The organism is Vitreoscilla massiliensis (assembly GCF_001457815.1).
GTDB lineage: Bacteria > Pseudomonadota > Gammaproteobacteria > Burkholderiales > Neisseriaceae > Vitreoscilla > Vitreoscilla massiliensis.
In genome coordinates this window covers 1-115,343 of record NZ_LN898219.1, presented here as the reverse complement: position 1 = coordinate 115,343, position 115,343 = coordinate 1, and the positions used below count along the sequence as shown (strand labels likewise).

At 49.5% G+C, this 115,343-nt stretch carries 116 protein-coding genes, 1 other RNA gene and 1 riboswitch (1 of these 118 running past the window's edge); of the genes, 70 read left to right on the top strand and 47 right to left on the bottom strand.

The genetic code is table 11. The annotated features are described in order from the left end of the window. Both BN3003_RS06045 and BN3003_RS06040 read right to left on the bottom strand, forming a co-directional pair. Positions 1–369 carry the 5' portion of a YqaA family protein gene (locus BN3003_RS06045; protein ID WP_058355765.1) on the bottom strand. 48 nt of this gene lie to the left of the window's left edge, so only the first 369 of its 417 coding nucleotides appear in the window; its start codon is at positions 367–369; its stop codon lies beyond the left edge, outside the window. After that, positions 366–665, bottom strand: coding sequence for a hypothetical protein (locus tag BN3003_RS06040; protein WP_058355764.1), 300 nt, complete (start codon positions 663–665; stop codon positions 366–368). The genes BN3003_RS06045 and BN3003_RS06040 overlap by 4 nt, the downstream gene beginning before the upstream one ends. An 80-nt stretch (positions 666–745) precedes the next feature. Between BN3003_RS06040 and BN3003_RS06035 the strand changes: the two genes are divergently transcribed. The 9 genes from BN3003_RS06035 (at position 746) to BN3003_RS05995 (ending at position 7,569) form a co-directional block, all read left to right on the top strand. Further along, the gene (locus tag BN3003_RS06035; RefSeq protein WP_058356257.1) at positions 746–1,576 is read left to right on the top strand and encodes an SDR family NAD(P)-dependent oxidoreductase; all 831 of its coding nucleotides are present in this window, start codon (positions 746–748) and stop codon (positions 1,574–1,576) included. Then, the gene (locus BN3003_RS06030; protein WP_058355763.1) at positions 1,573–2,178 is read left to right on the top strand and encodes a Maf family protein; all 606 of its coding nucleotides are present in this window, start codon (positions 1,573–1,575) and stop codon (positions 2,176–2,178) included. Before BN3003_RS06035 ends, BN3003_RS06030 begins: the two co-directional genes overlap by 4 nt. A gap of 84 nt (positions 2,179–2,262) precedes the next feature. Further along, positions 2,263–2,724, top strand: a complete 462-nt coding sequence (locus BN3003_RS06025) for a DUF7832 domain-containing protein (RefSeq protein WP_058355762.1) — start codon at positions 2,263–2,265, stop codon at positions 2,722–2,724. Continuing rightward, positions 2,721–3,302, top strand: coding sequence for a D-glycero-beta-D-manno-heptose 1,7-bisphosphate 7-phosphatase (gene gmhB, locus BN3003_RS06020; protein WP_058355761.1), 582 nt, complete (start codon positions 2,721–2,723; stop codon positions 3,300–3,302). The genes BN3003_RS06025 and gmhB overlap by 4 nt, the downstream gene beginning before the upstream one ends. Position 3,303: 1 nt before the next feature. Further along, entirely contained in the window at positions 3,304–4,068 is a 765-nt protein-coding gene (locus BN3003_RS06015) for a lysophospholipid acyltransferase family protein (protein ID WP_058355760.1), read from the top strand. Further along, the gene (locus tag BN3003_RS06010; protein WP_058355759.1) at positions 4,065–4,757 is read left to right on the top strand and encodes a M48 family metallopeptidase; all 693 of its coding nucleotides are present in this window, start codon (positions 4,065–4,067) and stop codon (positions 4,755–4,757) included. The genes BN3003_RS06015 and BN3003_RS06010 overlap by 4 nt, the downstream gene beginning before the upstream one ends. A 136-nt stretch (positions 4,758–4,893) precedes the next feature. Further along, positions 4,894–5,289, top strand: coding sequence for a lactoylglutathione lyase (gene gloA / locus BN3003_RS06005; protein ID WP_058355758.1), 396 nt, complete (start codon positions 4,894–4,896; stop codon positions 5,287–5,289). A 109-nt stretch (positions 5,290–5,398) separates the two neighbouring features. Beyond that, entirely contained in the window at positions 5,399–6,799 is a 1,401-nt protein-coding gene (locus BN3003_RS06000; RefSeq protein ID WP_058355757.1) for a sodium:proton antiporter, read from the top strand. 65 nt (positions 6,800–6,864) lie between these two features. Further along, positions 6,865–7,569 carry a 16S rRNA pseudouridine(516) synthase gene (locus tag BN3003_RS05995; protein WP_058355756.1) on the top strand — a complete coding sequence of 235 codons (705 nt, stop codon included), beginning with the start codon at positions 6,865–6,867 and terminating at the stop codon, positions 7,567–7,569. Between the two features lie 79 nt (positions 7,570–7,648). Here the strand turns inward: BN3003_RS05995 and BN3003_RS18795 are convergent, their stop codons facing one another. From BN3003_RS18795 to BN3003_RS05975, 4 genes are all read right to left on the bottom strand, one after another. Then, on the bottom strand, positions 7,649–7,897 hold the full coding sequence (locus tag BN3003_RS18795; protein WP_147645362.1) for a hypothetical protein: 249 nt from the start codon (positions 7,895–7,897) through the stop codon (positions 7,649–7,651). Between the two features lie 733 nt (positions 7,898–8,630). Beyond that, a complete protein-coding gene (locus tag BN3003_RS05985) occupies positions 8,631–9,347 on the bottom strand; it encodes a pirin family protein (protein ID WP_058355754.1) in 717 nt (238 codons plus the stop codon). 176 nt (positions 9,348–9,523) lie between these two features. Beyond that, entirely contained in the window at positions 9,524–9,742 is a 219-nt protein-coding gene (locus BN3003_RS05980) for a hypothetical protein (RefSeq protein ID WP_058355753.1), read from the bottom strand. A 9-nt stretch (positions 9,743–9,751) separates the two neighbouring features. Continuing rightward, entirely contained in the window at positions 9,752–10,303 is a 552-nt protein-coding gene (locus BN3003_RS05975; RefSeq protein WP_082625569.1) for a C40 family peptidase, read from the bottom strand. A 101-nt stretch (positions 10,304–10,404) separates the two neighbouring features. On the opposite strand from BN3003_RS05975, the gene BN3003_RS05970 reads away from it, so the two are divergent. The 5 genes from BN3003_RS05970 to coaD all read left to right on the top strand — a co-directional run bounded on the left by BN3003_RS05970 (position 10,405) and on the right by coaD (position 15,483). Then, entirely contained in the window at positions 10,405–12,084 is a 1,680-nt protein-coding gene (locus BN3003_RS05970) for an ABC1 kinase family protein (RefSeq protein WP_058355752.1), read from the top strand. Positions 12,085–12,146: 62 nt separating this feature from the next. Continuing rightward, positions 12,147–12,848, top strand: a complete 702-nt coding sequence (locus BN3003_RS05965; RefSeq protein WP_058355751.1) for a lysozyme inhibitor LprI family protein — start codon at positions 12,147–12,149, stop codon at positions 12,846–12,848. A gap of 113 nt (positions 12,849–12,961) precedes the next feature. Continuing rightward, the gene (locus BN3003_RS05960; protein ID WP_058355750.1) at positions 12,962–13,642 is read left to right on the top strand and encodes a Bax inhibitor-1 family protein; all 681 of its coding nucleotides are present in this window, start codon (positions 12,962–12,964) and stop codon (positions 13,640–13,642) included. A gap of 186 nt (positions 13,643–13,828) precedes the next feature. Continuing rightward, positions 13,829–14,968, top strand: coding sequence for a beta-ketoacyl-ACP synthase III (locus BN3003_RS05955; RefSeq protein ID WP_234333028.1), 1,140 nt, complete (start codon positions 13,829–13,831; stop codon positions 14,966–14,968). Further along, complete coding sequence (gene coaD, locus BN3003_RS05950) at positions 14,968–15,483, top strand: pantetheine-phosphate adenylyltransferase (RefSeq protein ID WP_058355748.1); 516 nt, start codon at positions 14,968–14,970, stop codon at positions 15,481–15,483. The genes BN3003_RS05955 and coaD overlap by 1 nt, the downstream gene beginning before the upstream one ends. Before the next feature lie 147 nt (positions 15,484–15,630). On the opposite strand, the gene BN3003_RS05945 is transcribed toward coaD, so the two are convergent. After that, positions 15,631–16,521 carry a LysR family transcriptional regulator gene (locus tag BN3003_RS05945; RefSeq protein WP_058355747.1) on the bottom strand — a complete coding sequence of 297 codons (891 nt, stop codon included), beginning with the start codon at positions 16,519–16,521 and terminating at the stop codon, positions 15,631–15,633. 115 nt (positions 16,522–16,636) lie between these two features. On the opposite strand from BN3003_RS05945, the gene metE reads away from it, so the two are divergent. Next, positions 16,637–19,033, top strand: a complete 2,397-nt coding sequence (gene metE / locus BN3003_RS05940; protein WP_082625568.1) for a 5-methyltetrahydropteroyltriglutamate--homocysteine S-methyltransferase — start codon at positions 16,637–16,639, stop codon at positions 19,031–19,033. An 18-nt stretch (positions 19,034–19,051) separates the two neighbouring features. On the opposite strand, the gene BN3003_RS05935 is transcribed toward metE, so the two are convergent. Together BN3003_RS05935 and BN3003_RS18375 are read right to left on the bottom strand one after the other, a co-directional pair. Further along, positions 19,052–20,152 (bottom strand): porin, encoded by a 1,101-nt coding sequence (locus BN3003_RS05935; RefSeq protein WP_058355746.1) that lies wholly within the window; start codon positions 20,150–20,152, stop codon positions 19,052–19,054. Positions 20,153–20,933: 781 nt separating this feature from the next. Then, a protein-coding gene (locus tag BN3003_RS18375) for an IS5 family transposase (RefSeq protein WP_407701092.1) occupies positions 20,934–21,685 on the bottom strand; the annotation gives its coding sequence in 2 pieces (ribosomal slippage) (positions 20,934–21,454 and positions 21,454–21,685; 753 coding nt in all). Between the two features lie 468 nt (positions 21,686–22,153). Between BN3003_RS18375 and rng the strand changes: the two genes are divergently transcribed. The 6 genes from rng to BN3003_RS05900 all read left to right on the top strand — a co-directional run bounded on the left by rng (position 22,154) and on the right by BN3003_RS05900 (position 27,916). Next, positions 22,154–23,650, top strand: coding sequence for a ribonuclease G (gene rng, locus BN3003_RS05925; RefSeq protein WP_058355744.1), 1,497 nt, complete (start codon positions 22,154–22,156; stop codon positions 23,648–23,650). 18 nt (positions 23,651–23,668) lie between these two features. Then, positions 23,669–24,451 (top strand): serine O-acetyltransferase, encoded by a 783-nt coding sequence (gene cysE, locus BN3003_RS05920; RefSeq protein WP_058355743.1) that lies wholly within the window; start codon positions 23,669–23,671, stop codon positions 24,449–24,451. Between the two features lie 279 nt (positions 24,452–24,730). Next, positions 24,731–25,087 (top strand): hypothetical protein, encoded by a 357-nt coding sequence (locus tag BN3003_RS05915; RefSeq protein WP_058355742.1) that lies wholly within the window; start codon positions 24,731–24,733, stop codon positions 25,085–25,087. Between the two features lie 86 nt (positions 25,088–25,173). Continuing rightward, positions 25,174–26,901, top strand: a complete 1,728-nt coding sequence (locus BN3003_RS18975) for a hypothetical protein (protein ID WP_058355741.1) — start codon at positions 25,174–25,176, stop codon at positions 26,899–26,901. Between the two features lie 27 nt (positions 26,902–26,928). After that, positions 26,929–27,489, top strand: coding sequence for a GTP-binding protein (locus BN3003_RS05905; protein ID WP_058355740.1), 561 nt, complete (start codon positions 26,929–26,931; stop codon positions 27,487–27,489). A gap of 4 nt (positions 27,490–27,493) precedes the next feature. Beyond that, positions 27,494–27,916, top strand: a complete 423-nt coding sequence (locus BN3003_RS05900; protein WP_058355739.1) for a roadblock/LC7 domain-containing protein — start codon at positions 27,494–27,496, stop codon at positions 27,914–27,916. Between the two features lie 68 nt (positions 27,917–27,984). Here BN3003_RS05900 and BN3003_RS05895 read toward each other — a convergent pair whose 3' ends face one another. From BN3003_RS05895 to acpP, 3 genes are all read right to left on the bottom strand, one after another. Then, positions 27,985–29,181: an amino acid aminotransferase gene (locus BN3003_RS05895; protein ID WP_058355738.1), complete on the bottom strand. Its 1,197-nt coding sequence runs from the start codon at positions 29,179–29,181 to the stop codon at positions 27,985–27,987. 212 nt (positions 29,182–29,393) lie between these two features. Next, on the bottom strand, positions 29,394–30,638 hold the full coding sequence (gene fabF / locus BN3003_RS05890; RefSeq protein ID WP_058355737.1) for a beta-ketoacyl-ACP synthase II: 1,245 nt from the start codon (positions 30,636–30,638) through the stop codon (positions 29,394–29,396). A gap of 81 nt (positions 30,639–30,719) precedes the next feature. After that, positions 30,720–30,953: an acyl carrier protein gene (gene acpP, locus BN3003_RS05885; protein ID WP_058355736.1), complete on the bottom strand. Its 234-nt coding sequence runs from the start codon at positions 30,951–30,953 to the stop codon at positions 30,720–30,722. Positions 30,954–31,283: 330 nt separating this feature from the next. Between acpP and BN3003_RS05880 the strand changes: the two genes are divergently transcribed. The 11 genes from BN3003_RS05880 (at position 31,284) to erpA (ending at position 40,671) form a co-directional block, all read left to right on the top strand. Next, positions 31,284–32,279 carry an NAD(P)H-dependent glycerol-3-phosphate dehydrogenase gene (locus tag BN3003_RS05880; protein WP_058355735.1) on the top strand — a complete coding sequence of 332 codons (996 nt, stop codon included), beginning with the start codon at positions 31,284–31,286 and terminating at the stop codon, positions 32,277–32,279. 127 nt (positions 32,280–32,406) lie between these two features. Continuing rightward, entirely contained in the window at positions 32,407–33,588 is a 1,182-nt protein-coding gene (locus tag BN3003_RS05875; RefSeq protein ID WP_058355734.1) for a branched-chain amino acid ABC transporter substrate-binding protein, read from the top strand. Between the two features lie 33 nt (positions 33,589–33,621). Further along, a riboswitch (cobalamin riboswitch) is annotated at positions 33,622–33,828 on the top strand. Positions 33,829–33,924: 96 nt separating this feature from the next. Next, positions 33,925–35,769 (top strand): TonB-dependent receptor domain-containing protein, encoded by a 1,845-nt coding sequence (locus tag BN3003_RS05870; RefSeq protein ID WP_058355733.1) that lies wholly within the window; start codon positions 33,925–33,927, stop codon positions 35,767–35,769. Between the two features lie 584 nt (positions 35,770–36,353). Then, on the top strand, positions 36,354–37,214 hold the full coding sequence (locus BN3003_RS05865) for a helical backbone metal receptor (RefSeq protein ID WP_058355732.1): 861 nt from the start codon (positions 36,354–36,356) through the stop codon (positions 37,212–37,214). A 32-nt stretch (positions 37,215–37,246) separates the two neighbouring features. Further along, a complete protein-coding gene (locus tag BN3003_RS05860; RefSeq protein ID WP_058355731.1) occupies positions 37,247–37,582 on the top strand; it encodes an SH3 domain-containing protein in 336 nt (111 codons plus the stop codon). Next, positions 37,579–37,869, top strand: a complete 291-nt coding sequence (locus tag BN3003_RS05855; protein ID WP_058355730.1) for a cell division protein ZapA — start codon at positions 37,579–37,581, stop codon at positions 37,867–37,869. The genes BN3003_RS05860 and BN3003_RS05855 overlap by 4 nt, the downstream gene beginning before the upstream one ends. Before the next feature lie 14 nt (positions 37,870–37,883). Next, positions 37,884–38,062: non-coding RNA, 6S RNA (gene ssrS / locus BN3003_RS18365), on the top strand. Positions 38,063–38,276: 214 nt separating this feature from the next. Continuing rightward, a complete protein-coding gene (rplM, locus tag BN3003_RS05850; RefSeq protein ID WP_058355729.1) occupies positions 38,277–38,705 on the top strand; it encodes a 50S ribosomal protein L13 in 429 nt (142 codons plus the stop codon). Between the two features lie 9 nt (positions 38,706–38,714). Beyond that, positions 38,715–39,107: a 30S ribosomal protein S9 gene (gene rpsI, locus BN3003_RS05845; RefSeq protein ID WP_019958115.1), complete on the top strand. Its 393-nt coding sequence runs from the start codon at positions 38,715–38,717 to the stop codon at positions 39,105–39,107. Between the two features lie 139 nt (positions 39,108–39,246). After that, positions 39,247–40,299 (top strand): N-acetyl-gamma-glutamyl-phosphate reductase, encoded by a 1,053-nt coding sequence (gene argC / locus BN3003_RS05840; protein WP_058355728.1) that lies wholly within the window; start codon positions 39,247–39,249, stop codon positions 40,297–40,299. 24 nt (positions 40,300–40,323) lie between these two features. After that, on the top strand, positions 40,324–40,671 hold the full coding sequence (gene erpA, locus BN3003_RS05835; RefSeq protein WP_058355727.1) for an iron-sulfur cluster insertion protein ErpA: 348 nt from the start codon (positions 40,324–40,326) through the stop codon (positions 40,669–40,671). Positions 40,672–41,191: 520 nt separating this feature from the next. Here erpA and BN3003_RS05830 read toward each other — a convergent pair. Then, complete coding sequence (locus tag BN3003_RS05830; RefSeq protein WP_058355726.1) at positions 41,192–43,663, bottom strand: penicillin-binding protein 1A; 2,472 nt, start codon at positions 43,661–43,663, stop codon at positions 41,192–41,194. Positions 43,664–43,779: 116 nt separating this feature from the next. On the opposite strand from BN3003_RS05830, the gene pilM reads away from it, so the two are divergent. The 13 genes from pilM (at position 43,780) to BN3003_RS05765 (ending at position 55,795) form a co-directional block, all read left to right on the top strand. Then, positions 43,780–44,874, top strand: a complete 1,095-nt coding sequence (gene pilM, locus BN3003_RS05825; protein ID WP_058355725.1) for a type IV pilus assembly protein PilM — start codon at positions 43,780–43,782, stop codon at positions 44,872–44,874. Further along, positions 44,871–45,476 (top strand): PilN domain-containing protein, encoded by a 606-nt coding sequence (locus BN3003_RS05820; RefSeq protein ID WP_058355724.1) that lies wholly within the window; start codon positions 44,871–44,873, stop codon positions 45,474–45,476. The genes pilM and BN3003_RS05820 overlap by 4 nt, the downstream gene beginning before the upstream one ends. 1 nt (position 45,477) lies before the next feature. Continuing rightward, positions 45,478–46,161: a type IV pilus inner membrane component PilO gene (locus tag BN3003_RS05815; protein ID WP_058355723.1), complete on the top strand. Its 684-nt coding sequence runs from the start codon at positions 45,478–45,480 to the stop codon at positions 46,159–46,161. Then, positions 46,161–46,700: a pilus assembly protein PilP gene (locus BN3003_RS18360; protein ID WP_082625565.1), complete on the top strand. Its 540-nt coding sequence runs from the start codon at positions 46,161–46,163 to the stop codon at positions 46,698–46,700. The genes BN3003_RS05815 and BN3003_RS18360 overlap by 1 nt, the downstream gene beginning before the upstream one ends. A gap of 22 nt (positions 46,701–46,722) precedes the next feature. Then, the gene (locus tag BN3003_RS05805) at positions 46,723–48,873 is read left to right on the top strand and encodes a type IV pilus secretin PilQ (protein ID WP_058355721.1); all 2,151 of its coding nucleotides are present in this window, start codon (positions 46,723–46,725) and stop codon (positions 48,871–48,873) included. A 30-nt stretch (positions 48,874–48,903) separates the two neighbouring features. Continuing rightward, a complete protein-coding gene (gene aroK, locus BN3003_RS05800) occupies positions 48,904–49,455 on the top strand; it encodes a shikimate kinase AroK (protein ID WP_058355720.1) in 552 nt (183 codons plus the stop codon). Beyond that, positions 49,430–50,512 (top strand): 3-dehydroquinate synthase, encoded by a 1,083-nt coding sequence (gene aroB / locus BN3003_RS05795; protein WP_058355719.1) that lies wholly within the window; start codon positions 49,430–49,432, stop codon positions 50,510–50,512. The genes aroK and aroB overlap by 26 nt, the downstream gene beginning before the upstream one ends. A 150-nt stretch (positions 50,513–50,662) precedes the next feature. After that, complete coding sequence (locus BN3003_RS05790; RefSeq protein ID WP_058356255.1) at positions 50,663–53,371, top strand: bifunctional acetate--CoA ligase family protein/GNAT family N-acetyltransferase; 2,709 nt, start codon at positions 50,663–50,665, stop codon at positions 53,369–53,371. A gap of 89 nt (positions 53,372–53,460) precedes the next feature. Beyond that, positions 53,461–53,700 carry a 30S ribosomal protein S16 gene (gene rpsP, locus BN3003_RS05785; protein WP_019958127.1) on the top strand — a complete coding sequence of 80 codons (240 nt, stop codon included), beginning with the start codon at positions 53,461–53,463 and terminating at the stop codon, positions 53,698–53,700. Between the two features lie 53 nt (positions 53,701–53,753). Then, on the top strand, positions 53,754–54,239 hold the full coding sequence (gene rimM / locus BN3003_RS05780) for a ribosome maturation factor RimM (RefSeq protein WP_407701097.1): 486 nt from the start codon (positions 53,754–53,756) through the stop codon (positions 54,237–54,239). Beyond that, entirely contained in the window at positions 54,239–54,979 is a 741-nt protein-coding gene (gene trmD / locus BN3003_RS05775; protein WP_058355718.1) for a tRNA (guanosine(37)-N1)-methyltransferase TrmD, read from the top strand. The genes rimM and trmD overlap by 1 nt, the downstream gene beginning before the upstream one ends. A gap of 15 nt (positions 54,980–54,994) precedes the next feature. Continuing rightward, the gene (rplS, locus tag BN3003_RS05770; RefSeq protein ID WP_058355717.1) at positions 54,995–55,366 is read left to right on the top strand and encodes a 50S ribosomal protein L19; all 372 of its coding nucleotides are present in this window, start codon (positions 54,995–54,997) and stop codon (positions 55,364–55,366) included. A 102-nt stretch (positions 55,367–55,468) separates the two neighbouring features. Further along, positions 55,469–55,795, top strand: coding sequence for a hypothetical protein (locus BN3003_RS05765; protein ID WP_058355716.1), 327 nt, complete (start codon positions 55,469–55,471; stop codon positions 55,793–55,795). A 90-nt stretch (positions 55,796–55,885) separates the two neighbouring features. Here the strand turns inward: BN3003_RS05765 and ppk2 are convergent, their stop codons facing one another. From ppk2 to BN3003_RS05740, 5 genes are all read right to left on the bottom strand, one after another. Continuing rightward, positions 55,886–56,830 carry a polyphosphate kinase 2 gene (ppk2, locus tag BN3003_RS05760; protein WP_058355715.1) on the bottom strand — a complete coding sequence of 315 codons (945 nt, stop codon included), beginning with the start codon at positions 56,828–56,830 and terminating at the stop codon, positions 55,886–55,888. Between the two features lie 92 nt (positions 56,831–56,922). Then, complete coding sequence (locus BN3003_RS05755) at positions 56,923–58,749, bottom strand: bifunctional chorismate-binding protein/class IV aminotransferase (RefSeq protein WP_058355714.1); 1,827 nt, start codon at positions 58,747–58,749, stop codon at positions 56,923–56,925. Positions 58,750–58,826: 77 nt separating this feature from the next. Continuing rightward, entirely contained in the window at positions 58,827–59,564 is a 738-nt protein-coding gene (locus tag BN3003_RS05750; protein WP_058355713.1) for a hypothetical protein, read from the bottom strand. Positions 59,565–59,695: 131 nt separating this feature from the next. Then, positions 59,696–61,078, bottom strand: a complete 1,383-nt coding sequence (pntB, locus tag BN3003_RS05745; RefSeq protein ID WP_058355712.1) for a Re/Si-specific NAD(P)(+) transhydrogenase subunit beta — start codon at positions 61,076–61,078, stop codon at positions 59,696–59,698. Positions 61,079–61,091: 13 nt separating this feature from the next. Further along, positions 61,092–62,627, bottom strand: coding sequence for a Re/Si-specific NAD(P)(+) transhydrogenase subunit alpha (locus BN3003_RS05740; protein ID WP_058355711.1), 1,536 nt, complete (start codon positions 62,625–62,627; stop codon positions 61,092–61,094). Positions 62,628–62,904: 277 nt separating this feature from the next. Here BN3003_RS05740 and BN3003_RS05735 point away from each other — a divergent pair, with 277 nt between their 5' ends. Further along, positions 62,905–64,029 (top strand): enoyl-CoA hydratase/isomerase family protein, encoded by a 1,125-nt coding sequence (locus BN3003_RS05735; RefSeq protein ID WP_058355710.1) that lies wholly within the window; start codon positions 62,905–62,907, stop codon positions 64,027–64,029. 75 nt (positions 64,030–64,104) lie between these two features. On the opposite strand, the gene BN3003_RS05730 is transcribed toward BN3003_RS05735, so the two are convergent. Then, positions 64,105–64,737 carry a hypothetical protein gene (locus BN3003_RS05730; protein ID WP_147645360.1) on the bottom strand — a complete coding sequence of 211 codons (633 nt, stop codon included), beginning with the start codon at positions 64,735–64,737 and terminating at the stop codon, positions 64,105–64,107. A 211-nt stretch (positions 64,738–64,948) separates the two neighbouring features. Here BN3003_RS05730 and BN3003_RS05725 point away from each other — a divergent pair, with 211 nt between their 5' ends. Both BN3003_RS05725 and BN3003_RS05720 read left to right on the top strand, forming a co-directional pair. Then, complete coding sequence (locus BN3003_RS05725; RefSeq protein WP_058355708.1) at positions 64,949–65,338, top strand: cytochrome b562; 390 nt, start codon at positions 64,949–64,951, stop codon at positions 65,336–65,338. 153 nt (positions 65,339–65,491) lie between these two features. Next, the gene (locus tag BN3003_RS05720) at positions 65,492–66,586 is read left to right on the top strand and encodes an enoyl-CoA hydratase/isomerase family protein (RefSeq protein ID WP_058355707.1); all 1,095 of its coding nucleotides are present in this window, start codon (positions 65,492–65,494) and stop codon (positions 66,584–66,586) included. Between the two features lie 79 nt (positions 66,587–66,665). Here the strand turns inward: BN3003_RS05720 and BN3003_RS05715 are convergent, their stop codons facing one another. Further along, positions 66,666–67,859, bottom strand: a complete 1,194-nt coding sequence (locus tag BN3003_RS05715; protein WP_058355706.1) for an MFS transporter — start codon at positions 67,857–67,859, stop codon at positions 66,666–66,668. A 233-nt stretch (positions 67,860–68,092) separates the two neighbouring features. Between BN3003_RS05715 and BN3003_RS05710 the strand changes: the two genes are divergently transcribed. After that, a complete protein-coding gene (locus BN3003_RS05710) occupies positions 68,093–68,551 on the top strand; it encodes a DUF2628 domain-containing protein (protein WP_058355705.1) in 459 nt (152 codons plus the stop codon). Between the two features lie 64 nt (positions 68,552–68,615). Here the strand turns inward: BN3003_RS05710 and BN3003_RS05705 are convergent, their stop codons facing one another. From BN3003_RS05705 to ppsA, 5 genes are all read right to left on the bottom strand, one after another. Continuing rightward, complete coding sequence (locus tag BN3003_RS05705) at positions 68,616–69,017, bottom strand: DUF6232 family protein (RefSeq protein WP_147645358.1); 402 nt, start codon at positions 69,015–69,017, stop codon at positions 68,616–68,618. Between the two features lie 94 nt (positions 69,018–69,111). Continuing rightward, positions 69,112–69,489, bottom strand: coding sequence for a hypothetical protein (locus tag BN3003_RS05700; protein ID WP_058355703.1), 378 nt, complete (start codon positions 69,487–69,489; stop codon positions 69,112–69,114). A 184-nt stretch (positions 69,490–69,673) separates the two neighbouring features. Next, positions 69,674–70,081, bottom strand: a complete 408-nt coding sequence (locus BN3003_RS05695) for a hypothetical protein (RefSeq protein ID WP_058355702.1) — start codon at positions 70,079–70,081, stop codon at positions 69,674–69,676. A gap of 144 nt (positions 70,082–70,225) precedes the next feature. After that, positions 70,226–71,416 (bottom strand): ComEA family DNA-binding protein, encoded by a 1,191-nt coding sequence (locus BN3003_RS05690; RefSeq protein WP_058355701.1) that lies wholly within the window; start codon positions 71,414–71,416, stop codon positions 70,226–70,228. A 79-nt stretch (positions 71,417–71,495) separates the two neighbouring features. Further along, a complete protein-coding gene (gene ppsA / locus BN3003_RS05685; RefSeq protein WP_058355700.1) occupies positions 71,496–73,883 on the bottom strand; it encodes a phosphoenolpyruvate synthase in 2,388 nt (795 codons plus the stop codon). Between the two features lie 618 nt (positions 73,884–74,501). Here ppsA and ppsR point away from each other — a divergent pair. The 6 genes from ppsR to BN3003_RS05655 all read left to right on the top strand — a co-directional run bounded on the left by ppsR (position 74,502) and on the right by BN3003_RS05655 (position 78,045). Then, positions 74,502–75,329, top strand: coding sequence for a posphoenolpyruvate synthetase regulatory kinase/phosphorylase PpsR (gene ppsR, locus BN3003_RS05680; RefSeq protein ID WP_058356253.1), 828 nt, complete (start codon positions 74,502–74,504; stop codon positions 75,327–75,329). Positions 75,330–75,361: 32 nt separating this feature from the next. Beyond that, positions 75,362–76,084: a UDP-2,3-diacylglucosamine diphosphatase gene (locus BN3003_RS05675; protein WP_058355699.1), complete on the top strand. Its 723-nt coding sequence runs from the start codon at positions 75,362–75,364 to the stop codon at positions 76,082–76,084. Between the two features lie 178 nt (positions 76,085–76,262). Next, positions 76,263–76,658, top strand: coding sequence for a hypothetical protein (locus BN3003_RS05670; RefSeq protein WP_058355698.1), 396 nt, complete (start codon positions 76,263–76,265; stop codon positions 76,656–76,658). Between the two features lie 8 nt (positions 76,659–76,666). Continuing rightward, positions 76,667–77,050 (top strand): hypothetical protein, encoded by a 384-nt coding sequence (locus tag BN3003_RS05665; protein WP_147645356.1) that lies wholly within the window; start codon positions 76,667–76,669, stop codon positions 77,048–77,050. Between the two features lie 95 nt (positions 77,051–77,145). Continuing rightward, positions 77,146–77,508: a hypothetical protein gene (locus BN3003_RS05660; RefSeq protein WP_058355696.1), complete on the top strand. Its 363-nt coding sequence runs from the start codon at positions 77,146–77,148 to the stop codon at positions 77,506–77,508. 144 nt (positions 77,509–77,652) lie between these two features. Next, positions 77,653–78,045 (top strand): hypothetical protein, encoded by a 393-nt coding sequence (locus BN3003_RS05655; protein WP_058355695.1) that lies wholly within the window; start codon positions 77,653–77,655, stop codon positions 78,043–78,045. Positions 78,046–78,105: 60 nt separating this feature from the next. Here BN3003_RS05655 and BN3003_RS05650 read toward each other — a convergent pair whose 3' ends face one another. The 5 genes from BN3003_RS05650 to eno all read right to left on the bottom strand — a co-directional run bounded on the left by BN3003_RS05650 (position 78,106) and on the right by eno (position 81,660). Beyond that, positions 78,106–78,624 (bottom strand): DinB family protein, encoded by a 519-nt coding sequence (locus tag BN3003_RS05650; RefSeq protein WP_199822557.1) that lies wholly within the window; start codon positions 78,622–78,624, stop codon positions 78,106–78,108. Between the two features lie 88 nt (positions 78,625–78,712). Beyond that, a complete protein-coding gene (locus BN3003_RS05645; protein WP_058355693.1) occupies positions 78,713–79,084 on the bottom strand; it encodes a SpoIIAA family protein in 372 nt (123 codons plus the stop codon). 26 nt (positions 79,085–79,110) lie between these two features. Further along, on the bottom strand, positions 79,111–79,938 hold the full coding sequence (locus BN3003_RS05640) for a DMT family transporter (protein WP_058356252.1): 828 nt from the start codon (positions 79,936–79,938) through the stop codon (positions 79,111–79,113). 112 nt (positions 79,939–80,050) lie between these two features. Beyond that, positions 80,051–80,359: a septum formation initiator family protein gene (locus BN3003_RS05635; RefSeq protein ID WP_058355692.1), complete on the bottom strand. Its 309-nt coding sequence runs from the start codon at positions 80,357–80,359 to the stop codon at positions 80,051–80,053. A 14-nt stretch (positions 80,360–80,373) separates the two neighbouring features. Next, positions 80,374–81,660, bottom strand: a complete 1,287-nt coding sequence (eno, locus tag BN3003_RS05630) for a phosphopyruvate hydratase (RefSeq protein WP_058355691.1) — start codon at positions 81,658–81,660, stop codon at positions 80,374–80,376. 265 nt (positions 81,661–81,925) lie between these two features. Here eno and BN3003_RS05625 point away from each other — a divergent pair, with 265 nt between their 5' ends. From BN3003_RS05625 to BN3003_RS05615, 3 genes are all read left to right on the top strand, one after another. After that, a complete protein-coding gene (locus BN3003_RS05625) occupies positions 81,926–82,516 on the top strand; it encodes a L,D-transpeptidase family protein (RefSeq protein ID WP_058355690.1) in 591 nt (196 codons plus the stop codon). A 21-nt stretch (positions 82,517–82,537) separates the two neighbouring features. Then, positions 82,538–83,161 carry a hypothetical protein gene (locus BN3003_RS05620; RefSeq protein WP_058355689.1) on the top strand — a complete coding sequence of 208 codons (624 nt, stop codon included), beginning with the start codon at positions 82,538–82,540 and terminating at the stop codon, positions 83,159–83,161. Positions 83,162–83,325: 164 nt separating this feature from the next. Then, positions 83,326–83,646 (top strand): hypothetical protein, encoded by a 321-nt coding sequence (locus BN3003_RS05615; protein WP_058355688.1) that lies wholly within the window; start codon positions 83,326–83,328, stop codon positions 83,644–83,646. Positions 83,647–83,878: 232 nt separating this feature from the next. On the opposite strand, the gene BN3003_RS05610 is transcribed toward BN3003_RS05615, so the two are convergent. Beyond that, a complete protein-coding gene (locus tag BN3003_RS05610; protein WP_058355687.1) occupies positions 83,879–84,286 on the bottom strand; it encodes a hypothetical protein in 408 nt (135 codons plus the stop codon). A 196-nt stretch (positions 84,287–84,482) separates the two neighbouring features. On the opposite strand from BN3003_RS05610, the gene BN3003_RS05605 reads away from it, so the two are divergent. Continuing rightward, positions 84,483–85,832 carry an AmpG family muropeptide MFS transporter gene (locus BN3003_RS05605; protein WP_058355686.1) on the top strand — a complete coding sequence of 450 codons (1,350 nt, stop codon included), beginning with the start codon at positions 84,483–84,485 and terminating at the stop codon, positions 85,830–85,832. 273 nt (positions 85,833–86,105) lie between these two features. Here BN3003_RS05605 and BN3003_RS05600 read toward each other — a convergent pair whose 3' ends face one another. The 10 genes from BN3003_RS05600 to rpmH form a co-directional block, all read right to left on the bottom strand. Next, on the bottom strand, positions 86,106–87,353 hold the full coding sequence (locus tag BN3003_RS05600; RefSeq protein ID WP_058355685.1) for an OmpA family protein: 1,248 nt from the start codon (positions 87,351–87,353) through the stop codon (positions 86,106–86,108). Positions 87,354–87,406: 53 nt separating this feature from the next. Further along, positions 87,407–88,051, bottom strand: coding sequence for an MBL fold metallo-hydrolase (locus BN3003_RS05595; protein ID WP_058355684.1), 645 nt, complete (start codon positions 88,049–88,051; stop codon positions 87,407–87,409). Positions 88,052–88,154: 103 nt separating this feature from the next. Then, positions 88,155–88,544 (bottom strand): protease inhibitor I42 family protein, encoded by a 390-nt coding sequence (locus BN3003_RS05590; RefSeq protein WP_058355683.1) that lies wholly within the window; start codon positions 88,542–88,544, stop codon positions 88,155–88,157. 70 nt (positions 88,545–88,614) lie between these two features. Further along, positions 88,615–90,195 (bottom strand): bifunctional phosphoribosylaminoimidazolecarboxamide formyltransferase/IMP cyclohydrolase, encoded by a 1,581-nt coding sequence (purH, locus tag BN3003_RS05585; protein WP_058355682.1) that lies wholly within the window; start codon positions 90,193–90,195, stop codon positions 88,615–88,617. Positions 90,196–90,215: 20 nt separating this feature from the next. Beyond that, complete coding sequence (locus BN3003_RS05580; protein ID WP_058355681.1) at positions 90,216–90,455, bottom strand: helix-turn-helix domain-containing protein; 240 nt, start codon at positions 90,453–90,455, stop codon at positions 90,216–90,218. 40 nt (positions 90,456–90,495) lie between these two features. After that, positions 90,496–91,491: a tRNA dihydrouridine synthase DusB gene (dusB, locus tag BN3003_RS05575; RefSeq protein WP_082625562.1), complete on the bottom strand. Its 996-nt coding sequence runs from the start codon at positions 91,489–91,491 to the stop codon at positions 90,496–90,498. A gap of 130 nt (positions 91,492–91,621) precedes the next feature. Then, complete coding sequence (gene yidC, locus BN3003_RS05570) at positions 91,622–93,265, bottom strand: membrane protein insertase YidC (RefSeq protein ID WP_058355679.1); 1,644 nt, start codon at positions 93,263–93,265, stop codon at positions 91,622–91,624. Positions 93,266–93,290: 25 nt separating this feature from the next. Further along, positions 93,291–93,500, bottom strand: a complete 210-nt coding sequence (yidD, locus tag BN3003_RS05565) for a membrane protein insertion efficiency factor YidD (protein WP_058355678.1) — start codon at positions 93,498–93,500, stop codon at positions 93,291–93,293. Next, complete coding sequence (gene rnpA / locus BN3003_RS05560; protein ID WP_058355677.1) at positions 93,497–93,835, bottom strand: ribonuclease P protein component; 339 nt, start codon at positions 93,833–93,835, stop codon at positions 93,497–93,499. Before rnpA ends, yidD begins: the two co-directional genes overlap by 4 nt. 3 nt (positions 93,836–93,838) lie before the next feature. Then, a complete protein-coding gene (gene rpmH, locus BN3003_RS05555; protein WP_019958174.1) occupies positions 93,839–93,973 on the bottom strand; it encodes a 50S ribosomal protein L34 in 135 nt (44 codons plus the stop codon). A gap of 212 nt (positions 93,974–94,185) precedes the next feature. On the opposite strand from rpmH, the gene dnaA reads away from it, so the two are divergent. From dnaA to gyrB, 3 genes are all read left to right on the top strand, one after another. After that, entirely contained in the window at positions 94,186–95,790 is a 1,605-nt protein-coding gene (gene dnaA, locus BN3003_RS05550; protein WP_058355676.1) for a chromosomal replication initiator protein DnaA, read from the top strand. 14 nt (positions 95,791–95,804) lie between these two features. Continuing rightward, on the top strand, positions 95,805–96,911 hold the full coding sequence (gene dnaN, locus BN3003_RS05545) for a DNA polymerase III subunit beta (RefSeq protein WP_058355675.1): 1,107 nt from the start codon (positions 95,805–95,807) through the stop codon (positions 96,909–96,911). A gap of 77 nt (positions 96,912–96,988) precedes the next feature. Then, on the top strand, positions 96,989–99,376 hold the full coding sequence (gyrB, locus tag BN3003_RS05540; protein ID WP_058355674.1) for a DNA topoisomerase (ATP-hydrolyzing) subunit B: 2,388 nt from the start codon (positions 96,989–96,991) through the stop codon (positions 99,374–99,376). A gap of 290 nt (positions 99,377–99,666) precedes the next feature. Here the strand turns inward: gyrB and BN3003_RS05535 are convergent, their stop codons facing one another. Beyond that, entirely contained in the window at positions 99,667–101,082 is a 1,416-nt protein-coding gene (locus BN3003_RS05535) for a short-chain fatty acid transporter (RefSeq protein ID WP_058355673.1), read from the bottom strand. Positions 101,083–101,330: 248 nt separating this feature from the next. Here BN3003_RS05535 and BN3003_RS05530 point away from each other — a divergent pair, with 248 nt between their 5' ends. From BN3003_RS05530 to BN3003_RS05515, 4 genes are all read left to right on the top strand, one after another. Next, positions 101,331–102,563: an exonuclease SbcCD subunit D C-terminal domain-containing protein gene (locus BN3003_RS05530; RefSeq protein ID WP_058355672.1), complete on the top strand. Its 1,233-nt coding sequence runs from the start codon at positions 101,331–101,333 to the stop codon at positions 102,561–102,563. Then, positions 102,560–105,814, top strand: coding sequence for an AAA family ATPase (locus BN3003_RS05525; RefSeq protein WP_058355671.1), 3,255 nt, complete (start codon positions 102,560–102,562; stop codon positions 105,812–105,814). The genes BN3003_RS05530 and BN3003_RS05525 overlap by 4 nt, the downstream gene beginning before the upstream one ends. A 44-nt stretch (positions 105,815–105,858) precedes the next feature. Continuing rightward, the gene (locus tag BN3003_RS05520; RefSeq protein WP_058355670.1) at positions 105,859–106,860 is read left to right on the top strand and encodes a cation diffusion facilitator family transporter; all 1,002 of its coding nucleotides are present in this window, start codon (positions 105,859–105,861) and stop codon (positions 106,858–106,860) included. 301 nt (positions 106,861–107,161) lie between these two features. Further along, positions 107,162–107,518, top strand: a complete 357-nt coding sequence (locus BN3003_RS05515) for a YkgJ family cysteine cluster protein (protein WP_058355669.1) — start codon at positions 107,162–107,164, stop codon at positions 107,516–107,518. Positions 107,519–107,589: 71 nt separating this feature from the next. On the opposite strand, the gene BN3003_RS05510 is transcribed toward BN3003_RS05515, so the two are convergent. After that, positions 107,590–107,799, bottom strand: a complete 210-nt coding sequence (locus tag BN3003_RS05510) for a copper ion binding protein (RefSeq protein WP_058355668.1) — start codon at positions 107,797–107,799, stop codon at positions 107,590–107,592. 43 nt (positions 107,800–107,842) lie between these two features. After that, positions 107,843–108,676, bottom strand: a complete 834-nt coding sequence (locus BN3003_RS05505) for an ABC transporter substrate-binding protein (RefSeq protein WP_058355667.1) — start codon at positions 108,674–108,676, stop codon at positions 107,843–107,845. A 243-nt stretch (positions 108,677–108,919) separates the two neighbouring features. Here BN3003_RS05505 and BN3003_RS05500 point away from each other — a divergent pair, with 243 nt between their 5' ends. Next, on the top strand, positions 108,920–109,606 hold the full coding sequence (locus BN3003_RS05500; protein ID WP_187119853.1) for a sulfite exporter TauE/SafE family protein: 687 nt from the start codon (positions 108,920–108,922) through the stop codon (positions 109,604–109,606). 34 nt (positions 109,607–109,640) lie between these two features. Further along, positions 109,641–110,132 carry a hypothetical protein gene (locus BN3003_RS05495; protein ID WP_058355665.1) on the top strand — a complete coding sequence of 164 codons (492 nt, stop codon included), beginning with the start codon at positions 109,641–109,643 and terminating at the stop codon, positions 110,130–110,132. Positions 110,133–110,592: 460 nt separating this feature from the next. On the opposite strand, the gene BN3003_RS05490 is transcribed toward BN3003_RS05495, so the two are convergent. Beyond that, complete coding sequence (locus BN3003_RS05490) at positions 110,593–111,531, bottom strand: CobW family GTP-binding protein (RefSeq protein WP_058355664.1); 939 nt, start codon at positions 111,529–111,531, stop codon at positions 110,593–110,595. Continuing rightward, entirely contained in the window at positions 111,507–111,995 is a 489-nt protein-coding gene (locus BN3003_RS05485) for a Fur family transcriptional regulator (protein ID WP_058355663.1), read from the bottom strand. The genes BN3003_RS05490 and BN3003_RS05485 overlap by 25 nt, the downstream gene beginning before the upstream one ends. Positions 111,996–112,079: 84 nt before the next feature. On the opposite strand from BN3003_RS05485, the gene BN3003_RS05480 reads away from it, so the two are divergent. Further along, a complete protein-coding gene (locus BN3003_RS05480; RefSeq protein ID WP_058355662.1) occupies positions 112,080–112,529 on the top strand; it encodes a c-type cytochrome in 450 nt (149 codons plus the stop codon). Positions 112,530–112,713: 184 nt separating this feature from the next. Here BN3003_RS05480 and BN3003_RS05475 read toward each other — a convergent pair whose 3' ends face one another. Further along, on the bottom strand, positions 112,714–114,075 hold the full coding sequence (locus BN3003_RS05475; RefSeq protein ID WP_058355661.1) for an aspartate aminotransferase family protein: 1,362 nt from the start codon (positions 114,073–114,075) through the stop codon (positions 112,714–112,716). Between the two features lie 118 nt (positions 114,076–114,193). Here BN3003_RS05475 and BN3003_RS05470 point away from each other — a divergent pair, with 118 nt between their 5' ends. After that, positions 114,194–114,841, top strand: coding sequence for an SMI1/KNR4 family protein (locus BN3003_RS05470; RefSeq protein ID WP_058355660.1), 648 nt, complete (start codon positions 114,194–114,196; stop codon positions 114,839–114,841). Positions 114,842–115,343 lie beyond the last annotated feature (502 nt).

The window sequence follows — 115,343 nt, the reverse complement described above, 5'->3', positions numbered from 1 at the left end:
AAATTTGCCGATGACCAACATTAAAGTGCTTAAATACACATTCAATCGCAACCAACCTGCCGCAATCGCCAAACCGTCGCCAATAAATGGCACCCACGACATCAGCAAGGCCCAATAACCATAACGGTGTAACCAACCGATCATTTTCGACGGTGCTTTGTATTTATTTGGCAACAAGCGCCCCATCCAATATGAAGCGAATCCACCCATGCCATTGCCCACAGTCGCCACCAACCACGCCCATGCCCACCACTGCGGATGTGCATTCACCATCGTCACCAACACCACATCAGAAGTGCCGGGCAAGATGGTGGCCGAACTGAAGGCCGAAAACCACAAACCCAACCATTGCCACCACAACTCGGTCATTTTTTCTCACTTTGGGCGATGGTGATTTCCATGGTGGCGATGATGTCGGCACGGTAATCGCGCTCAGCTTTACTGTAACCACCAAAATCGGCGCGGTCTTTGATGTTGTGCCAATCGGTTAAGGCATAAACTGCCGCCCGATATGCCGCCGCATCCAGACTTTCGGCGATGAATTGCTCCGCCAGCGCGACTTCTTCCGCACGCCACGGATAGGCTTGGGCATCGCGCAGGCTTTTGGCAAAGCGCCAAGCCCGAGCACGGTTTTGGGTGGGAGATGGGTTAAACCACGATTTCATCAAAACTCCTAATGACAGGCCGCATCGGTGCGCCACATGAGCGTGTTATTATATCGGGATTGAATTTTTTGGGCATCAACATGAAATCCATTTTCATTACCGGCTGTTCCAGCGGCATAGGCTACGCCACCGCCCATTTGCTCCATAATCAAGGCTGGCGTGTGATTGCCAGCTGCCGCCAAGCGGCCGATGTGGCACGTTTACAAAGCGAAGGCTTGGAATGTTTGCAAGTGGATGTACGCGTTTCTGCCGATTACGCGGCGGCCATCGCTTACATTCAAGAGCATGTCGGCGTGTTGGACGCCTTTTTTGCCAATGCCGGTTTCGGCCAAAACGGCGCGGTTGATGATGTGCCGCTGGAGGCGGTCAAAGCCCAATTTGCCACCAATGTGTTTGGCACTTGGGATGGCATTTTGCATGTGTTGCCGCTGTTTCGCGAACAAGGCTTTGGCCGCATCTTGGTCAATTCCAGCGTCTTGGGTTTTGCCGCCATGGCACTGCGTGCGCCGTATAACAGCAGCAAATTTGCCTTAGAAGGCTTGTGCGATACCTTGCGTTTGGAATTGGCCGCCACCGACATCCATGTCAGCTTGTTACAGCCCGGCCCGATTAAAACCCGCTTCCGTCACAATACCTTGGAACAATTTTTGGCGCACGTACCGCAACAAGGCAGCCACGCCGATTACCGCTATTTATTGCAACGTCTGCGCGGCGAAGGCAAACCCAATCGGTTCGCCATTTCCAGCGAAGATTGCGCTGCCGTGTGCACACAGGCTTTGAATGCCCCCCACCCTAAAGCACGCTACCGCGTTACCACAGCCACAAAAATAATGACAGTTTTTAAACACTTACTCCCCACTTGCGTGTTGGACAAAATCCTCATTGCAGGTAATGATAAAGGACAAGCATGAATTTGTATTTGGCCTCTGGCAGCCCCAGACGCGCCCAATTATTGGGCCAATTGGGCTTGAGCGTGAGCAAAATTGCCAGCGACATCGACGAAACCCCACACGCACAAGAATTGGCACAAAACTATACCGAGCGCATGGCATGGCAAAAATCCGAACAGGCTTTGGCCTTGTTCACCGCCGCGCATGGTCATGCTCCCGACAAACCGGTGTTGACCGCCGACACTTCGGTGGCGGTTGATGGCCACATTTTGGGCAAACCGACAGACCACGCCGATGCTATAGCCATGTTGCAACAGCTTTCAGGCCGCTCTCACCAAGTCATCAGCTCAGTGGTGGTGTGGCACCAAGGCGAACGCCAACAAGCCACCCAAATCAGCACCGTCAGCTTTCGCACCTTAAGCGATGCCGAAATCCAAGCCTATGTTGCCAGTGGTGAAGCCGACGACAAAGCCGGCGCCTACGGCATACAAGGCATGGCCGCGGTGTTTATCGAACATTTAAGCGGCAGCTTCAGCGGCGTCATGGGCCTGCCTTTGTTTGAAACCGCACAATTATTACAGTGTTGTGGCTGCGAATTACTGGCTTCATCTGCACACAAGTGACAACAGAAACATACACTCACGTATGTGCATGCGCCCAACACAATGTTATAGTTTTGACCTTTTCCGACTGCATTCGAGCTGAATATGGAATTTGATATCATCGACCACCAAGAATGGCATACCGAGGAAGACTTTCCTGCGGACTTGACGCCGGTACACGCGCTCACGCACATGGGCATGTATTTTGAGTGGGCAGCGCACAAAAAATTGCTGCACCCTGATGTGGCAGAACAATTGACCAAAGCCTTGGCACAATTGGCAACACGTGAAATTACCGGCCGCGATATTGTTGAGCAGGCTTTGGGCAAACAGTTGCTGTTGAGCTTTTTCAATGACATTGGCCAACGCTTTACCGCCTATTACTATGCCGATGACGAAGACGGTTATGGCCAGTTTTTAAGCGATTACGTCACCACTTTGCGCACCGATTTGTTGCCATCGTTTTACCATGTCGACAACAGCCAAGCCGCTTACGATGCCATCGCCTCGCAATTTGATGTGGCGTATGCGCGCTGGAGCGACAGTTTACGGGAACAATTATCATGACCAAATTGGTGATTTTGGACCGCGATGGCGTCATCAATGAAGACCGCGATGACTTTGTCAAATCGGTAGACGAATGGGTCGCTTTGCCCGGCAGCATGGATGCGATTGCGTTTTTGAATCAGGCCGACATCAAAGTGGTGGTGGCAACCAATCAATCGGGCATAGGCCGTGGTTTTTTCACCATCCATGATTTGAACGAAATGCACGCCAAAATGCACCGTTTGGTGCAGCAAGCCGGCGGGCAAATCGAGGCGGTGTGGTTTTGCCCACACACGGCGGCCGACAAATGTGGCTGTCGCAAGCCTTTGCCAGGCATGATAGAAGACATCTTGCAGCGCTATTTGAACACCGATCCGGATGAATTGTATTTGGTCGGCGACAGCTTGCGCGATTTGCAAGCCATCGAAGCCGTCGGTGGCCAACCGGTATTGGTGCTCACAGGCAAAGGCCAAAAAACCTTGCGCGATCCGGCCTTGCCCGAAGACACCATTGTCTACCATGATTTATTGGAATTCGCGCAAACCATGTTACAAAACCATCAAAAACGCCAAGCGGCGCAAGCTGAACAAGAAGAATAAAATGATCTTACTGAAAAATTTACTGTATTGGTTGTGCGTCAGCATTTTTACTGTGTTTCACTTTATGTACGTCGCTGTGAGTTTGTTGTTTGGCGTCAAAGTGGCCAACCGTGCTTGTACGCAATGGGCTCTGACTTTGGTGTGGTTGTTGGAACACATCATCGGCCTGAAATACGAAGTCAAAGGTTTGGAAAACATTCCTGACGAGCCGGTGGTGATTTGCTGCAAACACCAATCGGGTTGGGAAACTTTGATTTTGCAAAAATTCTTCCGCCCCATCGTGTTTGTGGCCAAAAAAGAATTGTTCAAAATCCCATTTTTCGGTTGGGGCTTGAAACTGGCCGGCACCATAGGCATAGACCGCAAAGACCGCTTGGGTGCATCACGTCAATTGTTAGAAGTGGGCGGATTGCGTAAGAAACAGGGTTTTTCCATCGCCATCTTCCCTGAAGGCACACGCATCAAACCGGGTTTGCGCGGTCGCTACAAATTGGGCGGTGCACGCATTGCCAACACCTTGGAAATGCCCATCGTCCCTGTGGCATTGAACAGCGGTGAATTTTGGCCTAAAAACTCGTTCATGAAATACCCTGGCACCATCAGCGTGGTGGTTGGCAAACCGATTAATCCTGTCGGCCAAGGCCCTGAAGCGGTGATGCAACAAGTGGAAACGTGGATTGAAGGCCAACAACGCTTGATTGAAGGCCGTGGCCCGTTTGCCAACAAACCCGTGGCAGCCGAGCAGGACGAACGCACCGGCTCATGATCAGCTGGCAATTTGAAGACGATTTGGGTGTGTGCCAAGTGCGCGTGAGCCAACGTGGCAAAACCCAAATCAAGTTGCGGGTGCGAGAGCGCCATTTGATTGAAATCAGCGCCCCCAAACAGGTGTCCGCGCAGCGCTTGCGGGCGTTTGTCAGCGAACACCAACACTGGCTATACCAACAGCGCTTACAATTGTCTCTGCATGCCCTACCGCAACAAGTGTGGTATCTGGGTCAGCCTCTGCCCATACAGATGCGGCCTGTAAACTCCAATATCATTCTCAATCAGCACGAGTGCGTGCTGGCCGACAATTTGGCCCAACCTTATTTAAGCCTGTTGCAACACTTACAAGATGCTGCGGCGACCATCTTGCTGCCGCGTTTGCGTGCATTACTGCCTGAGCAATATGCGCAACTCGATGTGCGCTTGTCGGCCGCCCACAGCTATTGGGGCATATGCAGGCCGCAACAAATCAAGCTCAATTGGCGCTTAATCGGCGCACCCGTCGACGTCATTGATTATGTGTGCGTGCATGAAATCTGCCATTTGGCTCATCCTAACCATTCGGCGGCATTTTGGCAGGCGGTGGCTGCGCGCATGCCAGACTACCGTGAGCAACGTTTATGGCTCAAACAACATGGCACTGCCATTATGCAGTCGTACAAATCATTGAATCACAGATTAGAATAACTACGATATTTAATATTAATAAATCGTCATTATCGAAATAATCAAGCTTAGAGAATCTGCACGCAATCTTGGCAATACCTGCCAAAGTCGCCTATGATTCAGACCTAATATATTTATAAATTACGAGGACACCACCATGCGTTTGTTACACACCATGTTGCGCGTGGGCGATTTGGATCGCTCATTGGCTTTTTACCAAGAAGTATTGGGCATGAAATTATTGCGCAAAAACGACTATCCAGAAGGCAAATTCACCTTGGCTTTTGTTGGCTATGGCGACGAAAGCGACCACACCGTCTTGGAATTGACCCACAATTGGGACACCGCCAGTTATGACTTGGGCAATGCCTATGGCCACATCGCCATCGAAGTGGACGATGCTTATGCCGCTTGCGATGCCGCCCGTGCCAAAGGCGGCAATGTGGTGCGCGAAGCCGGCCCAATGAAGCACGGCACCACCGTGATTGCCTTTGTCGAAGACCCGGATGGCTACAAAATCGAATTCATCCAAAAAAATTCGGGTCAAGACTAAAACCGGCCGCGCTGTTTGCTCTCTGATGGCAAACAGCGCGGTTTTTGAGAGCAGCACTCACACTCACCACACACGCTGCACAACACATTGCCAAGAAAGGACTGCGTCCATGTTACCCAAACTCGCGCTACTGGCGGCGACCTTGCTGCCGCTGAGCGCTCATGCTGCGGGATTTGACCCTGCTGACATGAGTTTATTATGGGGTTTGCCTTTTGCCTGTATCTTGCTGTCCATCGCCTTGTTTCCCTTGTTTGCGCCGAAAATATGGCACCACAGCTTTGGCAAAATCACCGCCGCATGGACGCTGTTGTTCTTAATCCCGTTTACCGTGGTGTATGGCATGGGCGAAGCGGTGCACACAGTGGCGCACGCCCTCATCGCCGAGTACATTCCGTTTATTTTGCTGTTGTGGGCGCTGTTTACCGTTTCCGGTGGCATCTTGGTCAAAGGCAATATCCACGGCAGCGCCAAAACCAATACCTTTATCTTGGCCTTGGGCACGCTCTTGGCCTCATTGATGGGTACTACTGGCGCGGCGATGTTGTTGATACGCCCCTTGTTGCGCGCCAATGACAACCGCAAACACCAAGTGCATGTGGTGGTCTTCTTCATCTTTTTGGTCGCCAACATCGGCGGCGGCTTAACCCCACTCGGCGACCCGCCTTTATTTTTGGGCTTCTTAAAAGGCGTGGACTTTATGTGGACGGTAGAACACATGGCCTTGCCTGTGCTCATCAGCGCCGTGGTTTTATTGGCGGTGTTCTATGCGATAGACCAGCATTTTTGGAAACAAGAAACCGAGTTGAAACCACTAGACCCCACTCCTGACAGCCGCATCAGCATCGCTGGCAAAATCAATTTTCTGTGGTTGGGCTGTGTGATTGCCGCGGTGTTGATGTCGGGCATTTGGAAGTCTGGTGTGGAATTCAATGTTTTGGGCACACCTGTGAGTTTGCAAAACATCGTGCGCGATGGCTTGTTCATCGTCATCGGCATCTTGTCTTTGAAAACCACCGCGCAAGAAATTCGCCAAGCCAACGATTTTGATTGGAGGCCAATACAAGAAGTGGGCAAATTGTTCTTGGGCATCTTCATCACCATCGCACCGGTATTGGCCATGCTCAAAGTCGGCATGGACGGCCATTTCGCGCCTTTGGTGAGCTTGGCCCACAATGCCCAAGGCGAACCCATCAATGCGGTGTATTTCTGGATGTCGGGCATGTTATCGGCCTTCTTGGACAATGCGCCAACGTATTTGGTGTTCTTTAACCTCGCCTCGGGCGATGCGGTGGAATTGATGAGCCACATGACTTCCACCTTGCTGGCCGTATCCATGGGCTCGGTGTTTATGGGTGCTTTAAGCTACATCGGTAATGCGCCCAACTTCATGGTCAAAGCCATCGCCGAACAAAATCGCGTCAAAATGCCAAGCTTTTTTGGCTATATGGCATGGTCGTTTGGCATCTTGGTGCCCTTGTTTATCTTACACACGCTGATTTTCTTTATATAATGAACGTGTTTACAGATTAATAAGCGGCCTGTAAAACTTACAGGCCGCTTTTGTTTAGAATGCTTATGAACATCATCAAATACTTACAAGCCCAAGGTTTGGGCAGTCGCAAACAATGTCAAAACTGGGTCAAAGGTGGCTGGATACGCATCGACGGCGAGGTCGTCGACAATACCAAAGCCGAAGTGGATTTAAACGGCCGCCGCGTGTTGCAATTGGACGAAGACACCATCCCGACCGTGGACTTGCCTTATTTCTACATCTTGCTCAATAAAGCCGCCGATACCGAAACCTCGCACAAGCCGCAGCAATACCCGAGCGTGTTTTCGCTGTTGCCGAACAATTTCCGTGACATCGACATCCAAGCCGTCGGTCGCCTCGATGCCGACACCACCGGCGCCATCATCCTCACCAACGATGGCCAGTTTAACCACCGCGTAACCTCGCCCAAACACCATGTGGCCAAAATCTACCGCGTCACCCTCAAACACGCTGCCGAGCAAAGCCTGTGCGACAAACTCATCAAAGGCGTGCTCCTCGATGACGAGCACGAAACCATCGCGGCCGCCGCGGCCGAGTTAATCGACCCGAATACCTTGCTGATGACCTTAACCCAAGGCAAATACCACCAAGTCAAACGCATGATTGCCGCCGCCGGCAACCGCGTCGAAGGCCTGCACCGTGACCAATTCCACCAATGGCGCGTCGACGACTTCGCCGCTGGAGAATGGCGCTTCTTGGATGTGGCTGAGGTACAGGCGAGTATTTAATGCTCTCGTTCATCTCAAATGTCGCAAAGCGGCCTGTAAACCAATCGAAGGTTTACAGGCCGCATTTTAAAACCCTTTATTAATACCCTTTTCTTTGCATACACGGTGTCGTCCTACGCAATAACTCTAGCCTTTCTGCTTCAGTTTTATTCATTTTCGCCATCACCGAGTCTTGTGCTCTTACCTCATCCAAGCATTGACTAAAAGCCTCCCTCTCTTTTTTTGAAATATAAGGTCCCCCATCCCACAGTCTGGTCGCAGTATCCATACATCCAGTTAAAATTAGCAACACGGTGATGCTGGCCATAAATTTAATGAGATGTTTCATTGTTAGTACCCCTTCCTTCGGTTTTTCTAGCTTCACCAAATCAGGCAACGATGGATTCTCTGTATTTTGATTATTCGTTTTTCCACCAATCCAAATTTCGCTATGAATATCGAAATAAGGGGTTACACAGTGCACTCACTTGATTACCGTTCAACTCACAAACCAAAATAATGCGCCCTGTAAATTACAAGACGCATTCAAAACCTTTTGTTAATATCCTTTTCTTTCCATGCATGGTCTCACTCTACGATAAAACTCAGACTGCTCAGCCTCAGTTTTATTGAATTTCGACATCAAAGGGTCTTGTGCGCGCACTTCTGCAAAACACTGATCATAGGCTCGACTCTCTTTTTCTGATATATAAGGTCCTCCGTTTCACAATCTGGTCAATGTATCCATACATCCGCTTAACAATAACAACACAGTGATGCTGACCATGAATTTAATGAGATGTTTCACTGTCATTTTCCTTTTATTCTGTCTCTGTGGCTGCACCAACCTTAAGATACTGGATACACCACCAGCATGCTCGCTCTGTTTGTGTTTCGTTGGCTCAAATCCAGAAAATACGCTCGTGTTACGACTTTGCAATGGTTTCAATATCTTACTGTAGGCAACCATTAATGCTTACACAAGCATGACACATGCTACGGTTTATTAGCTTTAAATATGTCAAAGCAACACAAAAGCGGCCTGTAAATGATTTACAGGCCGCTTTAAACATGACTTGGGTTTATTTGCTCAATTCAAACAACAATACTTCGGCTTGTTGGCCGTTTTTCAAGCTCAAGTGGGTTTCGCCGTCGAACATGGCGGCGTCGCCTGCGTTCAATTGTTCACCATTGACCACCACGCTGCCGCGAGCAATGTGCAAATAGTATTTGTGGGCGCTGGACAAATCGCGTTCCAAACTTTCGGCACCGTCAAACAAACCTACCCACAAAGACGCATCGGCGTGGATGTTGATGGCACGGGCATTGTCGGCGCTGGCGGCTTGCTCGTAAGGCTTAATCACTTGCACCAAGCGGCCACGTTTTTCGGCTTCGCTGTACGCTTCTTGCGAGTATTCGGGTTTGATGCCGGTTTTGTTTGACTCTATCCAAATTTGCAAGAAATGGGTGGTTTGGCCTTCGGCATGGTTGAATTCGCTGTGCACCACGCCGCTGCCGGCAGACATGCGTTGTACTTCACCCGGAGGAATGCCTTTGACATTGCCCATGCTGTCGCGGTGCGCCAAATCACCTTCCAAGACATAAGAGATGATTTCCATGTCGCGGTGGGCGTGTTCACCAAAACCCATGCCTGGCTTGATGCGGTCTTCATTGATGACGCGCAAATTGCTGTAGCCCATCCAATCTGGATCGTAGTAATTGGCAAAGGAGAAAGTGTGATAGCTGTTGAGCCAACCATGGTCTGCATGACCGCGTTCATTGCTGCGACGAATGTTCATATGAGTCCTCTTTCCGTGTGGGGTTAGACTGCTTTGTGTCAGCAGTGCTGTAACATGGTTCCCAGTTTATGTTTTATTACATCGAAAATAAATACACAAAAAAGCAATGATGTTTTCTTATAAAGAAACAAACCAGTGAAGCATGGATGATGGAAAGCGAAATATAGAACAAATCCTCAGTTTTGGTAAGGATTTTCGAGGCTGTCCATGAGCAGACGCAGGTAGTCTTTGACTTGGGTTTCGGTACAACCCATTAACACCGCGTCTTCTAACGCTTCTTGCGCCATTTCATGCAGCTCTTGCAGGTTTTGCTGCATGACTTTGATTTTCTCGGTACAAGAAACCGGCTCACCGTCGGCGTCAAACCATTTGGGCATTGGGGGCATTGCTGACATCATTCGTCCTTAACGCACAAACGACGCGGCTTTGCCGGCACCACTGACGCGACGCGCACCTGCATACGTCTTGCTCCAGTATTTGCTGGTCAAGCTGGTGATTTCGATGTTTTTACCGGTGCGTGGCGCATGGATAAAGCGGTCGCCACCGATGTACATGCCGACATGGGAAATGCGGCTAGGCCCTGCGGTGCGGAAAAACACCATGTCACCCGGTTGCAAGCTGCTGCGGTCGACCGAGCTGCCCACGCCGAATTGCTCTGAGGCAGTACGCGGTAAACTCACGCGCATGCTTTGTTTGAAAATGTATTGCATGAACGCACTGCAATCCAAACCTTGATTGGGATTGTTGCCGCCATAGCGGTAAGACAGGCCGATCAAGCCCATCGCGTTCATAATCAAATCACCGGCTTGTTCTTTAGAAGACTGCGACTGCGCATGGCTGCTGTTGCCACCGCGTTGGCGGATCAAATCTTCTAAAGGGTCAGCCGTGGTTACCGGCACCAAGCTGAGGCAACTTAATACCAATAACAACAATCTGTGTATTGTCTTACTCATCATGTATCAAAACTCTTCGCTGTATACGAATCCAAGCGCTTAGCTTGTGTGGTCTATTCACGCTATGCTAAGTTAAAGCTATTGCGCACTATTAAGGCTGTTTTATGTTGAAACAAACCGTTGTTGCCATGCGTGACTTGCCACGCATGAAAGAAATCATCGGCATATTAATGCGCTATGGTTTGGGCGATTTCATCCAAAGACTCAAGCTCTCCAACGCTTTTGCGTTTTTAAACAAAGAAGACGCTGAGAGCAATATCGCCAACAATCCGTATTTAAGTGTTCCCCAACGCTTTCGCATGGCGTTTGAGGAGTTGGGCCCAACTTTCATCAAGTTTGGCCAAATTCTGTCTACCCGCGTCGACATTTTCAGTCCTGAGTGGATAGAAGAGTTTCAACGCTTACAAAACAATGTGCGTCCCATCGCTCAAGCCGACATTGCGGCGCTCATCAGTGCTTATTTAGAGCGGCCTGTAAACGAGGTTTTCCGCAGCATAGAACCGACACCGATAGGCAGTGCTTCCATTGCCCAAGTCCACAAAGCGGTGTTGCTTGATGGCACGGTGGTGGCGGTCAAAATCAAACGGCCTAACATCGACAAAACCATACAGGCCGACTTGCGCATCATGAAGCATTTGGCACAATTGGTCGAATACGAAATCCCTGAATCGCGTCGCTACCACCCGGTTGAGATGGTGCATTACTTCGCCAAGAGCCTGGCGCGCGAAACCGATTTGACCATGGAGCTGCGCAATATGGAGCGTTTTGCCCGTGCTTATGAGGGACAACACCATGTGCACATTCCGGTGGTCTACCCTGCGTATTCCAATCGCAAAATATTGGTACAGGAATACATCGGCGATACCTTACTTAAAAACCTCAATCTAAGTCAATACAAGCATGAATGGTTAAGCCGCCGCGCCAGCGACCTTGCCCAGCTGATATTGGACATGATACTGAAACATGGCTATTTTCACGCAGACCCCCACCCCGGCAACATTTTCTTATCAGAAGAAGGACGTATTACCCTCATTGATTTCGGATTGGCGGGCTTTTTAGGCAACAATCGGCGCCGTGAAATTATTACATTAATTAACGCGATCATAGACCGCGACCAGTTCACCATTCAGCATGTGCTCAGCGATTGGGCGCAAGGCGATTTGCCCGATGAAGACCGTTTGGGCAACGATGTGATGGAAATGCTGATGAATTATGAATTCACCGCCTTGAAAGACGTCAGCCTCTCCTCCATCGTCAACGACATCACCAGCATCATACGCGAAAACAACCTTACCTTGCCCGGCGACTTGGTGATGCTGTTCCGCACCTTGATTACCTTAGAAGGCGTGGTCAAACAATTGGACGGCGATTTCCAATTGATGGAATCGACCAAACCGTTGGTAGAAGGCTTGGTGAAGCAACACTTCTCCACCGACCACTTGTCGCGCAAGGTCAAAACCCACACCTACAGCTTGCTACAATTGCTGGACGACATGCCGCACACCTTAATCCGCCTCAATCGCAAACTCAAAGCCGGGCAAATCCAAGTGAATGTGGACATGGAGCGTTTGGACATGTTTGGCTACCAGCTGGACAAATCCACCAACCGTTTGACCGTCGGCATCATCACCGCGTCCTTAATCATAGGCTCGTCCATTGTCATGAGTGTGGATGCGGGGCCGAAAATCTTTGGCCTGCCGTTCTTTGGCTTTGTAGGCTACGTCATCGCCTTCTTTAACAGCGTGTGGATGCTGTGGTCGCTGTGGCGCGCTGGCAAGCACTGAGGCTGTCTAAGCGGCCTGTAAACCCATCTCAACCCTGTTGGCTTTCAGAAAGTGAGTTTCTTATGCAGCGCAAACACTCTGTTAATACCTTGACCACCTTGGTCAGCATCGTGGGCATGGGTTTGGGTTTGAGCACACTGGCCCATGCCCAAGGCCCGTCTTTCAGTTGTAAAAAAGCGCTGACTGGCGCCGAACAGCTGATTTGCCAAGACAGCAAGCTCAGCCAACTCGACCGCGCCATAGACAGCCGCTACCAACAGCTTACAGGCCGCTTAGATGCGGTAGGCAAAGCGGCCTTGCAACAAGAGCAACGCGCGTTTTTATACAGCCGCAATACCCAAGTGGAAAGCGCCAAAGCCTTAAATCAAGCCACCAAACAAGCGCTGACGGCCACACTGCAACGACACTTGCGTACTTTACAAAACATCCAGCCACGCACCAATGCCCATGCCATCACCGGCAATTGGTATGTGGAATCGGGCGGCGTTAACATTACCACGACGGCGGCAAGCAATTTGCTGCGCATAGACTTAAACCGGGTTGAACCGGGACGCGGCTTGTGGGTGTGTGATTTCAAAGGCAGCGCCAAACCGGTGGCTGCTAACAGCAGCCGCGTGACGTTTGTCAACGATGACGACCTGAATCAAGTCTTGCAAGTCGAGCGCGTTGGCTCGGTATTACGAGTGAGCAATCCGCACGGCAGTGGCAGCGAATTTTGTGGTTTGAATGGCAGCGTCGATGGCGACTACCTGCCTTTGCGCTGAAGTCTGCAACACCTGAGCGCGAAAGCGGCGCCGAATTTAGAGCGTTCACTGCGCTCTATGTTATGATAATCGCTCGTATTTATTTTTCGTTGTGATATTTCAAGGAAATGACCATGTCTGAACAACCTCTTGCTCATGGCCATGCTGGCGTCGGCACGCAAAACCAAGTGTTGCGCAAAGCCTATTTGCTGTTGGCCGTTTCATTCATCCCCTGCGGCATAGGCGCGTTTGTGGGCTCCAACATCAACCCTATGGCCATGTTGGGCGGCGGCTGGGTCGGTATCATCGCCTTTTTCGCCATTTTTTATGGTTTGATTTTTGCGATTGAAAAAAACCGCTACAGCACTGTTGGCATCGTGTTGTTGCAAGTGTTTACCTTCGGCATGGGCATGATGTTAGGCCCGATTTTGGGCATTTTATTGGGCTCGGCCGCGGGCACGCAAATCGTCTTGACCGCAGCCGTGATGACAGCAGCAGTGTTTTTTGCCATGACCATCGCCGCCCACAAAGTCAAAGCCGACACCAATGCCTTGGGTCGCTTCTTGTTCATCGGCGCCATCGTGTTGATGATAGGCGTGGTGGCGAATTTGTTCTTTAAAGTGCCAGCCGTGTCTTTGGCGATTTCGGCCTTGTTTGTGCTGTTTAGCTCGCTGATGATCATGTGGCAAACCAAAATGGTCATCGAAGGTGGCGAAACCAGCTACATCAGCGCGGCTTTGACCATCTTCATTTCGATTTACAACTTGTTCACCAGCTTATTGCGTTTGTTGCTGGCTTTGAGCGGCAACGACTAAGCCTAGGTTTTTTCTCTAAAGATAAGCGGCCTGTATTGTTACAGGCCGCTTTTTTTTAATATTATTCTTTGACTGAGAACATTAACCCAGTTATGCTGCTGTGCAATATATAAACAAACAGCCCAATCAGAGCATACAATCTATGTTGCTGTTTGTTATGACGAATTCAGTTGGAGATCCACACCCATGACCCATATGCCTGTTGTGTTGCTCGGCACCAGTTTGTACACCCCCAAAGACAGCATCAGCAACGATGAATTGGTGGCCACGTTTAACCAATACGTTGCCCAATATAACCAAGAACATGCAGCCGCCATAGAAGCAGGCACAGTAGAAGCCTTGTCTGAATCCAGCAGCGCCTTCATCGAAAAAGCCTCAGGCATCAAGAGCCGCTTTGTCGTCGACAAAGCCGGCATTTTGAACCCAGACATCATGAAGCCACAGTTTGCACCGCGCGCCAATGACGAATTGTCATTGCAAGCCGAAATCGGCGTGGCCGCAGCAGAGCAAGCCTTGGCCAATGCTGGCGTGGCCGCCGCCGACATCGACATGGTCATCGTCGCCAATTCCAATATGCAACGCGCTTACCCAGCGATGGCGGTGGAAATCCAATCGGCGTTGGGCTGTGGTGGTTTTGCGTTTGACATGAACGTGGCCTGCTCTAGCGCCACTTTTGGTGTGCAAATGGCCGCCAATGCCATTGCCGCTGGTTCCGCCAAACGCGTGCTCATCATCAATGCCGAAATCTGTACCGCGCATTTGAATTTCCGCGAACGCGACAGCCATTTTATTTTTGGCGACGCCGCCACCGCTTTGGTATTGGTGCATGCAGACTTGGTTGATGCGGCCGCTGCACACAAAGGCTTTAACATCGTCGACACCTATTTGTGGACGCAATTCTCCAACAACATCCGCAATAACGCCGGCTTCTTAAACCGCACCGAAGTGGGCAACGACCCGTTGGCCGCCGACAAATTGTTTGTGCAAAACGGCCGCAAAGTGTTCAAAGAAGTGTGTCCAGCGGTAGGCGAACACATCGTGACCCATTTGCACAAAAACCAAATTGAGCCGACCAATGTGCGCCGTTTTTGGCTGCACCAAGCCAATTTGACCATGAACGAACTCATCGCCAAACGCGTGTTGGGTCGCCCTGCCACGGCCGAAGAGTCGCCCACCATCTTGGACACTTATGCCAACACCAGCTCCGCCGGCTCAGTGATTGCGATGCATTTACACCACGCCGACATGCAAGCCGGTGATTTGGGCGTGTTGTCCAGCTTTGGTGCTGGTTACTCCATAGGCTCAGTGATTGTGGAAAAACGCTGATGGCGCAGCCAAGAATCCGCCGCGCGGTTTACGCAGGCAGCTTCGACCCGCCGACCAATGGCCATTTGTGGATGATACGCGAAGCGCAAATGCTGTTTGATGAATTGGTGGTTGCCATCGGTGTCAATCCAGACAAGCGTTTTACCTACAGCTTGGAAGAACGCAAAGAGATGTTGCGCGCGATTACCGCTGGCATGAGCAATGTGCGCATCGCTTCATTTGAAAACCAATATCTGGTCAATTACGCCGACAGCATCCATGCCGAATACATCGTGCGCGGCATCCGCACCACCGCCGATTACGAGTACGAGCGCTCGATGCGCTACATCAATTCGGATTTGCAGCCAGAAATTTCGACGGTGTTTTTATTGCCACCGCGCGAGTTTGCAGAAGTGTCGTCGACCATGGTCAAAGGCATGGTTGGGCCTAAGAATTGGCAAGAGATGATTAAGCGCTACCTGCCTGAGCCTGTGTATGAAAAAATCATGCACGACCATATCTACCAAGGCAGATAACGGTACGCCATGTTTTAAAGCGGCCTGTAAACCCATGTAATCGGTTTACAGGCCGCTTTTGTATGTGTATCAAGCCAGTCATAGATTTAGAATCCGTGTGTTGAACATGGGCTGTGCATCTTGCTTTGTCGCTGCTGTTAGCCGCAGCTAGCCCGCAATCGGTTGGCGCGACAATTGGAAAAAGCTGTGCAGGTATTCGGTGTGCAAATCTTTTTCACGTGCACCCAAGTAAATCTGCTTGTGAATGCCGTTTTTTCCCAACGGCAAGGCCACCACATCAAAGCGGCCTTGAAACGTCTCCACCAACCAGCGCGGCAAGGCGGCGACACCGCGATTGCTCGCCACCATTTGCAACATGATGTCGGTGGTTTCGATGGTTTTGTGCAGTTTGGGCATGGTATTGGCCGGATTCAAAAACAGCGTGAACACATCCAAGCGGCTGGCTTCAACCGGATAGGTAATCAACACCTCATCCAATAAATCACGCGGCTGCACACTGGTTTGTTGTGCCAAACGGTGTTCCGACGCCACCACCAACACTTGCTCATAATCAAACACCGCCTCGAAATGCAAACCCGGTCTGTAAAGCGGGTCTGGCGTCACCAATAAGTCGATTTCATGCGTAAACAGCGCGCCTATGCCGCCAAATTGAAACTTCTGTTTCACGTCCACATCGACATCCGGCCACGCATCCAAATACGGCGACACCACCCGCAACAGCCATTCGTAACAAGGATGGCATTCCATACCAATGCGCAGCGTGCCACGATGGCCACTGGCGTATTGCTGCAATTGTTCTTCCGCCCGCTCCAATTGCGGCAACAAGCGGTTGGCCAAGTCCAATAAGTATTGCCCCGCTTGGGTTAAGTGCAGGCTGCGCCCTTCGCGCAACCACACATCGGTGCCCAGCAAATGCTCGAGCTTGCGCATGCTGTGACTGAGGGCGGACTGAGTTAAACACAGACTCTCCGCCGCCGCCGTCAGCGAACCTTGCCGCTCTACCTCGCGGATGATGCTCAAATGGCTGCGTTCTATCATTGCTTATCCATGAATTTTGGTCATTAATTTCTGAAATTATATCATTTTACTTCATGATTCAAGTTTTTTACCATGGCCTGACCAACCACAATAATGCAAAACAGGAGTAGCGCAAATGGCCATAACCCACAATCTTGGGTACCCACGCATCGGCGCCCAACGCGAATTGAAATTCGCCCAAGAAGCCTATTGGCGCGGCGACAGCAGCTTGGAAGAGCTGGAGCGCCTCGGCGCTGAGTTGCGCGCCCAACATTGGCAACAACAAGCGGCATTGGATTTTGTGCCTGTCGGCGATTTTTCGTTTTACGACCAAGTCTTGGACACCAGCTTCTTGCTTGGCAACCTACCAGAGCGGGCACAACACTTTCACGGTGCCGAATTGGACAACTATTTTCGCATCGCTCGCGGCCGCTCAGCCCAACAAGTGCATGCTGAACACCCATGTCAGTGTGACATCCACGCTGGCGAAATGACCAAATGGTTCGATACCAATTACCACTACATCGTGCCGGAATTCACCGCTACAACTGAATTTAGCCTCCACAGTGAGCGTTTGCTGGCGCAGATTGCCGAAGCCCAAGCCGCTGGCCACCGTGTGAAACCGACCATCATCGGCCCAGTCACATATTTGTATTTGGGCAAAAGCAAAGACGGCAGCGACAAACTGGCCTTATTGCACAAAATCCTGCCGATATACGCACAATTATTAGAACAATTGGCCGCCGCGGGGATTGAATGGGTACAAATCGACGAGCCGATATTGGTAACCGAGTTGGATGAGGCTTGGCAACAAGCGCTGCGTGTGGCTTACCAATATTTCAATCCCAGCCCAGTGAAGCTCTTGCTTGCGACGTATTTTGGCCGCTTGGAGGACAATCTGCATTTGCTGAGCCAATTACCCGTGGCCGGCGTGCACATGGATGCCATTAATGCACGCGACGAAGTAACGACCTTGCTGACTTTGTTGCCACAGCATTCGGTATTGTCGGTGGGCGTGATTAACGGTCGCAATATTTGGAAAACCGATTTACAGGCCGCTTTGACATGGTTAGCGCCAATAGCCGCGCAATTGGGTGAACGTTTGTGGTTGGCACCCTCGTGTTCTTTATTGCATGTGCCTATGGATTTGGCACAAGAACAACACCTTGATGCCGAAGTGCGTGCATGGCTTGCGTTTGCGGTGCAGAAATTGGCTGAATTATCGATCTTGGCACAAGCCATCAAGCACGGTAGCGACAGTGTGGCAGCCGAATTGGCGGCCAATCAGCGCGATTTGGCCGCCCGCCGCGCCTCTGCCCGTGTGCACCAGCCACGAGTGGCACAAGCTGTAAACGCCATTACGGCTGACATGGAACGCCGTCGCAGCGCCTATCCGGTGCGACTAGCCTTACAGGCCGCTTCTTTGTCCCTGCCCTTATACCCAACCACCACCATAGGCTCGTTCCCACAAACCACCAGCATCCGCGCGCTGCGCAAGCAATACAAAACGGGCGAGCTGAGCGCAGCAGCCTACGAGGCCGCGATACAACAAGAAATCGCCTTGTGCATACGCGAGCAAGAAACACTCGGTTTGGATGTATTGGTACACGGTGAAGCCGAACGCAACGACATGGTTGAGTATTTTGGCGAGCAATTGAATGGTTATGTGTTCAGCCAATACGGTTGGGTACAGTCTTACGGCTCGCGCTGCGTCAAACCGCCAATTTTGTTTGGTGACATCAGCCGTCCCAATGCCATGACTGTGCAGTGGATACGCTATGCCCAATCTTTAACCGACAAACCAGTCAAAGGCATGTTAACCGGCCCAGTCACCCTCTTGAATTGGTCGTTTGTGCGCGACGACCAAAGCCGTGAGCTAACGTGTTACCAATTGGCCTTGGCCGTACGCCTAGAGGTTTTGGATTTGGAACGAGCCGATATACAAGTCATTCAAATCGATGAAGCGGCTCTGCGCGAAGGTTTGCCTCTGCGTCAAAGCGAATGGCAACATTATTTGGACTGGACAGTGAAATCGTTCTGCATCAGCGCCAATGGCGTGCAAGACCACACCCAAATCCATACCCATATGTGCTATTCCGAATTCAATGACATCATCGCTGCCATCGCGGCCATGGATGCCGATGTAATCACCATCGAAACCTCGCGTTCAGACATGGAATTGCTGGATGTGTTTGATGAATTTGCCTACCCCAACGACATCGGCCCTGGTGTATACGACATCCATACACCGAATATCCCCAGCACCGAGCAAATCATCCACTTGATGCAACAAGCGGCAACGCGCATTCCCGCCAAACGCCTGTGGGTCAACCCCGATTGCGGCCTGAAAACTCGCCAATGGTCAGAAGTCTTGCCGGCTTTGAAAAACATGGTAGAAGCTGCCGCCAGTTTGCGCGCAGAAGTGGGTGAGTGTGACTTAAACCTATTTACAAAAATATCAATACGAAAGGGAGACCCCTCACAGGCCTCCCTTTTTTATCACTCTGTGCACACACACGAACAGCAGAGATGATTCTTAAAAACAATTCTATTAGAACATATGACGTAAGCCTATGCCCATACCATATACATCTTCATCCACACCTGTGACTTTTCCATTCACATCAGTAGCATAAGCTACAGGTGCATTCTTCCAACCGGCAGATGCCAATACTGTGGTGCGTTTAGACAAAGCATAGTCTGCACCGATGACCACTTGATCATAATTGGTATTATCTACCTTGCCATAACCATCGCGTTTTTCATCAAAACCATGGGTATAGGTGATGCGTGGGGTCACGTTGCCCAATTTGTAGCTGAACAAACCAGACACTTCGTGTGTTTTCACTGCATTATGGATGCGTTTATTTGGGTCTTGAGCAGTGGTATTTAATGGCGTTGCCCACAAGCCGCGGAAACCATCGGTATATTGATAAGTCACCGCACCAACGATGCCATTGGCACGGTATGCACCAATCACTCGCGCCAATTGGCCATCATCCAAATCACTTTGATTGTCGATGTTTTGCTGTTTGTACAAGCCATACACACCATGTACTTCAAAGCCTGATTTGACATAGCTCGCAGACACAATGCTGGCTTGTGTCACAGTTGATGCCGCTTCAAAATCAGACTCGGTTGCGCTATCCGCTAATTGGTGATGTAAATTAAATTGGAAGCCACCAAAATTAGGTGAATCATAACGCACACCTTGCAAACGCTTGTCGACACGGGTCAAATTGGCCAAACCACGTGCGGTATTGGAGTTAAAACCCCATTCCCATGGATCTACCAACAATTTTTGGTTGGTCGCATCATTCATCACATCGCTAATGTAACCAGCACGGATGGTACCGAAATTCTCACCTTTTAAACCGATGTAAGTGTCGCGGGTATTCCAACCTTTAGATTGTTCCGCACCGGCGATGGACACAAATTGTTCCACTTTCCAAATGGCTTGCAAACCATTGCCCAAATCTTCTTCGCCTTTAAAGCCGATGCGTGATTTGTAATCTTCCATTTGCGTGATGGTGCCAGAATCCTCACCCTTCATCACATTGATACCGCCTTTGATTTGACCGTACAAAACCACATCTGCCATTGCCGGAATTGCCACCAAAGCCACACTTGCTGCCAAAATCTTCTTAATCATGTTTATCCTCAATCTCTTTTATCATGTACATGCATTTATTTAATTCGTTGCATTTGCAACAGAACTTTAAAGAATATTCACAGGTTTTAACAGATAAAACAGCGAGAATTTTTATACCCATTAGGGGGAGTGATTATTGAAATCATCAAACAGGAAAGTATTTTTATTATTTAATTCATTATGTTACATTAAAAAAATCAGCGTAAACACCACAAAACAGCTCCTCATATTTTGCAATTAACCACGGATTTTGTTGCATATTTGTTGCAATTTTATAACACAAACCTACTCGAAAATTTTATTTAATGGCGTAATAACTGGAATTTTTATATTTTAAAGATCTTTACCATTATGCTTTTAGAGCATAATTATATACTTAAAAAGTGAGGTAATCATCTCAATACTAACAACAAATCAACAAGCTACACACCCCCATACAGGTGAATACAAATTCTAACAATAGCAGGCTATTATCTAAAATACGGCTCCTAAAATTACTTGAATGGTTAAAATTTCAAGATAGATTTTGTTGATTAATCAACTTTAATGGCTTGATATTATTTAAGCGGCCTGTAATGATAATCTCGTTAAGCACATCAATGCATTCACAATTGCCTACTTAATCACACAAATGCCATGGCTTTATTAAAATATGAAATTTGCTTAAACAACTTTAGTTCTGAAATAATACATACAACTGATACTCATACTTCTTCAATAAGGTAATCCAACACCTTCTTTTTATCTCAATCTATATAATTTGCAGCACTAGGGCGTGTTCTCATTTGGCCTTACACCAAATAAAGATACAAGCCAGTCGTAGCATGGCCTTGTAATTGCGGGCTAATTTGTCAAAACGCGTTGCAATACCTCTGAAATGCTTCAAGCGGGCAAATGCATTTTCAACCACATAGCGTAAGCCGTATAAATAACGGCTAAATTCCGGATTACTTTTGGTGCTGTTGGATTTTCTAGGGATGACGGGAATCATTCCATGTTTTCTTGAAGATTCTCTTATCTTTTCAGAGTCATAGCCCTTATCAGCGACCAAATAATGGCCGGTTTGAACCAAGGCGATCAGCTGCGGTGCAACTTGACTGTCGTGGGTTTCGCCCCCAGTGATTTCAAAATCAAGCGGATGTCCGTTCGCGTCGACGGCCAAGTGTATTTTTGTAGTTGCGCCACCTCGTGAACGGCCAATTGCTCGAGCCTCACCACGCCTAGCTCCACTCGCATGCTGATGAGCGCGGACGTAGCTTCCGTCGATGAATACCCGTTCTGTATCCAATACGCCTCGTAGTTTAAAAAAAACTTGTCCCATAAACCCTTGATGGCCCAGCGATTAAAGCGATTGTAAGCCGTTTGCCAAGGACACAAATCTTCAGGAATATCTCGCCATGTCGCTCCAGTGCGAAGTTTCCACAAAATGGCCTCCATGATATTTTTGCTATTTTTGGAACGGTAGCAGCCATAAAACTTCATGGTATCTTGAATTTGCAGCCAAATATCATCGGTTAAAACTCGGCGGGCCATGTTAAAACTTTTATCAAATAAACATATATTTCATTCTATAACATAAGTTTTAGGAGTGGCTTATTTCAGATTTGAAATGAGAACACGCCCTAGTTTGCTGTATACATATCAGTATCACAGCAAATCTTGTACAAACTCGCTTCAAATACAGCAACTCAGTCAAACAATCGCGTCTTTAAAATCAACAGTAAATAAAACATTCCCATCACTTAAAGATATATTTCTTACTGCAAAAATACTGAAATTGAAAACAATTGCTTTCATAAACTTGTAATGATTCTTCTTGTTTTCAGCGCCTTAAAATTGCCGCACTTGTGAAACTGTAAATTTGCACCATTACAGGTGTATGCTGACTACTCCAGCCACGTATGCTTATGTTAAGATAAAACGGTTTAGCTGTAGTGTTGTTTGCTCAGCAGGTGTTTCGTTACCTCTTGAGCAAACCACATTGAAATCAAAGGATGCATCATGTTACAAAATGCCATTGCACTGGCAAAAGATGTGCCGCGCCCACCTGAAACGGTTCTCGTCAACGTCACTCCCCAAGAAACCCGTGTTGCCATTTTAGAAAACTCCACTGTGTGCGAATTGCACATAGAGCGCAATTCTGGCCGTGGCTTGGTTGGCAATATTTATTTGGGCGTGGTCAAACGGGTATTACCCGGCATGCAAAGTGCCTTTATCGACATTGGTTTGGACAGAGCGGCGTTTTTACACATCGTCGACATACTGGAACAACGCCAACACCCTACCGAAACCCAACGCATCGAACACATGTTGTTTGAAGGCCAAGCGGTGATGGTGCAAGTGATTAAGGATCCTATCAACAGCAAAGGTGCGCGTCTGTCGACGCAGATTTCCTTGGCGGGTCGTTTCTTGGTACATCTGCCACAAGACGAGCACATAGGTATTTCTCAGCGCATTGAAGACGAAACCGAACGTGCGCATTTGCGCAACCGTTTAGAAGCCTTATTGCCGCAAGAGTCTTGCCATGGCTATATCATACGCACCAGTGCCGAAACCGCCACCGACCAAGAGTTACAGGCCGACATTGATTACCTGACACGCTTGTGGGCGAATATCCGCAAACGCAGCAAGATTGCACCGCCTGAAAGCTTGCTTTATCAAGATTTGCCTTTGAGCCGTCGTGTTTTACGTGACATGTTCAGCGACAATACCCAACGCATCTTGATTGATTCGACTGAAAACTACGAATCCATGCTCGAGTTTGCGCAAATGTATGTGCACAATGCCATCAACAAAATCGAGCGTTTCGATGGCGCTCGCCCTTTGTTTGAGTCTTACGGTGTGGAAGAGGAAATTGATAAGGCCTTACACCCGCGAGTGAATTTGAAGTTTGGCGGCTACCTCATCATCGACCCTACCGAAGCCATGACCACCATAGACGTGAATACCGGTGGCTTTGTCGGTACACGCAATTTTGATGAAACCATCTTCAAAACCAATTTGGAAGCCTGTCATGCCATAGCGCGCGAATTGCGTTTGCGCAATATTGGCGGCATCGTCATCATTGACTTTATCGACATGGAACAAGAGCAACACCGTGAGGCGGTATTGAATGAGTTAACACGGGTATTAAGTCTAGACCGCACCCGTGTTACGTTGAATGGTTTTACCAGCTTGGGCTTGATTGAGCTGACACGCAAACGCACACGTGAAAGCTTGAACCATTTACTGAGTGAGTCTTGTCCATGTTGTAATGGCCGCGGCACTTTAAAAACACCGCAAACCGTGTGTTATGAAATCCAGCGTGAAATCGTCGGTGAAGCGCGCCGCTACCATGCCAAGAGTTATAAAATTCTGGCATCGCAAGCGGTCATAGACTTATTATTGGACGAAGAATCACAGTCGTTGGCCATGTTAATCGACTTCATCGGCGCACCCATTACCTTGGCGGTGGAAACGTCTTACAATCAAGAACAATTTGACATCATCTTGATGTGATATTTTGGAGCACTCATTTTGACCGCAGCACTGAGCACAGAACAAGTCTGGCAAACCATTTTGGCCGAAACCGTGGAAGCGGCCGATAACGAACCGACGCTCGCCAGTTTTTTACATCTGACCGTACTTCGCCACTCCTCATTAAATCGGGTCTTGGCCTTCCATTTGTCGAGCAAATTGGCCAGTCCAGTGATGGATGCGCGCACTTTATATGAGATGTTTCATCAGGCCTTGGTCTCAGATCAGAACATCCACGATGCCGCCATCGCCGATATTGTTGCATATTATGAACGCGACCCAGCTTGTGATGCATATTCGTTGCCTTTGCTTTATTTTAAAGGCTATCATGCCATTCAAGCCCATCGCATTAACCACTATTTATGGCTGCAAGGCCGCAAAACATTGGCATACTTTTTGCAGAACAGAGCCTCAGAGGTTTTTGGGGTAGACATCCATCCGGCCGCCGTTTTTGGCAAAGGTTTGATGATAGACCATGGTACTGGCATCGTCATCGGTGAAACCGCGGTTTTGGGTGACAATATTTCTTTATTGCATGGTGTGACTTTGGGCGGCTCGGGCAAAGAATCGGGAGATCGCCATCCTAAAATCAGTGATGGCGTGATGATAGGTGCCAATGCATCTGTTTTGGGCAATATCCGCATCAACCAATGTGCCAAAATTGGCGCTGGTAGCGTGGTGGTTGAAGACGTACCGGCTTTCACCACCGTAGTGGGTGTGCCTGCTCGCGAAGCTGGAAAAACCGGTAGTATTCCGGCTCAAGAAATGGATCAACGCCTTTGATTTAAAGTTGATAAATCCTTAAAAACTTTTATGCTGTTGTAGTAAAAAAATTCAATCGTCAAACCTAAATTTATCGAATAGAATCTGTTTGACATGGATTGAAAGTTACTTTTAGTGTGATATGATGGTCGCGCGCGGTTTTGAAGCTTATTAATTTCAATACTGTTTCTTACAGGGCTTCTTGGAATTAAAAACCGTCAACATCAACTGCATTTTCATTGCATCACCAGTATTAAAAACTTTTTTAAAATTATATTCGTGCAACGAAAAGGATTTACCATGAACTTTGATAAAACCATCTCCGAATTATTGAATGTAGACGGTGCGTTAGCTGCAGCTGTTGTGGACTACTCAAGTGGTATGTTGCTTGCTGGCGGTGGCTCATCTAACGTTGACTTGGAGATTGCAGCTGCGGGCAATACCGAAGTAATGCGTGCCAAAATGAAAACCATGGGCATGTTGGGCTTAAACGATATCATTGACGACATCTTGATTACCTTGGGCGAACAATACCACTTGTTGCGTCCATTACAAAAACACGATGGTTTGTTCTTGTACCACGTATTGGATAAGAGCAAATCTAACTTGGCTTTGGCTCGCCGTTCTTTGCGTGAAGCAGAAAAACATTTGGTATAACCGTTTCGTGTCATTTGTTTGATGGGTTTACATCCACGCCTCGGTAATACTCTATTGCCGAGGCGATTATACTTGAGCGAGTTACAATGTCTGATGTTGAAAATTTCAATGTGAACATGAATTTGGTGGGCTTTGGACTGGATGCCACAGACAAATTCACCAAGCAAATAGACACCATTAACCGCATGAATGCGGCGCAAGACCGCCTCAAATACTTTTGGGGCGTAAGCCAACAGAGACAAAGCTGCCAAGTGCATTTTGTCATCAGTTCGCCTTTGCCTGCCTATCTGGAAAATTCCAGCGATCCCATTCTGACCAACCAAAATATTGAAACGGGCAACATCATTCCCTGCCCTTATCCCGTCACCACTTTTGACTTGATGGACATCTTGGCCTATGTGGAAACACTGGTACCTGAAGAGCGTTTACAGGCCGATAGTGTCATTGAAGAAGAGGAAGAAGACGTTCCCGAAGCTCCAGTCGACTTTGCCTCTTTATCGCTGTATGAACGTGCCCGCATGGGACTCAATAACAGCTTAAGCCAAATTGAAACACCGACTCCTGCTCCAACGACTGCGCCACTGAATACCAGCCTCGACAACGATACAAACACTTCCAGTTACACTTTTAAAGCTTACCAACCTACACCCGCTCCCACAGAAGCGCCGAAAAAAGACACTTTTACCACTTATGGCAGCTACAGTATGGACAATGCCGTCCACAAACCCAGTGCTGCCGAAGTCAAAATCGAACCCACACCAACTGAAAAACCGGTGGTCAGCTCTTGGACCAATGCGTATTCACGCACCCATACCAATCAGCAAACTGAAACAGTGCCCGCGCCAACTGAAGCGCCTAGTACGCCAGCACCAACCAGTGCGCCCACCAAACCAGCAGGTGAGACCTTCATACGCTATGGCAGCTTAAAAAACGTCGATATTGATGACACACCCAAGCAAAAAACCGTAGCTACGGCTCAGCCTATGCACACTCCGGATATCACGGTTGCACCGACGCCTGCACCGACGCCTGCGCCTACCATCGCACCGACACCGGCTCCCACCTTAGCACCCACGCCAGTGCCAACGCTCGCACCCACGCCAGCTCCGACACTTGCCCCAACGCCTGCATCCATAGAAACTCCGCCACCGGCCACAGAAGCGCCTATTCACACTCCTGAAGCGCCAGAGCCGCAACCGATTTCTTCAGCCAGTACAGACATTTGGCCGGCATTCTTGCAAGAGCAACAAGGCTTGGTCGCAGTACAAGAACCGGCGTTTTATTATGATGCAGAGCAAAAAATAATTGCCAGTACTTACAAAAATGCTACTGAATTGGCATATGGCTTGATTAAGCAAACCGAAATTGTGTCAGAGTCGGTAAAAAGTATTCCGAATGAATTAAAAAAGTTGCCATTGGCCTCGGTCTTATGGTCTTATGGCTTACACCATCCTCATGCCGAACAATTATTAAATGGTATGGATTTGGAAAATCATGAATGGAAACTGAAAGGCTTTCCACGTTTTGGCCTATGGGAAACCCACCCTACTTGGCTGTTTTTGGCCACGTTTTTTGCGCAAAAACACCAAAGCATATTTGCCGCCCAAGCCAAAGGCAAAGCCGATGCCACACAAATTAAGAACTTTATTTGCGCCGCCAAATTGGCAGGGTTAACTTGGGACAGTCGCCCGCTGGCTGCCGACATCAAGCAGCAACAAATGGCCGAACTGTCAGCACACCCACACCAAGAAAGTGCTTCTTGGATTTCCCGCTTGCGCAATAAATTACACATTAATGAACATTTTGAATCATAACTAATTGATTAATTGGAAAGCTCCATCATGTCTGTAAGCAACGACACTGCGAAATCAGCTCCGCTGTTGAAAATCTTGTTTATCGGCCCTATGGGGGCAGGTAAAACCACTGCCATACGCTGCATCAGTGACAGTGACCCTATTGGCACTGAGGCGAGTAACTCAGATGCAGGCCAATCCACCAAATCCACCACCACTGTGGCCATGGACTATGGCAGCATAGAATTGGGCCCAGAAGAAGTGGTGCACTTATATGGCATCCCGGGGCAAGACCGCTTTAAATTCATGTGGCCGATTTTGGCCAAAGGGGCTTTGGGTTGCATCTTACTCATTGATGACACCCGTGAAGACCCGATGGCAGACCTCACCCTGTACTTACACGAATTCAATGACTTGGTTTCCAAACAAGCATTCGTGGTCGGTGTGGGCAAAACCAATAAAGACGGCTCTTCATTGGAAAAATACAACCAATATTTCGCGGAACGTGATATGTACGCCCCCATCATGGAGGTCGATGCTCGGGACAAGGCCGATGTATTGATGTTATTGGAAGTCATCTTAGCGAACACAGAAATCAAAGGGAATTGAGCATATGGATAACAGTGAAGCGGTGCGCAAACACCAACAAATCATGTCACAACAAGCTTTGTTTGAACGCCATGTGCAAGCATTGAAAAAAAACCTCAGCGACATTGAATTCATTGTGGTGGCCAGTGACGATGGTTTCCCCATCACCCACACTTTAAACGATGACAAAGATGCCGCCCGCAAAGCGGCGATGACTGCCTCTTTGGGTGGTTTGAGCACTTCGGTTTCGGAAGAATCTGGTTTGAAAAATGCCGTCGCTACCACCATAGAATGTGAAGACGGTTTGGTATTCAGCCGCCATGTGATGCTAGACCATGAAAAATCGGTAGAGCTGTTGGTAGCGTGCAGTCGCCACGTCAATTACGCCACCGCTTTGTGGACGATTAAAAAAACCATTAACGACATCATCGAAGACTTTGGTCGTTAAACCAAACTTCTGAGCAAACAAAAGCGGCCTGTAAATGATTTACAGGCCGCTTCTTAATGGCAATGTGTTTAGTCTTTCAACACATCAGCAAAAGCATTGGCAACATACTCAATGTTTTTGGTGTTCAAACCAGCCACACACATGCGACCGTTTTTCACCAAGTAAATGCCGTAGTCTTGAATCAAGCGCTCTACTTGCGTTGGAGTCAAACCAGAGAAGCTGAACATACCACGTTGGGTAGTGATGTAGCTGAAATCACGACCCGGTACTTTGGCAGTCAATACATCAAACAAACGTTGACGCATCGCTTTGATGCGCACGCGCATTTCGGCCACTTCGTTGGTCCATTCTTCAAACAAAGCCGCGTCGTTCAACACGTCGGCAGCAATGATGGCTGGATGGCAAGGCGGGTTAGAATACAAACGGCGCACGATGTATTTCAATTGGCTCAATACCAATTTTTTCTCGTCTGCGTTAGGAGACACCACAGACAACGCACCCAAACGCTCACCGTAGAACGACAGGTTTTTAGAGAAAGAGCTGCTGACAAAATAGCTCAAGCCAGCTTTTTCAGCGGCACGAATCGCGTACACATCACTCTCGAAATCGTCACCAAAACCTTGGTAAGCAATGTCCATGAACGCAATCAATTCACGCGCTTTAACCACTTCGATGACTTTATCCCATTGTGCAGGTGTCAAATCCACGCCAGTTGGGTTATGACAGCAAGGGTGTAACAACACCACATCGTGCTTGTTCAAGCTGTTGAATTTTTCAATCAAGGCATCGAAAGCCACGCCGCCAGTGGCCGCATCGTAATATGGATATTCACTGACTTCCAAACCAGCTGCTTCAAAAATGCTGATGTGATTGCCCCAAGTAGGTTTGCTCACATACACCACGCTTTGTGGGAAGTATTGTTTCACAAACTCAGCACCCACGCGCAACGCACCTGAACCACCGATAGACTGTATGGTCGCAACGCGGTCAGCCGCAACAGCTGCACTGTCAGCACCGAACAACAAGCGTTGAACCGCTTTGTTGTAAGCTGGCAAACCATCCATAGGCAAGTACGGACGAGCAGCAGGCGTTTTAGCGCGTGCTTCTTCGGCTTTCAAAACCGAACCCAACAAGGGCAAGCGACCTTCTTCGTCGTAGTAAACGCCCACGCCCAAATTTACTTTCTCAGCGCGAGTGTCTTTGTTGTACAAATCGTTCAAACCCAAAATAGGGTCACCTGGATAATAATCAACATGTTCAAACATGAGGTTTTTGTCCTAAAAGTTGCAGATTAAAACAGTTCAAGTTGTCGTTGTAAGGCAACCTGCACCCATCAAAAAAACAGACCATAACTTTAACACGTTTATTCTGTACTGACTAAGTCTCTGCTGCCATTTATTTTCCAAACTGTCTGCCTCAGAATAAACAAAGCGGCCTGTAAACTTACAGGCCGCTTTTCAATACCGTCGATTTAATCTCAGTCGACGCGTTTCATCACCACCGTACCATTGGTACCACCGAAACCAAACGAGTTGGAAATCGCCGCACGGATGGTCATAGGACGGGCGCCTTCTTTGTTGTAATCCAAGTCACAACCGGCTTCCACGTCTTGCTCATCCATATTGATGGTAGGCGGCGCAATTTGGTTTTTAATCGCCAAAGCGGTAATCACCGCTTCAATACCACCGGCGCCACCCAATAAGTGACCTGTCATGGATTTGGTCGAATTCACCACCATTTTGTAAGCGTGCTCACCAAATGCGGCTTTCAATGCATTGGTTTCATTGGCATCGCCCAAAGGCGTAGACGTACCGTGGGCATTGACGTAATCAATGTCGGTAGGCGCCATGCCCGCGTCTTTCAAGGCGCGGTTAATCGCCAAAGCTGGGCCATCCACACTAGGAGCAGTGATGTGGTGAGCGTCTGAGCTCATGCCAAATCCCACCAATTCAGCGTATATCTTGGCACCTCGGGCAACGGCTGAATCGTAAGATTCCAATACCATCACACCAGCGCCCTCGCCCATCACAAAACCGTCGCGGTCTTTGTCCCAAGGACGAGAGGCTTTGGTAGGCTCATCATTGCGAGTAGACAAGGCTTTCATCGCCGCAAAACCACCGACACCCAAAGTACAAATTGCACCTTCGGCACCACCGGCAATCATGATGTCAGCGTCACCATAAGCAATCATGCGTGCCGCATCGCCAATACAGTGTGCCCCTGTGGTACAGGCCGATACAATGCCATAACTTGGGCCTTGGTAGCCCTTCATGATGGTGATGTGACCGGCAATCAGGTTAATCAAGGAACCTGGGATGAAGAATGGATTGATTTTGCGTATGCCACCGGCAATCACATCAGCGCCTGTGTTTTCAATAGAAGGCAAACCACCAATGCCTGCGCCAATGTTGACACCGACACGGCTCTTGTCCAAGCCTTCAATATTGTCTAAACCTGCATCTTCAATCGCTTGAAACGCCGCAGCAATACCATAATGAATAAACACATCCATGCGACGTGCTTCTTTGGCTGGAATGTATTCAGTGATATCAAAATCTTTCACTTCACCAGCAATTTGACACGCCAAATTGGAAGCATCAAAACGGGTGATTGGACCAATACCACTGACACCAGCTAATAAATTGTTCCAGTTATCAGTAACAGAGTTGCCCAGTGGCGACACCATACCTAAACCAGTTATGACTATCCTTTTTTTACTCATTCGTGTGGAACCCATAGTAAAAACCTCTGCACAGCCAGCTAGTGTGCTCTGCAGAGGTTAAAGTATTGCGACAGAGAAAAATTACTCAGCAGCTGACAAGAAGTCGATTGCTTGTTGAACAGTGGTAATGTTTTCAGCTTCTTCGTCTGGAATTTCAGTGCCGAAAGCTTCTTCCAAAGCCATAACCAATTCAACGATGTCCAAAGAGTCAGCGCCCAAGTCTTCTTGGAATGAAGATTCGTTTTTCACTTCAGCTTCATTCACGCCCAATTGTTCAGCAACAATTTTCTTTACGCGCTGTTCGATATTTTCCATGTTACTTCCTTTACCTTGATCTTAATAAGGGTTTGTTTTAGATAGAATTTATTTGCTAATCATCAAAATTCAGCGCTTATTGTACTGAATTTAAATAGAGTTTTCCATCCATCAGATGAAGCTATTGTACGCATATTTCCAGCATTCTTGCCAGTACTCTGTGCACACAAACAGCCGATTTTTTCGATTTAGCGGGCATATTAGCACAAGGACAAATGCTCCCTCAACCAACAAACTAGCTATATTATTCAAAATTCAAGTTTTTGCACTCTTGCCTCTCACCAAAACTCGTGGCAAGGTGCAAGACATGGTAATAAAAAGGTTATAGCAATGAAAATCACAGTTTTGGGCGCTGGCGCATGGGGCACCGCATTGGCCATACACTTTGCCAAGCAGCAACACCAAGTGTGTTTGTGGGCACGCGACAGCAGCCATGTGGTGCAAATGCAGCATGAGCGTTGTAATGAACGTTATTTAAAAGGGTTTCTATTTCCCGAGTCTTTAAGCTTGGCCACTGACTTACAGGCCGCTGTCGACGCCAGTGAATTGGTATTGATAGCCACGCCCGTGGCCGGTTTGCGCCCAACTTTAACCGCATTAGCGGAATATATTGATGACAACTTGCCCATCATGACGGCCTGTAAAGGCTTTGAAGTGTCTACAGGCATGTTGCCGCATCAAGTAGTGGCCGAAGTTTTGCCGCAGCAACAACACATTGTCTTGCTCTCTGGTCCCAGTTTTGCGCAAGAATTGGCAGAACAATTGCCTTGCGCCGTGACATTGGCCGCGGCCAACAGCGACTGGATAGAACAATTGTGTCGCGATTTGAACAGCCCAGTATTGCGCCTGTATGCGTCTACCGATTTAATCGGCGTGGCCGTTGGTGGCGCCTTGAAAAATGTGATGGCGATTGCCACCGGTTTGTGCGATGGCTTGCATTACGGCATGAATGCGCGCGCCGCTTTGATGACGCGCGGACTGGCCGAAATTGCCCGTTTGGCAAATCATTTGGGCGCGCAAGAACACACCTTAATGGGTTTATCGGGCTTGGGTGACTTGATTTTGACCTGTACTGGTGGCCTATCGCGCAATCGCCAAGTCGGCCTGAAACTGGCCGAAAACAAAAATTTAGACACCATTTTGGCTGAACTCGGCCATGTTGCCGAAGGTGTGTATACCGTCAGCGAAGCGCACCGTTTGGCCGAGCAATACCAAGTCAGCATGCCGATTACCGCCACTTTGTATGCTCTATTCCAAGGCCAACTCAACAGCACCCAAGTCGCCCAAAGCCTGATGATGCGCTCCCCCACTCCTGAAAACAGCTAAGACTTTGTTTTAGTAGAGTAACTCCATCTTTTTTAATCTTAAATATCTTAATGACGGTTTCAACCTGATGGAGATTGCTTTACTATGCAGGACTTTCGTTTTTGCATTGAGTCTTCAGGAGAAAGCAATGAATACATTAAACATAGGCAAGTTGACGCTGAGCTTGATGGTCGGTTTGGCCTTAACCGCTTGTGGCGGTCAAAAGCAAGGTGGCGACAGCACTGCCGCTTCTGGCGACAATGAAATTGTCATCGGTTTTGCCGCACCATTAACAGGCCCACAATCGCATTACGGTGAGGAATACCGTAATGGCGCCCAATTGGCGATAGACGAAGCCAATGCGCAAAAACTCACCGTCAATGGCAAACCTGCCACCTTCAAATTGATGGCCGAAGACGATGCTGCCGACCCAAAACAAGCGACACAAGTGGCTGAGCGCTTTATTGATGCCAAAGTCGCAGGTGTGATTGGTCACTTCAACTCAGGCACAGCCATTCCTGCGTCTAAGATTTACGAAGACAACCAAATTCCGAATATCGCCATGGCCACCAGCCCGACTTTGAGCGCGCAAGGCTTTAAATATGTGTTCCGCTCCATGACTTCCGACAGCCAACAAGGCACGGTATTGGGCAAATACGCGGTAGAAAAATTGGGCTACAAAAAAATCGCCATCATCGACGACCGAACGGCTTACGGCCAAGGTTTGGCCGATGAATTTGAAAAATCAGCCAAAGCCGCTGGTGCCACCATCTTGCCGCGCCAATTCACCAATGACAAAGCCTCAGATTTCCAATCGATTTTGACCAGCTTCAAAACCGAACAACCTGATGTGATTTTCTACGGCGGTGCCGATACCCAATCTGCGCCTATGATCAAGCAAATTCGCCGTTTGGGCATCAAATCGCCGTTTATTTCCGGTGAAATGACCAAAACCCCAACCTTCTTGACCGTGGCTGGCCCTGATGCCGAAGGCGTGTTCACCTCTTTGGCAGGTTTCCCTTTGGACAAAATGCCAAAAGGCAAGGAATACGAAACCAAGTACAAAGCGAAGTACAATCAAGACGTGGCTACTTATTCTCCTTATGGTTACGACGCCACTTGGGCGATGATCACCGCGATGAAGCAAGCCAATTCGTCTAAAGCCGCCGATTACTTGGCCAAATTGCAAGCGATGGATTTGGATGGGGTGACCAGCCAACACTTCTCTTATGATGCCAAAGGCGATTTGAAAGATGTGGCCATTACCGTGTACAAAGCCGAAAAAGGCAAATGGGTACCGGTAGACAGCATCTCTACTGGCAGCAAATAACAACTCGCTGTTTTCACAGTCTTTACAGGCCGCTTGATGCGGCCTGTAAGTTTATGCGCACTGTGTTACAATCGCGCCGCGCTAATAAGAACCGGGAAGCTGGGTGAAATGCCCACACTGCCCCCGCAGCGGTAAGGTAGCTTTAGCACCAACACAGGCCACTGTTTACACAATAGTAGATGGGAAGGCGTTGGTGGATACCGACCAAGTCCGAAGACCGGCTTATTGGCTTAAACACGAGTATCGCGGGGAGGCGATATTTGACTGTTATGTTTGGTCATTGCGGTTAAATACACATTCTTTCGCACTCGGTATACACAATACTTGGAGTGTTTCATGCAAATAAAACCCATCGCAGCCGCTTTAGCGCTGCTCGCATGCCAATCTATGGCATACGCGGACACCACCACCGCCGACACCGAATTAGACAACATCGTGGTGACTGCCACACGCATCAGCCAAAATCCATTGAAAAGCCTGAACGATGTCAGCGTGATTACCCGCAGCGACATCGACCACAGCACCGCCCAATCCTTGCCAGAATTGTTGCAACAAACCATAGGCTTGGAAACCTTATCCAATGGTGGCAGCGGCACCGTCAGCAGCTTATACACCCGTGGCACCAACACCAACCAAACCGTGATTTTGGTTGATGGTGTGCGTTTGATGTCTGCCACCACTGGCGCAGCCTCTTACAACCACATTCCTTTGAATCAAATTGACCGCATCGAAGTGGTGCGCGGCGCCGCCAGCAGCGTATACGGTGCCGATGCCATCGGTGGTGTGGTACAAATTTTCACGCGCAAACCACAAGACGGTGCTGCACACGGCAGCATAGGCGCCAAAGTCGGCACCGATGGTCAACGCGGTGTCGATGCCAATGTCGGTGGTCGTGTCGGTGGTTTTAGCTACCAATTGAGCGCAGGCACCGAACGTACCGATGGCGGCTTCTCTGCCACCAACCGCGATTATGCCTTTGGTCACAATCCCGATGAAGACGGTTACAAAAACCACAATGTTACAGGCCGCTTGACCTATGAATGGGCCGAAGGCCATGAAATCAGTGCCAGTGCCTTGCGCACCCGTGGTGATGCCGAATACGACGCCGGCGGTTCTGACCCAATTACTTGGGCACCGATAGCCGTAGACAACGAGCATTACATCACCGACTTGTCACAATTTAGCATCGCTTCGCGCGACAAAATCACCGACAGTATTCAATCTAATGTGCAATTGTCGGTAAGCCGTGAAAAAGGCAAAAGCCAAACCGATGGTCACACCAATTATTACGTCAACAGCAAAGACACGCGCGCGCAATGGGTGTTCAGCGGCGAGCATGAATATGTGCAATGGCAAGCCGGCGCAGAATGGTTGAAACAGCAAGTCGAATCCGATACCGATTACGCCCGCGACACACGCATTAACCGCGCCTTTTTCGCCGCAGTGAATGGCAATTACAACAATTTCTTGGTTGAATCCTCATTGCGCCAAGACCGCGACAGCCAATACGGCCACCACACCACCGGCCGCTTGGCTTTGGGCTATGAATTGACCGACAACTTGGTCGGCCGCGTCAGCTATGGTACTGCCTTCCGCGTACCGACTTTCAATGAGTTGTACTACCCATACGGCGGTGGCAATCCCGATTTGCACCCAGAGAAAAGCCGCTCTTGGGAAGCCGGCCTGAAATACCACACCCAAGATTTGGCCTTAGATTGGACCGTGTTCCACACCAAACTGACCGACATGATTAACGGTTGGCCTGCACAAAACGTCAACGAAGCCACCATGGTTGGCACCAGCATCGCCGCCAGCAAACAATGGCAACAGGTCACACTGTACGGCAATATGACTTACCAAGACCCACGTGATGAAACCAACGACAAATTGTTGATTCAACGCGCACGTGTGTTCGGCAATATTGGCGTCGACTACCAACCACATGAGCAATGGCGCTTGAATGCCAATATGCATGTGCACGGTCGCACTTTTGCCAACACTGCCAATACCGACAGCTTGGGTGGTTATGCCTTATTGGGTGCCAGTGTTGAGTACAAACCATCTGAACAATGGTCGGTGAAACTGTCTGGTAACAATTTGTTGGACAAACAATACACCTCAGTGCGTGGATACAACACCCAAGGTCGCAGTGTATTGTTGTCAGGTCGCTACAGTTTTTAATCTATCCATACCATGATGATTTAAGGCTATGACCATGCTTACAGGCCGCATGTATTACATAAGCGGCCTGTAAATACTTAAACAATGGTTTGCGAACATATTAGATACCGCTTCTGCACAAGCTGCCTGATAAGCTACATATAAGATAAGTGATATCTAAGTAAATGATGTCGCTACTGCCATAAGCCCTCTTATTTTGTAGGATTGAATAGCAACCCTGTCACCTTGCAAAGATTCAAGCGGCGTGACTGATGACAACTTGCTTAGCTATAAACACAAGCACACCCATGCGGCCTGTAAATGCGTTTTCGTCTACATAAACTGTAACGCATGATCAAGGACTACCCATAATGCAGGTGTAGAATTTAGTTTGAATGGGTTTTTAATCAGCTCTCATCGTACTGTCATGCAGTTCTGTCTTGATTACACAGTCAAACGTACTGGTATGAATGGCAGCACATTGCTGTCAGCCCCCATAGGCCAATTACAGCAAACAGACGTTTGAATGAGGCAGATTGCCTGTACCTTAACTGAGGCTTTTCCATGTCCATACAGGTTTTATGCGGCCTGTAATGAGTATAACAATGCAAAACATGCAAAAAATATTGATGGCTTGGCTGTTAAGCTGTGTATCCGCACTGAGCTGGGCCGCCATCAGCGTTACCGATGGCACGGGACAAACTGTTACCGTGCCCCATGAAATCTACAAAGTCGTGGCATTAACACCACATGCGACCGAACTGCTCTACAGCGCCGGTGCCGGCAGCAAATTGGTCGGTGTCACCCAAGAAAGCGACTATCCCGAACCCGTCAAAGCCCTGCCCAAAGTCGGCACTTATGCGCAAATCAATGTCGAAGCCATCATTAAACTTAAACCTGATTTGGTGGTAGCGTGGCAAGATGGCGGCCAACCCAGCGTGATACAAGCGCTGCGCCAAGCGGGCATTCCTGTGTTCATGTCACATCCGTTGACCCCACAAGACATCGCTACCGAAATTCATGCCTTAGGCGTGCTCAACGGCACCCCCAATATTGCCAAGCAAAACACCGCGCCATTTCGCACGTATTTGCAAACGCTGGCTCAAAAATCCAGCACACCCACTATTAACAGCGCTTTTTTGGTCGGCTATAACCCAATTTATGCGGTCAGCAACAACAGTTTTTTGGGAAAAATGTTGCAGTTGTGTGGCGCGAATAATGTGTTTGGCAACATCAAACAGCCGGCTTTTACGCTCAACCCCGAAGCCTTATTGCAACAACAGCTGCAAGTGGTGTTTGTCAGTGGTGAAAGCGATGTGCAATCGTGGCAAAATTTTTATGCGAAGACACCCAATGCACCCAAGCTTTACAGCATTAACGCTGATTTACGTCCAAGTTTGCGTATTAAGTCGTCATTAGAACAAATGTGCCTTATAATTGACTCTGAACGCCGAAGTCGGCATTGATTTACTCATCCCACTACGATATTCTCTGAGCCATGGAAAATCAATTAGAACACTTACAAATCTGCTTAAACGCCTTAATCGAAAAGTTTAATGCGCAAAGTGCCGACAATGCTTCTTTGACCAGCCGCATTCAAGAGTTGGAACAAGAAAAACGTCAATTGATAACGCAATACGATGGTCAATTGGCAGACAAAGAGCAAAATCACACTGAGCAAGTAAACACCTTACAGGCCACCTCCGACAAACAAATCAATGATTTGAAAGTCGAGAACACAGTCTTGCGTGCCACCTTAATCGACACTGCCGATGCGATTAAGACTTTGTTGTCACGCTTGCCTAAAGTGGTACAAGAGGAGATTGAACAATGAGTATTTCACAAGTTGATGTGAATATTTTAGGGCGCCAATTCACCATAGGCACTCCAGACGAAGAAGCAGAAACCTTGCGTCAAGCCGTTTACTTATTGAATCAAAAAATAGGTGTGATTCAAGATACAGGCCGCATTGTGGAAACCGACAAGATCGTCATCATGGCCGCTTTGAACTTGGCACACGATTTCTTGAAGATGACCACCAAAGATGGCTTGGAATTTGCGCAGTTTGAGCGTAAAATTAGTGACATGATTACAGCTTGTGAAAAAACACTGGCTGAATGATAAATGAGTTAAATTTTCCCCTGCAGTGTTCGAAAGGGCTTATATTCCTTTGAACCAATAAGTTCGCTTTATAGTTGCAAGGTGGTATGTGGGCGCGAGCGTTCCTCGCGAACGCACCCGAAACATATCCATGTGACTAGCCTTGTCCCCAAGGTTCAAGCGAATTATGCCTACCGGCACAAGCGGGGGAATCCCCATTCTAAACGATTCCACTCTACTTCATCACACCGACTTTGGACTTCTTCAGTCAACTTCAGCGTCAAATCCGCTTTCAAGCTGAGATTCTGACCAATTCTTGCCACAAGCTGTATAAATCTTTAAAGCAAGTCCTTTGTTTATATTGACAGTACGGCCACTCTCACATAAAATCGACGGTTTACAGTATTCACTATTTTTGGACTATTCCTATGAAAACCTTTTCAGCTAAACCGCACGAGGTGAAGCGCGAATGGTACGTGGTTGATGCTCAAGACAAAGTTTTGGGTCGTTTGGCTGCTGAAATCGCTCACCGCTTGCGCGGTAAACACAAACCAGAATACACACCTCACATCGATACTGGTGATTACATCATCGTTATCAATGCTGAAAAATTACGTGTCACTGGTAACAAAGCATTAGACAAAAAATACTACCGTCACTCTGGCTACCCTGGTGGTATCTACGAGCGCAATTTCACTGAAATGCAACAACAGTTCCCAGAACGCGTGTTGGAAAAAGCAGTGAAAGGCATGTTGCCTAAAGGTCCTTTGGGCTATGCCATGATCAAAAAATTAAAAGTGTATGCTGGTGCCGAACACGGTCACGAAGCACAACAACCTAAAGTTTTGGATATTTAAGGATACACGATGAACGGTAAATACTACTACGGCACAGGCCGTCGCAAAAGTTCAGTAGCACGTGTATTTTTGCAAAAAGGCACTGGTCAAATCATTGTTAATGGTCGTCCAGTAGACGAATTCTTTGCTCGTGAAACTGGTCGCATGGTGGTTCGCCAACCATTGGCTTTGACTGAAAACTTGGAAAGCTTCGACATCAAAGTAAACGTATGTGGCGGCGGTGAAACTGGCCAATCTGGCGCGATTCGTCACGGCATTACCCGTGCTTTGATTGACTTTGATGCTGCATTGAAACCTGCATTGTCACAAGCTGGTTACGTTACTCGCGATGCTCGTGAAGTTGAACGTAAAAAACCAGGTTTGCGCAAAGCACGTCGCGCAAAACAATTCTCAAAACGTTAATATTTTACGTTTTGTTTGGAAAAGCCGCCCTCGGGCGGTTTTTTATTTGTGTATAACTATCAAGCTGATACACACAAGCATTCCCTCTATGTTGCAATACAGCGTAAAATAATCGGTATATGCAATGACAGGACGGATGATGAGCGAAACCAAAACCCAAGTAGGCATCGTTGGCGCTACCGGCTATACCGGTGTTGAATTGTTACGCCTTTTGGCACACCACCCTTTTGTAGAAGTGCGCGCAGTCACCAGCCGCCAAGAAGCAGGCAAAGCAGTGGCGGATTATTTTCCCAGTCTGCGCGGTGCTTACGACTTGGTCTTTCAAGCACCTGACGATGCTGATTTAAGTCAGTGTGATGTGGTGTTCTTTGCCACACCAAATGGCGTGGCCATGAAAGAAGCACCGGCTTTATTGGCACAAGGCATTAAAGTTGTGGACTTGTCGGCCGACTACCGCATCCAAGATGTGGCCACTTGGCAAAAATATTACAAAATGGAACATGCCAGTACCGATTGGATCAGTAAAGCTGTGTATGGTTTATCAGAATGGAAACGTGACGACATCGCCGCAGCACAACTGATAGCTAACCCTGGTTGCTACCCTACTTGCGTGGGTTTACCTTTGCTGGCTTTGTTACAACAAAACAGCTTGAAAACCGATGCAGCCATCATTGCCGATTGCAAATCAGGTGTCTCTGGTGCCGGTCGCAAGGCCGAAATAGGCAGCTTATTCAGTGAAGCTGGTGACAATTTCAAGGCTTATGGTGTGGCAGGCCACCGCCATTTGCCCGAGATACGCCAAACCATATCTGCATTCGCCCCTGAAATTGCACAGAAATTTACCTTTGTGCCGCATTTGACCCCCTTGATACGCGGCATGCATGCCACCATCTATGTAGAATTAAATGAAGGTGTCGATGCTTTGGCTGTATTTCAGGCCGCCTACCAAGACAGCGCGTTTGTCGATGTGATGCCACATGGCAGCTTGCCAGAAACTCGTTCTGTGCGTGGTGCCAATACTTGCCGCATTACCGCTTACCGTGCCCCAGAAACCGAAGCCAATCAATGGATTATTTTATCGGTGATTGATAATTTGGTAAAAGGTGCCGCCGGCCAAGCCGTACAAAATATGAATATTATGTTGGGTTTACCAGAGCAGACTGCTTTAAACGGTATGCCCCTACTGCCTTAAACGCCCACATGAAAGGAAACTCTGATGAGCGATGTTGAAACCAGTAGCCCTATCGTCTTTACCGATAGCTGCTGCACCAAAGTAAAAGATTTGATTGCAGAAGAAAACAACCCTGAATTGAAACTGCGTGTATTTGTTAACGGTGGCGGCTGTTCGGGCTTCCAATACGGCTTCACTTTCGATGAAATCGTCAACGAAGACGACTTTGAAATCAAAAAAGACGAACTGACTTTCTTGGTAGACCCTATGAGCTACCAATACTTGGTTGGCGCTGAGATTGATTACACCGAAAGCTTGCACGGCTCACAATTCGTGATTCGCAATCCAAACGCTACCACTACCTGTGGTTGCGGTTCTTCATTCTCAGTATAAACACTGAAATAAAGACAGTTTAAAAGCGGCCTGTAAATCGTTTACAGGCCGCTTCTGTATTACCCAAACACACGCATCTATCCACCACATCATACTCAAACACAACATCCTACAAATATAACCAACAATACCAATACGCTGCTTATTACTGCAATTAAACCATCATTGCAATGATAACAACACCCCAATCCAAGCAGCCTCAGCACACCATGCACGCTAGCAGTTAGTTGCTATCCTAAACATGACTGCACACTCTTCTAAATCAGTATTGTTCAAACATTTTACATTCCGCTAAGTACACACACCCTCAAGCCACAGTTATATTTGAATATTTAATCAACCCCTTCACACCCACCCAGCTAAAGCTGTGTAATAACTGCCATACGCTCACATCAAAAACCCAGCCCTAGTGGCCTGTTTATTACGCTTACAACACATCGTTTAAAATTGAATGACACAATATTCAAACCATAAAAAAGCGGCCTGTAAATGTTTACAGGCCGCATGTATGGATACCTAATTAAAACAAATCATCGATGGCATCGGTTTTCTGTTGTGGTGGCTTGTTACCACCGCCTTGCGGTGCTTGATTGCTAGGCTTCACTTCTTGTGCACCACCACCATTAATCGGCTCAACGGTAGTACCGCCACCAGGTTCACCCAAGCCATTGATAGGATCAACGGTCACGCCTTGTTGATCGCCGCCCACGGTTTCATGGTCGCGCTCTTCCGCCTTAATCGGCGCGCTGGCATGGTTATCAATGTTCAGGTTAGGATTCAAGGTTTGGAACTCTTCCATAAAGTATTCACCACCGCGTTGTACCAAACCTTTAGGCGGTTTCACATCGACGATAGGCGTGCCTTTCAAGGCAAACTTCATGTAATCCATCCACACTGGCAAGGCAATCACGCCACCATAACCAGCACGACCCAAGCTGCGTGGCTTGTCAAAGCCCACGTATACCGCAGTCACCAATTTAGGATTGAAGCCCACAAACCAAGCATCTTTCATGTCGTTGGTGGTACCGGTTTTACCGGCAATATCCGAACGACCCAAGGCGCTAGCGCGTGCTGCCGTACCACGACGGGTGACGTCTTTTAAGATGTTGTACATGATGAACGCATTGCGCGGATCCACCACTTGTTGGGCATTTTGTCCTGCCACCAACGGTTGGGTTTGGGCACGCAAGCGGCCTGAACCGTCGTAAATCTTATCAATCACATAAGCGGTGACTTTGTAACCGCCATTGGCAAAGACGGCATAACCCTCAGCCATTTGCAACGGTGTGGCCGAGCCCGCACCCAAAGCCATAGACAGGCTATCAGGATGGTCTTTTGGTGCAAAGCCAAAGCGTTGAATGTAGTCTTTGGCATTTTTCACGCCCAACATCATCAACAAGCGGATGGTGACCATGTTTTTAGATGCCACCAAAGCCGAATGCATGGAAATGTAACCAGCGTAACGACCATCCGAGTTTTTAGGCTCCCACGCACGACCACCCGCCCCCATGCCAGGCATAGAAATCGGTGCATCGTTAATCGGTGTGGCAGCGGTCACACCTTTGGCCAAGGCCGCAGAGTAAATAAAAGGTTTAAAGGTAGAACCCGGTTGGCGCCATGCTTGGGTGGCACGGTTAAATGTGCGACGGTGGAAGTCATAGCCACCAACCAAAGCGCGTACCGCACCAGTTTGCGCATCCAAGGCCACCAATGCGCCCTGTAACTCAGGTTGCTGTACCACTTTCCAACCATTGCCGCTTTTGGCCAAGCGCAATAACGAGCCCACTTTGACTTCACGCTCCTTGGCTTTGGAATTGTTGATAACAGATTTGATTAAAGACAAATCCGCACCCGACATTTTGTGCAGGCCACGGCCTGAAATATACACCTCAATCGAGCCTTGGCCTTTGGCACTGGTCACCACTGCCGGCACCTCGCCACGCACGGTACGGAATGGTGTCAGAATTTGTTCCAAATCGTCCAAATACTCGTCTTTGTCTGTAGGCAATTGCGACAAGTCCAATTGCGCTTCAGGACCATGGAAACGTGCGCCACGGTCAAAATTTTCCAAGGCAGTGCGCAAGGCTTTGGTGGCCACCACTTGGTGCTCAGTAGACACGGTGGTAATCACTTTAAAGCCCTGGGTATAGGCCTCTTCACCGTATTTGTCCACCATGGCTTGGCGCGCCATTTCAGCCACATACAAAGAGTTTTCATCCACTTCGGTTACCGCACGTTCAAACTTCAACTCGTCTGCGTATGCCGCATCAGCCTGCTCTTTCGTCACCATGCCCTGCTCTGCCATATTGTTCAGAATATAGCGTTGGCGCTGTTTGGCACGTTCAAAATTCACAATCGGATTGAAAGCAGAAGGGGCTTTGGGTAAACCCGCCAACATTGCGGACTCGGCCAAGCTGAGTTTTTCTACCGGTTTGTTATAATACGCATAAGACGCCGCAGCAAAGCCGTAAGAACGCTGCCCCAAATAGATTTGGTTAAAATACAACTCAAGAATTTGGTCTTTGCTTAAGTTTTGTTCAATCTTATACGCCAACAAGGCTTCATTGAATTTGCGCTTTAAGGTTTGTTCATTGCTTAAATAGAAGTTACGCGCCACTTGTTGGGTAATGGTACTGGCACCAGAGCGCACACCACCGGTTAAGTTACCCACCATCGCCCGTGCCACCCCCATCACATCCACACCCCAATGGCTGTAGAAACGCTGGTCTTCAGCTGCAATCACGGCATTGCGCAAATCTTTAGGGAATTTGTCTATCTTGGTAAAGTTACGGCGCTCTTCACCGTACATGCCAATTAATTTGTCATCTGATGAATAAATCATCAATGGCATTTTGGGTTTGTAATTCGTCACAGACTCCAAACTTGGCAATTTAGGGTAAGTAACCAACACTGCTATTGCCAGTAAAGCTGCACCAAAAAAAATAAGCCCTAAGGTTAATCCCATTAGGGTACTGAATAGTTTTTTAAACATTAGAAGAATAATTTTCAGCAAAATGATTGCGCAAAGTATAAGGTTAAAGCTAACCTTATGCTAGATATAAAAATTAACGTTTCTAAAGGTTAATTTTCAAACGGGGATAATTGCCAATGAAAATCAAGAAAAAAGCTGCCGCGCCAAGCAAGAATAACAGTAAAAGCGTGAGTGGTCGTGGTTTGATAACCATAGATATCACTGATCAGAATGTAAAAATTGCGCATCTTAATGGGCGATCACCTGAACAGTTGATATTAGAAAATTACAAAATTTTTCCTTTACCGCAAGGTTATGTTCAGGACGGGAAAATCAACAATGAGGAGCAATTAGTCGCAATTTTGCAACAGGCTTACAGCCAGTTTAAAGGCAGTAGCAAGCAATTTGTTGCCGCCTTACCACACAATATTGTGACGCTACAGACCTTTAACTACACCAATGATGGCGATACTTCTTTAGAAGATGCCGCCAGCTTTGAGGCCGCCCAAATTGCCACCATTGATGAAATCAACTTGGATTATCAAGTCATCAATGCTGTAGGCGACTCTGAAGAAGTGTTGATGGTCATCGCCCTGAAAGGCGACAGCCAACCTTATTTAGATTGTTTAGATGAGTCGGGCTTTGGTCCATTAAAATTATTGGACGTGGAAACTTATGCCATCGTTAATGCATTCTCTAACTGGATTAATACTCAGTCACCTGATTTAGAAAATGAAACCCTCGCTGTATTTGACGTTGGTGGTTTAAAAACTCAATGTTTGATTATGCGTGCCGGCAAAGTTTTGTTCAAACAAGAAATCCTGTTTGGTGGTGAGCAATTGTCGCGTGAAATTCAGCGCACTTACCAAATGGATTTGGAGGCAGCTGAACGCTTAAAAACCTCTGCTGAACAACCAGTCGATTACCAAAATTTGATTGTGAATGGCTTTAACCAAGAGCTTTCATTGGAAATCCAACGTGTATTACAGTTCTTCTATACCAGCGCACACTCTAGTAACAACCAAAAAATCAGCAAAATCATCTTAACGGGTGGCTCATCTGTCTTACCGCATTTAAGTGATGTTGTTGAAGAGCAATGCAATATTGCCACTTTGGTTGTCAATCCTATGCAATATTTGGGCATAGCCAGTCATATTGATCCATTGGCCTTGGTACAAGATGCAGGACGATTAACAGTTTGCTGCGGTTTGGGCGTGAGAGGTGTTTTATGATTAAAATCGTTCAACTGAACTTGCTCGATTACCGAGCTGAGATTCAACAAGAGAAACTGAAACGCTTTAAGATTTTAATGGGTGCAGCTGCAGCAGTCGGCGTGGGCTTGGCGGTTGTGGCATGGATGGGCTTGGCCGGCATGGTCAGCGATCAACAAGATCGCAATACCTTACTCAAAGGTGAGATTTCAAAATTAGACAAAGAAATTGAAGAAGTCAAAACACTTAAAGACAAACACAAAAACTTTTTAGAACGTAAACAAAAAATTGAAGAGCTTCAAAATAAGCGTTATGAAGCAGCCAAGATGATTGATGATTTGAATGTATTGATTCCTGATGGAGTATACCTGACATCTATTGAAGGTGATGTTAAAAACAATTACAAAATTTCTGGTAAAGCAGTTAGTGATAATAAAGTGGCTTTGTTTATGAAAAATCTGCCAAGTACTGGTGTATTTGAAATACCACAACTAACCAGCATTACCAAACAACCAGATGCTCAAGAATTTGTATTGAATGCGAATTTGATTGACCATGCTGCCGTAAAAGAAGAACAAACTGCCGCAGCAACTGGTGCTGGCTCTGTCTTAGAGGGGAAATAACATGGCATCCAAAAGTTTAGAACTCAATGATTTATACAAACTCAATCCAATTGCACAATTGGGTTTAGCCTTGGGTATCATTGTATTAATTTTAGGTTTGGCATATTTTGTTTTCTACAGCGGTCAATTGGACGAATTGAAAGTCGCAGAAACTGAAGAAGTAAAATTAAAAGAAGACTTTGAATCCAAGGCTAAGGCAGCAGCACAATTGCCTATTTTGAAAAAGCAATTAGAACAAATCAATACCACTTTTGCGATTTTGTTGAAACAATTACCAACGGATGCTGAAGTACCTAATCTACTGCAAGAATTACATGATGCGGCATCTTCTAATGGCATGCGCTTGGATAAAGTCATTCCTCAACCTATTGTCAATGATGGCCCTATTGATATATTACCATATCAAATTTCCTTAACCGGTAGTCATGCACAGTTAAGTCAGTTTGCACGTGATGTTGGTAAATTATCGCGCATCATTACCTTAAGTGAGATGAAACTCGAACAAGATAAAAAAGATAAAAAAGATAAAAATGCGCCTGTCACACAATTTGTACTTGAAGCAAAAGCCAATACTTATAAAGCCGTCGATGTAAATGTAATTGATGAAGATAAAAAGCAAGCTTCAGAACCTAAAAATAAAAAAGCGGCCAGCAATAAGGATGCTAAAGCAGAGGGGGCTAAATAATGAAATACTCTAAGAAAAAATATATTCCTCTTATTGGGATTGCTTTGCTTCTTAGTGCCTGCTCAGAGCACGATGACTTAAGACAATGGATGTCAAATGTCAAACAAAAGGCAATCAAATCATATCCTGAACAGACAGTTCCTAGCATTAATGCCATGGCAACTTATATACCACCTGCTTTTGTAGGTTTACAGGCATTTAATCCTGATCGGTTAAAAGCAGGTCGACAAACTGGCGATAACGGTCCAAATATGAATCGCCCCAAAGAAATATTGGAGGCATTTGGCTTAGAGAAATTGGCTTATGTAGGCTCTTTGGTCAAAGGTGGTCAAACTGCTGGTTTTATCAAAGTGGATGATCACATCTATACCGTTAATGTGGGCAATTATTTAGGGCAAGATTTTGGTCGTATTGTTGCCATCGAGCCAGATCGCATCGTCTTACAAGAAATGGTTGAAGGCACCGATGGTACTTGGGAACACCGCGAAGGCACCATTACCCGCTCAGATTCTGCAAATGATACTGAAACCACAAAATAGTGATAATTAATAAGGGATAACTATGAAACACATTCAAGCAACAGTAAAGCTGCTCTCTGGTTTGAGTTTGGGTTTAATGCTGCAAACAGCATGGGCGGGTAACATTACTGACATCAAAGTCACTTCATTAACCGACAGCAAAAAAATCGTTAAGATTAAATTTGATCGGGATGTGGTGGAACCTAAAGGCTTTGTAACGGGCACTCCCCCTACTATAGCCTTGGATTTTGGTCAAACCGGCATTAATTTGGCTCAACAGGACTTCCAATACAATGACAGCTTGCTGGGTAAAATCTTAGCAGCCGAAAGTAATGGTCGGGCGCGTTTGGCCATCGATTTACGCAGCAATAGTGAGTATTACACCGAGCGCAAAGGCGATGAGATTTGGGTTTACATCACCTCAAAAAATGCAATACCAAACATTACTGAATCAGTGAAAACTACTGCCACCAATACTTCTACCATCAAAAATAACAATGCTTCCTCGCAATTGTCATCAAATAACAGCGATGACATAGGCCACAGTGGTGTTGGCATTGACTTCAAAAAAGGCAATGGTGGGCGTGGTGAAGTGACCTTGAACTTACCGACACCAAATACTCGGTTTAATGTTCAAAAAAATAATGATCGATTGATTATTACTTTGCCAGATACCAGTATCAATGCCGCCGAACAGAAAAAATTGGATGTTACCACTTTTGGTACGCCAGTGCGCTTTGTAAACTTGACTCGTAACAATGCCCAAACCCAGTTGGAAATAGTGACCTCTGGTCCTTGGTCTTATCAAAACAAATTGGAAAATGGCCGACAAGTCTTCCATATCCTGCCGCAAAGCAATATCGCACAAGCCGGTTTAATTAAAAAAAACCAAAACTTTAAAGGAACGCGTGTTACTTTAGACTTTCAAGATGTTGAGGTACGTACCATCTTGCAAATTTTGGCTAAAGAATCTGGTATGAATATTGTTGCCAGCGATAGTGTTAGAGGTAACATGACTATCAGTTTAAAAGATGTACCTTGGGATCAGGCATTACAATTAGTGATGGATTCTCGTAATTTAGACAAACGGCAAAATGGAAATATTATAAAGATCGCCCCTAGAGAAGAGTTAATAGCCCAAGAAAAAGAAGAATTAACAAATGCGAAAGAATTAGAAAACTTGGGGCCGTTATTATCTCAATCATTTCAATTGAAATATAAAAGTGTTGAAGAGTTTAAAACCGTCTTAGATATTAAAACTGGATCCTCTAATAGTGGAGATACAAAGTCCATCTTATCTGCTAGGGGATCAGCTTTAATTGATCCTGCAACCAATACTTTAATCATCAATGATGTTTCTTCTGTCATTAAAAAAATGCAAGCACTCGTTGAAGAACTTGATGTTCCTTCACAACAAGTGATGGTAGAAGCTCGCATTGTATCTGCCACCACCAACTTTGGACGCGAACTTGGTGTTAGATGGTTTGGTCAACATACAAGTTCTTCCACCAAACCGAGTACCGGAATTGGATCGGCAATTCCTTCATCTAACACAACCACAACGGGTAATAATGCGTGGGCTGGTCCAATGGGTTTTTCAAATTCTCCAAGTGTTAATTTAGGAGTACAAGCTGCAACTAGCAGTATCGCCATTGTGCGACAAACTTTATCAGGTGCTTTGGGCTTGGAACTGTCTGCAGCAGAGTCAGAAGGAAAAACCAAAACCATTTCTAGCCCTCGTGTATTGACCCAAAATGGGAAAAAAGCTGAAATCAAATCCGGTACTGAAGTTCCTTACCAAGAAGCAAGCTCTAGTGGGGCCACTTCTGTTTCATTTAAAGAGGCGGTTTTAGGTTTAACTGTCACCCCACGTATCACCCCTGATGGCAACATTATCATGGATTTAGATGTGACTAATGATTCGGTTGATTCAACTTGTACCGCTTCCGAACCATGTATCAAAACCAACAACCTGAACAGTACAGTGATGGTAGAAAATGGCGGTACAATTATTGTTGGCGGCATTTACAAACAAGATTTAAACAATGCCACGTCAAAAGTGCCATTACTAGGCGATATCCCTGTCTTGGGCAATTTGTTTAAATACCAGAAAAAAGTGGATAACCAAGAAGAATTACTGATTTTCATCACCCCTCGCATCATGAGTGCAACGGGCAGTAACTTGCGTTATTAATCTTCTATCATTCAACCAACTTAGGTTACAATGCCTGCTATGGACTACATAGCAGGCAATCTTATTTTTATTGGGTTGATGGGGGCTGGTAAAACCACCATCGGTAAGTGTTTGGCACAGCGTTTGGGTTGGCAGTTTTACGATTCGGACCAAGAAGTTGTCAAACGCACAGGTGTACCCATCAGTACCATTTTCGAGCTGGAAGGCGAAGCGAGTTTTCGTGAGCGCGAGCATGCTGTCATCAGTGACTTAAGCAAACTCAAACATTGTGTGATTGCCACTGGCGGCGGTGCCATCTTGCGCCCTGAAAACCGTCAATTGTTGCAGCAATCGGGCACGGTAATTTACTTAAGCACCAGTGTCGATTGCATCCTCAAACGCACGGCACAAGACAAATCACGACCGCTGTTACAAGTGGAGAATCCGCGTGAGCGTTTGGAAAAACTGTTCCAAGAACGCGACCCACTCTACCGCGATATTGCCGACCACATTATCGAGACCCATAGCCAAGCCATACCCATGGTGGTGAACCAATTAATCCAACAATTGAATTTATATGAGCCCTCTGACACTGACCGTTGATGCCCCTTCTCATAGCTATCCTATTTTCATTGATACCCATTTACAGGCCGCATTAGCACGTGAATTGGCACAGTATTGCAGTCGCAAAGCAGCCATTGTGACCAACACCACTATCGCACCTTTGTACTTAGAACAAGTACAAGCGGCCTGTAAAACCGCCGGCATAGACAGTTTCACCATCATCTTACCCGATGGTGAAGCACATAAAAATTGGGAAACCCTCAACCTGATTTTTGATGGCTTATTGCAAAACCATGCCGAGCGCTCGACCACCTTGATTGCTTTGGGTGGCGGTGTCATCGGCGACATGGTCGGCTTTGCTGCAGCGACGTATCAACGTGGTGCGCCTTTTATTCAAATTCCCACCACCTTACTCAGCCAGGTGGATTCGTCTGTTGGTGGCAAAACCGCCATCAACCATCCTCTGGGTAAGAACATGATAGGCGCGTTTTACCAGCCTCAAGCGGTATTCATCGGTTTGGACAGCTTGAAAACCCTGCCTGAACGCGAATTTGCTGCAGGCATGGCCGAAGTCATCAAATACGCACTGTTGGGCGATGTTGAATTTTTAAGCTATTTAGAAAACCACATGGATGCCATCCAAGCGCAAGATGCGCAGGCATTGCGCCACATCATCGGCCATTGCTGCCAAATGAAAGCCGATATTGTGGCCGAAGATGAAAAAGAACACGGCCGTCGCGCCTTGTTAAACTTGGGTCACACCTTTGGTCATGCGATAGAAACCGAAATGGGCTATGGCGTGTGGTTGCACGGTGAAGCCGTGGCGGCTGGTATGGTGTTGGCATGCCGTTTGTCTGAGCAATTGGGCAACATCAGCACCGCAGACAGCCAGCGTGCCATAGACCTGATTGCACGCGCCCAATTACCGGTAGATGCGCCCACATTCGCGTTTGCAACTTGGTTAGAACACATGCAACATGACAAAAAAGTGGTCAATGGCGAGATGCGTTTTGTTGCATTGCAACAACTGGGCGCAGCCTATATGGTCAAAGGCATTACCGCCGCAGACTTGCGTACCGTGGTGCCACATGCTTGAATTGTCGGTGTTTCACTGATTTCTGCTCTTAAGCGGCCTGTAAACCACAGGCCGCTGTTCATTTGACTTGGATTAAATCACCTTGCTCTAAACCAAGAAGTCATTGAATTTCAGGTAAGATGGTGTTTTCAGCCTGACTGGGAAATGGTGATGAAGCCCCATTATTTACACGATTTATTCAATCCCAAACACATAGCGGTCATCGGTGCCAGCGACAGAGCCCACAGCATTGGTCAAACTGTCTTCGCCAATTTGCTCACTTGCGGTTTTACAGGCCGCATCAGCCCAGTCAATTTGAAACACCCGATTGTCGGCGGTGTGCCTGCTGCCAGTCATTTGTCGCAACTGAGCGATAAAGTCGATGTGGCCTTGGTCTTGACCCCGACCAGCAGTTTTGATGGCCTGATACGCGAGTGCGCCAAACTCAAAATCCGCTTTATGGTCATCATCAAAAACTTGGACGAGCAAACGCCTAAAGACCGTCAATTATTGGAAAAAGCAGTCAAACTGGCCAAACGCTTACAAGTGCGCTTGCTCGGTCCCAGCATCTTGGGTTTGATACGACCACCGCAAAACCTGCATGCCAGTACTTACCAAGGTGTGCTCAACAGCGGCAGCTTGGCCTTGATTACCCAATCCAGCGGCCTCAGCAGCGCCCTACTGGACTGGGCGCATGGGCGCAAAATCGGTTTTTCAACTGTGTTGTCACTCGGTGTGGAAACGCTGGACATTGATTACGGCGAAATTTTGGACTTTTTGGTACAAGACAGCCACACCAAAGGCATTTTGCTGCACATCCACCACATTTTGGATGGCCGCCGCTTTATGAGCGCTTTGCGCTCGGCGGCGCGGGTCAAACCAGTGGTGGTCTTGAAATCTGGGCGTGAGGAAAACCACATTGATGGCTTGTCCACCGCCAGCAATGTGCTCGACAGCAACGACATCTTCAACAGCGCCTTAAGCCGCGCCGGTGTGTTGCGGGTACAAACCATATCGCAATTGTTCACCGCCGCACGCATGCTCACCGCCGATTACCGCACCCAAGGCAACCGCTTGGCCATAGTCTCCAATGGCATAGGTTTGGGCGTACTGGCCGTAGACAGCGCACACGATTCCAACGTACCGTTGGCGCAACTGTCAGAATCAACCCTGCAACAGCTCAAAACCGTGCTGCCACCGCACAATCACATCAGCAATCCTGTTGATACTGGCAACGATGCCAGCCCACTGCGCTTTCGCTCGGTGGTGAAGCTGTGTTTGGACGATGCCGCCGTCGATGGCGTCTTGGTCATCTTCTCACCGCAACCTGGCAGTGATGATGTCGGCACGGCGCAAATGATGTTGCAACTGCAAAAAGAAAGCAACAAACCGCTGATGATGGCGTGGATGGGCGATGAGAAAGTCAAAAACAGCATCCCCTTGCTCACGCAAGCACGGGCAATACACTTTAAATCGCCTGAATTTGCGATAGAAGTGTTCAGCAACTTGGCTGAGTTTCAGAAAAACCAAGCCTTGCTGTGGCAAACACCCAAGCCGTTGGAAGGCCATGCCTTACCGGCCGATATCAAAGCCGCCAAACACTTGCTGCGCGAAGCACAACAGCAACATTTGACCGTATTGCCCGAATACAGCTCCAAAACCTTGCTCAACCAATTCCACATTCTGAGCAACCAAACGCGCTTGGCGCACGATGAAGACGAAGCAGTGGCCTTGGCGCAAGACATGGGTTATCCCGTGGTGTTGAAAATTGATTCGGCCGATATTTTCTACAAATCCAATATCGGCGGCGTCAAACTCAATATCCACGATGCGCCCAATTTGCGCGAAGCCTACCGTGTCATCATGGAACGTGCCGCCGTATTGGCACCACAAGCGCGCATCAATGGCATCACCGTACAACCGATGTTGCAACAGCGCGAGGCACGCGAGGTAATGATCAGTGTCACCCGCGATCAGGTATTTGGCCCCGTCATCACTTTTGGCGCTGGTGGTTTGGCCGCATCCATCCAAAAAGACAATGCCACCTCTTTGCCGCCTTTGAACAATTTCATCATCGCCGACATGGTGAAGCGCACCAAAGTCGGCCAAACTCTGGGCGCATTCAAAAACATGCGCCCGATAGACCAAGAAGCTTTGGAGCAAGTGCTGTTGCGGGTATCGGAGATGGTGAGCGAGTTGCCAGAAATCATCGAATTGGAAATCAACCCTTTGCTGCTCAGCCCTGCCGGTGCCATTGCCGTAGATGCACGCGTGGTCATAGACGAGCACCAAGTCAAATCCAATCGCAGCCAACGCTACAAACACATGGCCATCATGCCTTACCCATCGTATTTGGAAGAATCTTTGCAATTGAAAGATGGCACCCAAGTTGCCTTGCGGCCACTGCGGCCTGAAGACGCCGACATGGTGCAAGATTTCGTACGCAACCTGTCCGAAGAAAGCCGTTATAACCGTTTCATGTCCAGCATCAAGCAATTGTCGCAACAAGTGTTGGTGCGCTTCACCCAGCTCGATTACGACCGCGACATGGCCTTGGTCTTGGTCTATACCTACGACGATGGCCATGAAGAAGTGCTGGGCATGAGCCGCTATGTCACCGACCCCGACATGGAAGTGTGCGAATTTGCCATTTCCATTGCCGACAAATGGCAAGGACGCGGCGTGGGCACGCTGTTGATGCAAAAATTATTTGATGTGGCCAGTCAACAAGGCTTGTCCACCATGCGTGGCGAGGTTTTGACCAGCAACAGCGGCATGTTGCAGCTGATGAAAAAATTGGGATTCAAGCTGAAAAAAGACCCAGAAGATCCAAATATTTACATTGTCACTCGCCTCCTAAGCAGCGATACGCCGACTTAAAAGCGGCCTGTAAAATTAAGAGCTTGCCAGACAAGCACATATTAGCCTAAAATTGCGGGTTTACTTCTATTGAACTTTAAGGATTACACATGGTTGTCATTCGTTTGTCTCGCGGTGGTTCTAAACACCGTCCGTTCTACAACGTGGTTGTTGCTGATTCACGCAATCGTCGCGATGGTCGTTTCATTGAGCGCGTTGGTTTTTACAACCCAGTTGCCAATGAAAAACAAGAACGTGTTCGCTTGAACAACGACCGCTTGAACCACTGGGTTAGCCAAGGTGCTCAATTGAGCGACGCGGTTGCTAAATTGGTTAAAGAACAAGCTTAATTCACATGTCTGATGCGGTTTTAACCCTGCCCGATGGCGGCGAATTAATCATCATGGGTTTCATACGTGGTGCCGTGGGCGTTAAAGGTTGGGTCAAGATAGGTAGTCATACCGAATACCTCGACAGTTTGTTGGATTACCCGACGTGGTATCTGATTAAAGACCAACAACGTGTCGAAGCAGTGCTTGAAACCGGCAAGGTATTGAATAACAAAGAACTGCAGGTCAAGTTTGAAGACTGTGATACGCGTGACCAAGCCGAAGCATGGCAAGGTTATACCATCGCTGTTCCTCGAGCGGATTTTGTAGAAACCGAAGAAGGTGAATACTACTGGACGGATTTGATAGGCATGAGTGTCATCAATCACGAACAAGTGGTATTGGGCAGCGTTCACAGCTTGTTGCAAACCGGTGCTCACGACGTGCTCGTGGTGCGCGGTGAACATGGCGAGAAACTGATTCCTTTCGTTGAGGCATTTGTCGGCGAAGTGGACATGAACGCAAAAACCATACAAGTTGAATGGGGTTTGGACTACTGATGCACATCCAAGTCATCAGTGTGTTACCGGAAATGTTTGCGGCGATCAGCGATTTTGGTGTGACTTCGCGAGCATTGAAACAAGGTTTGTGGCAGTTTGATGCGATTAATCCGCGTCAGTTTGCCGATAACAAACTCGGTTACATAGACGACAGACCTTATGGTGGCGGACCGGGTATGGTCATGATGGCACCGCCTTTAGCGCGCGCCATTACCCATGCCAAAGACCAACACCAAGGTAAGAATCCACCGCGTGTGCTGTATTTAAGCCCACAAGGCCAGCCTCTTACCCATGCCAAAACGCAAGAATTGGCTAAGCTTGATGGCATGATTTTGCTGTGTGGTCGTTACGAAGGCGTTGATGAACGCTTGCTTAACCACTACATAGACGAAGAAATTTCCATCGGCGACTTTGTGGTTTCTGGCGGTGAATTGCCAGCGATGATGTTGATGGACTCGGTATTGCGTCAAATTGATGGCGTATTGGGTCACCAAGATTCAGCCGCACAAGATTCATTTGCCAACGGTTTACTTGATTGTCCGCATTACACGCGGCCTGAAAGCTTTGAAGACATGCATGTTCCTGAGGTATTGCTCTCAGGTAACCATGCCAAGATTGCAAAATGGCGACAACAACAGTCTGTTTTGCGTACTACCCAGCGCCGTCCAGATTTATTGGCTGCGTTGAAACAAGAGGCGTCTGAACTCGGAATCTCCGAACCAACAGACAAGGCCATATGATATATAGGAAATGTAATGAACATTATTGAACAATTAGAGCAAGAAGAAATTGCTCGCTTGAACAAAGAAATCCCAGCGTTTGCACCAGGCGACACCGTAATCGTGTCTGTGTCTGTGACCGAGGGTAACCGTACCCGTTTGCAAGCTTACGAAGGCGTGGTAATTGCCCGTCGTAACCGTGGTTTGAATTCTAACTTCATCGTTCGTAAAATCTCTAACGGTGAAGGTGTTGAACGTACATTCCAATTGTACGCTCCATCAGTAGCGAAAATCGAAGTAAAACGCCGTGGTGACGTTCGCCGCGCGAAATTGTACTACTTACGTGGTTTGACTGGTAAAGCGGCTCGCATTAAAGAAAAATTGCCAGCACGCAAAGTGGCCAAATAAGAAGTATTTGCTTAAAAATACGTTAAAAACGGTGTCTTATGGCACCGTTTTTTCTATGATGTCAAACATTCTATTGTGGCTGTGTGTCTTGAAGGGGAAATCATGAAGAAGATCCACCTCTGTGTTTTAACTGGCTTGTTGTTCAGCGGCGCCGCTTTTGCCGACTGGCTGCCTGGCTTGCCCTCTCCGGACAAATGGTTAAACCAACAGTGCATGCACCGCATCTCTCAATACCCCAAAGTCAAACTCAGCAGCAGCGAGCGCCGCAATACCTGCGCCTGCATGACCCAACACGCCAAAGCCAATCTGTCCACGCGTGACTTATTGAACTTGGTCGAGATGTCCGATTCCGAATTGGAACGCCGTTACGGCGGTCAAGCCAAACAAGCGTTTGAGCGTTGTAGCAAGCAACAAGTGGCCAGCGAATAGCCCACAACCCTCAACACAGAACATCAAAAAGCGGCCTGTAAACTCTTTACAGGCCGCTTTAACATGCATGCGCATCACATTGGATGGTGATTAATCCTGTTCGCTGTCCAAACTGCCCGACTTACGCTGCGCATTCGGTACCAACACGATTTTGTCGTCGGTGGCGCGTATCGCTTTGAGGTTTTTGTCTGGATAGTCCAAGCGGTGCAAGAAATGGCGGATGCAATTGAGGCGGGCACGCTTTTTGTCGTCCGACTTAATCACCGTCCACGGCGCATCGCCGGTATGGGTATGGAAGAACATTTGGTTCTTGGCCTCGGTATACTCATCCCAACGGTCTAGTGACTGTATGTCTATCGGCGATAATTTCCAGTGTTTCAAAGGGTCATCACGGCGCGAAATAAAGCGGCGCAATTGTTCTTCACGGCTGACCGAGAACCAAAACTTGAACAAATGGATGCCATCATTGACCAACATGCGCTCCAAATCGGGGGTTTGGCGCATAAACTGCAAATACTGTTGCGGCTCGCAAAACCCCATCACCCGTTCTACACCAGCGCGGTTATACCAAGAGCGGTCGAACAACACGATTTCACCCGCCGTCGGCAAATGCTCAATATAGCGCTGAAAATACCACTGCCCCAATTCCACCTCATTCGGTTTCTCTAAGGCCACCACACGCGCACCACGCGGGTTCAAATGCTCCATAAAACGCTTAATCGTGCCGCCCTTGCCTGCCGCATCGCGCCCTTCAAACAGGCACACGATGCGTTGCCCCGTTTCCTTCACCCACGATTGCACTTTCAGCAATTCGATTTGCAACAATTGCTTGTCGTGTTCGTAAACACGGCGGCTCATGCGGGTTTTGTAAGGGTAAGATGCCGGCAAAGGCGCCGAATTGGCATCTTCAGCACTGGTTTCGCCCTCAGCGTGCAACACTTGCTGGGTGAAAATCGGTAAGGCTTCGGCCAACTCGACCGTTTCGTCCTCGGCATTGGGGTTGATGGGTGTGTGTTTTAATTTGTCGTCTGCCATGCATTCAGCCTTTCATCGGGAGTACCTATTACCATGTTGATATTATAAGGGGCACAACACTGATTTTAGAGGGGAAACTCATGGCGTTTGCGCTACATCAAAGTTTCCACCAAGCCTACCGCAAACACACCCCGCAAAGCATTGCTCAAGCGGATGCGCGTGGCCGCCAATACTTCAGCGCGACCGATGTCCGCACGCTCGATGATGCGGCCTGTAAACCCATATTGCGCAGGATTTTGCAATATGGCTTGGCGCATCACACCGTTCAAAATGTCCAAATCCGTACTCGGTGTGTACCACTGCCCATCTAATTCGATAAACACATTCGAGCGCCCGCCTTCGAGCAGGAAACCGTCTTGATTGAACAACAAGCCATCAAACGCACCCAGTTCGACCGCGCCTTGCCACACCTTATCAAACTGCGTTCGCATCGTGGTTTTGTAACGGCGCAACACATCTTGGTTCGGCAACACTTGCTCGCTCAAACACACCGTTTGCGGCGCCTCAAAATCCACCATGGCCGCCGCCGTTATCGCATATTGCCCATCGGCCGCCACCGCACATTTCACCCGCCACAAGCCTTGTGCCCACTCGCTCTCACAAGCGGCCTGTAAGTCTTGCCACAAGGCGTTCACATCACAGACGATGTGCAAATCGCGCACACTCTGTTGCAAACGCGCTTGGTGTAAGGCCAGTAATTCACAGCGGCCATTTTCTACTCGCAGCGTTTCAAACACGCCCACTTCGGCGCTCAAACCTCGTGCAAAACGCGCCTTCCAATGGCACTCATCCCATTCATCCGCACCGACACTGTCAATGACAATGCCCGAACCTATGCCCATACTCAAGCCATAGCGTTGCGGTGTCGCGTGTGCGCGCAATTGCAAGGAGCGGATGACCACATTCCAAGTGCCGGTAAACCCTAAGCCTGTGTCACATGGCTCCAAATACCCGACACTGCCGGTGTACAGGCCGCGCTGGCGCTGCTCCAACTGTTCTATCACCTGCATGGCCATGCGCTTGGGTGCGCCGGTAATCGAGCCACACGGGAAAGCGGCCTGTATGATGTTGGCCACCGTGGTTTCAGGCCGCATTTGCGCCACTACGGTCGAGGTCATTTGCCATACCGAACCAAACGCCTGCACTTCAAACGCCTGCGGCACGCTCACGCCACCAGCCACCGCCAACTTGCCCAAATCATTGCGCAGCAAATCAACGATCATCACATTTTCAGCGCGGTTTTTGGCATCGCTGCGCAAAGCAGCGGCGCGTTCCTCATCCAAGCCATCGCCCAATAAGGGCGCCGTGCCCTTCATCGGCTTGGTCATGATGTGGCCATCGGCCTGTATGTGCAAAAACAGCTCAGGTGAAAAGCCCAAATGCCAAGCCGCACCCTCATTCACCTCAGGCGGCAAGTGTGCCAACACGCCATACGGCACTTGCTGGCGCGCACGCAAACGCGCATACAAACGACTCGGCTCGCCATACACTTCGCCCGTCCACGCGCTGGTGTAATTGATTTGATACACATCGCCACGGGTAATCGCCGCGTGGATGGCGTCTATGCGTTGCAAATACTCGGCCTCAGCCACCTGATTGTGCAAAGCAGCGATGCCAGTGGGCACTGCAGCAGCCTGTAACCATGGCAAATGTCGCGCATCGTCGGCCAACACCTCGCAGCGTTCAAACCACAGCAAATACAGCGCGGCCTGTTTGCCGCCATACATCAACTCCCAGCCAAAATCGTACGACTGCCACAACACCACCTGTAAACCTTGCGCCCAACCCTGTTGTAACAAGGCATCAACGCTGAGCACATCGGCGGCTTGGATGGCATCGACATGGCGTAAGCCTTGGTAATAACGGCAAGTGTGGGCGAGAGCATCGTCTAAGACGACAAAGTATTCGTTTTGATTCATGTTTCTTCTGCAAAAAGCGGCCTGTATTCGTTTACAGGCCGCATTTAATCACATTCCGTGCGATTGCGTGAGCATGATTACGTCCAATCAAACGTAAACATCGCCAAACGCGATTCTGGCTCGTAAAACAGCAAAATCCAATCGGCGCCGCGTTGGTTAAAACGGTAGCCATCGGCCGCGGCGACAAAATAAGCGCGCTTGCCATTGGGCGCAATCAAATAAGTGGTTTCATCGTCGACAATTTCCAACATGCCATAATCCGACAACGGGTATTCCCAATTACCACAGCCGACCTCACCGCCGATTTGGTCCAAGACCACGTCTTCTTCCGCTTGGGAAAAATCCACCTCACCGCGCTGGAACGAGTATTTATTATTGTCGAAAAATTTGCCATATTGGCGATAGCGCTGCTCGGTAATGGCCAATTGCTTGATGGCTTCAAGGCGTTCTTTGCCCAACTCAGCCATCATTTGCCGCTGCCAGTCATCGCTGGGTTCGGTATGGGCCAACAGAAAATAGCGTTCATCCGCCAACCATTCGTATTGCCCTTGCTCATTAAAGCGCAGGCAAAACACATTCGCCTTGGCAAACTCATTGTGAAACGGCTCGGTGCCGTCACCGATGTAACACTCATACGGCTCTATCGGGTTCACAAACGGCAACCAACCCGACCACGCCGGATTTACCGCCGCCAAATCCACGCTTACGACGGGCAATAAGTGTTGGCTTAAAAACGCCGACGACGGTGCAAACACCTCATCAGCCGAGGGAAACATGCGCAGGTGCGGGTTGCTGCTTTTGACATCTTCCAACATGGTTAGGCCTTTTCTCAACACAGTGGCACAGAGTATTGGTGAATCCCTGTGTTTGGTCAAGCGGCGTTCAAAACACAAAAAAGCGGCCTGTAAGTGTTTACAGGCCGCTGTTATGCTTCAGATATCATCCATTACAGATGTTGCAAAATCTCCGGCACCTTGTCTTTGGCATCGCCAAAATACATATAACTGTTGTCGTTGAAGAACAATGGATTTTGCACGCCGGCGTAACCTGCACTCATCGAGCGTTTGAACACAATCACATTCTTCGCTTCCCACACATGCAATACTGGCATGCCGGCAATCGGGCTGCTTGGATCGGTTGCCGCAGCAGGATTCACCGTGTCGTTGGCACCGATGACCAACACCACATCGGTATCGGCGAAATCATCGTTGATTTCATCCATTTCCAACACGATGTCGTAAGGCACTTTCGCCTCGGCCAACAACACATTCATGTGCCCCGGCAAACGACCGGCAACCGGATGGATGCCAAAACGCACCTCCACACCGGCAGCACGCAGTTTTTGCGTCAACTCCGCCACTGGGTATTGCGCTTGCGCCACCGCCATGCCGTAGCCTGGGGTAATGATGACGCTGCTGGCATCTTTGAGCATCGCTGCCAATTCGGCCGCTTGGATTTCCTTGTGTTCACCCGTCACTTCTTCACCAGCAGCTGCAGGTGCGGCACCGAAACCACCGGCAATTACCGAAATAAACGAGCGGTTCATCGCCTTACACATGATGTAAGACAGAATCGCACCAGAAGAACCGACCAACGCACCAATGACGATTAGCAAGTCGTTAGACAACATAAAGCCTGTGGCTGCGGCCGCCCAACCTGAGTAAGAGTTGAGCATGGAAATTACCACCGGCATGTCGGCGCCACCAATCGACGCCACCAAATGCCAACCAAACGCCAAAGCGATGACGGTCATGATGAGCAAGCACATCGTGCCCCAAGCCGAACCATCGGCCGACAAGAAACAGAACATCAGCAACAAAGACACCACCAAAGCCGCCAAATTGAGCTTGTGTTTGTGTGGCAAAGACAAAGGCTTGGAGCTGATTTTGCCATTGAGCTTGCCAAAAGCGACGATGGAACCGGTAAACGTCACCGCACCGATGAAGATGCCCAAATACACTTCCACCATGTGGATGGTGTGCATGTCGGCCGCCACATCACCCGGTTCAATGTAGCTGTTATAGCCCACCAATACCGCTGCCAAACCAACGAAACTGTGTAAGATGGCAATCAATTCTGGCATTTGCGTCATTTCGACTTTTTGCGCGCGGTGGATGCCGATGGCAGCACCGATGACCATGGCGATCAATATCCACACCAAACCGTGGGTATTGGGGCCAAACACGGTCACAAACAAGGCGATGCCCATGCCGACCATGCCAAACACATTACCGCGCTTGGCGGTTTCTTGTTTGGACAAACCCGCCAAACTGAAAATAAACAAGATGGCCGCAATGATGTAAGCGGCGCTAACAAATCCTGTAGACATATTTGTTCTCCCCTTAACCTTTACGGAACATATTGAGCATGCGGCGCGTCACGTAGAAACCGCCAAAAATATTCACGCTCACCAATAAGACGGCGATGAATGCGAGCACACTCACCCAGCCATTGCCTTGGCCGATTTGCAATACCGCGCCCAAGATCACAATGCCGGAAATGGCATTGGTCACCGACATCAGCGGCGTGTGCAGCGAATGCGACACATTCCACACCACGTAATAACCGACCACGCACGACAACACAAACACGATGAAGTGATTCAAGAACGCTGCAGGAGCGGCAGCGCCCACCCATAAGATTGCCAACGCGCCTATCGCCAATGGCAAGATTTTCTTCCACGTTGGCACCGGTGTCGGCTCAGGTTTCACCACCGGCGCAACTTTGGCCGCGGCTTGTGGCTGCGCCGATACCTGTATTGGTGGCGGTGGGAATTTGATTTCGCCGCCTTGGGTAACGGTCATGTTGCGCACAATCACGTCTTCCTCATTCAAGACAATGTTGCCGTCTTTTTCAGGGGTGATGAGTTTGGCCAAATTGACCAAGTTGGTGGCATACAATTGTGACGACTGACCCGACAAGCGGTTGGCCAAATCGGTATAACCGACCACTTTGACACCATTGGCGGTGGTGTGCACTTCACCCGGCACGGTGTATTCGCAGTTACCGCCGCCCACAGCCGCCAAATCGACGATGACCGAGCCCGGTTTCATTGAATCGACCATCGCTTTGGTAATCAATTTCGGCGAAGGTTTGCCCGGTATCGCCGCGGTGGTGATGATGATGTCGACCTCGCGCGCTTGCTCGGCAAACAGCTTCATCTCGGCGGCAATGAATTCTTCCGACATCACTTTGGCATAGCCATCGCCGCTGCCGGCTGATTCTTGTGGGAAATCCAATTTCAAGAATTGGCCACCCATGGATTCGATTTGCTCGGCCACTTCCAAACGCGTGTCAAATGCCTTGACCACCGCACCCAAAGAATTGGCCGCACCAATGGCAGCCAAACCAGCCACACCCGCACCGATCACCAATACTTGCGCTGGCGGTACTTTGCCCGCAGCGGTGATTTGTCCAGTAAAGAAACGACCAAACTCGTGCGCCGCTTCGATGACCGCGCGATAGCCACTGATGTTGGCCATGGACGACAAGGCGTCCATAGACTGCGCGCGCGAAATGCGCGGCACCATTTCCATCGCCAAAGAGGTGATGTTTTTGGCACGCAAGGCCTCCACCAATTCCGGCTTTTGCGCCGCTTGGATGAAGCTGACCAAAGTCGTGCCCTCATCCATCGCCGCCACTTCGGCTTCGGTGGGTGGATTGAGTTTGAAAATCAACGGATTTTTCCAAACCATGTCGGCAGTGACAATGTTTGCACCTGCGTCCACATAGGCTTGGTCATCGAAATTGGCACCTGCACCTGCACCACTTTCTACTGCTACGGTAAAGCCCAGTTTCAACAACTGCACCACGGTTGCGGGCGTTGCTGCAACGCGCAATTCACCGAGCGAACTTTCCTTAGGAATGCCGATTTGCATCGTTTCTTCCCCTTTCACTGATGGTGTGGATGACAAGACATCATCCGATTAAAAAATACTGAGTAAGCGGCCTGTAAACCCGAATATACCTGACAGTAGGCATGGGTTATTGTTGAAAATTCCGATGGCACGCATTGTAAAGATAAATTAAGAACGGAAACTGTAACCTGAAGTTTAAGCGGTTTCAATACGTTGCCGCATGAAATTTTCGTCAATTATTTGCTATAATATTCATTAAACAATTATCAAGAACCGCACATCAAGCATCGGAGCCAGCGTGGACACGCCTTTAGTCTTGTTTTCAACCCAAAAAACCAGCCATAAGCAATTCATTGCCATCGCAACATTAAATCGACCCAAATCTTTGAACGCGCAAAATACCGCTTTGATTTTAGAATTGCGCTCACAATTAGAGGCTTGGGCACAAGACGACAGCATCGCCATGGTGTGGCTGGATGGTGCGGGCGACAAGTCTTTTTGCGCCGGTGGCGACATACGCGAACTCAGACAAGGCGTGGTCGATGCCGCCGATGCTGCCGCTGCTCACCAACATGTGCGCACGTTTTTTGCCGCCGAGTATTACCTGTGTGAATACCTAAGCCGCTACCCCAAACCGGTGGTGTGTTGGGCCACGGGCATCGTCATGGGCGGTGGCATGGGTTTGGCCAGCGCCGCCAGTCACACCATCGTTACCGAAACCACAGTGATGGCCATGCCAGAAATCAGCATCGGCCTGTATCCCGATGCTGGCGGCACGTGGTTTTTGCAACAATTTCCGTTTGGCAGCGGCAAATTTTTGGGCATGACCGGTTCGCGTTTCAATGGCAGTGATGCCTTGCTTGGCAACCTCGCCGCCGCCTCGCGCCCTGCTGACAGCCGCGCCGCCACCTTGCAAGCCTTGGTCGATGCCGATTGGAATGACGAAGCCGAACGCGTGGTGCGTCGCACCTTAAACGGCCTAGACAGCGCTGCTTTGCCTGCCAGCCAAATCTTGGCGCAACAAGCCGCCATTCAAAACGTGGTCAGCCAAGCCTCGTTCCAAGATGCCTTAAACGTGTTGGCCAGCCATGCCGAACAAGACCCGTGGTTGCAACAAGCGCATGCCAATACCCTCGCTGGCTGCCCTACCAGCATGGGCTTGATTTGGCGTTTGCTGCATGACTTGAAACACGCCTCTTTGGCTGATTGCATAGAACAAGAATTGTTGGTGTCGCAACAATGCTGCACCCGCCCTGACTTTCTCGAAGGCGTGCGTGCCTTGCTCATAGACAAGGACAAAAACCCACACTGGGTCAAAGCCGTGGCCGACGTCGACCGCACTTGGCTGGACAGCTTTTTTGTGCCAAGCAACTATGTGTCTGACTGGATGACCAGCACAGCCACAGACAGCATCACAGCTTAAACCACAAATCCATATTGCTTACAGGCCGCTTGTTCACCCGAATAAACGGCCTGTAAATATTGAAACGTGCAAACATTACGGTTGGTATTGAATGTCTATGCGGAATGCCTGTCCATTCTGGGCATTTTCGGGACTGAGTTCGGCATAGCGTCCGCCACTGGGCTGGCTGGCAAAATACTTGCGCTCGACCTTGTTGCGGCTAGCGCCTTCGGCAAACCACAAAAAATCAAACGATGCTGGTGCGGCACTGTCAACGCTGCGGCCTGTAAAGCCGAATTGGGCTGAGTGGATTTTCCACACGCAAGTGCGGCCGTGTTCGTCTTGTTTGGGCAAGAACGCATCTTGGTAAAAGCGGTATTGGTAGGTGCGGGCGGACGGGTTATTGGCGGCGATGCTGAGTTGAGCGCGTGGATAATGCGCTTCCAGTAAACCCTCGACGCTGCGGCCTTTGAAGCCACAATTGTCGGCCGAGTATTCCAATTGTGCCGGCAAGGCCTGTTGGATATTGGGAACATTGCCATCAAACTGCAGGATTAAACTGGCAGACTGACGCGCTTGTGGGTTGGCACTGGCCCACGTGTTCAAATCGCGGGTGGTTTCTGGCAAGCCGCCGTTTTGCACCCGATTGATCACATACATGCTGCTGAAACAGCCGCTTAATAACACACTGCTGGCGAGCGCCAAGCTTAAAAATGTCGGGGTTTTCATGGCCATCCCTTGGTCTATGCTGACAACTGCCATCATAACACCGGCTTGAAGACAGCATTGCCGCCATGTGAGCTGCGCCGTAGCAGTGTGGTATTTACAGGCCGCTTTTTGTGTTTTGGCAAGGCCACAACTGGCATTACACTGGCCCGACAATGTGATATAACAGCGCTATAACAACACACCATCAACAAAAGACAAACAGAGGAATACCATGTTCAAATCTGCATTCTCGGCCTCTTTGCTGACCACAGCTTTGGCTTTCGCCTTGTGCACCAGCGCGCAAGCCAGCGATTTATCGCATGAAATGCACACGCTCAAAAGCAATTACAAAACCTTTAGCCAAGCCAAATCGGCCGAGCAAGCCTTGACAGCATTGGAAGCGATGCAACAAGCGGCGCAAGCCTCCAAACAGGCCACGCCTGAAAGTGTCGACCCCAGTGATGCCACACAGGTAGCGGCTTACCAAGAGCAGTTAAACCAATTGTCGGCCACCATCGCAGCCGCCACCGATTTGGTCAAGGCCAATCAACTGCGCCAAGCGCAAGCCTTGGGCAAAAAAATGCTGCAAATTCGCGATACGGCGCACGAGCAATTCCGTTAATCTCGCTCAGCATCATCACTTATTTACAGGCCGCTTCATGCGGCCTGTACTGTGTCTGCAATATTTGCTTGATGCGTGCACAAGCAATCAGCGCACGGCTGTGGTAGATTAAGGCGCATCCACACACACCACCCCTATGACTAAGGACTGTGCATGAACACTGATGTAAGCGACAGCGTGTTACTGGCCAGCACCTTGCCCACGGCCTCTGGGCAAGCCATCGGCATCCTCAGCTTAAACCGCCCCAAAGCCTTGAATGCCTTGAATTTGGAATTGATTACGGCGCTGCGAGCACAATTATTGGCATGGCAACAAGACCCGAGCATCGTGGCGGTGTGGTTACAAGGCAGCGACAAAGCCTTGTGCGCCGGCGGCGACATCCGCGAAGTGCAACAACAAAGCTTACAGGCCGCCTCACCAAGCGCCGCTTTGCAACAAGCGAGTGATTTTTTTCAAGCCGAGTATGGCTTGTATGCGGCGATGGCGCGCTACAGCAAGCCCATCATCACTTGGTGTGGCGGCATCGTCATGGGCGGCGGCTTGGGTTTGGCGGCGGCATCGAGTGTGCGCATCGTCACCGAAACCACGCTGATGGCCATGCCGGAAATCAGCATAGGCTTGTTTCCCGATGCCGGCGCGAGTTGGTTTTTACAGCGTTTCCCGTTTCAAAGCGGCGTGTTTTTGGGCTTGAGCGGCGCGCGTTTCAATGGCAGCGATGCCATGCTCGGCAATTTGGCCGAACACGCCTTGCCAGCCGCCAGCCGCGAGGCCACGCTGCAAGCCTTATGCGCCGCCGATTGGCAAGGTTCGGCACACGAAGTCATCACCCAAACCTTGTTGGCTTTGCCAGCACAAGCCTTGCCCGCTTCGACCGTGTTGGCGCATCAAGCGGAAATCCAATCAGTGGTAACCCAGCCCAACTTTCAGGCCGCGTTGACCCAGATACAAGCGCTGGCCCCACGCAGCCCGTGGCTGCAAGCGGCGGCAGACTATGTGGCTCAAGGCTGCGCCAGCAGCGCTGGTTTGCATTGGCTGTTAATGCAGCGCTGTCGCTATGCCTCATTGGAAGAAGTGTTGAATTTGGAGCACACCGTCGCCAGCCATTGCGTGACCCGCGCCGATTTTCTGGAAGGCGTGCGTGCCTTGCTCATCGACAAAGACAAACAGCCGCGCTGGAGCAAAAGCGCGGCACAAGTAGACGATGCCTGGTTGGCATCGTTTTTACAGCCTTTGCCTCTCAATACTTAAAGCCATACCATGCAATACAAGCGGCCTGTAAATCACTTACAGGCCGCTTATCGCTTATATGTGTATGTACTGCTATCCACTAAGCCATGCGTTTGACCAAGCGTTGGATGCGCAGCGCGCAGACAATGCCGACCACACCCAAGACCACGCACACCATCCATGCATTGCGCCATGAGCCCCACCATGTGACCAGACTTTCCATGAGTGGCGGCAAGCTGAATTGTCCCAAGGCCGACCATTGCTGCACCCAGCCCATGGTGCTGGCGACGGTTTGCTGGCTCGGCGCCAGATACACCACATAGGCAAACACCACCCCCGGTATCAGGCCGCCGCCAGCGGAAAACAGCAACACGCCGCAGTATTGCAGCGCAAACGGCAACACGCCTTCGCCGGCAAACGCCACCACCGCCCCAACCATCATCATCACAAACCCTGCCGTCAACAGCAGCCACGCCGGCCGGCCGTGCTGCAACATCATTCCCGCCACGATGGGCCCACCGACATTGCTCAAACACACCAAGGCGGTCAACACCCCAGCAGCGGTGGCGGCAATATCGGCATTGGCATAAATCGTTGGCAAGAAACTGGTCACAGCAAACCACTGACTGGTATAGCTGGCAAATAAAATCCCCAATAACCACGGCGCCGGATGGCTCAAAGTCTGTTTGAGCAATTGCGCCAGCGGTGGCGTGTCATCGCGGTGTTGCACGCGCACATTCGGCACAAAACGCCACAACAACAGCGCCATCAGCAAGGCCAAACTGGCGTAGATCCACCACACCCGCGGCCAAGCCAACACATGCAATAGATTCGGTGCCAACAGCAAACTCGCCGCCACACCCAAGCCCATGTACGCCGCCCAAAACCCCAATACCAGCTTCAATTGATGGGCAGGCACCAATTGCTTAATCAACGATGGCCCTACCAACACAATGCTTAAAAAGCCAAATCCTTCGAGCAAACGCGCCGCAAACAAGGCACTGAAGCTGTGGGCAAACGAGCCCAAAGCACTGGCCACGGCCAAAATCAACAAGCCGCCGACTTGCAAGCGTTTCAGGCCGATTTTCTCCGCCATCAAGCCCACAAACAAGGCCATGGCGATGCCGGCGACTTGGATGCCGGCCAATAAAAAGCCCGACTGCCCCAAACTCAAAGACAGTTGTTGTTGTAATACCGGTATGGTGGGTGGCAATTTACCGATGTGCATGGCTGCAACGATGCCGGCAGCGATGACCAACCACGGCGCCCAGCCCACTTGCTTGGATTGCGTCACGTTTCTTCCTCATGTAATGGCCTCTGCACAGTTGCAGAGGTCGTGTCTGTTGGTTTTACTCAATCTGACTACATCATGCCGCATTTGTACAGCCGCAAACAAGGTTAATAGTATTTATCTTGCTGATTCACTGTTTTCATTGAAATAATTTTAAGTTTTTTGCTCTTTTGCACTGCAAAAGCCGCTATCATATGCCATTTGTTAATAAGTTGTTTTTTTATAAGGGGAAAAACATGGACAGCAACACACCCAATCCGTATGAATCCAGTGTCATTGCCAACAGTGACGTCGCCAGCTCAGGCGAAGGTGGCAACCATGATTTAATCGACAGCTTGGATGTCAGCGATGCTTGGAAACGCAAATTTCATGTCATCGACGACATGCAAAACATCAAAGACCCGAAAGAGCGCAAAGCCTATTTTAAAAGCCTGACTTGGGGCGAGCGCTTCGGCCATTCCAATATTTGGGCATTTTTGTTCAGCTGGATTTATTTCTTCATCAAAGGCATGTGGCGAGCCGGCCTCACCTTCTTGGGTCTGTACATTGTCTTAATCGTCGGCTTGGTGGTATTCAATATTGACAGTGAAGCCTTTGCCCGTGCCGCTGGTCTTGCTTTTGGTATCACCGCCATGACCCGCGCCAACATCATTTACTACACCAAAAAAGTCTTGGGCAAGGATTTGTGGATTTAAACCCTCACGATAAAAAAAAAGCGGCCTGTAAATCTGTTACAGGCCGCTTTTTGTATGTGTCTCATTATTTGGCTTTGTGCGCCATTAAGTGTTCATAAATGCGATCAGCAGCAATCATGTCGCGCTTTTGCAAGACCGTCACTGTTTCGCCGCTTTTTAACACCAACTTCAGTTTGGAAAACACCTTGGCAAATAAGTACAAACGCGCGGCAATGACGGCGATGAGCAAAGCCATTGCCAATTTGGCCGACTGACTTTGATTTTGCGACGCCAATACCACCCAACCAGCCAAGGCCACGATGGCGAAAAAACTGCCCGAACGGATGGCCCCACGCTTGCTCGGCTTCATATAGTGCACGCTGACGATGTCGCTGTAAGCATAATGCTTGCCCGCGACCACGATGCCATTACCATCAAAGCGTACCTCGTGGCGGCTCAAACTGTTGTTTAAATTTTCTAAATCCATAAAAGTGTGAATTCCTAAGCAATGCGGCACTGTAACAAAGATTGCGCCGCGCGCCAAACCCATCTAGCGCCTGTAAAGCCATACTCACGCCCATTTAACGCAAAAATGCCCCTATGCCCGACTTTTGACAACGCTGCTGCACCACTGCTGCCAATGTGGGCTGAGCCATTGTCCGCTCATTAAAGTTATCGCTGTTCACATCGCCAGAACCAATCGTCGTGTCTTGGCGATAGGCATCGTTGACCACTTCGGCCATCAAGCCATTGACCAAGCCGCGCACAAACGGCTGTTCGATGCGCTCGGTCTGCTGATACACCGCCTGCATCGCCCCATCTTGGTCCACGCCTTGCTCGCGTTTTTGCAATGAAGATTCGGCCAATTCACCCAGCATTTGGCACAACATCGCCTCATCCATCTTGGCAAAACTCGGTGCCGCCACAGCCAACAACACACACATCAACACGGTTTTCATCGCCCTACCTCCATCGCTTGTTTACCGGCATTAAAGCACAGATTCAAATCTGTGCAAACGCAGCCACATCAAGCGGCAAGTCCATGCTTTGTCTCTGCTTTTATGCTCTTACAGGCCGCATCCATATACCAACTCGGCCTGTAAACGCGCCAATATGGACTTACAGGCCGCATTGATTCTGGGGCTATCTGGCTGGGCCATAGCCCTCACGCATGGTTTTCAATACTTGCTTCACATCCATGTGCATGCAATTGCTGTGTACAGTGCGTCCCAACGCTTTGGCCTCGGCCAACAATGCAGCCTCATGCTGTTCAGGCGCATCCATCAATTCGCGCTCGTACACGCCATCGACAATTTCACCCATCAACATGATGAAAATATTCTGCTCAAACGCATCGTCCATGCCATCGGTCGCGCGCACCACCACTTGCATGGCATCGGTTTGCGACTTGCCCAAATAACGGCCTATCAATGTGGTTTCCGCCAATTGGCTTTGCATTTGGCAATAGCTGTCTTGGATGTCATCCGCAAACACAGGCAAGGCCACAATGCACAACAAAGCGGTGCTGGCGAGTTTTAACAGGATATTCATAAAGGCTTTCTGGTGATGGTGCGGTATTGAAACACACAAACTGCGTGATTCACAATTGTTAAGCTGATTTTCAAGCTTTAAGATACCAAGCATACAAATGCGGCCTGTAAACTGTTTACAGGCCGCTTTGACACAATATATCCATTATTCAATAAAACTCTCTTTAGCAATTTGTAAGGTTTTGACACCAATGCCTTTAACTAATGCTAATTGCTCAAATGACAAATAACCACCATTCTGTGCTCGCATTTTGATGATTTCTTTGACTGTCGCTCGAGAAACACCCAAATATGCCTCAAACTCATCCATAGATGCGGCTGATAAGCTGACTTTTGTCTGTGTTACCGATGCAGATACATCAAGGTAATCCAAAATATCTGCCAACATCAAATACGTATGAAACACCATTTTTATTGCTTCAACTTGGGTAACTTCAGCATGCACACCTTTATTGGCCAAATTATTGATTTTTTGTATCCATGCACCAATTAAATCCACATGTGTCTTAGCCAATTCTTTATTACTGTCAGATTCAATCGCCTCATCCATAAATGCCCACAGCCGATTGACATACTGATTCTGCTTTAAAACCCGTCCATTAACTTGCTCATTGGTAGCAGGGAAAAGCCTATCAGCTAGCCCTTCTAATAAACGGCGACATGTCGTTAAAGCCTGTGACCATTCCTCTTTATTATCTGAAGAAACCGATTTAAATGCCAACATCAGCTGCTCCGCCAATTCAGGCTCTAAATCTAAAATTTTGTCATCAATTAAAGTTTTCAGAATTTCAAAGGAATTTTTTGTTGTACCTGAAAATTTTAATTGTTCATGTAATGGATGCAAAAGTTGCAAAGCATGTGCACGAATGGCTTCAATGTGTTTTTTTAAATTTGTTTGATAATATGTTTCATCATTACCTTCTTTATTTTTCAGTAACAATAAATACTTATCTTCAATAAATTTAATCCCATTTAACCCTCCTGAGCTTTCTTCAGTCATAAAATTAATTGTTGGGTTAGAGGCTAGAGTCAACGGGATACCTAAATTATCGGTTATATGTTTTGTCTGAGCTTTAAATTGTGAATTAATTTCTTCATACTCAGGCTTTCCTTTACAATCATTAGACTGAACGAGTAGCTTAAATAATTTTTTAAAGTCAGTCATATACCTATTTGCCAAAACAATATCACACCAAATAACAATATCAGTTTTATCAATTAATTTAGCAGCCCTAGATAATTTTTGAATTCCTGTCGCCACACTGCCTTTATTAGATTCTAGTTCTGCAATGCTTTCTTCAACTAATTCTAAAGCCATACTTTTTTTATCTGCCATTTAACCCCCTTAATAATTTCTTGTAAAAAAGCGGCCTGTAAACTGATTTACAGGCCGCTTTTGATGCTTTATTCAAGCATTATTTTTTCAATTCTTTTGCCAAGTACAACCAAGTTTCAATCACGGTGTCTGGGTTCAAAGAAATGGTTTCGATGCCTTGTTCTACCAACCATTTGGCCAAATCTGGGTGGTCTGATGGGCCTTGGCCACAGATGCCCACGTATTTGTTCAATTTGCGGCAAGCGTTAATCGCCAAGCTCAACATCACTTTAACGGCAGGGTCGCGTTCGTCGAAAGTAGAGGCGATAGGGCCACCGCTGTCACGGTCCACACCCAAGGTCAATTGGGTCATGTCGTTAGAACCAATCGAGAAGCCGTCGAAGAATTGCAAGAATTGTTCAGCCAACACTGCATTGGTCGGCAATTCACACATCATGATCAAACGCAAGCCGTTTTTGCCGCGTTCCAAACCATTTTCACGCAACAAGTTCACCACAGCTTCGGCTTCGCGCAAGGTACGCACGAATGGAATCATGATTTCGACATTAGTAAAGCCCATGTCATCGCGCACGCGTTTCAAGGCTTCACATTCCATTGCGAAACAGTCTTTGAATTCAGGTGACACGTAACGAGCGGCACCACGGAAGCCCAACATTGGGTTTTCTTCGTGTGGTTCGTAAATGCTGCCACCAATCAAGTTAGCGTATTCGTTTGATTTGAAGTCTGAGGTGCGCACTATGACTTTTTTAGGGTACATGGCGGCGGCCAAAGTCGCTACACCTTCGGCAATCTTGTCAACGTAGAAATCACGTGGAGAAGCGTAACCGGTGATGCGGTCTTTGATGGTTTTTTGCAAATCAGCGTCTTGTTCGTTCAATTCCAACAAGGCACGTGGATGGATACCGATTTGGCGGTTGATGATGAATTCCATGCGCGCCAAGCCGATGCCTTCGTTAGGCAATGAAGCAAAGCCAAATGCCAATTCAGGGTTACCGACGTTCATCATGATTTTGGCAGGGGCTTCTGGCATAGAATCCAATTGCAAGTCAATCACTTCCACTTCCAATTTGCCATCGTATACCAAGCCGGTGTCGCCTTCGGCACAAGATACGGTTACGTATTGGCCTTCTTTCAAGATGTCGGTCGCGTCACCACAACCCACTACGGCTGGAATGCCCAATTCGCGCGCGATGATCGCTGCGTGGCAAGTACGGCCACCGCGGTTGGTCACAATCGCAGAAGCGCGTTTCATTACCGGTTCCCAATCTGGGTCGGTCATGTCGGTAACCAATACGTCGCCTGCTTTAACAGTGTCCATTTCAGACGCATCTTTGATCAAGCGCACTTGGCCTTGACCCACTTTTTGACCAATGGCACGGCCTTCAACCAACACAGCACCTTTTTCATTGATGCGGTAGCGGCGCAAGGTATCTTGACGGCCTTCTTGTGATTTCACGGTTTCAGGACGCGCTTGCAAGATGTAGATTTTGCCATCGATGCCATCACGGCCCCATTCGATGTCCATCGCGCGACCGTAATGCTCTTCAATCGTCAATGCGTATTTGGCCAATTCTTGGATTTCTTCTTGAGAAATCGAGAATTCGCGGCGCATTTCTTCAGGCACGTCTTCGATTTTCACTGATTTACCGGCAGAAGCGTCTTCAGTGAACACCATTTTGATCAGTTTAGAACCCATCACTTTGCGCAATACTGCCGGACGGCCTTCGCGCAAATTGTTTTTGTGTACGTAGAATTCGTCAGGATTCACCGCGCCTTGAACGACCATTTCGCCCAAACCGTAAGATGAAGTCACGAACACCACTTGGTCGAAACCCGATTCGGTGTCGATGGTGAACATCACACCAGAAGCACCCGAATCAGAACGCACCATGCGTTGTACACCAGCAGACAAAGCCACGTCAGCGTGAGCAAAGCCTTTGTGTACGCGGTAAGAGATGGCGCGGTCATTGTACAAAGAGGCGAACACGTGGTGCATCGCTTCTTTTACATTGGCCAAGCCTTTAATGTTCAAGAAGGTTTCTTGTTGACCGGCAAAAGAGGCATCTGGCAAGTCTTCTGCGGTAGCAGAAGAGCGCACAGCCACTGAAATTTCTTCAGTGCCAGAGTCGGCAACCATTTTTTCCCATGCAGTTTGAATGTCAGCATCCAATTCAGCTGGAAACGGAGTGTCCATCACCCATTGACGGATGTTTTTGCCGCACTCTGCCAAAGCGTTGACATCGTCAACATCCAAAGCATCCAAAGCCGCATTGATGCGGTCATTCAAGCCTTCGTGGGCGATGAATTTGCGGAAAGCGTCAGCCGTAGTTGCAAAACCACCAGGTACGCGTACGCCTTTTGAAGCCAATTGGCTGATCATTTCACCTAATGAAGCATTTTTACCGCCGACCTGCTCCACGTCAGTGTTGCGTAGATTTTCGAACCAGATTACGTTATTACCGGACATAATATGTTGTTTCCAAATACATTGATAAAAGAATGTTGATGCGACATCAAAACTGTGCAAAAAATCCCATATATTTTAGCCGCAACGACTGCCATGTGTCAGCTTTATTGCTGCTGTGCAGCACGATAATGACACAGTTCGCAACACTTATGATAAATATTTAACAATCTTAAAATTTAAAACAGTGATTATTCACATATTCAAAATTAAATTCCAAAATTAACACAATTTAAAATTTTTGTATTGGCGCAACTGGCGTGATTGTTTGTGCGCAAACACCGAGCAATCATACTGATTCCATTCAAATTTGCCGGCATCCCGATTTGAAGTCACTGATAAGCAAGCGCATGCGGCCTGTAAGCAGGGTTTACAGGCCGCTATGACCGATGGCGATTGTTTGCCGTCATTGTGGTGCTAACAATCACTGCATCTGCCTTGTCAGACTTGCATGGGCATGGATAGCGCCGCGCACAAGACGTTTACCCATACAACACGGCAAATGATAAGAAATGATGGTGCCTCGCACGCTGACCCAGACGCCGCCACAGCGCGGGATTCGACACAGGCAAGCGCATGAGCTTGTGCTATCATGCGCGTAATCAGTGAATGGATTTCAACATGAGTCAAATACGCTACGCTTTTATCGTTTCCGACCGTACCGGCATTACCTCAGAAAGCATGGGGCAAGCGCTGCTCAACCAATTCAGCCACATTGAATTTCGCCGCAGCATGCACCCGTTCATCGACACGGTAGAAAAAGCCGAGAAAATGGTCGCCATCATCAATCAGGCGGCGGAAGAATCGGCGGTGCGCCCGCTCATCTTCTCCAGCATCGTCAACGATGAAGTGCGTGAGGTGATACACCAAAGCAATGGCTTGCATTTGGACTTTTTTGATGCGTTTATTGGCATCTTGGAAGAAGAATTGCAAACCGAGGCCACCAACATCGTTGGCAACATCCACGGCATCACCGATGAAGAAAAATACCATGCGCGCATGGAAGCGGTGAATTTCAGCCTCACCCACGACGATGGCTCTACCGACAAAGACATGCGCAAAGCCGATGTGATTTTGGTCGGCGTGTCGCGCTCAGGCAAAACCCCGACTTGTTTGTATTTGGCCTTGCAATACGGCATCCGCGCCGCCAACTACCCGCTCACCCCCGATGATTTGGAATTGGGCAGCTCCGACTTGCCGCGCATGCTCAAACCGTACAAGCAAAAAATCTTTGGCCTCACCATAGACCCAGAGCGCTTGCACCACATTCGCGAACAACGCCGCCCCAATTCCAAATACGCCAGTATCGAAAACTGTCGCTCAGAAGTGCGCGAGGCCGAATCGCTGTACCGCCAACACGGCATTCCGTTTTTAAGCACCACCCACAAATCGGTGGAAGAATTGGCCGCCAATATCTTGTTGGAAACCGGCATCAAGCGCCGTTCTTAAGCCTTTAACCTTTTACAGGCCGCTTGTTACCTATGCGCACCTTGCTGATTGCCGATTTGCATCTGTCTGCCCAACACCCTCGCCTGACGCGAGGGTTTTTGGATTTGCTCGCCGCCCATCAAGACGAGCCCACGCAGTTGTACATCTTGGGCGATTGGTTCAATGTGTGGCTGGACGACCGCGACAGCAGCGCTTGGTTAGAGCCGATTGTGGCGGCGCTGCAAGCGTTTACCGCCGCTGGTAACCGCGTCGCCTTTATGGCCGGCAACCGCGATTTTGTGTTGGGTCAGACTTTTTTAAACCGCTTCGGCGGCGTGTATCTGACTGAACCACACTTGATGACATGGCAAGGCTTGCGCCTGCGCTTGGAACACGGCGACAGCTTGTGCAGCGACGATGTGTCTTACCAACGCTTTAAAAAAATCATCCGCAATCCGCTGCTATTGGGCATCTTGAAAAGCCTGCCGTTTGCCTTCAAGCAAAAACTGGGCAAGTTCTTTCGCAGCAAAAGCCGTGAGCGCCAGCGAAGCGAGGCTTACCAACCGATAGACGTGAACATGGACGAGGTGCGGCGGCAAATGCACGGCGTCGATGTGCTCATCCACGGCCACACCCACAGACCCGAAATCCAAGCCATTTCCGCCAGCCAAACCCGCATCGTGCTGGGCGATTGGCGCGAACACGACGGCACGGCGCAAATCCTGTATTTGGATGACCCGCAGCATTTTCAATTGCACACTTGGCGCTTCTTCTGAGCACCACACACATCTGAATCTCAGCTTTAAGCGGCCTGTAAACCTGCATCAGGCTTTACAGGCCGCTTGTCATACCTCTCCCACTTAAAAGCACTGACTTGAAAACGCAGTGGTTTTACCGCAAGATGTGTTGCCAGAAGTATTGATTGCCCCATCCCTCGCCCACAGGAGTGCGTCCATGACCAAGCTTTCTTCATTCGCCGTATTCGCCTTGCTCGCCCTCATCGGCCAAGCGTATGCACAAGACGATGACCATCTCGGCGCGACATGGACGGCCAAACAAAGCCAATATGCCGATTTTGAGGCCAATTTCACCGCCATCATGGATGCCATGACGCCAGAGATGGCGCGTTTCAAACAAACCGCCAGCCCAGCAGACGCTTACCATTTGTGCGTGCACGCGCGCCAATTTCGCGACATTTTAAACCACAACATCCAACACAGCGCCGCCTTTAACCAACGCCATTCGCCACCGTCTTACCAAGATTTGCAACATTATTGGCGCAGCGCCGTCGACAGCAGCCGCAACAATTGCGCCGCAGCAGCCCAAGCGGTCTCAGCCCCATGGCCATAAAGCGCCGTATGGTGCGCTCACATGCTCTCACAGCCTTGTTCACACTGCTATTGGGTGTGAGCAATCTTGCCCATGCCGACGATGACCAAGGCACAGACATCATCGCCTACCCAAGCTATGCCGAATTCAAACAACATTACCAAATGGAATTAGACGCTTGGTACAACAGCTCGGAGCAAATAGCGCAAGCACCGACGGTGTTAAACCGCCATTGGCAATGTGTGCATGTGCAAGCGATGGTCAAAACCCTGTCGCAGCATCCGTTTTATGCGCAGGAGTTTCAACAAGACATGGGCGCCGACATGGCCACGACTTTGGCGCTATGGCAGCGCACCGAAACGACCATGCACGCCGAATGTGCACGCGTAAAACAGCAATTTGATGCGCTCTGATACGCCACTGGCATTTAAACTGCTAGCTAATACATGCCTCCAGCTCGCGCTGAGGTGTGTTACACACCAACCCCTTGCCCATAAGAAGGCCGCACATGAACCGTTTACTGATACTCAGCCTCTTGCTCGTCAGCAGCAATGTGGCCTTGGCACAAAACCTCAAAGCCGAGCGCAACACGACGTATGCGCAATTTACCGAACAATACAACCGCAGTTTGGACGGTTTTGAAGCCGCCATTAAGCAGGCCAAAGCCGATCCCTCCGACCGCAATACCTTGCAACTGTGCGCACAAGGGCGTTTGGTGGTGGAGGTGATGCAGAAAAACCGCGCCTTTAAAAACGAATTTGAACAAGACAGCGGGCGCAGTTTCGATGCGGCTTTCCAGCATTGGCAGCAATTGGCCGAAAACAACCGCGCCGACTGCGCCATCATCCAAAAGCGCAGCGCTGCCAATTAAGCAGCTGTACGCAAGCGCAGGCTGTTTACAGGCCGCGCTAAGCCCGTTAAGGTGTCGCAGCCGTCGCGGTCTTATCTTGTCGTGCCCAACGCACGCGCCCGCACCGCGACCCTCTACGTTTTGATCCAACCCACTGGAGTGTTCATGCGCAAAATTTTATTGACCGTATTACTGGCTTGCAGCGCCCTCGCCCATGCCGACGATGCCAGCAGCGACGAGCGCGGCGCCGTACAAGCCTCGTATGACGATTTTCAAGCCAATTACAATTCGCTGTTGTTCAGCCTCAATGCCCACATCGCCGCCATGGAAAGCGACAGTGCTGATGTGTACGAAGGCCATCAAATGTGTGTCGATGGCAACCAATTGGCCAACTTATTCCAAAACAATCCACGCTTTGCCGCCGACTTTGACAAGACTTACGCGCCGGATGTCACGTTTGCTGACAGCCTGAAAACCTGGCGTGAAACCGCCCAAGCCAGCAAAAGCGAATGTGCCAAACTCAAACAAATGTATGACAAATTGGATTTGAGTCTGTGAGGGTTTAAACCACACAAAAGCGGCCTGTAAACATTTACAGGCCGCTTTTATATGAATGATTTATATCTTTGCAGATTGTTGCTGCAACATATACACCAAATCCAATTCTGGGCACGGATAGCCCAATGCTGTTAAACCCGCCGTAATTTGGCCGCGATGATGGGTCGCGTGATTAAAAACATGCAGCAAAGTCGCCGCATAAGGCAAACGAAAAGGTACTCCGGCACTCGACACATATTCTAAATGACTGGGTAATGCGGCATCGCTGGGCAAACCCGCCACAAATGTTTGCCACTGCAACGCACTTTGTTGCAATTGCAGACACAATAACTGGCGGTCGGTTTCAACAATCTGATTCAAAGCCATGCGTGGTGAGGCCTGCTCAGCAAAACGTGGGTACCACAACCGTGCTTCGCCTACCAACATGTGATTCAAAGTGCCAAAAATACTGGTGAAAAACAGCCCCACGTCCGCATGCAAATCGGCATCACTCACCTGATGCAAAGCCGACAACAATGTGTTGTGTGCCCACACATGGTAATCGGCCATGCACACCAAAGCCTCTCGTCCCATCATCATTCCTTGTTGTTCTGGATTGCAAATTCAAACATACCAAAGCGGCCTGTAAACAGTTACAGGCCGCTTGTTACATCTTTCTCAATCAGCATCACAAATCTTCGATTTGCTTCTCAGGTTCGGACAACAGCCATTTTTGCGCTTCTTCGGCGGTTTTGAAGTATTTGGCGTGTTGCATGGACAGCAAGTTGGACAGACGCGCGCCCAGCTCTATCCACCAATCGTTGACGACGATGGCAATCAAACCGAATTCGCCGATGTGTTGGCGGGTAAAGCGGATTTGTTCCCACGCCATGTCTATGGTGAAATCGCGCATCAGCGATAAGTCCAGCAGCAAATCGGGTTGCTCATGCTCTTGCAACACATCGATGACACTTTGCTCGAGCAATTTGAAATCTTCGACGGTAAACTCGTTGAACAAAGCCACGTTCAAACCATAGGATTGTTGTCTGATGGATATCATTGCTTCCTCCTTTTTCGTCTAAAGATTTATTTTTTCAGCGGTAATATGCTGCCCAGTATACCACTGAGTACGATGACGGCGATGCCCGTCAGCTCTTGCACATGCAAAATTTCACCAAACCACCACACGCCCAATAAGGTGGAAAACACCACCGTCAGATACGAAAACGAGGCCACCACAAATTTGCGTCCGACCTTATAAGCGCGGGTCATGCTCATTTGTGCGACCAAAGCAGTGAGACCAACACCGCCCAAAATCAACACGTCTTGCAACGAACGCGGCGCGTGCCAACCTTGAAAACTGATGATGACAGCGCTGATGACCGATGCCACCACCGAGAAATACAACACCACCCGCCATTCGGCTTCGCCCAATAAGGCCAATTCACGCACTTGCAAATACGCCCAGCCCGCAAACACGCCAGCGCTTAAGCCGACCAAGCCAGCGACAAATTGGTCACCACCCAAGCTGGGACGCAACAAAATCATCACACCGATAAACCCCAATACCAACACCGCCATGGTACGGCGGCTGATGCGCTCTTTTAACAGGAAAAACGACAATACCGCCAAGAAGATGGGCGAGGTGTAATTCAGCGTGACCGCGGTCGCTAAAGGCAAGCGCGTTAAGGCATAGAAAAACGCCAAAATGCCCAAAGTACCAGCGATGCCGCGCGAAATGTGCTGCTTCAAATGCGGCGATTTCAGCGTTTCCCCACGCATCAGCGCCAAGCCAGCCAACACCACCACCGAGAAGATGGTGCGGTAAAACACCATTTCTTCAGAACTGTAATGGTCGGCGCCCAACTTGACCAAAGCCCCCATGATGGCAAAAAACACTGCCGCAATTATCATCCAGCCAGAACCCAAGCGCTGTATCACAAGCCTTCCTTTTTATGTTTGATGTTAAGCCCACATACAAAAACAGCTTTCAGGCGGCCTGAAAGCTGTTTTAACGGAATCACACTCATTCTTCAGTAACAGGTGCAATGGCTTCGGTGGTGATTTTGGGCACGATGCGGTAAAAGGTTTCGCCCTCGCCCACATAACCCAATTCATACCTTGCCAATTCACCGATGGCATCGCCACCGCTGTGTAAGTCGCCCAATTCGGCTTTCAAGGCACTGTTGCGTTGGCTGGCGTCTTCATTGCTGGCCAATTGCTTTTGCAAACGCTCTTTCAAATCGCCTTGATGAAACCAACCTTCGTCACCCACCCACAAGTGAAAGTGCACGTATGCCAATGCGCCCAATAATACCAGTGTGACCCACTTCATTTTGCTTCAGCCGTTTATTTTGCCAATTGATAGAAAGCAGCTTTACCAGGGTAGTAAGCAGCTGCACCCAATTCTTCTTCAATGCGCAACAATTGGTTGTATTTGGACATGCGATCAGAACGTGACAAAGAGCCGGTTTTGATTTGCATACAATTGGTCGCTACTGCCAAGTCAGCAATGGTGTTGTCTTCGGTTTCACCAGAGCGATGGCTCATTACTGAAGTGTAACGGTTGCGTTTGGCCAAGTCGACTGCTTTTAAGGTTTCGGTCAAAGTACCGATTTGGTTCACTTTTACCAACAAAGAATTGGCCAAGCCTTGTTCTATGCCTTCGGCCAAAATGGCTGTATTGGTCACAAACAAATCGTCGCCGACCAATTGGATTTTGTCGCCCAATTTATCGGTCAAGATTTTCCAACCGGCCCAGTCGTGTTCGCTCATGCCGTCTTCGATAGAAACGATAGGGTATTGGTCAGCCAAGTTGGCCAAGTAAGCGGCAAACTGTTCGCTGGTCAATTCCAAACCTTCGGCAGACAAATGGTATTTGCCATCTTTGTAGAATTCGCTCGAAGCGCAATCCAAAGCCAACACCACATCGTCACCTGCGGTGTAACCAGCAGCATCAATCGCTTCCAAAATCAATTTGATTGCGTCTTCATGGCTGGCCAAGTTAGGCGCGAAACCACCTTCATCGCCCACTGTGGTTGAATAACCGTGGCTGTCGCACAATTTTTTCAAGTGATGGAAGATTTCCGCGCCACAACGCAAGGCTTCACGGAAGGTTTCCGCGCCCACAGGCATGATCATGAATTCTTGGATGTCCAAGCTATTGTTGGCATGCGCGCCGCCATTGATGACGTTCATCATCGGTACTGGCATGGCCATAGGGCCAGCGCCACCGATGTAGCGGTACAAAGGCAAGCCTGCATCTTCAGCCGCAGCACGCGCTACCGCCATAGACACGGCCAACATCGCATTCGCGCCCAAACGGCCTTTGTTGTCGGTACCGTCCAAGTCCAACATCACTTGGTCGATGTAAGCCTGTTCTGACGCATCCAAACCGATCAAGGCTTGCGCGATTTCGCCATTGACATTGTCAACCGCTTGCAACACGCCTTTGCCCAAGTAACGGCTTTTATCGCCATCACGCATTTCCAACGCTTCTTTTTCACCGGTTGAAGCACCAGATGGTACGGCAGCACGGCCCATCACACCTGATTCCAATAACACATCACATTCAACGGTTGGATTACCACGTGAGTCCAAGATTTCACGCGCGAAAATATCGATAATGGCAGACATTGCGTCAATACTCCTGCTAAGTATTTGAGGGTAAGAAAGTCGGCGCGCTCAATCCAAGCGGCCTGTAAAGATTCGGGCGCCATTTTAACAGAGATTCGACATCGAAACGACGCAAATCGGCGTTATTTAACCAAATATCACCCTCACACCATGTGTTTAGCCAGAGCCAACAGCACGGAATTCACACAAGCTTCATGCCGCTTTCATCCATAGCCGCAGCAGCCTGATTACACTGGTCATGTATTCCATTCACAAGGAAGCGCTCATGAGCACACCCATTACCAAGCGCTGCATCACCATCGCCTTGCTGGCTCTGATACTCATCGCCGCCGCATGGGCATGGCAACGCTATCAGTCTTTATTACCCAGCCGCACCGCCAGCAAAACCGCGCCACAAAGCGTGAACTGGCAGCAAGTGCGCATCGATGAAGTGCACGTGTACAAAAGCCAACGCCAAGTGCGTGTTTTGCAAAACGGCCAAGTCATCAAGACTTATGCCATGCGTTTGGGTTTCACGCCGCTGGGCCACAAAACCACCGAAGGCGACGGCAAAACCCCAGAAGGCCGCTACAACATAGACTGGCGCAATCCCAACAGCCAGTTTTACAAATCGCTGCACATCTCCTACCCCAATGCCGCCGACAAAGCGCAAGCACAGGCGCGCGGCGTCAGCGCCGGTGGCGACATCATGATTCACGGCTCCAGCAACTTGCCGCAAGGCCAGCCCAAGCAAGCGCTGTACGACTATTTGCCCCGCAACGATTGGACACACGGCTGCATCTCCGTCAGCAACCAAGACATGGATGAATTGTGGCGCAATGTGAAAAACGGCACCAAGATAGAGATTTATCCTTAAACACCCACAAAGGAGTCAGCTATGACAGGCTTCATTGTCAAAATCTTACTGATACTAACGGCATTGCTGCTGACCATAGTGGGCATGCTTTACTTTATCGCCTCCAGCGGCAACCGCAAAACCTTCTGCCTGCGTTTGTGCGTGTTGCTGTGTTTGGGAGGACTGGCTCACTTAGCATGGCAAGCTTATGCGCGCCATTACGCGCGCTCCCTTGTGCCCTCTGCCTTACACACCACTGCGTTTGAATACAATTATGAAGATTTTCAGGGCATAGGTGGGCCAGGTGACAACGAACAAATTTTGCGCGTGTTTGGCTTAGAAACAGAACAAGCCCAACACCTCTCACAGCAAGGTTTGCCTTATCTGAATGCCTTAGACAAGCGCCTTACTTGGCAAGCCACCCCGTGGCCCGATGCGGCCAAGTTTTATCGCAGCAAGACTGATAAAACTCAAATTCCCATCACTTCTTTAATCAACAGCTATGATGCAGGCACCGATGAATATCGGGTGGAATTAGATGCAGAACAAGCACGTGTGGCCCAGCGGATTTTGTACAGCCCAGGCAGTTATTACACCTATTCCCGCCAAACCTTATTGGTTCTCAGCCCTCAAGAACAAAAGCTGCTGTACATTGTGTTTCGTTGAAGCCATCACGAAGTTAGGATAGGTGTTGATACCGAACAAGCGGCCTGTAAACAGTTTGCAACATGCGCCACTTCTTCTGCAAAAATAAACAAGCAAATACTTCAATAGCCATGTTAAGCTCACGCCATCACACTTACTGCTTGGGCAGTGCGAAAGGATGCAGCATGAAAACCACCCAAATGTTGTTATTGGCAGGCTTAATGGGCTTGTCTTTCTCCGCCAGCCAAGCCGCTTCGTGCACGCGCATGGGCGACACCACTTATTGTGACGACGACTATGGCAACACGCGTGTGGTCGGTGGCTATGGCGATACCGTTTACATCGAAGAAGACGGCCCATCCGGTCGCCGCACTTTGAATGCCAGCCGCTATGGCGACACGCTGCAAGTCGACGAAACCGACGGCTCCAATACCTATTCCACCACTTACGGCAGTTACGGCGACACCGATTACCGTGACGATGGCGATGATGTGCCTTTGTGGTAAGCCACTCTTGCATTGCAAAGTATTTACAGGCCGCTTATCGCGGCCTGTTTGTTTGATACGCAATCACAAGCCGCTTCTCAAACCATCGCAACACTCTCGCCTTAACAATCCCCCATGACGGTGCAACACAGCTCGCAGCTTTCAAATAGACTCCCAAAAATGTTTACAGGCCGCTTGCAGTCAATACAAGCGGCCTGTAAGCCAGTTAAAAAATTCAAATCCGCAGCAACACTCAATACACATACAAACTGAAATCATAAGCTGCCAATTGCGCTGGCGTAATCAAACCGCGTTCGCACAGCATTTCTGCCGTCCATTGCCAATTCAAATAACGGCCATCAACCAGTTTCGCCCCCAACATGGTGTCGTCAATGATGAGTTGGCCATAGGCTTTGGGCGACGCCGTCCAAGTCTTTTGCTCAGGATGGCTTTGAATGCCATACAGCGGAATCCGATTTTCCTCAAACCATGCCAAGGCAAAATCCAAATAATTGATGGGCGAGCGCATGGTGAACAAAATCAGTTGGTGCCCATTCGCCACCAAATCATGCAATACTTGCTGCGCGCCAATGTCATCGCCCACATACGGGTATTCATGCGCCACACACGTGCCATCAAAATCCAATAAGATTGTCGTCATCTTCGCCTTTCGCTTGGCAAACAGGGTTTGCCACAGTGTTTTTATCCCCATGGGACTACCTTAGCACATCAATACCTGTACCACTACCGCGCGCGCATGCGGCGCTGCTGTTCTCAGTTTGAACATGTTACACTCTAGCCCTGTTCAAAATGGCAGCGTTTTACAGGCCGCCTAATACACATTTACAGAAGGCATTATGAGCACTTATGATCCTGCTTTTCGTCCACCCAACAAATGGCGCAAAGCCCTCTCTTTATTAAAAAACCGCACTTTTGTGGTGATGTTATTGCTCGGTTTTGGCAGCGGCTTGCCATTTATGCTGGTCGGCAACACCATGGGCTTTTGGTTGCGCGAACAAGGCACAGACTTAACCACCATCGGTTTCGTGTCGTGGGTAGGCTTTGCTTATTCGATGAAGTTCTTGTGGTCACCGATAGTTGACCGCGTCAAATTGCCGTTTCTCAACCCGCGCTTGGGTCACCGCCGCAGTTGGTTGATGTTGTCGCAAGTGTTGATTGCGGCGTCGCTGTTGCTAATGGGTTTGGTCACACCGAATCAATTGCCTTTGTTCATAGGCTGCGCCTTGGTCGCTGCGTTTGCCTCGGCCACACAAGACATCGTCGTGGATGCTTGGCGCATTGAATCGTCCGAACAAAGCGAACAACTGGCCTTGCTCAGCTCGGCTTACCAACTCGGTTATCGCGCCGCCTTGCTCATCACCGATGCCTTAATCCTCATCGTCGCCGCCGGCATAGGCTGGCAATTGTCGTATGAATTGATGGCAGTGTTAATGGTGGTAGCGATTGTGGCGACCTTGATGGCGAAAGAGCCATTGACCCAAACCAAAGAACAGGCAACGGATGCGCCCAAATCTTTGTTAAGCCCACAAGGCTTATTCGATGCCATCGTTGGCCCGTTTTTGCAATTCTTCAAGACCCATGGCAAATGGGCTTTGGTGATGTTGCTCGCCATCAGTTTGTACCGTCTGCCCGACTTTGTGATGGGACCTATGAATAACCCATTTTATGTGGATTTGGGCATCAGCAAGGAAGTGGTCGGTGCGGTGCGTGGCTCGGCGGGTTTGATTGCCGGTGTGGTTGGCATTGCATTTGCAGGCTTGTTTGCGGTGCGTTTTGGCTTTAAATCCACCTTGATTCTGGGCGCCATCTTGGGTCCCGGTTCCAATTTGGCCTTTGCTTGGTTGGCGCACGTCGGTGCCGATACCACCGCGTTTACCATCGCCATGGTCATAGACAATTTCGCCACCGGTTTTGCCGGTACCGCCTTGGTCGGCTATATGTCCAGCCTCACCTCGCTTGGCTATACCGCCACCCAATACGCGTTGCTGAGCTCGTTTTATGCCTTATTGGGCAAATTCCTCAAAGGTTTCTCAGGCTATTGGGTAGACCATTTAAAACTGAGCTATCCCGTCTTGGAAGCCTATGCCTGGTTTTTCGTCGGCACGGCTGTGATTGGTGTGCCCGCAGTGGTCTTGTGCTTGCTACTCACCCAGCAAAAAAGCAAGGCCAACACCGAATCAGCATAGACATAACACCCATAAAAAGCGGCCTGTAACACGATTACAGGCCGCTTGTTTATGTCCATCAAAGTTGCGCCATCAATGGCATGGATTGCCCATTGATTATCAACAAATCCTGCAAGTCTCAATCATGTCACTCTCCCTACCCACACACATGCCTGCATCAAAATCAATTTGTGGAATACTCTTCTTCACCTGCTTTTATCACCAACAGATAATACAAAAGCGGCCTGTAAACATTTACAGGCCGCTTGTTACTGATGAACAACTATATCAGGCTTATTCGGCGATGGTGACTTCCACGCGGCGGTCTTGTGCCATATTGCCGCTTTGGCCGGTGGTGGCTTCAGGTTTCACCAATTCCAATTGGCTCTTAGACACGCCTTGTTTGTTCAGGAAAGAACGCACGGCTTGGGCGCGTTTTTTCGCCAACCATTCATTGCTTTCAGCATCGCCGGTGGCATCGTTATAACCGCTGATGCGCAATTTTTTACCTTCTTTGGCGGCGGCCAACAAAGGCGCGGCCAAGTCTTTGGCGTCGGCGCTGATTTTGGCACTGCCAGTGGCAAAATAGAATTTCAAGGCGCCGTTTTCAAACACGGTGCGGTCGCTAGCGGGTGCAGCGGTGGCATCGCTGGCGGCGCTCACGCCACTGGCGGCTGCGGGCGCGCTGGCACTCACAGCGCTGGCAACTGGCGTGCTGGCGGCCACGGGTGCGGCAATCGCAGGGGCGCTGGCAACCGGTGCCGACGCAGCAGGCGCGCTAGGGGCTTGTCCATCCAAAAACACGGTTTTGCCCAAATAGGCCAATACACCCAACACAATCAAACCCAATACCCATTTTGCCCAGCCCATGCCAGATTTGGCGGTGGCCACTGGTGCCACAGGCGGGGGGGGGGTGCGCAGAGGCGCCGCTTCGGCGGCGGCTGCCACGGTGGATTTTTCGGCAAAATACTGGTCACCCCATGAGCGTATGCCGGCCACCAAGGTCAAGGCGCTGGGTATGCCCATTGCTGCCAATAATTTCGGACTGAAGATTTTGCTGAAGAACGATTCTTGCGCCACCAATTGGCCGTAAAACTGGTGTTGGCCGTATTGGTTGTTTTGTATCCATTGTTTCAACGCTGCCAACACCGTCGGGATGGCCAAAGACATGATGCTGCTCGCTTGCGCATCGTCTATGCCTGCATCTTGTGCCACCGCTTGTTCCACTTCATGGCCGCGGCTGCCAAACAGCAAGCCCAACCATTGGCCGCCCAATTTTTGCACTTTTGCCAAGGCATCGCCTTGCAAGTTCCCTGCTTCCAACCATTTGGTGTCGACATTGGTGCCGGTGAGCAAATTGAAAAAACGCTTGGCGGCATGTTCATCGCCCACATGGCTGATGACGCCTGCCAACACGGCAGGGATGGATTTTTCTACCGATTTGAACGCATGGGCTTCGTCCAAGCCCAAAGCAGTTTGCGCGTATTGCGCCAAAATTGGGCCGACATATTGCCCCAACACTTCTTGAATATGCACTGCCATATTCGCTGTCTCCTCAATAAAGTCAGTTGCGCCTGTGAGTTTACAGGCCGCTTTTAATCTGCTGCGCGCACATAGGGATTGGTGCGCTTTTCGTGGCCTATGCTGGTCATAGGGCCGTGTCCCGGTATCACCTCAGTGGCGTCGGGCAAAGTATACAGTTTTTGCTGGATATTGCTGATTAAATCTTGGTGATTGCCGCGCGGAAAATCGGTGCGGCCAATCGAGCCTTGGAACAAGATGTCGCCGCCGATGATCAAGCCATACTCGGCCGAGTAAAACACCACATGGCCAGGGGTATGCCCTGGGATGTGCAACACTTGAAATTCATGCGCGCCGACTTTGACCACATCGCCCTCGTTCAACCACTGTGTGGGTTTAACTACTGGCGACACGGGGAAGCCATATTTGGCCGTGGCTTCAGGCAATTGGTCTAGCCAAAACACATCGTCAGCATGCGGGCCGATGACTGGCACGTCTTTGAGCGCACGCACATCGGCCACACCACCGGCGTGGTCTAAGTGACCATGGGTCAACCAGATTTGTTGCAAATCCAAACCCAGCTCTTGGATGCGCGCCCACAACACATCGGCATTGCCGCCGACATCGGTCAACACCGCTTCTTTGGTGTCGGCATCCCACAACAAACAGCAGTTTTGCTGAAACGGGGTCACCGGAATGATTTCAACTTGTAAAGTCATGAGTGTCCTTTGCAACGTAATAAGTGTGGCGTAACCGCGTACGCACTGGCCTCAAATGCGGCCTGTAAAGCGATTTACAAGCAGCACAGCGGCTAGAATGGGTTTAACGACTGGCATAAATGTGGCAAGTTGCGGTTTGCGCAATGGCATCGGTTTGCCAAGGGCGCACATACTGCCAGACCAAATCGGTATCGACGGTTTGCTTGGCCAGCAACTGCCATGTTTGTAAGACGGGTGCACCCACGCGACCATCGTGATACAAGGCCTCAGGCGCCAACTCTTGCACTTGCACGGCTTCCGTAGCTGGCAGCAATTGCCAACGGTAACCGGTGCTCAAATTCGCTTCTAATTGCACGGTATAAGGTTTGCCTATGTCCATCTGTGCAGGACACGGCGCGGCCACATCGGGCTGCTGCGCCAGCGCCCCCAGTGCCCATTGCGCACTGCCTGCGCACAACAACAGGCTAAGTCCACGCAAATACGGGTGCAACATCGCTTTGCTCCATGTAAAAAGCCGCCATTAACATCATGATAACAGCGGCCTGTAAACAGCTTAAACGGGATTAATGACGGAAATGACGCACGCCGGTGGTAATCATGGCAATGCCGTGCTCGTTCGCCGCCGCAATCACTTCTTCATCGCGCATAGAGCCACCCGGTTGGATGATGGCTTTGATGCCTTGCTCGGCAATCACATCAATGCCGTCGCGGAATGGGAAGAAGGCATCCGACGCTGCCACAGCCGCATCCAATGAGAATTGCGCGTCTTCGGCTTTGCGAGCGGCAATGCGGGTAGAATCGACGCGGCTCATTTGGCCTGCACCGACGCCGTAAGTTTGGCCGTCTTTGCAGAACACAATCGCGTTGGACTTCACGTATTTGGCCACATTCCAAGCGAACAGCAAGTCATTCCACTCTTGTTCGGTCGGTTGGCGCTCAGATACCACGGTGCAGTCTTCGCGGGTCAACACATGGATGTCAGGGGTTTGTACCAACAAACCGCCGCCCACGCGTTTGATTTCAAAGCGGTTCGCGCCTTCACTGATCGGCACTTCCAATACGCGCACGTTTTTCTTCGCTTCCAACACCGCCAATGCATCGGCAGTGAACGCTGGCGCCATCAATACTTCCATGAATTGGCGTGAGGTAATCGCTTCGGCAGTGGTTGCATCCACTTCGCGGTTAAAGGCAATGATGCCGCCAAACGCGCTGGTGGTGTCGGTAGAATAGGCTTTCAAATACGCTTGTTCGGTATTCGCTGCCACGGCCACACCACAAGGATTGGCGTGTTTCACAATCACACAAGCAGTGTCTTGGAAGGATTTAACCGCTTCCCAAGCGGCATCCGCGTCGGCGATGTTGTTGTAAGACAATTCCTTGCCTTGCAATTGTTTGTAACGTGCCAACGAGCCTGGAGCTGGGTGCAAATCGCGGTAGAACGCGGCTTGTTGGTGTGGGTTTTCGCCATAACGCAAGTCTTGTACTTTGACAAAATTGGCATTCAAATTGGCAGAGAATTCGCCCACGCGAGGTTCACCGGTCAACACATTGTCGTCCAAGCTGGTCAGGTAATTGCTGATCATGCTGTCGTATTGAGCGGTGTGGGTGAAGGCTTTGCGTGACAAATTGAAACGGGTTTTGTCGCTCAAGCCTTGCTCGTTTGCTTGCATCTCATTGATGATGGCTTCAAAGTCGGCATTGTCGGTGACAATCGCCACGCCGCGCCAGTTTTTGGCCGCAGAACGCACCATGGTTGGGCCACCGATGTCGATGTTTTCAATCGCATCTTCAACCGTGCAACCGGCTTTGGCGATGGTGGCGGCGAATGGGTACAAATTCACGCACACCAAGTCGATGTTGCCAATTTCAAATTCTTGCATTTTGGCCACGTGTTCAGGCAAGTCGCGGCGACCCAAAATACCACCGTGGATTTTCGGATGTAAGGTTTTGACACGGCCGTCTAACATTTCAGGAAAGCCGGTGTAATCAGCCACTTCAATCACAGGGATGTCGGCTGCTGCCAACAAAGATGCTGTGCCACCAGTGGATAAAATTTCCACACCCATTGTTGCCAAGGCGCGAGCGAAATCCACCACACCTTGTTTGTCAGACACGCTGATGAGTGCGCGTTTGATTGCCACCATTTTGCTATTCCTTTTATTGATTAAATCAAGCCATGTACCTGCATTTTTTTACGCAGGGTATTGCGGTTTACACCTAAAACAGCTGCTGCTTTGGTTTGATTGCCATCGCAGTATGCCAATACGCGGATTAACAGTGGTTTTTCCACTTTTAAAATCACCATATCGTAGACACCACAAGCGGCTTCGCCACCCAAGGTATCAAAATATTCATCTAAGCTGGCATGAATGCATTGTTCGATGACATCGATGCGTTCATTCATTAAGTTGCTCCTAAAATGGGGGACTCGGTGCAAGCTTGAGCTAGGCAGCACGCCGAGGCCACAAATCGTACTGATGTGACAATTGTTCTAATAAATCAGCTATTTTTTCGTATTGTAATGAAGTTTCTTGTATCTGATTGATATCGGTGCGCTCACGTTGATAGGCATCAAACCCACCCAAATACCATAACAAATGTTTGCGGGCGATTTTCACCCCATGTTCGCCATAAAATGCGTGTATCGCCGCCAAATGTTCCAACACCACGCTGGCGGCAGTGTCAAAATCCAAAGCATCGGGCAATACCCCGTGTTGCAACATGTGCCAAACATCGCGGAAGATCCACGGCTGCCCTTGGGCACCGCGCCCTATCATCACCCCATCGGCACCGGTTTGTTCCAATACCTGCAGCGCTTTGGCAGCGCTGGTGATGTCGCCGTTCACCCACAATGGTATCGGCAAATCGCGTTTGACCGCAGCAATCAATTCATAGCGCGCCTCACCAGTATACATTTGCGTGCGGCTGCGACCATGGATGGCCAAGGTTTGGATGCCGGCATCAACGGCGATTTGGGCAATAGTGGGCACGTTCAAATGGCTGTCGTCCCAACCCAAACGCGTTTTCAAAGTCACCGGCACGTCCACGCTTTCTACCACGGCCTGTAAGATGTCTTTGACCAAGCCTTCGTCTTTGAGCAAGGCACTGCCCGCCAACACATTGCACACTTTTTTGGCTGGGCAACCCATATTGATGTCGATGATTTGCGCCCCGCGCGCCACGTTTAATTTGGCTGCTTCGGCCATCACTTCCGGCACGTTGCCAACGATTTGCACCGAACGTATGCCGGTTTCACCGCTGTGATCGGCGCGCTGCAAGGTTTTGCGGGTGTTTTGTAAACTGGGATCGGACGTGGTCATTTCACTGCTGGCCAAGCCCGCGCCAAAGCGGCGGCACAACATGCGAAATGGCTTGTCGGTAATGCCCGCCATAGGCGCCAACGCCAACGGCGTCGCCAACTCTATACTGCCTATGTGCATCGGTCTCATCATCAAAACAAACAGGGAGGCAATTGTACATTTTTTAAGCACTTATCGAAAGCATTTGTGCGTAAAAAAATAAGCGGCCTGTAAGATTTACAGGCCGCTTATCGGGTTACTTCACATCAGATTAAGCAGAAGCTTTGATGCTTTTCTCAATCTTTTTGTTAATAAACCATTGTTGTGCAATCGACAACACGTTGTTGACCACATAGTACAAAACCAAGCCAGCTGGGAAGAAGAAGAACATTACCGAGAACATCAACGGCATGATTTTCATCATCTTCGCTTGCATAGGGTCTGCTGGCGGTGGGTTCAAATGGGTTTGCAACCACATCGTCGCCGCCATCAACACTGGCAAGATGAACCAAGGGTCTGGACGCGCCAAGTCTTGAATCCAACCCATCCACGGCGCTTGACGCAATTCAACCGAGTTGAACAAGGCCCAGTACAGACCTAAGAACACCGGAATTTGAATCAACATCGGCAAACAACCGCCCAATGGATTGATTTTCTCTTTCTTGTACAGCGCCATCATTTCTTGCTGCATCTTCATGCGATCGTCGCCGTATTCGGCTTTGAGCGCATTCAAACGCGGCGCTACGGCGCGCATTTTCGCCATAGATTTGTAAGAAGCATTGGTCAATGGGAACAAAATCGCTTTGACGATGATGGTGAGCAAGATGATCGCCCAACCCCAGTTACCGACATAACCGTGTATCCAGTTCAACAATTTGAACAATGGCGACGCGAAAATGTGCAATTTACCGAAGTCTTTGCTCAATTCCAAATTGTCAGCCAAAGGCATGATGCGGTTGTATTCCGCAGGACCTGCAAACAAAGTCATCGGCACAGCCACGGTTTGACCGGCAGCCAAATCCGGCAAGGCCACACGCACACCGGCTGAGTACAAGCCATCGCTGCGTTTTTTCACGTCCATGGTGCAGTTTTCGGCTTTACCACACACGCTGGCCGCGTCTTTTTTGTTCAAAATCCATGAAGTAACAAAGTAATGCTGAATCATACCCACCCAACCGGCTTCGGTTTTGCGTTGGTAATCGGCAGTGTCTTTGCCATTTTGGAAGTCTTCATCCAAAGATTTGAAATCAACTTTTTGGTAACGGCCTTCTGGGGTATACACCACCGGACCGGTATAACTGTGCACAAACCAGCTTTCGCCTTCAGGCGCAGAGCCGTCACGCAACATGCGGTACATGGCATCGTAAGCCAAAGGTTTGCCAGTGTTGTTGGTCACATCAAAGCGCACATCAATGGCATAGTCGTTTTTGCGGAAGGTATAGACCTTGTCCACTTTCACGCCATTCACTTCTGGCGCAGTCAAACGCACTTCCACCTTGTCGCCGTTGCCCAAATCGTATTGTTTTTGCGCAGCGGTGAATTTGGTACCTTCAGGCAACAAATACGCGCCTTGTTTGTTCAACAAAGAAGCTTGGGCCACATACGTGTAGTTTTTTTCATCGTCTAACAACACGAAGGTTTTGGTAGCATCGCTGGTGGCATCGTGTTTGCTCAAAACCATGCGACGGATGTCGCCGGTGGCTTGGTCTATCTCGATGTCGTACACATCGGTTTTCACCTTAATGGGGTCGGTCACACTGAGTGAACCTTGCTGTGCCGCTGCAGGGTTGGCGGTTTTGGCCGCATCCGCTTGCACTTGCGCAACAGGCTTTTTGGGTGGTGGGAAGGCGTAATTCCAACCAAACAAAATCGCCATCGCAATCACAGCAAAGGCCATTAGTCTTTTAAATTCCATCGATTATCAATCTTTAAGTCATCGGTTAAGGAACAGGATCATAGCCACTGCCACCCAAAGGGTGACAACGGCAAATCCGACGCAATGCCAACATCGAGCCTTTGCAAGCTCCATGTTTTTGTAGGGCTTCAACAGCATATTGTGAACAGGTTGGCGTGTAACGACAACGAGGTGGCAACATCGGACTGATGGCCACCTGATAAAAACGCACGAATTTCAATAATAAATACTTCATGACGCTTTTTGATTTAATAAGCGCTGCAATTCTTGCCACACCGCTTGAAAATCTTCCTGTTCAAACTTCATTTTGGCACGTACCACGATGTCTTGGGCCGGCAAGCCATGTTTGTGCAAACGAAACCATTCGCGCAATACCCGTTTCATGTAATTGCGCTCATGGGCACGCTTGGCCACTTTTTTGGCCACCACCAAACCCAAACGTGGGTGCTCTTGTGCCTCTCCTAGCAAAACCTGTAAATAACGACCGTGACGCGAGCGGCGTAATGCAAAAACGGATGAAAATTCATCCGTTTTCAACAGTCGTTCAGTCTTGCTAAAGCCTTGATTCAAAGCTTATACAGCCAAGCGTTTACGGCCTTTGGCACGACGAGCTGCCAAAACGGCGCGACCACCACGGGTTTTTGAACGAACCAAAAAGCCGTGAGTGCGTTTGCGTTTGGTAACAGACGGTTGGAATGTGCGTTTCATTGTTGCATCCTTAAATTAATAGTATCTGACGATAAATAAACGCGCTATTACAACGGGTTTTCGCTATTTTGTCAATGCTTTTATGCCGGATTTACCCACAAGCGCCTGTGGATAAATACTCTGCCATCGGCTATAATACACTCTTATTGTTGTTATCCAGAGTTCTTGATTAACAGCGTCCTGTAACATCGCCGATTAAGTCCAACCCATTTATGCCACAAGCCGATTTAAGCCAATTCAGTGCCGTATGGCCTCATGCGCTCTATGTATTGCGCGACACCTTATCCAATCAGCAATACCAAATGTGGATTGCTCCGTTGACCGTAAGCACCGAAAACGATGCTTGGGTGGTGTATGCCAAAAACAATTTTGTCTTCGGCTTTGTCAAAAGCCATTTCTGGCAAAAAATCGAAGCCGCTGTTGCAAATTTGGCTCCAAACGCACCTGTGTTACATTTAAAAATTGGCATGGGCGAACAAGTCAGCGTGGCGACAACGCCGTTGGCAACGGCAGCCAACCCGCCACAAGCATGGACAGAAGACAGCGATGCGGCTGAAGATTTATTGGCTGACGATGTGGCGATGTTGGATGCTGAAGACGAAACCCCTGCAGCACCGGTTAGCAGCAAAGCCAGTCGCGGTGTGACCACGGCGCAAGACATCATCCAAAAAAACTTGGAACGCCCACGCAAACCACGCATTGTGGAAAACAGCTCTGAAATCATTGTGCCATCGGCACCGGCCATTATTAAGTCTACGGCCACCGAATTGCCACCCATAGACAACCCTGCTGAACAAACCCGTTTGAATCCCAGTTATACATTTGAAACCTTGGTACAAGGTAAAGGCAACCGTATGGCGTATGCCGGTGCACAAACCATTGCTGAAAACCCTGGCTCCAGCATGTACAACCCTTATTTCATATACGGCAGCACCGGCTTGGGTAAAACCCACTTGATACAGGCCATAGGCAACCGCATTTACCAGCAACACCCACGCGCCAAAATTCGCTACATCCATGCTGAAACCTATGTGCGCGACATCATGAAGGCGTTTCGCTCCAGCTCTTTTGATGAATTCAAACGCCATTACCATTCGCTCGACTTGTTGTTAATCGACGATGTGCAGTTTATTTCCGGCAAAGACCGCACCATGGAAGAATTCTTCTACTTGTTTAACCATCTTTTGGATGAGAAAAAACAAGTGGTGATGACATGCGACACCTTGCCTGCCAACATCAAAAACATGGACGACCGTTTGAAATCGCGTTTTTCATGGGGCTTAACGGTAGAGTTGGAACCGCCTGAGTTGGAAATGCGCGTGGCGATTTTGCAGAAAAAAGCCGAAGCCGCGCATGTGCAATTGCAGGAAAAAGCCGCCTTCTTTATTGCGCAACACATACGCTCTAACGTGCGTGAACTCGAAGGTGCGTTCAAACGCGTGGCCGCACACAGCTTGTTCCAACACAAACCGATTGATATTGAATTGGCCACCGAAGCCTTACAAGACATATTGGTAGAGGCGCAGCGCCAAATCACGGTCGAGCACATCATGAAGACTTGTGCCGACTTCTACCAATTGAAAATCGCCGATTTGATCGGCAAAAAGCGCACCCGTACCATCGCGCGCCCGCGCCAAATGGCGATGGCGCTGGCCAAAGACCTTACCCAACAAAGCTTGCCGTCCATCGGCCAAGTGTTTGGCGGTCGTGACCACACCACGGTGATGCATGCGCACAAAACCATACACGAATTAAAACAAACCGACGCGAAATTGGCACAGGATTATGACTACCTGTCTGCCATGTTACAAAAATAATCAGGGATGACTTTATGTTGATTTTACAAGCCTCACGCGACGACTTACTCAAACCATTGCAAACCGTGACCGGCATTGTTGAACGCCGCCACACTTTGCCAATTTTGTCGAATGTGCTGATCGAAGCCCAAGCTGGCCACACCAAACTGTTGGCCACCGACTTGGAAATCCAAATCCACACCACCGGCCCTGAAACCCCTACCGAAGATTTTCGCATCACCACCAGCGCCAAAAAGCTGCAAGACATTTTGCGCGCGCTGCCTGAGTCTGCCATTGTCAAACTCGATTGGGCGGACAACCGCCTTACCTTAACCGCAGGCAAATCTCGCTTTAATTTGCAAACCTTGCCGGCCGAAGACTTCCCGATGATGAATGTGGCACAAGACGTCAACGCCACTTTCAGTCTGCGCCAAGAACAATTGAAACTGATGCTGTCACAAGTACAGTATGCAATGGCCATCCAAGACATCCGTTACTACCTCAATGGTTTGTTGTTGCAAACCGAGGGCAACCAATTGCGCTTGGTGTCTACCGACGGTCACCGTTTGGCCTTCGCTGGCATCACCTTGGAAGACGCCAACTTGCCGAAAGCCGAAGTGATATTGCCACGCAAAACCGTGTTGGAATTGTTCAAATTACTCAGCCATCCTGAAGACAACATCACGGTGGAATTGTTGTCTAACCAAGTGCGCGTGCAAAGCGGCGATACCGTGGTGGTATCGAAAGTGGTTGATGGCAAATTCCCAGACTTTACCCGTGTGATTCCTTTGGACAACGACAAATTGTTTTTAATCAACCGCACTACCTTGTTGGGCGCCTTGGAACGTGCTGCCATTTTGGCGAATGAGAAATTCCGCGGTGTGCGTTTGCAATTGAAACCGGGTTTGCTCAGCGTGTTGTGCAGCAATAACGAGCAAGAAGAAGCGCAAGAAGATGTGGAAATAGCTTACCAAGGCGAGGCTTTGGAAGTGGGTTTCAACATCACGTATTTGATGGACGTGTTACGCAACGTCCAAGTTGACGATTTCCAATTGGCGTTTGGCAATGCCAATCAATCGACTTTGTTTACCATTCCAGATAATCCTGATTTCAAATACATCGTGATGCCAATGCGCATCTAAGGCCATGTATTCCAAGCGGCCTGTAAACGTTTACAGGCCGCTTGTATCAGCTTATCCATTAACAGAAGAAGTGACTTATGACTCAACCAGAAGAATACGGTGCTGACAGCATTAAAGTGTTAAAAGGTTTGGATGCAGTACGCAAACGCCCGGGCATGTACATTGGTGACACCCAAGACGGCAGCGGCTTGCATCACATGGTATTCGAGGTACTCGACAATGCCATCGACGAAGCCTTGGCCGGCCATTGTGACACCATCGTGGTCACCATTCATTCTGACAACTCCATCTCAGTTGAAGACAATGGTCGCGGCATTCCCACCGACATGCACCCCGAAGAAAACCGTTCTGCGGCCGAAGTCATCATGACCATTTTGCATGCCGGCGGTAAATTCGATAACAACTCTTACAAAATCTCAGGCGGCTTGCACGGCGTCGGCGTGTCTGTGGTCAACGCCTTGTCCGACTGGCTCACCCTCAATATTTACCGCAATGGCAAAGAACACTTTGTCGAATTCAACCGCGGCGATGTGGTCGCACCATTAAAACAATTGGGCGACACCAGCAAACAAGGCACACGCGTGCAATTCTTGGCCAGTGAAGAGACGTTTGGCGTGGTCGAATTCAATTTTGACATCTTGGCCAAACGCATACGCGAATTGTCGTTCTTGAACAATGGCGTGGCCATCCAATTGATGGACAAACGCGATGGCCGTCATGAAGACTTTGCTTTTTCAGGCGGCGTCGGCGGTTTTGTCAAATACATCAACCGCACCAAAACCGCTTTGCACGACAAAATCTTCTACACCCAAGGTGAATCCGAAGACGGCATGAGCGTGGAAGTGGCGATGCAGTGGAACGACTCTTACCAAGAACAGGTATTGTGTTTCACCAATAACATTCCACAACGCGATGGCGGCACCCATTTGACCGCTTTGCGCCAAGTGATGACGCGCACTTTGAACCAATACATCGAAGACAACGACATCGCCAAAAAATCCAAGGTACAAACCGCTGGTGACGATATGCGCGAGGGTTTGACTTGCGTGTTGTCGGTAAAATTGCCCGACCCGAAATTCAGCTCACAAACCAAAGACAAATTGGTTTCCAGCGAAATCGGCCCGATTGTCAATGAGGTGATTAACGCCGGTTTGAAAGACTTCTTGGAAGAAAACCCCAACGAAGCCAAAATCATCACCAGCAAAATCGTTGATGCCGCCCGTGCACGCGAAGCCGCACGCAAAGCGCGTGAAATCACCCGCCGCAAAGGCATCATGGATGGCTTAGGCTTGCCGGGCAAATTGGCCGACTGCCAAGAAAAAGACCCAGCGATGTCTGAACTGTATCTGGTCGAAGGGGATTCGGCCGGTGGCTCAGCCAAACAAGGCCGCGACCGCAAATTCCAAGCGATTTTGCCGCTCAAAGGTAAGATTTTGAACGTGGAAAAAGCGCGTTTCGAGAAAATGCTTGCCAGCCAAGAAGTGGCGACTTTGATTACCGCTTTGGGCTGTGGCATCGGCAAAGAAGAATACAATCCGGACAAATTCCGCTACCACCGCATCATCATCATGACCGATGCCGACGTCGATGGCGCCCACATCCGTACCTTGTTATTGACCTTCTTCTACCGCCAAATGCCGGAAATCATTGAGCGCGGTTATGTCTACATCGCTCAACCACCGCTGTACAAAGCCAAACACGGCAAGCAAGAGCGTTATTTGAAAGACGATTTTGAGCTCAACCAATTCTTGCTCAACTTGGCCTTGCAAAACGCGCGCATCGAATCCGATGGCAAGACTTTGGAAGGTGAAGAACTGGCCAACATCGCCAAACAATTCATGCTCACCCGTGGTGTGATTAACCGCGAAAGCCGCGCCGTTGACCGTGCCGTATTGGTGCAATTGGTGTATTTGCCAGAAATCTCGTTTGCCACCCAAGAAGATTTGTTGGCGGCCGAGAAATTATTGCAAGACAACATCAGCGACCCAGACATCTTGATTGAGGCGATTGCTGGCGACGAACACCATTTGGGTAAACTCAAAGTCACCCGCCGTTTGCACGGCAATGTGATGGTGACCTACCTGACCCAAGGTTTCTTGGAAAGCAAAGACTACCAATCCATCAAACAAATGGCGGTCTTGCTCGACGGTTTGGTACACGAAGGCGCAGTCTTGTTCAAAGGCGAGAAAGAACAGCCTGTGAAATCGTTTTCGCAAGCCTTGGATTGGCTGTTGGCCGATGCGCAAAAAGGCCTGTCCATCCAACGCTACAAAGGCTTGGGCGAGATGAACCCTGAGCAATTGTGGGAAACCACCATGGACCCACAAGTTCGCCGCTTGTTGAAAGTGAAAATCGACGACGCCATCGCCGCCGACGAGGTCTTTGTGACCTTGATGGGCGACGAAGTCGAACCACGTCGCGAATTCATCGAAAGCAATGCGTTGACGGCTGAGATTGATATTTAAGCTGTCGCCACTCCAAAAGCGGCCTGTAAATGTTTACAGGCCGCTTTTTCATGCTCGGTGTTCACTTCATCGCAATAGTCAGCAAGATTTCTTTGCAACACGGTATTACAAACGGGCTGAAATCAGCCTTTTTACCGCTGTTGCCATTGCAGTGATGCTGTTTGGCCTGCATGGTTTTACTGAGTTGTTTCTCTGCCCATGATGCCAAATAAGCGGCCTGTAAGTGCTTACAGGCCGCTGTTACAGCATTGCTACAGACGTGCTATTTCATCCGTGCTATTTCATCCGTGCTATTTCATCGGCGCCACATAGTCCAGCGTTTGCCCCAATGCCCACAACAAAAACAACACCAGCGGCAGGTGCACCACCAATTGCGTGACCGTAAAGCCCATGATGTCTTTGGCCTTGATTTTCAATACCCCTAACATCGGCAACATAAAGAATGGGTTGACCAAGTTAGGTAAGGCTTCGGCGGCATTGTAAATCTGTACCGACCAACCCAAGTGGTATTGCAAATCATTGGCCGCTTGCATCACATACGGCGCTTCAATAATCCATTTGCCGCCGCCCGATGGCACAAAGAAACCCAGAATCGCCGAATACAAACCCATCACGATGGCAAATGTGTCGTGCGAGGCGATGGACACAAAAAAGTGCGCAATGTAATGCGACAGCGAATCACCGCTGCCATTAACGGCATTGGTCATGATGAATGCAATGGAGCCATACAAAGGGAATTGAATCAAAATACCCGTCACCGCCGGCACGGCTTTGGACACCGCATTCAGAAAATTGCGCGGCGTGCCATGTAAGGCCAAGCCCAAAATCAAAAACACAAAATTGTAAGTATTGAGACTGGAAATGGCCAAAATCGGGTTTTTGCTGGTGAATTCAAAATACATCCACACCAAGCCCAATAACACCACCAAGATGCTGAGCAAGGGTGAATTCTCCAACCAATCGCCAGGACGGCTGGATTGGGTGGCGGTGCTTTCCTCAACCTCATCAAAATTCAAACCAAAGTCTTGCATGGTTTTGGTGTTGTCGCGCTTGGGCGCCGACCAAAAACAAATCGCAATCGACACCACCATCAACACCACAATCATCACCAAAGACTGCGGCAAAAAGATGGTTTGGGTAAACGGAATCACACCAGTTAAGTTGTAGATGGATTCCGGTAAACTGTCTTTATTCGCCTGCAATTGTGCCGCCGATGAGCTGATGCCCAAAGCCCAAGTCGCGCCCATGCCGATGATGGCCGCAGCAGCGGCAGCGCGGTAATCCATGTGCAATTCTTTGCGCTTGGCCAAGGCGATGACCAACAAAGCCGTTAATATCGTGCTCATCGCCCAATTTAGCAAGGACACCAACAGGCTGACCACTGCCACCATCACAATGGCAGAGCGCGCCGATTTCGGAATTAAGGCCAGTTTGTTAATCAAGGCCTGCACCGGTTTGGACACCGACACCACATAGCCGGCAATCACCAGCATGGCCATTTGCATGGTAAACGGAATCAGGCTCCAATAACCATTGCCAAACGACTTGGCCACATCGGTGACGGGAGCACCGATGACCACCGAGGCGATGGCGACAATGATGACGCCCAATAAGGCAAAAATATACGAATCTGGAAACCAACGCTCCGACCAATTGCTCACGGCGATGGCAAAGCGTTCCAATACCCCACTTTTTGGTGTGTCCATTTTTTCATCCTCTATCATGGTTTATCTCAACGACAACAATCTATTTATGCATAATTCATGTTAGAATAATCGCATAAATACAATTATTAATTAATGAAATCAATGTCTTTTTAGGTTTTTTATTTTATCAAGCCAGTGATATGCATATGTGATACAGGCATATGGGTTTACCCCATTACGTTAACCTTTTAATATTGAATTTTATTAGAGCAAAAATTTTTTTCATTCGCCACGCATTTATTAGAGTCATGCTAAAGATACTGCACACTTCAGATTGGCATTTGGGCCGCAGCCTGTATGGGCAAAACCGCTACGCCGAATTCGCGGCGTTTTTGGATTGGTTGATGCAAACGCTGCAACACGAGCGCGTGGATGTGTTGATGATAGCCGGCGATGTGTTCGACACCATCACCCCCAACCATGGCGCACAAGAGTTGTATTACCGCTTTTTGGCGCAAGTGTCGGCGTATTGTCTGTGCCGCCACATCATCATCATCGGCGGCAACCACGATTCGGCCAGTTTTTTAAACGCGCCCAAGGCTTTGTTGTTTGCGCTGAATGTGCATGTCATCGGTGCCGCCACCAACCCCATAGACAAAGAAGTGTTATTGCTGAAAGACAGCCACGGCCAGCCTGCCGCCATTGTGTGTGCGGTGCCGTATTTGCGCGACCGCGATGTGCGCGTGAGTGTCGATGGCGAAAGCAGCAGCGATAAGAATCAGGCTTTGGTGCAAGGCATACAAGCGCATTACCGCCAAGTCTTGGCCTTGGCCGAGCAAAAACAGCAAGAGCTGGGCAGCGATGTGCCCATCATCGCCATGGGGCATTTGTTCAGCCAAGGTGGCATCACGCTGGAAGCCGATGGCGTGCGCGAATTGTATGTTGGCAGCCTCGCCCATGTTGGCCCCGATTGTTTTGCCGGTTTTGATTACGTGGCTTTGGGGCATTTGCATGTGCCGCAAAGCGTTGGCGGTGTCGATCACATTCGCTATTGTGGCTCGCCCATCCCCATGGGTTTTGGGGAAGCCAAGCAGCAAAAACAGGTATTGCATGTGGCGTTTACAGGCCGCATACCGAGCATCAAAGCCATAGACATCCCGTGTTTTCAAGCATTGGTGCGCATCCAAGGCGATATGGCGCACCTACAGGCCGAGTTACAACACTTGCTACAAGCTGGCAGCAACGCCTATGTGGAAGTGGTGTATGTGGGCACGGAAGTGATTGCCGATTTGAGCGAGCAATTGGAAGCACTGGTGGCAGGCAGCGATTTAAGCCTATTGCGCATTTACAACCGCCAATTCGTTAACAAAGTTTTGGCCGGTGCCTCGGATGACACCGCCCTGCTCGATTTGAACCCTACCGAGGTCTTCGAGGCCTGCATGGCACAACACGATTTGGACGAGACACAAAAAAGCCAGCTCAGACTGAATTACCAACAAGTGTTACACCAATTGGTCAGCGATGAGGAGGGCGAAGCATGAAAATCCTCAGCTTGCGCTTTGCCAATCTCAATTCGCTGTATGGCGAATGGTCGGTCGATTTCCAACACCGCGATTATGTGAACAATGGCTTGTTTGCCATCACCGGCCCCACCGGCGCCGGCAAATCGACGCTGCTGGACGCGATGTGTTTGGGGCTGTTTGGACAAACGCCGCGCTTAAAAACCATCAGCAAAAGCGAAAACGAAATCATGTCGCGCCACAGCGGCCATTGCTTTGCCGAAGTGGTGTTTGTCGTGGGTGAACAGGCTTACCGCAGCATGTGGAGCCAAAGCCGTGCCCGCAACAAGCCCGATGGCCGTTTGCAAGAGGCCAAACACGAATTGGCCTATGCCGACAGCGGTGTGTTGATTGAGGAGAAAAAAAGCCGCACCGTCGCCGCCATAGAAGCGCTGACCAATCTGAACTTCCAACGCTTCACCCGCTCGGTGTTGTTGGCACAAGGCAGTTTCGCCGCTTTTTTGCAAGCCAGCGTCGATGAGCGCTCGGACATGTTGCAGCAAATCACCGGTACCGAAATCTACGAACACATTTCCAAGCAAGTGCACCAAAACAAACGCGAGGCCGAAGACGCTTTGCAATTGTTACAGGCCGCCTTACAAGGCATGGATGTGCTCAGCCCAGAAGCATTAAGCCAACTCGAACAAGAACAAAGCTTACAAGAGCGCCAACGCGAACACCAATTACAATTGCTGAGCGAATTGCAACTTGAAGAACAACAATTGCAGCGCCAAGCCTTGCTCAAGCAGCAGCAAGCCGATTTTGAGGCACAATTGTCTGAACAACAGCAACACATGCAAGCGTTTGCGCCGCAAGCCGAGCAATTGTTGCGCGCGCAAAAAGCCGCCATCTTAGGCGCCGATTTTCGCACCGTGCACTTGCTGCGCCAGCAAAGCGCCAATGTGCAGCGCAGTTTGCAAGAATTGTTCGATGCCATGCCGGAATTGGCCGACTTGCAGCGCCAGCAAGAACAGGCAGTGGCGCAACTGAGCGTGGAAGAGCAGCAATTCCAACAGCGTTATTTGCAACAACAACAAGTGTGGCAACAAGTCAGCGCCTTGGACGCACGCATTGCCGCCGAACAAGCGCGCAGCGATGAATGGCAGCAGCAAAGCGACGAGCAGCAACACAAAGTCGCTGCGACCACACAGCAATTGCAACAACACCAATTGCTGTTAGCGCAACAACACGCACAGTTGCAACAAATACAAGACGATTTAAACGCGCACCGCCATTTGGCCAGCGCCAGCAAGCTGCTGCCGCAGTGGCAACAGCAATGGCAACACCTGCAAGCACAGCGCCAATTGGCGGCCGAGCAAGCACAACACAGCCAAGACTTGCTGGTACATGTGCAGACCAATCAGCAGTCGCAGCAAGACCAAATGCAGTATTTGACTTTCAGCGCCGAGCGCTTGCAGCAATTGCAAGACACCTTGCAACAGACCGAAACCCAAATTGCCGAGGCACTCGCAGGCAAACAGCTGAGCGAATACCAATTAGAACAAGACTTGCTGCAACAACAATTGCGCTTATTGGACAAAATCAAATCGTTGGAAGACGAACGCGCCCATCTGCATGAGGGCGAAGCCTGCCCGCTCTGCGGCGCCACCGACCATCCTTATATCAACCAGGAAGACGCACTGCCGCAATTGTCGGACACCGAGCAACGCTTGCGCGATGTGAAGCTGTTGATTGCCGAAGTGTTGGAATTACAAAGCCGTTTGCAACAACGCCGCTTTAATTTCACCGCCTTGCAGCAACAGCGCGAGGTGCGGCAACAAGAGCACGAACGCTTGCAAAGCGAAGCGCTGCAATTGCAAAGCGCGTATGAACGCGCCGAGCAAAAATGGCAACACACACAAGCGCAATGGCAAGCCTTGATGCAGCCCTTGCAACAAGCGTGGGCGGTATTGGATTTCCAAGCCGATGACGATGCCGACGCCTTTTTGCAGCAATTGGCTGCGCAAGTGCACACTTGGAGCGAGCAGCAACAGCAATGGCAACAGCTGCAAGAAGCCTGTGCCCTGCTCAATAAAGACCACGAGCATTTGCAGACCCAATTGCAACACAGCCAACACATGGCACAGCAATTTGCCTCGTCGCTGCACGCGCAACAACAGGTGTTACAGGCCAGTATTGCGGAGCGGCTGCAATTGTTTGGCGAAGTCGACATAGAGCACGACCAACAGCATTGGCGCCAACAATTGCAACATTGCCAACTGGCTTTGAGCACGGCGCAAAATACCTTACAGCAAGCGCATGCCGCGTATCAGCAAAAGCAAGCGCGTTACGATGAGCAATTGCACATGCAACACCAATTGCAAACGCAATTGCAAAGCCAAGAAGACGCATGGCAAGACTTGCTCAAGCTGCACGGTTTTGCTGGCGAACACATTTGGCTGACGCAGCAATTGCCCACGCATGTGTGCCAAGAATTGGAACAAGAGCAACACTTGCTCAAACAGCAAGAAGCCGAGCTGCGCCAAGCCATCAAACACACGCTCACACAATTGGACGAGTTGCAGCACAGCGTGCGTCACACCGATACGACGCTGGCCGCCAATCAGCAGGCCATTGTGGATTTACAGGCCGCTTTAGACCACACCACCCAAAGCATCGGTGCGCTCAAACAGCAATGGCAGCAACAACAACAAACCATGGCGCGTTTGGCCGAGCAACAACAACACATCGTGGCGCAACAGCAAGAATGTGGCCATTGGCGCGCTTTACACGAACTCATCGGCAGCAGCGATGGCAAGAAATACCGCTTGTTTGCGCAAAGCCTGACCTTCAACCAATTGGTACAACAAGCCAATCGCCAATTACAAAACATGAGCGACCGCTATTTGCTCAAACAAACCGACGATGCGCCGCTGCAATTGGATGTCATCGACCAATACCAAGGTGGCACGGTGCGCTCGGCCAAGAATTTGTCTGGTGGCGAGAGTTTTATCGTGTCTTTGGCGCTGGCGCTGGGTTTGGCACGCATGTCGAGCAAGACCACGCGCATTGACTCGCTGTTTTTGGACGAAGGCTTTGGCACACTGGACGAAGATGCTTTGGATGTGGCCTTGAATGCGCTGGCGAGTTTGCAGCAAGAAGGCAAACTCATCGGTGTGATTTCGCATGTCGCGGCCTTGAAAGAGCGCATCAGCACCCAAATCAAAGTCGAGCCCAAACACAATGGTCACAGTGTTTTACACGGCAGTGGCATTTCCCACCTAGCGCAATGAGTCTATGATGCTGTCTGGGCTTACAGGCCGCTTAAAGGACAGCCATGACTACCAACACTCATCACCACGACCATACTCATGACCATCACCACAGCAATAACCAACAAGTGTTGCTGTGGTCTTTCGTGCTCATCAGCGCCTTCATGGTGGTCGAGGCCATCGGTGGCTGGCTGACCAACAGTCTGGCGCTGTTGTCCGATGCCGGCCACATGTTAAGCGATGCGCTGTCTTTGGGCATTGCGCTGTTGGCGTTTCGCTTTGGCGCCAAAGCGGCCAATGCTGGCAAAAGCTTTGGCTATCGCCGTTTTGAAATTCTCGCCGCGGCTTTCAATGGCTTGACCTTGATGGCGGTGGCGGTGTGGATTGTCATTGAAGCGGTAACCCGCTTTGTCACACCTTTGCCAATACAATCGACCGGCATGTTGGTGATTGCCACTTTGGGCTTAATCGTCAACATAGTGGTGGCGGTCATGATGTTCAAAAGCGGCGACACCCATGACAATCTGAACATGCGCGGCGCATTTTTGCACGTCATCAGCGATTTGCTCGGCTCGGTGGCGGCCATCATCGCCGCTTTGGCGGTGCGCTGGTATGGCTGGACTTGGGCCGACCCACTCATCAGCGTGTTGGTGGCCATCTTGGTGTTTCGCAGTGGTTTTTTTGTTTTACGCGAAGCGGCGCATGTGTTAATGGAAGGCACGCCGCGCCAAATCGACCCCGCCCACATCCGCGCCTTATTGTTGCAACAACCTGAGGTGGTGAACATCCATGATTTGCATGTGTGGAGCATCAGCAGCGGCGAACACGCGCTCGCCAGCCATGTGGTGATACAAGACGATATGCGTTTGAGCGAGGTACAAACCATTTTGCACCAACTCGAAGCGTTGTTGCAGCAACAAGGCATTGCCCATGTGACTTTGCAAGTGGAAAGCACCGCCCACGGTCACAACGAGGCAGATATGGGTTTACAGGCCGCCTCCGAGCATGAACATGAACACACACAAACCCATGCCCACTCAGCCCATACCCATCCGCATCAACATTGATAGCTTGCTAGCTAGCTTACGACAATCTTCGCACTGACCCAGTCTACATGTCATACGCGACTGGGTCAGCCGCATCTTAGTCACGTCCGCCATTTCGCCTGTCAGAACCACGCTGAACACGGCAAGCAAGCTGCGCTTAAGCATTGATTTTTAAGACCATATAAACCCACCGCAGCCATTGTTTTACAGTGATTTTTTGGCGCATAATAATGCCATATAAATAAACAAGCGGCCTGTAAACCCCGTTATCTCAGGTTTACAGGCCGCATTGATACTGTCCAATAATGATGTTAGGAGTTTTATGTCTTTACCTGCCGCAGAACACATCTGCACCCATTGTGGCGCTTGTTGCGCCTCTTTTCGCGTGTCGTTTTACTGGGCCGAGGGCGAAGCCTTGCCGCCGCACTATACCGAGGCGCTCACGCCTGTGTACGCGTGCATGAGCGGCACCAACCAAACCCAGCCCAAATGCATCGCCTTACAAGGTGAGGTCGGTCGCGCCGTCAGTTGCAGTGTGTACGAATACCGCAGCAGCACTTGCCAAGAAGTGCAATTGGGCGATGAGCAATGCCAAAAAGCCCGCCGCTGGCACCACCTGCCCGCCATCGTGTTGCAAGACAGCAGTAACGACGACCTCCACCACGACCAAGCCAGTTAAACACTGGCTTTTTTGTTGCACTGCTTAAGCTACTACACCTTGGTTTCTACACCCTAGCGACTCATCTGCGCTTAATTCAACACCTCATACCCTTCTTCGACGATGGCCGCGCGTATTGCCGCTTCATCGGTTTTGTGCTCATCAAAACTGACATCGACTTGGGCATTGGCCAAATTCACCGCCACTTCGGTCACACCGTCCAATTTGCTGACGTTTTTTTCAATGGCTTTGACACAGTGTTGGCAAGTCATGCCTTGTACTTTTAATTCGGTTTGTTTCATGTGTATTTTTCTCTCTGCTGATTCTGTCGGCTGCGCGTGGCGGTCACCACTCACGTGCCACCTCATCCAATTGCAATTGCAAGCCTTGCAAACCCACGGCCACGCTTGGCCAGTACTCTGCTTGCAGCATTTTGATGCGCTGTTGTTGCGCTGCCGGCGTACCACGCGCGGCGGTTTCCAACACGCTCATGTCCACAGGCTGGCGCTGCTGCGCACCGCTGACATCGATGACCCACAAGGCTTCGGGCTGCCATGTTTGTAATTGTTCTAACGTCACCTCTTGCTCTTGTGTCGGCAGGTTTACAGGCCGCTTAATGTGCAACACGCCATACAACAAGCCTTGGTAAGCCGCTTGTGGCCGCCAACGGTAATGGCCTTGCTGGTGTTCCAAGACCAACAGGCTGCGATTGTCGCTGTCTATGCGTTGTTGCAAAGTCGTGATTTGTTGCTGTAAGCCGTGCAAGCGCTGCTTGGCAAGGTTTTGTGTGGTCGCATCACTGGCCAGCGCCAGCGTGTTGCGCTCGACATCTTGCCAATAGCTGGTGGGGGAAAATGACAATACTTGCGTCGGTGCAATTTGCTGCAAGCCTGTTTGCGTGGCTGACGCCAGTTTGGGTGCATATATCACATCGGGTTTGATTTGCCGAAGTTGGCTATAGGCGAGTTTGTTCAGCGGCCCCGTGTCGACGGTGTGCGCACTCAACAGCGGCGTCAGATACGCCGGCAGCGATGCCTTGGGCAAGGCAATGATTTTGTCGGCACTCCCCAATACCTGCAAAGTATCGGCAGCGGCCACATCCAAGACCACCATCCGTTCAGGGGTTTGCGCCAACACATGACTGGTGGCCAACAATGCGGCCCACGCCCAGATTTTCATGACCAGACTCCTCAGTTAGGTGCTCAACCGCACCCTCTACCAAACCAACACATTCAAACACAAGTCGCTCTCATGTTTGAATTTGCTGACTCAGACCACTGAGGCACAGCAAAATCTTACCACCATTCAAATTGCCGTGCCGCAATAATGTGCTCAAAGGCACAAGTTGCGCACATTGTTTTGATTTAAGGCCGCAAAAAGCGGCAGGCGCTTGGCTATAATGGCGTTTTGCATGCATCTTTCATCATGGCCGACATTTCTTTATTGGCGCTGTTTTTAATTGGCTTTTTGGGCGGCAGCCATTGCGTGGGCATGTGCGGCGGTTTGAGCAGTGCGTTTGCCTTGCAATTGCCGCCGAACATGCGCCGCTGGCAATTGCTGCTGTGTTTGAATACAGGCCGCATCTTAAGTTACGTCTTTATCGGCGTCGCTTTGGGTGCACTGAGCCAATATGGCATCAGCCTAGACCAAACCCGCAGCTTGCAACTGCTGTTGCTGGTGTTCGCCAACGTCTTGCTCATCTTACTCGGCCTGTATTTGGGCGGCTGGACGGCATGGATTACCCAAGTCGAGCGTTTGGGCAAACCGGTGTGGCGGCGCTTGAATCCGCTGTTAGCGCGCTTATTGCCATTAAAATCATGGCCAGCGAGTTTGGCCGTGGGTGCATTGTGGGGTTGGTTGCCCTGCGGCATGGTCTACAGCGCGTCTTTGTACGCCTTAAGCAGCGGCAGCGCCTTACAAGGGGGTTTGAGCATGGCTGCGTTTGGCTTGGGCACGTTGCCAAACTTGCTCGCCATTGGCTTTTTTGCCTCCAGTTTGACGCCTTTGTTCCAACACCGCTGGCTCAGACGCGGCATCGGTGGTGTAATGGTGGCTTGGGCAGTGTGGCAACTCCTGCAAGTGTTTGGCGTGTTGCCGCCGCTGCATTAAGCCATGGCGTTGACGACACCCAAGCGAGGCCAAGATGAAAACCAACACCCATTTGTGGATGCTGTTATTGAACGCATTGCCAGCACTGACGCTGGCACAAGGTTTTAAACCCCTGCCCGAGCGCAGCTTGAACACCTTACAAAGCCTGCATTCTTGTTCCTACCATGAAATCTTGCCTGAACAAGTCTTGAGCGATTTGGCACCTGAGCAATTGGGTCCCATTGTTGGCATCAGCGTCGATGGCATGGACGGCACAGTGTTCAAACTGGGCAAGTATTTCCGCCCCAATCAGCAAGTGCGGTTTTACGCCGATGACGAAGCGCACAATGTGCAAGTGGCCGAGAAGAAGCAAGGCGCTGAAATCGCCCGCTACCGCGGCGATGTGTTGCAATTGGCGCATGAGCGCAGCCTGAGCGCCGTGCCGCTGCTGGCGGAGGAAATGTTTTTCGATGTCTACCAAGTCAGCCTCATACAACAAGGCAAAACCACCCACCAACAACGCTTAATCCGTATGTGCCAATTGTAAAATTGGCCAATAATACGGGTTTCAATCCGCTTACAGGCCGCATTGCTCTATGAAAGCGGCCTGTAAACATCAAAAAGTGTGTGTATCTTGTGTGTATCTAAAGCCATCAATTGTCTTACTGTTTTGCCTTCTCAGCTAAATAATCCACCTGAGCATTGATGACTGCATAGGATTTACAGGCCGCATCGCTCTGTGAAAGCGGCCTGTAAGCATAAACAGTGGCGGTATCGCAAGCCATCAGCAGTCTTGTCGTTTACCAACTCAGCTAAGAGCATTCACCTGAGCATTGATGACTGTATAGGATTTACAGGCCGCTTATGGCTTACTCATGCGGCCTGTAAACCTGTTAGCCATGTTTTAAATCTCTCCACATTAACGCAGTAATCTTTATATATGCTCTCTCGTACAGCCAACAAAAAAAGCAAGCCTAAGCTTGCTTTTCCAATGACTACATGTGTGTTTAGCGCTCCAATGCGGCCTGTAACACTTGTTCGATTTTATCCGCATCAAACGATTTGGCAATCAATTCAAAGCGGCTGTCACGGCGCCACGACACTTGGTTGGCGCCCCATTGCCCATCGACCCAGTTGAGCCACACCCAAGTGCCCAAAACACGGAACACGCCTTTGGCGCGCACCAAGCCCTCGGTCATTTGCGGCAACTCATTGAAGAATTGGGTCAGGCGTTCGCCATCAAAATCGCTGTTTTTATCAAAGGTAAAGCCTTGCGATTGGTAGCCCATGGTGTTGTCAGGCAAGGTGTGCAAACGGTAGCGCGGCTTTTGGATCACTGGCGTGTCCAGCCATGCAATGTCGACTTGGGCATTATTGACCTCGGCCACCAAGGCTTTGGGTGGGAACAATTTGGCCGCACGCTCGCGAAACTGTGTCATCACCTCATCGCTGCACAAATCCACTTTGCTCGCCACCAACACATCGCACACACCGATTTGGTCTTGGTACAAACCTTGTAAATTGAAATCGGGGTCGACAAATTGACGTGGGTCGACCACCGTCAATACCGCGCCCACAGTCAAGGCATTCGACAGCGGCGGTGTGTTCAATTCATCAATCACACTGGCGGCATGCGCCAAGCCACTGGCTTCGATGATGAGGCGGTCGGGACGGTTGTCACGCAACATTTTGGTCACGGTCACCGTCATTTGTGGGCCAGCCACGCAACACAAACAGCCGCCGGAAATTTCGGCCACAGGGATGTTGTCTTCGGTCAACACCGCGCCATCGATGCCGATTTCACCGAATTCATTGACAATGATGACCCATTTTTCGTGTTCTGGTTTTTGTGCCAACAAGGATTTGATGGCGGTGGTTTTGCCCGTGCCTAAAAAGCCGGAAAACAAATGCACTTTGGTGTTTACTGCTGCTTGAGCTGCTGACATTGCTGACATATTCCTGTTAATACGACGTGTTCTTCATCCAATTGGAAACCAGTGCGTTCCAAACCTTGCTGCAATTGCTGCCATTCACCGGTCAAATTCTGCTCATCCACGGCGTGACAATGCGTGCACACCAAGATAATCGCTTGTTGGTGTGGCTCATGGGTGCAATCGCCGTGTTCATCGTGCTCGTGTTCGCCACTGTGGCGGCACACGATGTAACCATTGACCGCAGCCACTTTGTGCAACACCCCTTGCTCTACCCAAAAATCCAAGGCGCGGTAAGCAGTGGGCGGCGCCACCGTGGTGGTGGAAGCGGCCTGTAATTTGGACAAAATATCGTAAGCTTTGATGACGCCGTGTTCGGCCAGAATCAAGTCCAACACCTGCTCACGCTGAGCCGTGACCTGCACTTTGTGGTGTTTGCAATTGCTGAGGATTTGCTGTTTAAGTTGCGCTAGATTCAAATCTGGATGGTCTCACTATGATAGACTCGTCCATCATACCGCGTCGTTATTGTTGTGACAAATCACTTAGAAAGTTATGAATACATGAAGTTGTTGTCTGCCTTTTGCCTGCTCAGTTTCTGCCTCATCACCAGCGCCTGCTCGTCTGCCGACGAAGTCAAACGCGGCCCCCACAGCCAAGCACGCCATCAAGGCTTCACCGCCATGATGCCCAACTACACCAAAATGGTGCAAATGACCAATGGCAACGATGGCTACCAAAAAGCCGAGTTCGCCAAGCTGGTGGCGCAGTTTGAAGCCGAAGCACAACAGCCGTTTACCCATTTTGAACAAGATGAACCAGGCATGGATGGCAAAGCCAAGGCCGAAATCTGGCAAAACAGCGAGGCGTTTGCACAGCAACAAGCGGCTTTTTTTGCCAGCATCGCGGCCTTAAAAACCGCCGCTGCCCACAGCAATCAAGACGAAATCCGCAGCGCCATCAAACAAGTGGACAAACAGTGCATGTCTTGCCATTCGACTTACCGCGATTAATGTGTGTTGGTCTTGTTGCATGGTGTGAGATTGATGTTTAACCAGCCACAACCAAATATCTGATAGCTATCATGAAGCGGCCTGTAAACCCCTTACCGAGTTTACAGGCCGCTTGTTTGGGTGCATCACACCTTATGTATTAAGCTACTGCATCACAAACACTGTTCTTACAGGCCGCTATTCTCTAGCCCAGTAACTCCTGCAAACAGCCATCCAGTACTGCCAACAAGCGCGCCACATCTGCCGCCGTGGTCGCTGGCGACAACAGCAACATATTGTGAAACGGTGTAATCAACACGCCATGGTTGAGGCAATACAGGTGTATCGTTTGCTCCAATTCGTGCAACATGATGGCGCGCGCTTCGGTGCCGTTTTGCGGCGGTGTGGCGGCAAACTGAAACTCCACCCGCGCCCCCACTTGGGTCACACACCAGTGCACGCCATGTTGTGCAAACAGGCTGCGCAAACCCTCGGCCAATTGTTCCGCCAAAGGCAACATGTGCGCATACGCCGCAGGCGTCATCACCTGTTCCAAATTGGCACGCATCGCGGCAAAGGCCAAGGCATTAGCAGTCAGCGTGGTGCCTATGCCGCTGTGACCGGCCGGTGCTTGCTCTTTCGCTTGCTGCGCCCGCGCGGCGATGTCGGCACTCATGCCATACACCGCACACGGCATGCCGCCGCCCAAAGGTTTGCCCAAGACCAACATATCGGCCTGTAAGCCATGTTGCGTGGCATAGCCTCCCAAACCTGTACTGATGGTGTGGGTTTCATCCAAAATCAGCAGCGTGCCATAGCGTTGGCACAAGGCTTGCGCTTGTTGCCAATAATCTGGCTGCGGCAATACCATACCAACATTGGTCATCACCGGTTCGGCCAACAAGCAGGCGATGGTTTCGGTTTGCAATACCGCTTCCAAAGCCGCCAAGTCGTTGAACTCAATGACTTCGGTGTGCTCGGTTAAGGCATAGACTTGCCCAAGCAAACTGTCGCGCTGTTGTGGCACCCCATCGATTAAATCCACAAACACATCGTCAACCGTGCCATGGTAGCAACCATTGAATACTAACAACTTAGAGCGGCCTGTAATCGCCCGCGCCCAACGCAAGGCAAAGCGGTTGGCATCGGTGGCGCTCATCGCCGCTTGCCACACCGGTAAACCAAAGCGCTCACTCAGCATGTTACCTACGGCCGCCACATCGGCAGTAGGTAACATGCTGCTCAGGCCTTGCTGCGCTTGCGTGGCCAAAGCCGCCGCCACCGCATTGGGTGAATGGCCAAACATTGCCCCAGTGTCGCCCAAACAAAAATCCACATACTCGTTGCCATCCACATCGGTCAGCGTTAGCCCTTGTGCCGACTGCATAAACAGTGGAAACGGCGTTGACCAATCGTTCATCCAATGCAAAGGCACACCAAACAACCAATGCGCTTGGGTTTGTAATGCCAATTGTTGGGATTGTGGGTGGGTGTTTACATACTGCTGGCGCTGCGCCGCATGCACTTGCGCGATGGCGGTATTTGAAATACCGGTTGAAATCGTCATAAGTCTCTCCTTGTTTTTAGTATGACAACTCATTGTAGCCAGCCACACAGCATTTGCAAACGATTGATATAATGTTCATTATTGATTCATACCCATATAACAAATAATAAAGGCATTTATGCAATCCGCACCCTCAATCTTAGCCAGCTTGCAACAATTGGCGCAGCGCGACCCCCATTTTCAAGCATTTGGCGCCGCTGAACACCAATACCAACTCAATCCTTGCCTCAGCGCGGGCGACATCAAAGCCATAGAAGCCGAGTTTGGCATCACCCTGCCCGAGGACTATGTGTGGTTTCTCACTCAAGTTGGCAATGGCGGCGCTGGCCCGTTTTACGGCCTGTATTCCTTGCAAGACAGTTTGGAAGTGCACACCGATTTCGCCAGCCCCGCAAACTTGACCACCCCGTTTCCATTAAGCAGCGCCACCCTGCCCGATGAACACCAATTGGCACTGTTAGAAGAGCAAATCGAAGCCGCCCAAGCAACGGAAGATGAGGATTTGGAAAGCGAATTGTATGAACAATACCAAGCCTTATTATTCCCAAGTGAATGGGCCAACGGCTATTTACACCTGTGTGATTATGGCTGCGGCATCAGCTTCTTTTTGGTCATCAGCGGCGCCGCTGCCGGCAGCGTATGGGAAAACCGCGCCGTCGATGCAGCAGGCTTAATGCCTTCAACCGAATTGGGCAATAGCGAACCAATCGGCTTTTTAGAGTGGTACCAATTGTGGTTGGAGAAGGCTTTAAAGCAACAGCCATAATTTTGTTGCATACAAGCGGCCTGTAAGTATTTACAGGCCGCATGAATGACTTTTAAGCATTTCGCAGTATTGATATTGCTACAGCAAACATACATGAACATCTGAGTTGCGGCGTTTGAGTTCTTTAAGGTAAGCAACTGATGAATTAAAGGCGGCCTGTAATCTTGAATCAGGGCATTTACAGGCCGATTTAAGAATTGGTTGTGATGTATTTGTAGCTTCGATGTTGTTACAGCAAACGTGTATGAGCGTATGAGTTGCTGCGTGTCATTGGATTTGGGTTGTGTGCTGTGTAGATATTTGTGGATGCAATGATGTTTACAGGCCACTTGTACTTAATCTGTTGCGAGCTATTGTGCTGTATGTGATTGGTTAGTGCCTGAAATGAATAAAGCCCTGATGCATTGCATCAGGGCTTTAGAATGGGGAGTTTGGCGGTGACCTACTTTCACATGGGTAATCCACACTATCATCGGCGCTAAATCGTTTCACGGTCCTGTTC

What these genes read in the sequence shown, in the direction of transcription:
- BN3003_RS06040 (WP_058355764.1), bottom strand. Translation starts at nt 665, where the DNA reads ATGAAATCGTGGTTTAACCCATCTCCCACCCAAAACCGTGCTCGGGCT.
- BN3003_RS06035 (WP_058356257.1), top strand. Translation starts at nt 746, where the DNA reads ATGAAATCCATTTTCATTACCGGCTGTTCCAGCGGCATAGGCTACGCC.
- BN3003_RS06030 (WP_058355763.1), top strand. Translation starts at nt 1,573, where the DNA reads ATGAATTTGTATTTGGCCTCTGGCAGCCCCAGACGCGCCCAATTATTG.
- BN3003_RS06025 (WP_058355762.1), top strand. Translation starts at nt 2,263, where the DNA reads ATGGAATTTGATATCATCGACCACCAAGAATGGCATACCGAGGAAGAC.
- gmhB (WP_058355761.1), top strand. Translation starts at nt 2,721, where the DNA reads ATGACCAAATTGGTGATTTTGGACCGCGATGGCGTCATCAATGAAGAC.
- BN3003_RS06015 (WP_058355760.1), top strand. Translation starts at nt 3,304, where the DNA reads ATGATCTTACTGAAAAATTTACTGTATTGGTTGTGCGTCAGCATTTTT.
- BN3003_RS06010 (WP_058355759.1), top strand. Translation starts at nt 4,065, where the DNA reads ATGATCAGCTGGCAATTTGAAGACGATTTGGGTGTGTGCCAAGTGCGC.
- gloA (WP_058355758.1), top strand. Translation starts at nt 4,894, where the DNA reads ATGCGTTTGTTACACACCATGTTGCGCGTGGGCGATTTGGATCGCTCA.
- BN3003_RS06000 (WP_058355757.1), top strand. Translation starts at nt 5,399, where the DNA reads ATGTTACCCAAACTCGCGCTACTGGCGGCGACCTTGCTGCCGCTGAGC.
- BN3003_RS05995 (WP_058355756.1), top strand. Translation starts at nt 6,865, where the DNA reads ATGAACATCATCAAATACTTACAAGCCCAAGGTTTGGGCAGTCGCAAA.
- BN3003_RS18795 (WP_147645362.1), bottom strand. Translation starts at nt 7,897, where the DNA reads ATGAAACATCTCATTAAATTTATGGCCAGCATCACCGTGTTGCTAATT.
- BN3003_RS05985 (WP_058355754.1), bottom strand. Translation starts at nt 9,347, where the DNA reads ATGAACATTCGTCGCAGCAATGAACGCGGTCATGCAGACCATGGTTGG.
- BN3003_RS05980 (WP_058355753.1), bottom strand. Translation starts at nt 9,742, where the DNA reads ATGTCAGCAATGCCCCCAATGCCCAAATGGTTTGACGCCGACGGTGAG.
- BN3003_RS05975 (WP_082625569.1), bottom strand. Translation starts at nt 10,303, where the DNA reads ATGATGAGTAAGACAATACACAGATTGTTGTTATTGGTATTAAGTTGC.
- BN3003_RS05970 (WP_058355752.1), top strand. Translation starts at nt 10,405, where the DNA reads ATGTTGAAACAAACCGTTGTTGCCATGCGTGACTTGCCACGCATGAAA.
- BN3003_RS05965 (WP_058355751.1), top strand. Translation starts at nt 12,147, where the DNA reads ATGCAGCGCAAACACTCTGTTAATACCTTGACCACCTTGGTCAGCATC.
- BN3003_RS05960 (WP_058355750.1), top strand. Translation starts at nt 12,962, where the DNA reads ATGTCTGAACAACCTCTTGCTCATGGCCATGCTGGCGTCGGCACGCAA.
- BN3003_RS05955 (WP_234333028.1), top strand. Translation starts at nt 13,829, where the DNA reads ATGACCCATATGCCTGTTGTGTTGCTCGGCACCAGTTTGTACACCCCC.
- coaD (WP_058355748.1), top strand. Translation starts at nt 14,968, where the DNA reads ATGGCGCAGCCAAGAATCCGCCGCGCGGTTTACGCAGGCAGCTTCGAC.
- BN3003_RS05945 (WP_058355747.1), bottom strand. Translation starts at nt 16,521, where the DNA reads ATGATAGAACGCAGCCATTTGAGCATCATCCGCGAGGTAGAGCGGCAA.
- metE (WP_082625568.1), top strand. Translation starts at nt 16,637, where the DNA reads ATGGCCATAACCCACAATCTTGGGTACCCACGCATCGGCGCCCAACGC.
- BN3003_RS05935 (WP_058355746.1), bottom strand. Translation starts at nt 20,152, where the DNA reads ATGATTAAGAAGATTTTGGCAGCAAGTGTGGCTTTGGTGGCAATTCCG.
- rng (WP_058355744.1), top strand. Translation starts at nt 22,154, where the DNA reads ATGTTACAAAATGCCATTGCACTGGCAAAAGATGTGCCGCGCCCACCT.
- BN3003_RS05915 (WP_058355742.1), top strand. Translation starts at nt 24,731, where the DNA reads ATGAACTTTGATAAAACCATCTCCGAATTATTGAATGTAGACGGTGCG.
- BN3003_RS18975 (WP_058355741.1), top strand. Translation starts at nt 25,174, where the DNA reads ATGTCTGATGTTGAAAATTTCAATGTGAACATGAATTTGGTGGGCTTT.
- BN3003_RS05905 (WP_058355740.1), top strand. Translation starts at nt 26,929, where the DNA reads ATGTCTGTAAGCAACGACACTGCGAAATCAGCTCCGCTGTTGAAAATC.
- BN3003_RS05900 (WP_058355739.1), top strand. Translation starts at nt 27,494, where the DNA reads ATGGATAACAGTGAAGCGGTGCGCAAACACCAACAAATCATGTCACAA.
- BN3003_RS05895 (WP_058355738.1), bottom strand. Translation starts at nt 29,181, where the DNA reads ATGTTTGAACATGTTGATTATTATCCAGGTGACCCTATTTTGGGTTTG.
- fabF (WP_058355737.1), bottom strand. Translation starts at nt 30,638, where the DNA reads ATGAGTAAAAAAAGGATAGTCATAACTGGTTTAGGTATGGTGTCGCCA.
- acpP (WP_058355736.1), bottom strand. Translation starts at nt 30,953, where the DNA reads ATGGAAAATATCGAACAGCGCGTAAAGAAAATTGTTGCTGAACAATTG.
- BN3003_RS05880 (WP_058355735.1), top strand. Translation starts at nt 31,284, where the DNA reads ATGAAAATCACAGTTTTGGGCGCTGGCGCATGGGGCACCGCATTGGCC.
- BN3003_RS05875 (WP_058355734.1), top strand. Translation starts at nt 32,407, where the DNA reads ATGAATACATTAAACATAGGCAAGTTGACGCTGAGCTTGATGGTCGGT.
- BN3003_RS05870 (WP_058355733.1), top strand. Translation starts at nt 33,925, where the DNA reads ATGCAAATAAAACCCATCGCAGCCGCTTTAGCGCTGCTCGCATGCCAA.
- BN3003_RS05865 (WP_058355732.1), top strand. Translation starts at nt 36,354, where the DNA reads ATGCAAAACATGCAAAAAATATTGATGGCTTGGCTGTTAAGCTGTGTA.
- BN3003_RS05860 (WP_058355731.1), top strand. Translation starts at nt 37,247, where the DNA reads ATGGAAAATCAATTAGAACACTTACAAATCTGCTTAAACGCCTTAATC.
- BN3003_RS05855 (WP_058355730.1), top strand. Translation starts at nt 37,579, where the DNA reads ATGAGTATTTCACAAGTTGATGTGAATATTTTAGGGCGCCAATTCACC.
- rplM (WP_058355729.1), top strand. Translation starts at nt 38,277, where the DNA reads ATGAAAACCTTTTCAGCTAAACCGCACGAGGTGAAGCGCGAATGGTAC.
- rpsI (WP_019958115.1), top strand. Translation starts at nt 38,715, where the DNA reads ATGAACGGTAAATACTACTACGGCACAGGCCGTCGCAAAAGTTCAGTA.
- argC (WP_058355728.1), top strand. Translation starts at nt 39,247, where the DNA reads ATGAGCGAAACCAAAACCCAAGTAGGCATCGTTGGCGCTACCGGCTAT.
- erpA (WP_058355727.1), top strand. Translation starts at nt 40,324, where the DNA reads ATGAGCGATGTTGAAACCAGTAGCCCTATCGTCTTTACCGATAGCTGC.
- BN3003_RS05830 (WP_058355726.1), bottom strand. Translation starts at nt 43,663, where the DNA reads ATGTTTAAAAAACTATTCAGTACCCTAATGGGATTAACCTTAGGGCTT.
- pilM (WP_058355725.1), top strand. Translation starts at nt 43,780, where the DNA reads ATGAAAATCAAGAAAAAAGCTGCCGCGCCAAGCAAGAATAACAGTAAA.
- BN3003_RS05820 (WP_058355724.1), top strand. Translation starts at nt 44,871, where the DNA reads ATGATTAAAATCGTTCAACTGAACTTGCTCGATTACCGAGCTGAGATT.
- BN3003_RS05815 (WP_058355723.1), top strand. Translation starts at nt 45,478, where the DNA reads ATGGCATCCAAAAGTTTAGAACTCAATGATTTATACAAACTCAATCCA.
- BN3003_RS18360 (WP_082625565.1), top strand. Translation starts at nt 46,161, where the DNA reads ATGAAATACTCTAAGAAAAAATATATTCCTCTTATTGGGATTGCTTTG.
- BN3003_RS05805 (WP_058355721.1), top strand. Translation starts at nt 46,723, where the DNA reads ATGAAACACATTCAAGCAACAGTAAAGCTGCTCTCTGGTTTGAGTTTG.
- aroK (WP_058355720.1), top strand. Translation starts at nt 48,904, where the DNA reads ATGCCTGCTATGGACTACATAGCAGGCAATCTTATTTTTATTGGGTTG.
- aroB (WP_058355719.1), top strand. Translation starts at nt 49,430, where the DNA reads ATGAGCCCTCTGACACTGACCGTTGATGCCCCTTCTCATAGCTATCCT.
- BN3003_RS05790 (WP_058356255.1), top strand. Translation starts at nt 50,663, where the DNA reads ATGAAGCCCCATTATTTACACGATTTATTCAATCCCAAACACATAGCG.
- rpsP (WP_019958127.1), top strand. Translation starts at nt 53,461, where the DNA reads ATGGTTGTCATTCGTTTGTCTCGCGGTGGTTCTAAACACCGTCCGTTC.
- rimM (WP_407701097.1), top strand. Translation starts at nt 53,754, where the DNA reads ATGGGTTTCATACGTGGTGCCGTGGGCGTTAAAGGTTGGGTCAAGATA.
- trmD (WP_058355718.1), top strand. Translation starts at nt 54,239, where the DNA reads ATGCACATCCAAGTCATCAGTGTGTTACCGGAAATGTTTGCGGCGATC.
- rplS (WP_058355717.1), top strand. Translation starts at nt 54,995, where the DNA reads ATGAACATTATTGAACAATTAGAGCAAGAAGAAATTGCTCGCTTGAAC.
- BN3003_RS05765 (WP_058355716.1), top strand. Translation starts at nt 55,469, where the DNA reads ATGAAGAAGATCCACCTCTGTGTTTTAACTGGCTTGTTGTTCAGCGGC.
- ppk2 (WP_058355715.1), bottom strand. Translation starts at nt 56,830, where the DNA reads ATGGCAGACGACAAATTAAAACACACACCCATCAACCCCAATGCCGAG.
- BN3003_RS05755 (WP_058355714.1), bottom strand. Translation starts at nt 58,749, where the DNA reads ATGAATCAAAACGAATACTTTGTCGTCTTAGACGATGCTCTCGCCCAC.
- BN3003_RS05750 (WP_058355713.1), bottom strand. Translation starts at nt 59,564, where the DNA reads ATGTTGGAAGATGTCAAAAGCAGCAACCCGCACCTGCGCATGTTTCCC.
- pntB (WP_058355712.1), bottom strand. Translation starts at nt 61,078, where the DNA reads ATGTCTACAGGATTTGTTAGCGCCGCTTACATCATTGCGGCCATCTTG.
- BN3003_RS05740 (WP_058355711.1), bottom strand. Translation starts at nt 62,627, where the DNA reads ATGCAAATCGGCATTCCTAAGGAAAGTTCGCTCGGTGAATTGCGCGTT.
- BN3003_RS05730 (WP_147645360.1), bottom strand. Translation starts at nt 64,737, where the DNA reads ATGAAAACCCCGACATTTTTAAGCTTGGCGCTCGCCAGCAGTGTGTTA.
- BN3003_RS05725 (WP_058355708.1), top strand. Translation starts at nt 64,949, where the DNA reads ATGTTCAAATCTGCATTCTCGGCCTCTTTGCTGACCACAGCTTTGGCT.
- BN3003_RS05720 (WP_058355707.1), top strand. Translation starts at nt 65,492, where the DNA reads ATGAACACTGATGTAAGCGACAGCGTGTTACTGGCCAGCACCTTGCCC.
- BN3003_RS05710 (WP_058355705.1), top strand. Translation starts at nt 68,093, where the DNA reads ATGGACAGCAACACACCCAATCCGTATGAATCCAGTGTCATTGCCAAC.
- BN3003_RS05705 (WP_147645358.1), bottom strand. Translation starts at nt 69,017, where the DNA reads ATGGATTTAGAAAATTTAAACAACAGTTTGAGCCGCCACGAGGTACGC.
- BN3003_RS05700 (WP_058355703.1), bottom strand. Translation starts at nt 69,489, where the DNA reads ATGAAAACCGTGTTGATGTGTGTGTTGTTGGCTGTGGCGGCACCGAGT.
- BN3003_RS05695 (WP_058355702.1), bottom strand. Translation starts at nt 70,081, where the DNA reads ATGAATATCCTGTTAAAACTCGCCAGCACCGCTTTGTTGTGCATTGTG.
- BN3003_RS05690 (WP_058355701.1), bottom strand. Translation starts at nt 71,416, where the DNA reads ATGGCAGATAAAAAAAGTATGGCTTTAGAATTAGTTGAAGAAAGCATT.
- ppsA (WP_058355700.1), bottom strand. Translation starts at nt 73,883, where the DNA reads ATGTCCGGTAATAACGTAATCTGGTTCGAAAATCTACGCAACACTGAC.
- ppsR (WP_058356253.1), top strand. Translation starts at nt 74,502, where the DNA reads ATGAGTCAAATACGCTACGCTTTTATCGTTTCCGACCGTACCGGCATT.
- BN3003_RS05675 (WP_058355699.1), top strand. Translation starts at nt 75,362, where the DNA reads ATGCGCACCTTGCTGATTGCCGATTTGCATCTGTCTGCCCAACACCCT.
- BN3003_RS05670 (WP_058355698.1), top strand. Translation starts at nt 76,263, where the DNA reads ATGACCAAGCTTTCTTCATTCGCCGTATTCGCCTTGCTCGCCCTCATC.
- BN3003_RS05665 (WP_147645356.1), top strand. Translation starts at nt 76,667, where the DNA reads ATGGTGCGCTCACATGCTCTCACAGCCTTGTTCACACTGCTATTGGGT.
- BN3003_RS05660 (WP_058355696.1), top strand. Translation starts at nt 77,146, where the DNA reads ATGAACCGTTTACTGATACTCAGCCTCTTGCTCGTCAGCAGCAATGTG.
- BN3003_RS05655 (WP_058355695.1), top strand. Translation starts at nt 77,653, where the DNA reads ATGCGCAAAATTTTATTGACCGTATTACTGGCTTGCAGCGCCCTCGCC.
- BN3003_RS05650 (WP_199822557.1), bottom strand. Translation starts at nt 78,624, where the DNA reads ATGATGATGGGACGAGAGGCTTTGGTGTGCATGGCCGATTACCATGTG.
- BN3003_RS05645 (WP_058355693.1), bottom strand. Translation starts at nt 79,084, where the DNA reads ATGATATCCATCAGACAACAATCCTATGGTTTGAACGTGGCTTTGTTC.
- BN3003_RS05640 (WP_058356252.1), bottom strand. Translation starts at nt 79,938, where the DNA reads ATGATAATTGCGGCAGTGTTTTTTGCCATCATGGGGGCTTTGGTCAAG.
- BN3003_RS05635 (WP_058355692.1), bottom strand. Translation starts at nt 80,359, where the DNA reads ATGAAGTGGGTCACACTGGTATTATTGGGCGCATTGGCATACGTGCAC.
- eno (WP_058355691.1), bottom strand. Translation starts at nt 81,660, where the DNA reads ATGTCTGCCATTATCGATATTTTCGCGCGTGAAATCTTGGACTCACGT.
- BN3003_RS05625 (WP_058355690.1), top strand. Translation starts at nt 81,926, where the DNA reads ATGAGCACACCCATTACCAAGCGCTGCATCACCATCGCCTTGCTGGCT.
- BN3003_RS05620 (WP_058355689.1), top strand. Translation starts at nt 82,538, where the DNA reads ATGACAGGCTTCATTGTCAAAATCTTACTGATACTAACGGCATTGCTG.
- BN3003_RS05615 (WP_058355688.1), top strand. Translation starts at nt 83,326, where the DNA reads ATGAAAACCACCCAAATGTTGTTATTGGCAGGCTTAATGGGCTTGTCT.
- BN3003_RS05610 (WP_058355687.1), bottom strand. Translation starts at nt 84,286, where the DNA reads ATGACGACAATCTTATTGGATTTTGATGGCACGTGTGTGGCGCATGAA.
- BN3003_RS05605 (WP_058355686.1), top strand. Translation starts at nt 84,483, where the DNA reads ATGAGCACTTATGATCCTGCTTTTCGTCCACCCAACAAATGGCGCAAA.
- BN3003_RS05600 (WP_058355685.1), bottom strand. Translation starts at nt 87,353, where the DNA reads ATGGCAGTGCATATTCAAGAAGTGTTGGGGCAATATGTCGGCCCAATT.
- BN3003_RS05595 (WP_058355684.1), bottom strand. Translation starts at nt 88,051, where the DNA reads ATGACTTTACAAGTTGAAATCATTCCGGTGACCCCGTTTCAGCAAAAC.
- BN3003_RS05590 (WP_058355683.1), bottom strand. Translation starts at nt 88,544, where the DNA reads ATGTTGCACCCGTATTTGCGTGGACTTAGCCTGTTGTTGTGCGCAGGC.
- purH (WP_058355682.1), bottom strand. Translation starts at nt 90,195, where the DNA reads ATGGTGGCAATCAAACGCGCACTCATCAGCGTGTCTGACAAACAAGGT.
- BN3003_RS05580 (WP_058355681.1), bottom strand. Translation starts at nt 90,455, where the DNA reads ATGAATGAACGCATCGATGTCATCGAACAATGCATTCATGCCAGCTTA.
- dusB (WP_082625562.1), bottom strand. Translation starts at nt 91,491, where the DNA reads ATGCACATAGGCAGTATAGAGTTGGCGACGCCGTTGGCGTTGGCGCCT.
- yidC (WP_058355679.1), bottom strand. Translation starts at nt 93,265, where the DNA reads ATGGAATTTAAAAGACTAATGGCCTTTGCTGTGATTGCGATGGCGATT.
- yidD (WP_058355678.1), bottom strand. Translation starts at nt 93,500, where the DNA reads ATGAAGTATTTATTATTGAAATTCGTGCGTTTTTATCAGGTGGCCATC.
- rpmH (WP_019958174.1), bottom strand. Translation starts at nt 93,973, where the DNA reads ATGAAACGCACATTCCAACCGTCTGTTACCAAACGCAAACGCACTCAC.
- dnaA (WP_058355676.1), top strand. Translation starts at nt 94,186, where the DNA reads ATGCCACAAGCCGATTTAAGCCAATTCAGTGCCGTATGGCCTCATGCG.
- dnaN (WP_058355675.1), top strand. Translation starts at nt 95,805, where the DNA reads ATGTTGATTTTACAAGCCTCACGCGACGACTTACTCAAACCATTGCAA.
- gyrB (WP_058355674.1), top strand. Translation starts at nt 96,989, where the DNA reads ATGACTCAACCAGAAGAATACGGTGCTGACAGCATTAAAGTGTTAAAA.
- BN3003_RS05535 (WP_058355673.1), bottom strand. Translation starts at nt 101,082, where the DNA reads ATGGACACACCAAAAAGTGGGGTATTGGAACGCTTTGCCATCGCCGTG.
- BN3003_RS05530 (WP_058355672.1), top strand. Translation starts at nt 101,331, where the DNA reads ATGCTAAAGATACTGCACACTTCAGATTGGCATTTGGGCCGCAGCCTG.
- BN3003_RS05525 (WP_058355671.1), top strand. Translation starts at nt 102,560, where the DNA reads ATGAAAATCCTCAGCTTGCGCTTTGCCAATCTCAATTCGCTGTATGGC.
- BN3003_RS05520 (WP_058355670.1), top strand. Translation starts at nt 105,859, where the DNA reads ATGACTACCAACACTCATCACCACGACCATACTCATGACCATCACCAC.
- BN3003_RS05515 (WP_058355669.1), top strand. Translation starts at nt 107,162, where the DNA reads ATGTCTTTACCTGCCGCAGAACACATCTGCACCCATTGTGGCGCTTGT.
- BN3003_RS05510 (WP_058355668.1), bottom strand. Translation starts at nt 107,799, where the DNA reads ATGAAACAAACCGAATTAAAAGTACAAGGCATGACTTGCCAACACTGT.
- BN3003_RS05505 (WP_058355667.1), bottom strand. Translation starts at nt 108,676, where the DNA reads ATGAAAATCTGGGCGTGGGCCGCATTGTTGGCCACCAGTCATGTGTTG.
- BN3003_RS05495 (WP_058355665.1), top strand. Translation starts at nt 109,641, where the DNA reads ATGAAAACCAACACCCATTTGTGGATGCTGTTATTGAACGCATTGCCA.
- BN3003_RS05490 (WP_058355664.1), bottom strand. Translation starts at nt 111,531, where the DNA reads ATGTCAGCAGCTCAAGCAGCAGTAAACACCAAAGTGCATTTGTTTTCC.
- BN3003_RS05480 (WP_058355662.1), top strand. Translation starts at nt 112,080, where the DNA reads ATGAAGTTGTTGTCTGCCTTTTGCCTGCTCAGTTTCTGCCTCATCACC.
- BN3003_RS05475 (WP_058355661.1), bottom strand. Translation starts at nt 114,075, where the DNA reads ATGACGATTTCAACCGGTATTTCAAATACCGCCATCGCGCAAGTGCAT.
- BN3003_RS05470 (WP_058355660.1), top strand. Translation starts at nt 114,194, where the DNA reads ATGCAATCCGCACCCTCAATCTTAGCCAGCTTGCAACAATTGGCGCAG.